The organism is Pseudomonas sp. 43mfcvi1.1 (assembly GCF_900115935.1).
Lineage (GTDB): Bacteria > Pseudomonadota > Gammaproteobacteria > Pseudomonadales > Pseudomonadaceae > Aquipseudomonas > Aquipseudomonas bijieensis.
The window spans coordinates 572292-687634 of the sequence record NZ_UETT01000001.1 but is presented as its reverse complement, the minus strand read 5'-3'; the positions used below and the strand labels follow the sequence as shown (position 1 = coordinate 687634).

The window sequence follows — 115343 nt, the reverse complement described above, 5'->3', positions numbered from 1 at the left end:
CCCACCAACTGGCCGAAGCCAACCAACGGCTGCAAAGCGAGATGTTCGAACGCGAGCGCGCCGAAGAAGCCCTGCGCCATGCCCAGAAAATGGAAGCGGTGGGCCAGCTCACCGGTGGCATTGCCCATGACTTCAACAACATGCTCACCGGCATCCTCGGCAGCCTCGACCTGATGCAACGCTACATCGCCGCCGGCCGCACCGCCGAGATCGGGCGCTTCACCGAAGCGGCGGTGTCTTCGGCCAACCGCGCCGCCGCCCTGACCCATCGGCTGCTGGCTTTTTCCCGGCGCCAGTCCCTGGACCGCAAACCGCTGGACGCCAATGACCTGGTGCGCTCGCTCGAAGACCTGCTGAGCCGTACCACCGGCGATCACATCGTGCTGCGGCTGCAATTGACCCACGAGCTATGGCTGGTCAGCACCGATGCCAGCCAGTTGGAAAACGCCCTGCTCAACCTGGTGATCAACGCCCGCGATGCGATGCCCGACGGCGGCGAATTGATCGTCGAAACCGCCAATGTCTATCTCGACGGTACTGACATCAACAGCCTGGAGCCCGTGAAGGCCGGGGACTATGTGATGATTGCCGTCAGCGACAACGGTAGCGGCATGACGCCCTCCGTACGGGCCAAGGCCTTCGATCCGTTCTTCACCACCAAACCCATCGGCCAGGGCACTGGCCTGGGCTTGTCGATGATCTACGGGTTTGCCCAACAGTCCGGCGGGCACCTCAACCTGGACAGTGTGCCGGGCCAGGGCACGCGAGTGCAGCTGTACCTGCCGCGCTTGCACATTTCCCCCGCCCAACAACCCGCCACACCGGAAGCGATCGACGCACCGCCGGCCATCGCCGGAGAAACCGTGTTGCTGGTGGAGGATGAACCCGCCGTGCGCATGCTGGTGCTCGACCTGCTGCAGGCCCTGGGCTACACCGCCCTGGAAGCCCGGGACGCCGTGACCGCGCTGCCCGTGCTGGAATCGGACCAGCGCATTGACTTGCTGGTGACCGATGTCGGGCTGCCGGGCATGAATGGCCGGCAACTGGCGGAAATCGCCCGCCAGCACCGGCCCGGGCTGAAGGTGCTGTTCATGACCGGTTACGCGCAGAAAGCCGCCGAACGCCAGGGCTTCCTCGAACAGGGCATGGATATGGTCGCCAAACCGTTCACCCTCGATCTGCTGGCCAACAAGATTCGGACGATGATCAACCATGACAGCTGACTTGAGGCATAATCGCCGCCCCGTCGCACCGCTCAGGTCACCGCTGCAATGAAAGCCCAAGCCCGCCATATCCTGGTGAAAACCGCCGAAGAAGCCGAACAGCTCAAGCAACGCATCGCCAAGGGCGAAGCCTTCGATGTGCTGGCCAAGAAATACTCCACCTGCCCCTCCGGCAAGCGCGGCGGCGACCTGGGTGAAGTGCGGCCAGGGCAGATGGTCGGCGCGATTGATGCGGTGATCTTCAAGAAGCCGCTGCGGGTGGTGCATGGGCCGATCAAGAGCAAGTTCGGGTATCACTTGGTGCAAGTGTTCTACCGGGATTGAATTTAACTCCAGACGCCCTGTAGGAGACACTTGTGGGAGCGAGCCTGCTCGCGATGGCGGTACATCAGCCGATGCAAATATGGTTGATCCGACGCCATCGCGAGCAGGCTCGCTCCCACAGGTTCTGTGTATCCTGCGTTACCGAGGCATCAACGCCCCAGGCACCTGGATCACCTGGCTCGCCAGCAGATGCCCGGCCTCGGCGGCCTCCTGCGGACTGCCGCCCAGCAAGCGACTCGCCAGGTACGCGGCGCTGAAGGAATCCCCCGCCGCCGTGGTGTCCACCACCCGTTCGACCCGCTGGGCAGGCACTTCATAAAACTGGCCATCGCAACGGATCAGACAGGCCTCGGCACCGCGCTTGAGCACAACTTCCGGCGTGCCAAACTGCGCATAGGCGGCGAACACCGCCTCACTGTCGGCATAACCGAACAGCGCCTGCTCGTCCTCCACCGTCAACAGCGCCAGCTCCACGTAGGGCAGCACGCCGCGATAAGCCGCGCGGGCCGCTTCGACCGAGGCCCAGAGCCTTGGCCGATAGTTGTTGTCGAACACCACCTGAGCCCCGCGCCGACGCGCTTGGACCAGGGTTTCGATGAGCTTGAGCCGCCCCTGCTCGCCGAGCACCGCCAGGGTGACGCCGCTGAAATACAGCACATCGTAATCCAGCAACGCGGCCAGGATCGGCCCGGCGGCCGGAGTGGTAAAGCAATCACGTACCGCCGCCTCGTTGCGCCAGTACAGGAATCGCCGCTCGCCCGTCGCATCGGTCTGGATGCAATACAAACCCGGCAGGCGTCCAGGCAAGCGCTGGACCCGTTGCAACCCGATGTTTTCTTCGGCCCAGCGCTCACACATGGCGTCGCTGAAACTGTCGTCGCCCAGGGCAGTGACGTAATCCACCGCGCCGCTGTCACCCAAGGCGCGGGACAGGTACACCGCCGTGTTCAGGGTGTCACCGCCGAAGCTTTGTTGCAGGCTGCCATCGGCGCGTTGTTGCAGTTCGATCATGCATTCGCCGATCAGGGCGATGCGGGGTTTCTGGGTGGGATTGCTCATAGGTGATCCTGATATTCGGTGGTGTCTGGCAGGGCGCTATCGCGGGCAAGCCTTGCTCCCACAGGGGATCCTGGGTGAACACCCATTTTGTGTTCACAGTCGATCAGTGTGGGAGCAAGGCTTGCCCGCGATGGCCACGACTCGGTCCAAAGGCTAGAAACACGTCTCCATGCTCTCCACCACCCGCAACTGCTCATCTACCAGACAACCCACCCGCCACTTGTCGAAGGTCAGGCACGGATGGGAAGTACCGAACGAAATGATGTCCCCGACCCGCAACTCAACCCCCGGCGCCACACTCATGAACGCATGCTGGTCCATCACCGCCGTCACCTTGCAACCGCTGACGTCTTCCCCCGCCGCCGAATCCGATCCAGGCTTGTAGCGCTTGAGCGGCACCGGCAATCCGGCGTCGTAGGCCACGTCGCGCTTGCCCAGGGCGATTACCGCGAAACCCGGCTCCGGCAGCGATTGCACATGGGCCCAGACTTCCAGGGCCGGGCGCAGGCCTTCGTGCAGGTCGCTGCGACGCTCCAGCACGCAGCACTGGGCTTCTTTGTAGATGCCATGGTCATGGGCCACGTAACTGCCGGGACGCAGCACACTGAGGAAACGCCCGTGGGCATTCTGGGCCTCGAAGGATTCGGCGATCAGGTCGTACCAGGCCGAACCCGAGGCGGTGATGATCGGCTTGTCGATGGCAAACGCGCCGCTGTCCTGCAACTGCACCGCCAGCCGCACCAACGATGCAGCGAACGCGCGGATGCCGCTGATGGCATGGTCACCGTGGATCACCCCTTCGTAGCCTTCGATACCGGTCAACGCCAGCGCCGGTTGCGCCCGGATCGCCTCGGCCAGGGCCAGCACCTCGGCCTCGGTCCGGCAACCACAGCGACCGCCGACCACCCCGTACTCGATCATCACGTTCAGCTTCACGCCACGAGCGGCGAAGAACGCCCCCAGGTCAGCCACGTTGTCGGGATGATCGACCATGCAATGGAATTCGAACGTCGGGTCGGCCAGCAGATCGGCGATCAACGCCATGTTCGGCGCGCCCACCAATTGATTGGCCATCAGTACCCGACGTACGCCGTGGGCATAGGCTGCATGGGTCTGCACAGCAGTGGCGAGGGTCAGGCCCCAGGCGCCAGCGTCGAGCTGGCGGCGAAACAGCGCCGGGGTCATGCTGGTCTTGCCGTGGGGCGCCAGTTCGGCACCACTGCCGGTGACGAACGCCTGCATCCAGCGGATATTGTGCTCCAATGCCTGGAGATGCAGCACCAGCGCCGGCAGGCTGACGTCCCGTAGCAAATGTGCACCGACGGTGGCGGCACCTTTCTCGACGCTGGCATTAGGAATGGCGGATGACATGTTCGAACTCCTCGCACACGGCCGCTAGTGCCGTGGCTGTCTATTCATTGATGCGCCTGGCCAGGTTGTTGGCGCTTTCGATCAGCACCCGGCGGTAGTCGGCGTAATTGTTCTTGGCGTCGGCCCGTGGGGCGACGATGCACAGGGTTGCGATGGCCACGCCATTGGGGTCTTTGACCGGTGCGGCGAAGCAATGGGTGAAGGTGTCGGCGACACTGTCGAAAGAGAAAAATCCATCGAGGCCGGCCTGGCGGATTTCCTTGAGGAATTGCTCCAGGGGCAGGCGCTCGCCATCCGGCAGGATGAAGTCGTCGGGGTCGATCAGGTCGACGATCTGCTGGTCACTCAAATGCGCCAGCAGCAGGCGTCCGGACGCCGTCCACGGGATCGGCGCGTTCTCACCGATGTCCGATGAAATGCGGAAATGCCGCTCGCCTTCCTTCATCAGCGCGACGGTGTATTTGCGCCCGTTGAGCAGGCACATCTGCGCCGTTTCCCGGGTCTGGCGCACGATCTCCTGCAACGCCTGGTCAGCCTCGCGGCTCAAATCGAAATGCCGCAGGTGTGCCTGCCCGAGAAAATACAACTGGCGGCCCAGGTAGACGTGGCCGTCCTTGCCCACGGGTTCGAGGATGCGTCGCTCCAGCAGCGACGCCACCAGTTCATAGACCGTGGACTTGGGGCTGCCGATGCCACTGGCAATATCATTCGGGCGCAGCGGCTGGCCGATTTCCTTGAGGAAGTCGAGGATATCGAACGCCCGATCCAATCCCCGGGCCCGGCGTTTGATGGTGTCTTCGGTCATGTTTTCGGTTCCCATTCAATTGGCCGGGAGTTTAACCAGACTGCTGCGCCGCCTGATAGATCGCTATCGCGGGCAAGCCATGCTCCCACAGAAGAATGTGTTCCCTTGTGGGAGCAAGACTTGCCCGCGATGAGGCCCCGTAGTTCAGGCCTTTTTCTTGTAGGCAATGCAATCGATCTCGACCTTGCAATCGACCATCATGCTGGCCTGCACGCAGGCCCGGGCCGGGGCGTGTTCCGGACTGAAGTACTCGCCGAACACCTTGTTGAAACTCCAGAAGTCCCGCGGATCTTCCAGCCACACGCCACAACGCACCACGTCCTTGAGCTCGTAACCGGCCTCTTCGAGAATGGCGACCAGGTTCTTCATGGTCTGGTGGGTCTGCTCGACGATCCCGCCGACAATGATCTCGCCGTTCACCGCCGGCACCTGACCGGACACGTGCAGCCAGCCATCGGCCTCGACGGCGCGGGCGAATGGCCGTGGCTGGCCGCCGCCTGCGGTGCTGCCGGTGCCGTATCGGGTAATGCTCATGGGTTATCTCCTTATTGAATGGAAAGTTAAAAACGCGTGTTCTTGAGAAATTCCGCCAGACGCGGCGATTGCGGCCGCTCGAACAGTTCTTTGGGTGGCCCTTGCTCTTCGATCCGGCCCTGGTTCATGAACACGATCTTGTCGGAGACCTCGAAGGCAAAGCGCATTTCGTGGGTCACCAGCAGCATGGTCATGCCGTCTTCGGCCAGGCCCTTGATCACGTTGAGCACCTCGCCGACCAGTTCCGGATCCAGGGCCGAAGTGACTTCGTCGAACAGCATCAGGCTGGGGTTCATGGCGATCGCACGGGCAATGGCCACACGCTGTTGCTGGCCACCGGACAACTGGCCGGGAAAATGATTGCGTCGCTCCAACAGGCCAACCCGCTCCAGCCATTTCTCGGCCAGGGCCACCGCTTCGTCCTTGGGCAGCTTTTTCACTTTGAGCAGGCCCAGGGTAACGTTCTGCAACGCGGTCAAATGCGGGAACAGGTTGAATTGCTGGAAGGCCATGCCGGTCATGGCGCGGTGCCGGGCGATGACTTTCTCGGGGTGACGCACGCGCTTGCCGTCGATGTCGTCATAGCCGATGGACTCACCGTCGAGCATGATCTGCCCACCCTGGAATTCTTCGAGCATGTTGACGCAGCGCAGCAGCGTGGTCTTGCCCGAGCCGCTGGAGCCGATCAGCGTGACCACGTTGCCGCGCTGCATGCTCAGGTCCACGCCCTTGAGCACTTCCAACGGGCCGTATTGTTTGCGCAGACCGCGAATGTCCAGCAGCGGCTGGGTGTTGGAGAGCTCCGTATTGGAGAGATTCGAAACGTCAGTCATGGCAAGGCCACCCGCTTTTCAATGTGCCGCCCGAGCAATTCGATGGCGTAATTGATGATGAAAAAGAGAAAACCGGCGAACAGATAGAACTCCAGGGTCATGAAGGTCCGGGCGATGATCTGTTGGGTGCTGAGCAGCAGTTCGGCGACGCCGATCACCGACAGCAGGGTCGAGGCCTTGACGATCTCGGTGGAGGAATTGACCCAGGTCGGCAAGATCTGCCGCAACGCCTGGGGCAACAGCACATAGCCCAGCGACTGATAGAACGTCAGGCCGATGGCCTGGCTCGCCTCCATCTGCCCACGGGGCAATGCCTGCAAGGCGCCGCGCACGATCTCGGCGACGTGGGAGCCACAAAACAGCGTCAGACCCAGGACACCGGCCTGGAACGCGCCGATCTGCCAACCCAGCGCCGGGGCCATGTAGAAACAGGCCAGCACCAGCACGAACACCGGCGTGCCGCGGATCAGGTCGACGTAGAAGCGAAATGGCGCACGCATCCAGGTTCGCCCGTAAGTCAGCACCAGCCCGGCGACCAGGCCGATCAAGGTGCCCAACAAAATCGCCAGCACCGAGCACTGCACACTGGTCAGGAAACCGGCCCACAGGGTGTCCCGGGCGACCCACAACTCATGCAACCAACTGGGGGATTCGTACATGGAACACTCCTAACGGCGGATCGCCAGGCGCTGCTCGAAATACCGCAGCACCATGGCAATGAGGTAACAGGCCGCGACATACAGCGCTGTGGTCACCAGCCAGGTTTCGATCACCCGGTAACTTTCCACGTTGATCTTGCGGGCGTAATAGGTCAGCTCCGGCACGGCAATCGCCGCCGCCAGGGAGGTGTCCTTGAACAGCGAGATGAAGTTGTTCGACAAGGCTGGCAACACGTTGCGCAGCATCACCGGCACGGTGACGTAGGCCTTCACCTGCCACTCGCCCAGGCCGATGGCCAGCCCCGCTTCCCGCTGGCCCTTGTGAATGCTCAGCAGCCCACCACGGAACACTTCGGTCAGGTACGCACCGGCGTACAGCGACAGGGTGATGACGAACGACGGCAGCTTGTCCAGGCGAATGCCCAGGCTCGGCAAGGCGAAGTAGATCAACAGGATCAGCACCAGGATCGGCGTATTGCGGATCACCGTGACATACACCGACGCCAGCACCCGCAACAGCCGATGCTTGCTCAGCAGCGCGAACGCCATCGCCAGGCCGATCACGCAACCGATGGCGATCGACACCAGCGCCAGGGACAGCCCCAGGCCGAGCCCCGCCAGCAAGGTGTCGAAATCGCGCCAGACGGCGGCAAAGTTCAACTGATAATTCATGGTCGACAGTACCTTCAACGGGGCGCCCGAAAGTGGCGCCCCGGGCTCACAGGGTCATTTGAATTCGACAGGGAAACCGATCGCTGGCGATGGCAGCTCGACGCCGAACCACTGTTTGAACGACGCCGCGTATGTCGGGAACTCCACGCCGGTCATGGCTTCATGCAAGGTGGTGTTGACGAAGTTCAGCCAGTCCTGGTCGCCGCGCTTGACCGCGCAAGCATAGGTTTGCGGGCTCCAGGCGTAGGCCGGGCTGCGATAGCGACCAGGGTTCTGCACCATCAGGTACTTGACCGAGGATTGGTCGGTGGCAGCGGCATCGGCACGGCCGGAGTTCACCGCCTGATACATCAGGTCGACGCTGTCGTACTGGTCGACCTTGGCCTTGGGCAGCGCCTGATGCACCAGTTCTTCGGCGTAGACGTTCTGCAGCACCGCCACGGTGACGCCGTCGCCGGCGGCCTTGAGGTCTTCGATTTCCTTGTACTTGCTGTTGGCCGGCAGCAGCAGGCCCACGCCTTCGCGGTAGTACGGCAAGGTAAACGCCACTTGCTGGGCACGGCTGGCGGTGACGGTGATGAACTGGCAACTCATGTCGACCTTGTCGGTCAGCAGGTTGGGAATGCGCGCATCGGAAGACTGCACCACGAACTCGACTTTTTCCGGGTCATTGAACAAGCCCTTGGCGACCATCCGTGCGATGTCGATATCAAAGCCCTGCAACTTGCCATCCGCTCCCTGGAAGTGCCACGGCGCATTGGTACTGCCCGTGCCCACGATCAATTTCCCGCGCTGCAGCACGCTGTCCAGCTTGCTGTCGGCCGCCTGGGCGACACCCACGGCGGCCGTCGTGGCCGCGAAGAGAAAAACACACGCTTTGAACAAGGAAGGTCGGCGTTGCATGGCAAGCACTCCAGAGTGAGTTTATTCCGCTATACCGGAACATGGTATGTAACAACGGAATAGACAGCAGAAAGTGTGCCACAGGTTTGATACCCATGGGGGAAGAAATGGAAAGCGAATGAAATCAGAGGGATGGGAAAACGCAGGGAATAACGACGCCCAAAGGCCGAGGCTTGATTGCTACCATTGGCCACCGCGTGCGGGTAGCAAGGCCCCAAACCGGGGCTGGCGCACCGAAACGGCGCCGTTGTGGAATTGTAAGTACATACCCTGTGGGAGCGAGCCTGCTCGCGATAGCGGTGTATCAGTCAATAATGCCGCTGACTGACCAGACGCCATCGCGAGCAGGCTCGCTCCCACAATGGTTCAGTGGTGTTCCTGGGCTATTTGCGCTTGTAGCTCTTGCTGCCACCAGGCGTGAGGCAATAGACCCCACCCCGGGGGCCGACGCAGTAATTGCCGCTGCCGCATTGGCAACCGTCGGCGGACTTGAGCAACGACTGCGGACGGGCCTCGTTCCGAAGCCCCAGCACAGCGGAACAGGACCTCTTCGAAGCACTGATGGAGCCGTCGTTGCACAGAAAGGTATCGCCGTCACACCCGGCAATCCCGCCCTTGCGCCCCGAGCACGGTTGATTGCCGGCGATGGCCGAAGAACACAGGGCCAACAACAGAACCGCAACACTGGTGCGAAGTAAAGCAGACGGTCCGTGACAGAAATTCATGGCAGCTTCCAGGCTGATAGATGGCTCTATGCTAGCACCGCACCATCCGCTGCGCCTAACGCCCGCAAAACCTCACCCGGGACAACATCCGCAAATCCCCCTTGCGGTAATAGTCATCGCTCCAGCTGTCATCCACCGCCAGCGGCTTGACCTGCTTGAGGGCGAGTTTTTTCGCGAAGTAGCGAAAACGGTAATGCTCATAGAAACGCAGCAGCTCCAACCCGTAGCGGTCGGCCAGGTCGGTATTGCCCTGAATGATCAGGTAATTCTCGTCGTTGCCGCTGCTGGCCGCGGCGCTCAGGTTATGGCTGCCGCTGAGGATGGTCGGAGTGTCGCTAGTGAAGTCGGTGACGATGGCTTTTGTGTGCACCAGCAGGTTGCCCTTCTGGCCTTTCATGGTTTCCTTGAGCCAACCTTCCAGGCCGGTGTTGAGCAGCGCGGTGGCGGCGAATTCGGCGGTGCGGTCGGCGTGAAAGCCGGTGATGCGGCTCTTGGTGTTTTGCAGGCCGTAGCGCAGTACATCGTCATTGGGCTGGCCGAGCAAGGCGTCGAGGATGCGCTCGGGCAGCACAAAGGCGGTGACGAACAACAGGTCCTTTCGCGCCCCTTTGATGATGTCGACGAAGCGATCCAGATCGCCCTCCCCGGTGCGCGGCGAGAACCCGGCGAACAACGCCTCTTGCGGGGCCATGGCATTGTTTTGGGTCAGCCACTGGCGAGTGGCATCGACGTCCTGGGGCTCCGCCCAGATTTGCTCGAATACCTTAAGGTAGCTGCTGCTCACCCGAGGGTCGTCCAGCACATGAACCACGTTGGCCTGGCGGTAGACACCGTTGGCAGTGAAGTTGGTGCTGCCGCACAGCACGGCTTCGGGTTGTCGTGAACCGCTGCCCTCCACCTTGCTCAGCACGATGAACTTGTTGTGGAAAATGTTATGGGTGACTCGTCCGCGCTTGTTGGCTGCTGGCATTTTCTCGAGGCTGGCTTCGTTGCGCGCCGTGGTGTCGTCCCCCGGCTCGGCGTGGTACAGCACTCGCACCTGGGCGCCGCGAGCGTGAGCGGCGGTCACCGCGTCGACGATCACCGGCAGTTCGTATTCATAGATGGCGACATCCAGCGCCCAGTTGGCATCCAGCGCCCGATCGATAAAACCGGTCAGGCGCCCCAGCAAGCCATTTTCCAACCAGCGACGCGGGGCGTCGGGCCAGTCATCGATGGACAGGTGCTTGTTGGCGCCGATCAGCGCGTCCACTTCAGGAAACTTGCGCTGGAACGCCTGGCTGGCGGCCACGGCACGATTGAAGATCACCCGCTGATTGGCCGGCTGCCCGTCGTCACTGGTGACCGTGACTTCCAGGGACTCGCCCAACTGCGGTGCATCGGGGCTGCCGTAGGCCAGATGCACGCGGTAGTGGATCGTCACGCCGGGGTTGACGGCGTAGTCGGCCCAGCGAAATTTCTGCAACGGTGCCTTGTCGCTGGGAGTGGCGTGGAACTGGGGGAACGTGTGGGCCTTGTCAGGAAAGGTCAGGCTGTTGAACAGGAACAGCCAGGGTTTGTCGCCCTGCTGCTTCTCGATGGCAAAACCCAGCAAGCCCTTGCGCCGGGGTTCGGCCAGGTCCATGGCGAGCAGCACGCCGTTGGTGCCGGCATAGGCCTTGACCCGAAAATCGTCCTGGGCGTTGGTGACGAGTACACGCATGGTTCACTCCTGTGAGGGGGCCGCCTGAGCATAGTGCAGTGATGCGGGTTAAGGGGGCAGATCCGGGATCGAGGTGACGCTCATCGCGAGCAGGCTCGCTCCCACAAGGGGCCATTGGTGGTAAGTCGTCATGTGTTCAAAACACAATCCATGTGGGAGCGAGCCTGCTCGCGATGAGGCTCGATCCAACACCGTAAATCTCAGCTAGATAGCCCTTCATCGATATGCCGATACTCCGCCCCCAACTGCCCCGCCAGTTGCCGGGCCCGGCCCAAGCGAATCGGGCCGCGCTCGATGTCGATCAACAGGCACGGGCAATCCAGGCATGGCAGTGCCAGCCCTTCTTTCACTCGCCCATCCGTCATCACCAACACCCGCTGCTGCTCCGCAGGGAAACGCTTGCGTCGCGCCGTCAGCCAGCGTCCGGCCTCGTTCAGCGCGGCCAGCAACGGCGTACCGCCACCGGCGCCCAGGCCATCGAGCCAGTTGCGCAGGCCGGCGGAGGCCTTGAGCCCTTGCACCTGCCAGTTCGGCGCAGTGCCGCTGGCCGTCAGCAGGGCCAAGCGGGCGCGTTGTCGGTAGGCGTCGTCGAACAGTTGCGCCAGCAAGCCTTTGCCATCGCTGAGGGCTCGATGCCGACGGGTCGAGGCCGAGGCATCAACGATGACCAGCCACAGCTCATGGGCCGAGCGGTGGCGACCGTGAAAACGCAGGTCTTCATGCAGGCGTGGACGGCCATTGAGTAACGTGCCCGGCCAGTTCACCACACCACTGGTCGTCGCTTTGCTCCGGCCCTGGCGCCCCTGGTCGAGCCGTCCGGCACGGGGTCTGGCATTCGCCCCCGCCGGTGAACGGGGGCGAATGCCTAGGGCTTTTTTGGCCAGCTCGGCACTTCACGCCGGGCACCCGTCGGCAATGCCTGGGCCGGCAAATCACCCCACTGGCCCTGGCCTTCGTTGGGCTGAGCCGTTGCATTGACAGGTGTTTGCGGCGCCTGGGACGGTGTCGGTGCCGAATGCCCGCGTCGACGGTGACGCAAGGCAAACTCGGCGACAGCATCGATGTCTTCAGCGGCGATGACATCCGCTCCACGCCAAGCGGCATGGGCCCGGGCAGCCCTTAGCCAGACCAGATCGGCGCGCAAGCCATCGACCCCGGCGGCAAAGCAGCGCTCGGTAATCTGCGCCAGCGCCGCGTCATCCAGGGCAATCGCGGCCAAGCGGTTGCGCGCCTGCTGGCAACGTTCGCGCAGCTGCTGCTGGGCCATCTCCCATTCCGCGCAGAACCCCGCCGGATCACTGTCGAAATCCAAGCGGCGCCGAATGATCTGCCCGCGCTCGGCGGGTGCGGTGTGACCGTCGAGAGCCACGTTCAGGCCGAAACGGTCGAGCAATTGCGGACGCAGTTCGCCCTCTTCCGGGTTCATGGTGCCGATCAACACAAAACGCGCCGGGTGTCGGTGGGAAATTCCGTCGCGTTCGATCAGGTTGGTGCCGCTGGCGGCCACATCGAGCAACAGGTCCACCAGATGATCGGGCAGCAGGTTCACTTCATCGACGTACAGCACGCCACCGTCGGCCTTGGCCAGTACGCCGGGGGAAAACTGCGCGCGCCCTTCCCCCAGTGCTGCGTCCAGGTCCAGGGTGCCCACCAGCCGTTCTTCGGTAGCACCGAGAGGCAATGTGACGAACTGACCGCTGGCCAGCAGATCCGCCAAGCCCCGGGCCAGCGTCGACTTGGCCATGCCCCGCGGACCTTCGATCAGCACGCCGCCGATCTTCGGATCGATGGCGGCCAGGCACAGGGCGAGTTTCAAGTCATCGGCGCCGACCACGGCGCAGAGCGGGAAATGCGGGGTATCGGTCATATTGAATGTCTCATGAAATGTGCGAGGTTCCCTGTGGCGAGGGAGCTTGCTCCCGCTGGGGCGCGAAGCGGCCCCCAGAATCTGAGGTCCCAGTGCTGTTTCAGAATGACGACTGCTGCGCAGCCGAGCGGGAGCAAGCTCCCTCGCCACAAATGCGCGCCTGCCATCCTCATGTCAGTTGTCTTCTTCTATGTCCAACAACAAACTCTCCAGCGCCTGGCGATACTCGCCCGGCTCCTGCCACATCCCCCGTTGCTGCGCTTCGAGCATGCGCTCGGTCATGTCCCGCAGGGCATCAGGGTTGTGCTGGCGGACGAAATCCCGGGTGTCCGGGTCGAGCAGGTACGCATCGGCCAGCAAAGCGTACTGGTGATCGTCGATCAACTGCGTGGTGGCGTCGAAGGCGAACAGGTTGTCCACCGTCGCCGCCAGTTCGAACGCGCCTTTATAGCCGTGACGCTTCACGCCGTCGATCCACTTCGGATTCGCCGCGCGGGAACGGATGACACGGTTGAGCTCTTCTTTCAAGGTACGGATCTTCGGCAGGTCCGGCTGGCTGTGATCGCCATGGTAACTGGCCGCTGTCGCACCGCTGAGGGTCTCTACCGCCGCCAGCATGCCTCCCTGGAACTGGTAGTAATCGTTGGAATCGAGCAGGTCGTGCTCGCGGTTGTCCTGGTTCTGCAACACCGCTTGCACCTGGCTCAAGCGCCGGGAGAACTGCTCCCGGGCGGCAGTGCCTTCATCGCTGGCGCCGTAGGCGTAGCCGCCCCAGTTCAGGTACACCTCGGCCAAATCCTCGCGACTCTGCCATAAGCGACCGTCGATCGCGCCCTGCACGCCCGCGCCATAGGCACCAGGCTTGGCGCCGAAGATCCGCCAACCGGCCTGGCGAGCCGCAACCTCTGGTTCGAGCCCCGAGGCCAGCAGGGCTTCGCGCTCGCCACGCACCTTGGCCGCCAAGGGGTTCATGTCGTCCGGCTCATCGAGGGCGGCGACAGCCTGCACCGCCGCATCGAACAGGCGGATCAGGTTGGCGAAGGCGTCACGAAAAAAACCTGACACCCGCAGCGTCACATCGACCCGAGGTCGGTCCAACAGGCTCAACGGCAGAATCTCGAAATCATCGACCCGCTGGCTGCCGGTAGCCCACACCGGGCGCACGCCCATCAGCGCCATGGCCTGGGCGATGTCGTCGCCGCCGGTGCGCATGGTGGCGGTGCCCCACACCGAGAGGCCGAGCTGACGCAAGTGGTCACCATGATCCTGCAAGTGCCGCTCAAGGATCAGGTTCGCCGATTGGAAACCGATACGCCACGCCGTGGTGGTGGGCAGGTTACGCACGTCCACGGAGAAGAAGTTGCGCCCGGTGGGCAACACATCCAGGCGGCCACGACTCGGCGCGCCGCTGGGGCCGGCCGGGACGAAGCGCCCGTCCAGGGCGTCGAGCAAGCCGCGCATTTCCGCCGGGCCGCAGGCGTCCAGGCGTGGGGCCACGACGGATCGCAGGTTTTCAATGATGCTGCTGACCGCCTCCCAACCCGAGACATTCAATTGTTCGACCGCGCCATCCAGGGCCTGCTCGATCAACTGCGCAGCGAACAACTCCAGGCGCTCTCGGGTATCGCCAGCGGTGCGCCAAGGCTCGGCGCTGACCCGGCGCAACGCCTCGGGACAGTCGCCAGTCCAGGGCTCGGCCAAGGCACAATCCAGCGGATCGAAACCCAGCCCGAACGCCTTGGCCAGCGCTCGCAGCAGGCTCGACTGCGCGCCCTTGCCATCGCCACGGGGTATGCGCAGCAACGCCAGCAGCGTGTCGATACGCAGGCGACCGCTGGGCGACTCACCCAAAATATGCAGGCCATCGCGGATCTGCGATTCCTTCAAATCACACAGATAGGTGTCCAGGCGCGGCAGCCAGATCGCTGCGTCGGCATCGCTGTCGAGCGCGACATCGAGTTGCAGCTCGCGGTCGATGTGCGTCTCACGCACCAGATCCAGGATGTCCCGTTGCAGTTCCCGGGCGCGGCGCGGATCGAGCAACTGCGCCTCGTAGTATTCGTCGGCCAACAGCTCAAGGTTACGCAATGGACCGTAGGTTTCGGCGCGGGTCAGCGGCGGCATCAAGTGGTCGATGATCACCGCTTGAGTACGACGCTTGGCCTGGGCGCCCTCACCCGGGTCGTTGACGATGAATGGATAGATATTCGGCAGCGGTCCCAACAATGCATCGGGCCAGCAACTCTCCGACAGCCCGACGCCCTTGCCCGGCAGCCATTCGAGATTGCCGTGCTTGCCGACGTGGATCACCCCGTGGACGCCGTAGGTGTGGCGCAACCAGAAATAAAACGCCAGGTAGCCGTGGGGCGGCACCAGGTCAGGATCGTGGTACACCGCGCTCGGATCGACCTGATAACCCCGGGCCGGTTGGATGCCGACAAAGGTCAGGCCCAGGCGCAGGCCGGCGACCATCAGGCGCCCGTCGCGGAACATCGGGTCCTGCTCGGGCGAGCCCCAACGCTCCAGCACCGCCTGGCGGTTGGCCTCGGGCAATGCCTCGAACAGGGCCTGGTAAGCGTCGAGGGCCAGGCTCTGGTGACACGGGCGCAAGTCGAGGCTGTCCAGGTCGTTGCTGACGCCACCGAGCAATTGCTGGATCAGCGCGGTACCGCTGGTTGGCAGTTCGCCCGGCAATGGATAACCCTCGGCCTGCATGGCCCGCAGGATATTCAGCGCCGCCGCCGGGGTGTCCAGGCCGACACCGTTGCCGATTCGCCCGTCCCGGGTCGGGTAGTTGGCGAGGATCAGCGCCACGCGCTTTTCACCGTTGGGCAGGCGCGCCAGGGTGGTCCAGCGCCGGGCCAGTTCGGCAACAAAATCCATACGTTCGGGCACGGCCCGGTAACAGACCACATCGCTCTGGCTGCGCTCGCTGCGCCAGGCCAGGTCCTTGAAACTGATGGGGCGGCTGATGATCCGTCCGTCCAACTCCGGCAAGGCAATGTGCATCGCCAGGTCCCGCGGGCCCAGGCCCTGTTCGCTGGCGCGCCAGCCGGGTTCGTTGTCCTGGGCACAGATCGCCTGGATCACCGGGATGTTGCGGCGAAACGGCCGCAGGTGCGGCGCTTCAGGGCTGGATTGGGCGAAACCGGTGGTGTTGAGAATCACGCCGGCTTCGACCTCATCCAGCCAATCTTCCACCAGCGCGAGGCAACCGGGTTCCTTGAGGCTGGCCACGGCAATCGGCAACGGATTGAGCCCCGCCCCTTGCAGGCGCTGGCAGAACACGTCGATGAACGCCGTGTTAGCCGCTTGCAGGTGGGAGCGATAGAACAGCACCGCCGCCACCGGTAGATCGGCCTGCCAGTCGGCTTGCCAAGCGCCGAGGCTGGCGTTGGTGTTTGCGGGGTGATAGATCGCCGTGCGCGGCAGGGTTTGCGGTTCCCCCCACGGATAATCGCGGCCGAACCATAGGCTGCCCAGGTTGTGAAACAGGTCCAGGGCATTGCCCAACCCGCCCTGGCGCAAGAACTGCCAGAGCCGGTCGCGATCCTCGATGGGCACGTTGCTCAGGTCGCTGAGTTCCGGGTCCGGGCGATCGTCCCCCGGTACCAGGATCAGCTTCACCCCACGCCCGGCCAGCTCCATCAGGCGCTCGATGCCGTAGCGCCAATAGCCGATACCGCCGTGCAGCGACAACAGGATGACCTTGGCGTGGCGCAGTACATCCTCGAAGTACAGGTCCACCGAGGCGTGGTTCTGCACCTGCATCGGGTTGGCGAGACGAAACTCCGGGTAATCGTCCGGCAATTGCCTGGCCGCCTCGGCCAGCAGCGCCAGGCTGGAGTCGCCGCTGCACAGGATCACCAGTTCAGCAGGGGTTTGCCCCAGGTCGGCAATGTTGTCGTCCGATACAAAGCCGCCGGGCTGGGTCCTGAGCAGGTGCATGGCTTAGGCGCTGAGGGCGGCGCGCAACTGCGCTTCAAGCAGCGCGGCATCGAGCGCCTGGCCGATCAGCACCAGCCGGGTGACCCGCGCTTCATCGGCGCCCCACTGGCGGTCGAAATGCTTGTCGAACCGCGTACCAACGCCTTGGATCAGCAAGCGCATCGGCTTGTTCGGGATCGCCGCGAAACCCTTGACCCGCAGCACGCCGTGCTGGACCACCAGTTGCGTCAGCGCGTCCAGCAACAGGCTTTCGTCGGCCTGGGGCAACTCGATGGAAATGGAATCGAAGGCGTCATGATCATGGTCGTCATCGTCACCATCGTGGTGATGGTCGTGATGGCTGTGGCGGCCGTCGATGTGCTCTTCGGAACCGGCACCCAGGCCGATCAACACGTCCAGCGGCAGGCGACCGCTGCTGGCTTCGATGACCTTGACCGCCGGCGGCAGCTCTTCGGCCACTTCCAGGCGGACTTTGGCCAGGTCTTCCGGACTGATCAGGTCGGCTTTGTTGAGGATCACCAGGTCGGCGCTGGCCAGTTGATCGGCGAACAGCTCGTGCAACGGTGATTCGTGGTCCAGGTTCGGATCGAGTTTGCGCTGGGCATCGACCTGGTCAGGGAAGGCAGCGAAGGTACCAGCGGCCACGGCCGGGCTGTCGACCACCGTGATTACCGCATCGACGGTGCAAGCGCTGCGGATTTCCGGCCATTGAAAGGCCTGGACCAACGGCTTGGGCAGGGCCAGGCCGGAGGTTTCGATGAGGATGTGGTCGAGATCGCCGCGCCGGGCCACAAGTTCGCGCATCACCGGGAAGAACTCTTCCTGCACGGTGCAGCACAGGCAGCCGTTGGCCAATTCGTAAACGCGGCCGTTGGCTTCTTCTTCGGTGCAACCGATGGAACACTGCTTGAGGATCTCGCCGTCGATGCCCAGCTCGCCGAACTCGTTGACGATCACAGCGATGCGGCGGCCCTGGGCGTTGTCGAGCATGTGCCGCAGCAAGGTGGTTTTGCCCGAGCCGAGGAAACCGGTGACGATGGTGACGGGAAGTTTGGCCAGTGTTTTCATCCGATGCCCCTTGGCAAAGTGGCGGGCAAACGGGACGACAACCGCAGGCAAGGCACGCGCGGAAGATTTCGCCACCGGATCACCCCGCCCGGTTGTAGTGAGAATCTGTGTCGAGGCAGGTCTCCTGGCTGACGGCGGGCCAGTCATTGACTGGCGATTGCTGCGCCTTCCCGTGCGCCTGTTGTAATGGGCATGCACAGTGGCCTTGCAGAAACAGCACCGTTCACAGTTGCGGGGGCAGCCGCGGCTTGGACCGCGTTCCCTTCTTAGCTTCGGCACAGGCCGAAGAACCTCGAAGGCGCAAGGCTACGCAGGGTGTGGGGGCGGGTCAATCTCCAGAGCGTTCTGCGGTGCATGGGCTGCCGTCATCGCGAGCAGGCTCGCTCCCACAGTTGATCTTGGTTGAACACGGATGTTGTGTACGGCGCAATTCATTGTGGGAGCGAGCCTGCTCGCGATGGGTTCAACTCGATGTCAATCTGGAAACCCCTGCCAATTGACGCCCCGCCCCCGCCCATGCTCTCCTGTGCGCCTAGTTTTGGGTGCCCTTCACAGGGTGAAACGGGAAACCGGTGAATCGTGTGCTTTACTTCAAAGCCACGTCAGTCCGGTGCTGCCCCCGCAACGGTAAGCGAGCGAAGCGTCTGAACCACTGTGTCTTTCGACATGGGAAGGTGACGCTTGCAGGCCAGGCACAAGCCCGGCCCCTCGCAAGCCCGGAGACCGGCCCATGACTCATGCATCAACAAACCCGCGGTGGGCGGGCGCTGTTCGAACCTTGGCGGGCTTTCGCCCGGGGTTTCATTGCGCTCGAATCACCCACTGAACAAGAACAGAGGGAAGCGCCATGTCGACTATCAGCAGCACCGCCCGCACCGCCAGCAGCACCACCACCCTGAGCCAACGCCTGAGCGCTGCGATCTTCGCCTCGATCCTGGGTGCCGGCCTGGTCTATTTCGCCGGTTTCTCCCACATCGAAGCCGTGCACAACGCCGCCCACGACACTCGCCACAGCGCCGCCTTCCCGTGCCATTGAGACCTGACGACATGATCAAGCGTATCGCCCAGACCGCGGGCTTCAGCGGCTTGCTGGCCGCCCTGCTGCTGACCCTGCTGCAAAGTTTCTGGGTATCGCCGCTGATTCTCCAGGCGGAAACCTTCGAGAAGGCCCCGGCGACCGAGGTCCATGAACACGCCGACGGCGTGGCTCACACCCATGATGCCGAGGCCTGGGAACCGGAAGATGGCTGGCAGCGCGTGCTGTCCACCACCGGCGGCAACCTGGTGGTCGCGGTGGGTTTTGCCCTGATGCTGGCGGGCCTGTACACCTTGCGCGCCCCGACTCGCACCTCCCAGGGTCTGCTCTGGGGCCTGGCCGGTTATGCCACCTTTGTCCTCGCGCCGACCCTCGGCTTGCCGCCGGAACTGCCTGGTACGGCGGCGGCCGATCTGGCCCAGCGGCAGATGTGGTGGATCGGCACCGCGGCATCCACGGCGGTGGGCATTGCCTTGATCGCCTTCGGCCGGCATTGGCTGCTCAAGGTGCTGGGCGTGGCTACGTTGCTGGTGCCCCATGTCATCGGTGCGCCGCAGCCCGAAGTCCACTCGATGCTGGCGCCCGAAGCGCTTGAGAGCCAGTTCAAGATCGCCTCGCAGTTGACCAACATTGCGTTCTGGCTGGCCCTGGGCCTGATCAGCGCCTGGCTGTTTCGTCGCGATAGCCAAGCCCACCACAACGCATGACCACCGCGCCGATCCTGGTGATCGGCCTGGGCTGCCAGCGCGGCTGCCCGGCCAGTACGCTGCGAGCCTTGCTCGACCAGACACTGCTGGCCCATGGCATCGCACTTGATCAAGTGCAGGCCCTGGCCAGTATCGACCTCAAGCGTGACGAACCGGGCCTACTGGAACTGGCCGGGCAACTGGCACTGCCACTGACTTGCTTCAGCGCCGAGCAGTTGGCCGGTTACCAGGGGCGACTCAGTCACCGCTCGGAGATCGCCTTCGAGCGGACCGGTTGCTACGGCATCGCCGAAAGCGCCGCCCTGGCCCTGGCCGACCAATTGGGCGCGACGTCCGCAACGCTGCTGATCGCTCGCCAAAAAGGCCCCAAGAGCACGTTGGCATTGGCGGTTGTGGCGTAAATCCCGATAATCCGCCCCCAGGATCATGAGCGATTTTCATCTGGGCAGCGCTCACCCACCTTCTACAGGAGCCGGTCATGACCGTTTACTTCATCGGCGCCGGCCCCGGCGACCCGGACCTCATCACAGTCAAAGGCCAACGACTGATCCGCAACTGCGCGGTGATCATCTACGCCGGCTCCCTGGTGCCGATGGCCGTGCTCGAAGGTCATTGTGCAGAACAGGTGATCAACAGCGCCGAGCTGCACCTGGAACAGATCATCGAATTGATCAAGAGCGCCCATCTCAAGGGCCAGGACGTGGCCCGGGTGCATTCCGGCGATCCGAGCCTGTACGGCGCCATCGGTGAGCAGATTCGTTGCCTGCGGGAACTGGACATCCCTTTCGAAATCATCCCAGGCGTCACCGCGACCTCAGCCTGCGCCGCCCTGCTGGGCGCCGAACTGACCTTGCCGGACATCTCCCAAAGCCTGATCCTCACCCGCTACGCAGACAAAAGCCCGATGCCCGCCGGGGAAGAACTCAGCAGCCTGGCGCAGCACGGGGCGACCATGGCGATTCACCTGGGGGTCAATCATCTGGAAAAGATCGTCAGTGAACTGCTGCCCCACTACGGCGCCGATTGTCCAATCGCGGTGATTCACCGGGCCACTTGGCCGGATCAGGATTGGGTGCTGGGGACGCTGGCCGATATCGCCGAGAAGGTTCAGGCCAAGGGTTTTCGCCGTACGGCGCTGATTCTGGTGGGGCGCGTGCTGGGTAATGAGGTGTTCAGCGAATCGTCGCTGTACCGCGCCGGGCATGCGCATCTCTACAGGCCCTGACTCGATCAGCAAGAGCCAACCGGGATCCCCTGTGGGAGCGAGCTTGCTCGCGATAGCGGTGGATCAGCCAGCAGCGATGTTGAATGTGCCGACGCCTTCGCGAGCAAGCTCGCTCCCACAGGGATTGGCGGCGGTCGGATCTGCGCCCATAAAAAAACGGTGCTCACGGGCACCGTTTTTTATATCCGCAGCGAACACCTATCAGTAGTAGGCGTTTTCTTTCTGCGTATGGTCGGTCACGTCGCGCACGCCCTTGAGCTCTGGAATGCGCTCGAGCAAGGTGCGCTCGATGCCTTCCTTCAAGGTCACGTCAGCCTGGCCGCAGCCCTGGCAGCCGCCGCCGAACTGGAGCACGGCGATGCCGTCTTCCACCACGTCGATCAGCGAAACCTGGCCGCCGTGGCTGGCCAGCCCCGGGTTGATTTCGGTTTGCAGGTAGTAATTGATGCGCTCGTTGACCGGGCTGTCGGCATTGACCATCGGCACCTTGGCGTTCGGCGCCTTGATGGTCAACTGGCCGCCCATGCGGTCGGTGGCGTAATCGACCACCGCATCGTCCAGGAACGCTTCGCTGAACGAGTCGATGTACGCGGTGAAGCTCTTGAGCCCCAGCGCGGTGTCTTCGGCTTTCTCTTCCCCCGGCTTGCAGTAGGCAATGCACGTCTCAGCGTACTGGGTGCCGGGCTGGGTGATGAAGATGCGGATCCCGATACCCGGGGTGTTCTGCTTGGACAGCAGGTCGGCCAGGTAATCGTGGGCGGCATCGGTAATCGTAATAGCGGTCATGGGAACTCCTCGCAGGCTTGCCGGCAGTTTACGCCAATCGACGCGCCGGACAAAGTCCCAGTATTTTTGTCGGGAAAGCAGCCAGCGGCGACGGGTTCCGTCGCCGGGCCTCCCGATCAGAGGTTCTGGTAGCGATTCATGTCCAGCACACCGGCCTCCAGAGGCTCCGTTTCCTGGATATACCGGTCCAGATCATGGAAGTAGTCCCAGAACTGCGGGTGGCTGCGACGAATCCCCCAGCGTTCGACGATCCGCTCGAACGCCGGCGCATCCTGGGCGTTTTCCATGGCATCGACGAACGCCGGCACTTGCCCGGCCGGGATGTTGAAGATGAAGTTCGGGTAGCTGCTGAGCACGCCCGGATAGACCGTCAGCGTGTCCAGCCCCGGCTGGTAGCGCGCCTCCTCGCCCAGCAGGAACGCCACGTTGCTGTGGGCACGGTTGCGCAGCAGGCTGTAGACCTCACGATGGCCGCTGGCGGTTTCGACGCGCAGCAGAGTCGCTTCCGGCAGTTGGTCGATCACCTTGAGCCCCGCCGCCGGGCGCGACACCAGCCGACTGAGGGCCTGCTCGGCGTTTTGCAACGTCGGATCGATGTTCGGCCGCGAGCAGTAGGCGCCGTCGCAACGGTTGATCGGATCGGGCCGCGCATTCAGGTCGCCATAACGGGCCAGCAGTTGCTGGGCGAAATCGCGCTTGGGGTCGCGTTCGTCGAGCTTGAGGGCGGTCGGCTTGTCGTCGTCGATGGACTCATAATCGAGCCACATCTTGAACTTGCCGCCGGCCTGATACCAGTCGTCGAGATAGCCTTCCCGGGAGTCGGCCGGCATCAAGCGCAGGAAATTCTGCTCCGCGCCGTTGCGGATCAGGTCGAAATACAAGCGGGTCTGGGCCTGGTGGGAGACGTTGCCGAACACATCGAAATTCACTGCCAACTGGTAATAGGTACGCTCCAGCAACGGGAAGTCGAACAGCCACATCGTCTGCGGCACCTCGCCGATCAACCCCTTGGTGACCGAAGCACTGTCGAAATGCCGGAAAATGCTCAACAGCGCATTGTCATTGCCAGCCCATAGCGTCGACCAGCTCGGCGCCGGAAGCTCGGCGTAATTGTCGCGGCGCAAGGCTTCGTACTCGTTGCGTTTGTCCCGGTAGTCGAGCCACAGGCTGAGGACGCTGCCCACGTCATCGTTCTGCCCGGGCATCGCCAGCAACGGCGTGGCCTGGCCGCGGTAGTTCGGGTCGGTGATGTAGAGGTCATGTTCGGGAGCCTGGAACAGCGCCCAGAAATTGTCACGGATTACGTCCGTGGCGATCTGGCCCCGGCACACCGGTCCGCGAATGAAGGTGCGCACGAAATACTCGGCGTTATCGAGCATGAACTGGTAGCGGGCCTGCGCCGGAATCGCTTCAAACGTGGAAAACGGATTGGCCCGGCGCTCCGGCCCATAGCCCGGCAAGGCGCTGACCTGCCATTTGCCGCTGTAGAACAGGCTCTTGATCCGCGCCATCTTCGCCGCGCTCAAGCCATAGGTGATGTGGGTCTTGTGCACGATCACCCCTTGCACCGGCCAGAGCCGGTAATAGATGCGGGTGCCGGGATCGTCGTTCGGACGGCGGGTGTTGATCAGGTCGATGGGCTGGCCGGTGGGAGTGCGCGAACGCACCCATTGAAAGAAATGCCCCGGTTCGCCGTCCTTGAAATAGATATGCGCCAGAAACCAGTGCTCGAACAGCCAACGGCCCACCAGGCTCTCCCGGGCACCCGGGGCGTTGAGCAGGTTTTCCCATTGCACCACTTGCAAGGCTTCGGCGGCGCTCGGGGCCAGGGCCTGCTGATCGATGGGAGCGCCGGCGGCCAGCCAGCGCTGCAGGGTCTGGTATTGCTGGTCGGTCAGGCCGGTGACGGCCAAGGGCATGCCTTCCCTGGGATGGGCGCCTGCGTATTCGTCGAATTGATCCGGCAGCGCACAGCTGTTTTCCCGATTGAGGCCCAGCACGATGTCTTCCGGCAGCTTGGCGTTGGGCTGCAGCGGCGTGCGGTGGCCCAACTCCAGCATGCGTGCCATCAGGGCTGCCTGGCTGCCTTGGGCGTCGAGCACCGAATAGAAACCCTTGCGCTGCCAGGCGCGCTGCCCGGAGGCGTCATAGAACAAACGGGTCGGATCGGCAGCCTGACGGCGCTCGCCGTCATACACCGACAGCTTGCTCGCCCCCCGTGCCGCGCCTTCGCCGCTGCCCAGGTTCAACTGGCAGGCGGAATCGTAGCAGGCATGGCAGGCCACGCATTTTTCCGTGAAGATCGGCTGGATGTCGCGTGTGTAGGAGATCGCGGGAGCGGGACTCCCGGCGGCTGCGGCAATAGACAACAGCAGCAACAGACTGCCGAATAAGACGCGGTACGGCATGTCTCGGGTCCCTAAGAGATAGTCCGGCGATTCTACCGGGCCAGCATCGCCTTGCAAACATGAGCGATATTCATGCAAAACCCCATCATGATCAAATCCTGCACAGGTTTGCTATCATCCCGGCCTTCGTAATGGTCTTTTTTTCCAGGTAGTCCTATGTCCGATCGCAGCGCTCGCCTTTATCTTCTCCAGCAAGCCCTCAAGGAACGCATCCTGATCCTCGACGGCGGCATGGGCACGATGATCCAGAGCTACAAGCTGGAAGAACAGGACTATCGCGGCAAGCGTTTTGCCGACTGGCCGAGTGACGTCAAGGGCAACAACGATTTGCTGGTGCTCAGCCGTCCCGATGTGATCGGCGCCATTGAAAAAGCCTACCTGGATGCCGGGGCCGACATCCTGGAAACCAACACCTTCAACGCCACCCAGGTGTCCCAGGCCGACTACGGCATGCAGGGCCTGGCCTACGAGCTGAACCTGGAAGGCGCGCGCCTGGCCCGCAAGGTGGCCGACGCCAAGACCCTGGAAACCCCGGACAAACCGCGCTTCGTCGCCGGCGTGCTCGGCCCGACCAGCCGCACCTGCTCGCTGTCGCCGGACGTGAACAACCCCGGCTACCGCAACGTGACCTTCGACGAACTGGTGGAGAACTACACCGAGGCCACCAAGGGCCTGATCGAAGGCGGTTGCGACCTGATCCTGATCGAAACCATTTTCGACACACTGAACGCCAAGGCGGCGATTTTCGCCGTACAAGGGGTCTACGAAGAGTTGGGCGTTGAGTTGCCGATCATGATCTCCGGCACCATCACCGACGCCTCCGGCCGCACCCTCTCCGGGCAGACCACCGAAGCGTTCTGGAACTCCGTGGCCCACGCCAAGCCAATCTCCGTGGGCTTGAACTGCGCCCTGGGCGCCAGCGAATTGCGCCCGTACCTCGAAGAGCTGTCGAACAAGGCCGGCACCCATGTCTCGGCCCACCCGAACGCCGGCCTGCCCAATGAGTTCGGTGAATACGATGAGTTACCCGCCCAGACCGCCAAAGTCATCGAGGAGTTCGCCCAGAGCGGCTTCCTGAACATCGTCGGCGGCTGCTGCGGCACCACCCCGGCGCACATCGAAGCCATCGCCAAGGCCGTGGCCGGCTACGCACCGCGACAGATTCCGGAGATCCCCCGGGCCTGCCGCCTGTCGGGCCTGGAACCGTTCACCATCGATCGCAGTTCGCTGTTCGTCAACGTCGGCGAGCGGACCAACATCACCGGCTCGGCCAAGTTCGCCCGGCTGATTCGCGAGGACAACTACACCGAAGCCCTGGAAGTGGCCCTGCAACAGGTCGAGGCCGGCGCCCAGGTGATCGACATCAACATGGACGAGGGCATGCTCGATTCGAAGAAGGCCATGGTGACCTTCCTCAATCTGATTGCCGGCGAACCGGACATTTCCCGCGTGCCGATCATGATCGACTCGTCGAAATGGGAAGTGATCGAGGCCGGCCTCAAGTGCATCCAGGGCAAGGGCATCGTCAACTCCATCAGCATGAAGGAAGGCGTCGAGCAGTTCATCCATCACGCCAAGCTGTGCAAGCGCTACGGCGCGGCCGTGGTGGTGATGGCCTTCGACGAAGCCGGCCAGGCCGATACCGAGGCGCGCAAGAAGGAAATCTGCAAGCGCTCCTACGACATCCTGGTCAACGAAGTCGGCTTCCCGCCGGAAGACATCATCTTCGACCCGAACATCTTCGCCGTCGCCACCGGTATCGAAGAGCACAACAACTATGCCGTGGACTTCATCAACGCCTGCGCCTACATCCGCGACGAACTGCCCTACGCGCTGACCTCCGGTGGCGTGTCCAACGTGTCGTTCTCGTTCCGCGGCAACAATCCGGTGCGCGAGGCGATTCACTCGGTGTTCCTGCTCTATGCGATCCGCGCGGGCCTGACCATGGGCATCGTCAACGCCGGCCAACTGGAGATCTACGACCAAATCCCGGTGGAGTTGCGCGACGCCGTGGAAGACGTGATCCTCAACCGTACCCCCGAAGGCACCGACGCCCTGCTCGCCATCGCCGACAAGTACAAGGGTGACGGCAGCGTCAAGGAAGCGGAAACCGAGGAGTGGCGCGGCTGGGAGGTGAACAAGCGCCTGGAACATGCGCTGGTCAAGGGCATCACCACCCACATCGTTGAAGATACCGAGGAATCGCGACTGTCTTTCGCCCGGCCGATCGAGGTCATCGAAGGCCCGCTGATGGCCGGCATGAACATCGTCGGCGACCTGTTTGGCGCCGGCAAAATGTTCCTGCCCCAGGTGGTCAAGTCCGCCCGGGTGATGAAGCAGGCCGTGGCCCACCTGATCCCGTTCATCGAGGCGGAAAAAGGCGATAAGCCGGAGGCCAAGGGCAAGATCCTCATGGCCACGGTCAAGGGCGACGTCCATGACATCGGCAAGAACATCGTCGGCGTGGTGCTCGGTTGCAACGGCTATGACATCGTCGACCTGGGCGTGATGGTTCCGGCGGAGAAGATCCTGCAGGTAGCCAAGGAGCAGAAGTGCGACATCATCGGCCTGTCCGGCCTGATCACCCCGTCCCTGGATGAGATGGTGCATGTGGCGCGGGAGATGCAGCGCCAGGACTTCCACCTGCCCTTGATGATCGGCGGCGCGACGACGTCCAAGGCCCACACGGCGGTGAAAATCGAGCCCAAGTACAGCAACGACGCAGTGATCTACGTCACCGACGCCTCCCGCGCCGTGGGCGTGGCGACCCAATTGCTGTCCAAGGAACTCAAGCCGGCATTCGTCGAGAAGACCCGCCTGGACTACATGGACGTGCGCGAACGCACGGCCAACCGCAGCGCCCGCACCGAACGCCTGAGCTACCCCGCCGCCGTGGCCAAGAAGCCGCAGTTCGACTGGAGCAGCTACCAGCCGGTCAAGCCGACCTTTACCGGCGCCAAGGTGCTGGACAACATTGACCTGAACGTCCTGGCCGAATACATCGACTGGACGCCGTTCTTCATTTCCTGGGACCTGGCCGGCAAATACCCGCGCATCCTCACCGACGAAGTGGTCGGCGAAGCGGCCACCGCGCTGTACGCCGACGCCCGGGCGATGCTGCGCAAGCTGATCGACGAGAAGCTCATCAGCGCCCGCGCGGTGTTCGGCTTCTGGCCGGCCAACCAGGTGCATGACGATGACCTGGAAGTCTACGGTGACGATGGCAAGCCACTGGCGCGCCTGCATCACCTGCGCCAGCAGATCATCAAGACCGACGGCAAGCCGAACTTCTCCCTGGCTGACTTCGTCGCGCCCAAAGACAGCGGCGTGACCGACTATGTCGGCGGTTTCATCACCACCGCCGGCATCGGCGCCGAAGAAGTCGCCAAGGCCTACCAGGAAGCCGGCGACGACTACAACTCGATCATGGTCAAGGCCCTGGCCGACCGCCTGGCCGAAGCCTGTGCCGAATGGCTGCACCAACAGGTGCGCAAGGAGCACTGGGGTTATGCCCAGGACGAGAGCCTGGACAACGAGGCGCTGATCAAGGAGCAGTACACCGGCATCCGCCCTGCCCCCGGCTACCCGGCCTGCCCGGATCACACCGAGAAAGCTACCCTGTTCCGCCTGCTCGACCCCGAGGCCAGCGAACTGAAGGCCGGACGCAGCGGCGTATTCCTCACCGAACACTACGCCATGTTCCCGGCGGCAGCGGTCAGCGGCTGGTATTTCGCCCATCCCCAGGCGCAGTACTTTGCCGTGGGCAAGATCGACAAGGACCAGGTCCAGAGCTACACCGCACGCAAGGGTCAGGACCTGAGCGTGACCGAACGCTGGCTGGCACCGAACCTGGGCTACGACAACTAAGTCCGCAGCAATTGACTATGCTCTCCACATACGACCTTGTGTATGGAGAGCATCATGGACGAACCGACCGAAAATAAGGCGCCCACCCTCTGGCAAATGCTGCACAGCGTGGGAGCTGCGGCCTTTGGCGTGCAAAGCGGGAAAAACCGCGCCCGCGACTTCACCCATGGCAAGCCGAGCCACTTCATCATCCTCGGCATCCTGTTTACGGTGATTTTCGGGTTGACGTTGTATGGGATCGTCAATCTGGTGTTGTACTTTGCGGGCGTATAGAACGTATCTGCACAGTATGGAACCAGATCTCTCTTTCGAACCGAAACAGTCATATTCCCCGTCTCGCCAGCCTCGATCTGAGCCGCTCTAGCGCCGCCCCAGCGCATCGAGCGAAAAGGCATAGCGCTCGCCATCCGGGTGGGACACCAGGCTGAAGCGCTTGAAGTCCAGGCGGTAGTCCTTGGCAGGATTCATGTTCAGCCACGCGCGGGCGCGGGCCGGATCGAGCGATTGCATCAGGTCGAGCTGCTGGTTGTAGCCGCCATGACGCGCGAGATCGACGCCCTGGGCATGATCATGGAGCATGACCATGGCCCAGCCGCCCAGGCTGAAATGCCCGGTGAACAGGACGCTCAAGCGCCCGTCGATACGAGCCTGGAGCGCCGCCCTGGAGCTGTTCATCGCGCTGAACAACACGTCCTTGCCTGGCTGGCGACCGGCCTCCTCGAATGCCTGCATGGCGCCCAGGGCCATTTCATCGTTGGCCGACCAGACCAGCGCGGTCTGTGGATAACGCTTGACCAACTGGCTCGCCTGCTCATAAGCCCGCTCGCGATTCCACTCGCCATAGACCAACTGGCGCAGATGCACTTGCGGGTGTTCGGCCAGCGCCCGCTGCAAGCCTTTCTCGCGCAGTTGCGCCGAAGGGGTGAGTTTCTTCCCGGAAAATGCCAGCAAGTCGAGGGTCTGCCCAGGCGCCAGCGGCCCGTACTGACGCAACAGCTCCTTGAGCATCAGGTAGCCGCTGCGCTCATCGTTGGGCACCAGGCTGCCGAGCAACTCGGCAGGCAGGGTACCGCCCTCCACCAACAGGCGACTCTGATCGCTGGTCAACGTGTTGTTCACCAGGAACAGCTTGACCCCACTGCCCTGCGCCAATTGCAGGATTCGCGGGGCGACATACTGTTCGTTGACCAGCACCAGATAATCCGGACGGTCTTGCGCCGTAATAACCTCGCGCGCCTGGCGAATCATGAGCTGGGGGTCGCGTTCGGCATATTCCACACGCAGCCGCAAGCCCAGTCCGCTGGCCGCCGCTTGCATGAATTCGGTATAGCTGACCCAGAAGGTTTCGGTGGAATGCCCCGGGTTAAGGAATACGACTGAAGGAGCCGCCGGCCTGGCAGCCACAGCCTCGATCGAAGAAGACGCCGCATTGGCGGCTTGGGCGTGCGCCCAGAATGACAGGCATAACAGCCCCAGTAGCCTGCAGATAAACTTCGACATCCCGCCCGCCCCAAACAATACGCCACCCAGTATAACGACCCGGGTGGCGAACGGGCACATGCACGCGAGACCTTCATGTAGCCTGCAACGACTCGAACTTATTGATGACTGACCCAGAACACTGCGGTGCCCACCACCAGGATAATCAGGAACAGAATGGCCCAGGCATCAACGGTACTGTCGCTTTTCCTTGCTTTGGTCGGATTGCTCATTGCATCGCCTCTTGTCGGTTTTGTAGGTGATTGCATAGGGACTCGTCCACAGTTAAGACGATGATTGCCCGCACGACAAATGTGGGTTAGGCAATAATCAATCTCATTAGTCGATTTGGTTCTTTACATATACTCAAACATCACTTTTGCGCATAACTCAAAACAGGTATCGTGCACCGGCTCCTCTAGGAGTGCGCGGCCGTGCGCGCAGAATTGCCGAGGCAGAACCCGATTCCAGCGAGCCAACATGCAGCTGTTTCTGATCGGCCCAAGCCTGAGACCGAGACTTATATGTACGTATATGACGAGTACGATCAGCGGATCATCGAGGACCGCGTCAAGCAGTTCCGTGATCAGACCCGACGCTATCTGGCAGGCGAGCTGAGCGAAGAAGAATTCCGCCCTCTGCGCTTGCAGAATGGCCTGTATATCCAGCGCTTCGCCCCGATGCTGCGGGTGGCCGTGCCTTATGGCCAACTGACCTCGCGTCAGGTGCGCAAGCTGGCGCAAATCGCCCGCGACTACGACAAGGGCTATGCCCACATCAGTACCCGGCAGAACGTCCAGTACAACTGGCCTGCCCTGGAAGACGTGCCGCAAATCCTGGCCGAGCTGGCGACCGTGCAGATGCACGCAATCCAGACCAGCGGCAACTGCCTGCGCAACGTCACCACTGACCAGTTCGCCGGTGTCGCCGCCGATGAACTGATCGATCCGCGCCCGTGGTGCGAGATCGTCCGCCAGTGGACCACGTTCCACCCGGAATTCGCCTACCTGCCGCGCAAGTTCAAGATCGCCATCAACGGCTCGAGCTCGGACCGTGCGGCCATCGAAGTCCACGACATCGGCCTGGAGACGGTCTACAACGCGGCCGGTGAGCTGGGTTTCCGTGTGCTGGTGGGCGGCGGCCTGGGGCGTACGCCGGTGGTCGGCGCGTTCATCAACGAGTTCTTGCCGTGGCAGGACCTGCTGAGCTATCTCGACGCCATCCTGCGGGTGTACAACCGCTACGGCCGTCGCGACAACAAATACAAGGCGCGGATCAAGATCCTGGTCAAGGCCCTGACGCCTGAAGTGTTCGCCGAGAAGGTCGAAGCCGAGATGGCTCACCTGCGTGGCGGCCAGACCACCCTGACCGAAGCCGAAGTGCATCGCGTCGCCAAGCATTTCGTCGACCCGCAGTACAAAGCGCTGGGCAACCAGGACGCGGAACTGGCAGCCCTCGACAAAGAACATCCCGGCTTCGCCCGCTGGCGTACCCGCAACACCCTGGCCCACAAGAAGCCGGGCTACGTTGCCGTGACGCTGTCGCTGAAACCGACCGGCGTCGCGCCGGGCGATATCACCGACAAGCAACTGGACGCCGTGGCCGACCTGGCCGAGCGCTATAGTTTCGGGCAACTGCGCACCTCCCACGAGCAGAACATCATCCTGGCGGATGTTGAACAGAGCCAGTTGTTCACCCTGTGGGGCGAGCTGCGCGAGCAAGGTTTCGCTACGCCGAACATCGGCCTGCTGACTGATATCATCTGCTGCCCTGGCGGTGACTTCTGCTCGCTGGCCAACGCCAAGTCGATCCCTATCGTCGAATCGATCCAGCGTCGCTTCGACGACCTGGACTACCTGTTCGACATCGGCGAGCTGGACCTGAACATTTCCGGCTGCATGAACGCCTGTGGTCACCACCACGTCGGCCACATCGGCATCCTGGGCGTGGACAAGAAAGGCGAAGAGTTCTACCAGGTCTCCCTGGGCGGTAGCGGTAGCCGCGACGCCAGCCTGGGCAAGATCCTCGGCCCGTCGTTTGCCCAGGAAGACATGCCTGACGTGATCGAGAAGCTGATCGACGTGTACATCGAACAACGTACCGAAGACGAGCGTTTCATCGACACCTACCAACGTATTGGCATCGACCTCTTCAAGGAACGCGTCTATGCAGCGAATCATTAAGAACAACGAGGTCATCGACGAAACCTGGCACCTGCTGCCCAAGGACGCGACCCTCGATGGCATCTCCAATTGTGACGACCTGATCGTGCCCCTGGCCCTGTGGCGCGATCATGCCCACGCCCTCAAGGCCCGCGACGGCGGCCTGGGCGTGTGGCTGGACGCCGACGAGGAAGCCGAGGAAATTGGCGAGGACGCCAACCAGTTGCAGGTCATCGCCCTGAACTTCCCGGCTTTCACCGACGGGCGCAGCTACTCCAACGCCCGCCTGCTGCGTGACCGTTATGGTTTCAAGGGTGAATTGCGGGCAATTGGCGACGTCCTGCGCGACCAGCTGTTCTACATGCGCCGCTGCGGCTTCGACGCCTTTGCCTTGCGCGCCGACAAAGACCCTTACGAAGCCCTCGAAAGCCTCAAGGATTTTTCGGTGACCTACCAGGCCGCCACTGACGAGCCGCTGCCGCTGTTCCGTCGCCGCTGACACCTGAGACATGAAAAAGCCCTGACCCGGGTTGTACCGGTTCAGGGCTTTTTTGTTTCCGATGACTTGAACCCACCTCGCTCCCACGAAGGGATGGCGGTGACTCGGAGCTTCAGCCCGCCTCAGAACCACTGTGGGAGCGAGCCTGCTCGCGATAGCGGTGGGCCAGCTTGCATCTATGTTGAATGTGTCGCCGCTATCGCGAGCAGGCTCGCTCCCACAGGGGTTAGCGGTGAACCCGCTTCCGAATTACCAGAAACGCTGCTGGGTAAGGCGGCTCCACCAACTCAGCAGCACCCGATCAACAGATCCGCTGGCCGCCATACCGATGCGTTCCTGCAGGCTTTTGCGTTCGGCGTAGTGCAGGTGGTACAGCTCGGCACTCTTGGCCCGCTCGGCCAGGTATTCATCGCTGGTTTTCAGTTCGTCAACCAAACCCTTGCCCTGCGCCGCGACACCCAGCCAGACTTCACCGGTCGCCACTTCATCGATGGCCAGTTGCGGGCGGTAGCTGGACACGAAGTTCTTGAACAGCTCATGAGTGATGTCCAGGTCTTCCTGGAATTTTTCCCGACCCTTCTCGGTATTTTCGCCGAATACCGTCAACGTGCGTTTGTATTCGCCGGCGGTCAACACTTCGAAATCGATGTCGTGTTTCTTCAACAGACGGTTGACGTTGGGCAATTGCGCGACGACGCCGATGGAGCCCAGGACCGCGAAGGGAGCGCTGATGATCTTCTCGCCGATGCACGCCATCATGTAGCCGCCGCTGGCCGCCACCTTGTCGATGCACACGGTCAGCGGCACGCCGGCCTGGCGGATCCGCGCCAGTTGCGACGAAGCCAGGCCGTAGCTGTGGACCATGCCGCCGCCACTTTCCAGGCGCAGCACCACTTCATCCTTCGGCGTTGCCAGGGTCAGCAGCGCGGTGATTTCATGACGCAGGCTCTCGGTGGCCGAAGCCTTGATGTCACCGTCGAAATCCAACACGAACACCCGGGACTTGGCCGCCGACTTGTCCTTGTGCTTCTTCCCGGCCTTTTCAGCCTTGCCTTCGGCCTTGCGCAAGGCCTTGAGCTGATCCTTGTCGAGCAACGTCTGTTCCAGGCGCTCGCGCAGCCCCTTGTAGAAATCGTTGAGCTTGCTCACCTGCAACTGGCCGGCCGACTTGCGCCGGCCCTTGCTGCGCAACGCAGCAAAACTGGCCAGCACCACCAGGATGGCGATCACCAACGTCACGGTCTTGGCCAGGAAACCGGCGTATTCGATGAAAAACTCCACAGCAACTCCTTAAATGCAATGCGCCACTGAACGCAGGCGCGTAACGGCCCCAGCATACCCATGCGTCTGCGCCGCGACCAGCCAAGAAACCTGTGGTTACCTTGATGCGAGCGAGACGGGGCAAGGCTGCAACGGGCATTTCAAACAAGCGTATGTTTTTTCATTGACAGCTCACCGCCATCCCCATAACCTCGCCAAACCTTCAACGTACCGGGATGACGCGGACGTGGGCAGTATCTATCTGATTCGACATGGCCAGGCCTCCTTTGGTGCGGACGACTACGATGTCCTTTCGCCCAATGGCGTACGCCAGGCGCAAGTGCTTGGCGGCCACCTCGCAGAACTCGGTGTCGTATTCGATCGCTGCCTCTCGGGTGACCTGCGTCGTCAACAGGATACCGCCATCGGTGCGCTGGGCCAGATGTCCGCCGCCGGATTGCCGGTTCCCGGGCTGGAAATCGACGCCGCGTTCAATGAGTTCGACGCTGACGCGGTCATTCGGGCCCTGCTGCCGGACATGCTCCCCCAGGAGCCCGAGGCGCTGAATATCCTGCGCAACGCCGCGCAGAATCGCGCCGAATTCCAGCGCATCTTCGCATTGATCGTCGAGCGCTGGCTCAGCGGTCGATATGACCCGCCAGGGCTCGAAAGCTGGCTGGGTTTCGTCGAGCGGGTCCAAGCGGGCCTGCAGCGCATCCTGGAGCAAGCCGACAACAGCCATAAGATCGCCGTGTTCACCTCCGGCGGCACTATCACCGCCCTGCTCCACCTGATCACCCAGATACCGGCCCGACAGGCCTTCGAACTGAACTGGCAAATCGTCAACACCTCGCTCAACCACCTGAAATTCAGGGGCCGCGAGGTGGCCCTGGCTTCCTTCAACAGCCATGCCCACCTGCAACTGCTGAAGGCCCCGGACCTCATCACCTTTCGCTGAGTCCGGATTACTGTAGACCCTTGCTGTACCACCCAAATAAGGATCGAAACCATGACCTCCGTAGCCGACGCCGTACAAGCCATGAAAGCCAAGTTCAACCCAGCCGCCGCTGCCGGCCTGGACCTGGTATTCGGTTTCCGTATCGACGATACCAAGAACTTCTCGCTGGTCGTCAAGGACAGCACCTGCGAACTGCAGGAAGGTGAAAACCCGGACGCCCAGGTGACCCTGGTGATGGACGGCGAAACCCTTGAGGGCATCGTCAGCGGTGAAACCGACGGCATGCAAGCGTTCATGGGCGGCAAGCTGCGCGCCGAAGGCGACATGATGCTGGCCATGAAACTGTCCGAGCTGTTCCCAAGCTGAGACTGCGCTCGCGTTCTTCGCGGGCCTTTTTGGCTGCAAACGAATCCCGCCCCGTGGCGGGATTCGTGTTTTTGCCCTCCGATGATTCCGCGCAACACACGCAACCTTGACCCTCGTCAGTAGCCACTCGCCCCACAACCGCTAATTTAGCGCTTCCATCAAAGCCAGGGACGGCTCATCGGGAGCCTGCGTCCGTTCATCTCAAGGAAGAGAATTTCATGCCCGCACTGAAGATCATTCTGCTATCGACCGCGTTCAATGGTCTGACCCAACGCGCCTGGCTGGACCTGCGCGAGGCCGGCTATCACCCCAGCGTGGTGCTGTTCACCGACCCGGCCTCGGTCTGCCGACAAATCGAAGAAAGCCGCGCCGACCTGGTGATCTGCCCGTTCCTCAAGGACCGCGTACCCGAGCAGTTGTGGCGCAATCCACGGCGCCCGGTGGTGATCATTCATCCCGGAATTGTCGGCGATCGCGGCGCCAGCGCCCTGGACTGGGCCATCACCCGACAACCCGAGCGCTGGGGCGTCACGGCATTGCAGGCGGTGGAGGAAATGGACGCCGGGCCCGTGTGGGCCACCTGCGAGTTCAACCTGCCCGAAGGCCTGCGCAAATCGGAGCTGTATAACGGCCCGGTCAGTGACGCGGCCATTCGTTGCATTCGCGAAGTGGTGGACAAATTCCGTGCCGGCTTCGTCCCGGTGCCGCTGGATTACAGCCGTCACGAGGTGATCGGGCGCCTGCAGCCGAACATGACCCAGGACGACCGCACCTTCAGCTGGCACGACAGCACCGGGTTCATCAAGCGCCGCATCGACGCCGCCGACGGTCAACCTGGTGTGCTCGCGAGCCTGGCCGATGAACAGTTTTACCTGTACGACGCCCATCCAGACGTTCGCCGCGGCCTGCCCGGCGAACTGCTGGCCGTACGCGACGATGCGGTGCTGGTGGCGACAGGGGATGCAAGCCTGTGGATCGGCGCCCTGCGCCGCAAGCCGCAGCCCGGCGAACAGACCTTCAAGCGACCGGCACGCCATGTGCTCTCGCAGCGCCTTGACGGAATCCCGGTGCTCGACAGCTCCCTGGCCCGCCAACCGTTCAGCGATGAGGTCTATCAGCCCATTCGCTATCGGGAATGCGGCCATGTGGGGGAACTGACGTTCGAGTTCTATAACGGCGCGATGAGCACCGAACAGTGCCAGCGCCTGGTACAGGCGCTGCGCTGGGCCAAGTCCCGGGACACCCAGGTGCTGTTGATTCGCGGTGGACGCGGTAGCTTTTCCAACGGCGTACACCTGAACGTGATCCAGGCCGCCACCGATCCCGGCCTGGAAGCCTGGGCCAACATCCAGGCCATCGATGACGTCTGTCTGGAGTTGTTCCGCGCCCGGCAACTGGTAGTCAGCGGCCTGACGGGCAACGCCGGGGCTGGCGGTGTCATGCTGGCCCTGGCAGCCGATATCGTGCTGGCACGCAGTGACATCGTGCTCAACCCCCATTACGCAACCATGGGCCTGTATGGCTCCGAGTACTGGACCTACAGCCTGCCCCGGGCGGTCGGCCCGGACCAGGCCTGGAAACTCACCCAAGACTGCCTGCCCATCAGCGCCCTGCAAGCGTTGCGCTACGGCATGGTCCAGGAAATCGGACCACGGTGCCCCGACGAGTTCAGCCTATGGCTGTTGCAACGGGCCAACAGTGCGCTGCTCGATCCAGCCTATGAAACCCTGCGAGTTCGCAAGGCCGAACGCAGCCTGCCGGCGATCCAGGCGTGTCGCGACGGCGAACTCGCGCAGATGCGCCGCGACATGGTGGACAATCGCCATGGCTTCGCCGAGAAGTGCCGCAGCTTCGTGCTCAAGCACAAGGCCTGCCGCACACCCGAACGCCTGATCGCCCCTTGGGCGCGAATAGCGGAGGCGCAAGCCATTCCATGATTCCCGGTATCAGGGAGGTGTGGCAGCTCTTACAATGCCCGCTTCCCCCGCATCGGCCTGACCATGGACATCGACCTCGCCCGCACCTTCCTGGAAATCGTCCGCCACGGCAGCCTAGCCGCCGCGGCCGACAAGCTGCACGTCACCCAGACAGCGATTACCGCGCGGGTGCAGAAGCTTGAGAGCCAGCTCGGCTGCGCGCTGTTCGTGCGTAACCGTGCCGGTGCGCGGTTGACCGCAGATGGCGAGGCCTTTGTGATCTACGCCAATCAACTCGTGCAAACCTGGGAAGCGGCCCGCCGGGACCTGCCATTGCCTGAGGGCTATCGCAACGTCCTGCATCTGGGTGGCGAGGTCAGCCTGTGCAACCCCTTGATGCTCGCCTGGGCCGGGGAACTGCGGCAGAAGATCCCCGGCCATGCCCTGCGCATGGACATCCGCGACGGTGAAAAGCTGCTGCAACAGCTGGAACTGGGCTTGCTGGATGCGGCGGTGGTGTACCAGCCCGAATATTGGCCGCGCCTGCAAGTAGAACAACTGTTGGAAGAAAAACTCATCCTGGTACGCCTGGCCACCTGTCCCGAGCCCTACGTGTACATCGACTGGAGCGCCGACTTCCGTCGCCAGCACGACACCGCCCTACCGGACAAGGCCAAGGCTGCCGTGACGTTCAACCTCGGTCCCCTGGCCTTGCAGTACATCCTGGAGAACGGCGGCAGCGGCTACTTTCGCACTCGGGTGGTGCAGAGCTACCTGGACAGCGGCATCCTGGAACGGGTGCCCAAGGCACCGGAGTTCAACTACCCGACCTACCTGGTCTATTCCCGGGACCGGGATTCGGCGGCGTTGCAGCAGGCGTTCGAAGTGCTGCGCGAAATCGTCAAGGCTGGCAGCGACTGGTCCCAGCGCTGGGATCCGCTGACCTGATGGATTTTCGAATGGTGTTGTAAAACCCATTGTGGCGAGGGCGTTTGCTCCCTCGCCACAGGCTCATCGACATAGTTCAGGGCCCTTCATAAAGGCCCCTCACAAGCAGGCCAGCCTGACGGCTACCTCAATTTCTCCGCGATCTTATCTTTGACCAACAAGCGTTTCTTCTTGAGTGTCTCCAGGGCATCGTCGGACAGTGCCGCCGATGATGGCTTCTCGGCGTCGACCACCTCGGCATCAAGTTGGGAATATTTTTGAAGTAACGAGTCGAGCCTTGGATCCTCGCTGCGTTTTTGCTGGATGTGGTCTTTTGTGCAGTTGAGATCCTGGCACAAATCGTGGGACACCGGCATGGAACACCTCCTTCAGTGGGTCGGTGGCAGACGCCTTTACGGCGCTCGTCGATGATCAGGATGGCCTCGTCGACGGGGTTCTGTCGACCGCCAATCCGACCAGCGGTGACCGTTCGTCGTAACGGGATATCTTCCAATCAAACCTTTGTTGGCGCGCCGCTCTCCATTGAACAGAGACGAAACGAATCGCTCTTTCAACCTGTGTGGAGACTTATCAATGGACGGATTTACCTGGCGTCAACTCGGCCTGGCAGTTGCCCTGAGCACCAGCATGGGCTCGGCCTGGGCCGCGACTTCCAACGACTTCGTCGACAACGCGGCAGCCGGTGGCATCGCGGAAATCGAAACCAGCAAACTGGCCCTGGAAAAAAGCGCCTCGGCGGACGTCAAGACCTTCGCCGAGAAGATGATTAGCGATCACACCAAGGCCAATGAAGAGTTGAAAGCACTGGCGAAAAAACACGACATTGAAGTGCCAGACGACACTACGCTGGTGAAGAAGGCCAAGGAAAAGATCCTCGACCTGCGGGACGAGTCCTTTGATGCAGCCTATGCCAACAATCAGGTGAAGGCTCACGAAGAAACCATCGCCCTGTTCAAGAAAGAAGCTGAGACCGTCACCGACGATAAAAAGGCTGGCAATACCGAACTGAAGGCGTTTGCCCAGAAGATGCTGCCAGACCTGGAGCATCACCTGGAAGGGGCCAAGAAACTTCAGGCGGCTCACCCAAGCAAGTAATCCTGAAGCATCGAATAAGGCCGTCTCCATGAAGATGGCCTTGTTCAAGGCCTAAGAACACCTCCAGTCACCCGCATCCGCCGATGCGCCAGCACTCTCGAGTCGCCTGTTTTCGGGTTGAATGGCGGGATGTCTGGCCATGGCTGATCTATCCACTGGTCTATTTCATCTATGCCCTGGTGCGGGGGCACTTTATCGGTTCCTACCCCTACCCTTTCATCGAAGTGGACACACTGGGTTATCCACGGGTGTTCATCAACGCGGTGATGGTGCTGCTGGGATTCATGGGGGTGTCACTGGTGCTGGTTGCGCTGGATCGCTGGAAAGGCAAGCGCTGGGGCGCCACAGCCGCCGTCCGCCCAGTCACTCATCAATCTGGGCGGGTCACACTCGATGTTCCACGAATCGGGTAACGGCTAGCCACCGTCGGTGTCGATATCAGCATCAGTGCTGTCATCGGACTTTGGCCGGTCCGGGTCAGGCTTGAAGCCGGGGCTGAAGGTATTGTCATTGTCTTGATGATGTTGCTTCTGATCGACCTCGCTGTCGGCGCTCTGGGCCTGGTCCGTCCCGGCGGGGCTGACTGGCTGGGCGCCGGTCGAGGTGGTCGGCACCTGGGGATCAATGGCCGGGTCGTTACGTGGGGTCGGGTTTTGTGTCTGGCCTTGTTGCTGGGTGGTGGCAGGATCGTCGTTCATAGGCACCTCGTTCTTGGCAGGGCCGGATGGATGACCGGTCTTGTCATTCGAAAGTGACGCAACGGCTTCGGTTCCATTTGTTTACGCTGCCGCGCTCAGCGCCCCAGCACGGTTCTCACCATCCGGGTCAGCGCATCCGGGCCGTAGGGTTTGCTCAGCAAATGAGTGTCGGGGCTCAACTGGTGGTCCCGGGAGATGATGTCCCGGGTGTGGCCCGAGGTGAACAGCACCGGTACCGGTGGTGATTGCACCTTGGCCCAAGCGGCGAGGTCGGAACTCTTGATCAGCCCGGGCATGACCACATCCGTGAAGATCAGGTCCACCGCGCGCCCCTCCAGCAGCAGTTTCATCGCCTCGTCACCATTGGCGGCAGTGAGGGTCCGGTAACCGGACTGCTCCAGCAACTCCACTGACGCACCGCGCACCTCTTCGTTGTCCTCCACCACCAGAATCATCTCTTGCCCACCCAACTGGAGCGGGTCGTGTTGCGCCTCTTCACCGGCTTCCGGCTGGAGACTGCGGGGGAAATACATCTGCGCCCGCGTGCCTTCTCCCAGGCTGCTGGAAATCTCGATATGGCCGCCGCTCTGCTTGACGAACCCGAACACCATGCTCAGCCCCAGCCCAGTGCCCTGGCCATCAGTCTTGGTGGTGAAAAACGGCTCGAATACCTGATTCAAGACATCGGGCGGCATGCCTACGCCGCGATCGATCACCGACAATCGCACATAGTCGCCCGCCGGAATGCCCTTGCCGACACAGGACGACTCATCGAGCACGATGTTCTCGCCGATCAGGCGAATGGTGCCCTCGCCGTGCATGGCATCGCGCGCATTGATCGCCAGGTTCAACAGGGCATTTTCCAGTTGATTGCGATCGACGTGGATGCACCAGGGCTCATCGGGCAAAGACACTTCGATCTGGATGGTTTCGCCCAGGGCCCGTTGTAGCAGTTCACCCATGCCATCGTAGATGCGCCGCGGGTTGTAGACCGCCGGTGACAATGGCTGGCGTCGAGCAAAGGCCAGCAGTTGCGATGACAACTTCGCACCACGCTCCACGGCTTCAAGGGAGGCACTGACCCGCCGTTGCACGTTGGCATTGTCCCGCTCGTGCCGGGCCAGCAAGTGCAGATTGCCGGCAATCACTTGCAGCAGGTTGTTGAAGTCATGAGCCACGCCGCCGGTGAGGCCGCCAATGGCCTCGAGCTTCTGCGACTGACGCAACTGCTCCTCTGCCGTCAGCCGCGCCTGCACCTCGTTGGCGACGCGCTGTTCCAGGTCGCGGGTGAATTTGAGCAGCGAAGCTTCGGCTGTCTTGCGTTCGTTGATGTCAATCAGTACCCCCGGGAAACGCAGGGGCTTGCCCGACGCATCGAACTCACACCGTCCGCTGGCCTGTACCCACAGGTAATCACCGCCCAGGCGACGCACCCGATATTCAGCGCTGTAGGGCGTGCCCGTACGCAAGGTCAATTCGACCCGCTGGTTCACTTCTTCCAGGTCATCCGGATGGATGCTCTGGCGGGCGATCTCGATCGGCAGTGCGTCCAGTGGAGTGTCAGGCGGGTAATTGAAGGTACGGGCGAAACGCTCATCGCCGGACAGTGTGTCAGTCCGGATATCCCAGACAAACGATCCCAGCAAGGGCCCGGCCGAGAGGGCCAGCTGGATACGCTCATTGACGGCGCGGTAACTGCGTTCAGCTGTTTGCCGGGCCCGCTCGGTCAGCACATGTTCGGTGGTCTCCACCACCACCGCCAACACACCCGCCGGGGCCTGGTCATCACCGGGCACCGGGCTGTAATAGAGGTCCATCCAGACATCTTCGGGCTTGCCATTGCGTAGCAGCACCAGCTCCTTGCTGCGGTAGGACAAGGTGCCACCGGCCAGGCAGACGTCCAGGACATGGCGATTGAACTCGGCCACTTCCGGCCAGCCCAGCTCCACGGCGCACCCCAGCAGGTACGGATGACGACCGCCAGCGAACTCGGCATAAGCATCGTTATAGATCATGAAGCCCTGGCGCCCCCACAACATGACCATCGGCAAGGGCGAAGCCAGCAGCACCTGGACAGCGTTGTGCAAACTGGCGGACCACTGCTCGATAGCGCCCAGTTCGGTCTGGCTCCAATCGAACGCCCGGATACGTCCGGCCATCTCACCGCCCCAACCGGGACAGCCGTGATTCTGGGATAAGAACTGCATGGGTCGACTCTGAACCTCAAAATGCTTGCAGGGAACTGGTATACCACGAGTGCCTTGCGCTCAGAGCTTCGAGCGTTGGGTTGGCGTTTGGTTTCATGGGGAGATGATGACGACGACCTGTCTGGATCGGGACTGCTTCCCGTGGCGAGGGGATTTATCCCCGCTGGGTTGCGCAGCAACCCCTCTGTCCTGTCTGACACACCACGGTGGCCGATGAATCATGGGCTGCTTCGCAACCCAGCGGGGATAAATCCCCTCGCCACAGGGGTTGCGGTATGGCTGCCGGCGTTAGTGGAAATCGCGACTGCGAACATTGATGCCCGCCAGCAACTCGGTCAGGTCGCTCAAGCGCCCGGCGATCAAGTGGCGGACCTCGCCGACGCTTTCCCAGCGCCCGTCGACCCTGAGCAATTGCGCGCCCACCAGAGTCTTGCGCTGGCGCTCGGCCAGGTCGCGCCAGACCACCACGTTGAGGTTGCCGAACTCATCTTCCAGGGTGACGAAGGTCACGCCGCTGGCGGTGCCCGGGCGTTGGCGGCCGGTGACCAGCCCGGCGACGCTGACGTTGCGGCCATGCTCCACCGCCTGCAATTCCCGTGAGCTGCGGCAGCGCCGGGCGCGCAGTTCGGGACGCAGCAAGGCCAGCGGATGGGGCCCCAGTGTCGTGCCCAGCATGGTGTAATCGGCAAACAGGTTTTCTCCCACCGTGGGTGTTGGCAGGGCTACGGGCGGTTCCTCCTGGCTGGGCAGGCCGGCGAACAAACCCAGTTGCTTCTGCACCCCGGCCACTTCCCAGCGGGCCCGATGACGATCGCCGGCCAAGCCCTGCAAGGCGCCGGCGTCGGCCAGTTGCGCCAGGGCCCGGACATCGAGTTGCGCGCGCTCGCCCAGGTCGGCCACGTCGCTGAACACTCGCTGCCGGCGGGCCGTTTCGATACGTCGGGCATCCTCTTCGCGAAAACCCTTGACCAGTCGCAGGCCCATACGGATCGCCGGTTGCCGGCCTTCCAGGGGTTCGAGGCTGCAATCCCAGTCGCTGGCGCGCACGTCCACCGGACGGATCTGCAATTGATGTCGGCGAGCGTCCTGGAGGATCTGGTCCGGGCTGTAGAAACCCATGGGCCAGCTGTTGATCAGGGCACAGGCGAACGCCGCCGGCTCGTGGCACTTGAGCCAACTGCTGGCGTAAGTCAGCAAGGCAAAACTGGCGGCGTGGGATTCGGGGAAACCGTAATTGCCGAAGCCCTTGATCTGTTCGAAGATCTGCGCGGCGAATTCGGCGGTGTAGCCGTTTTTCTTCATCCCCTGGGCCAGGCGTTCCCGATGCGGCTCCAACCCACCGTGACGTTTCCAGGCAGCCATGGAGCGCCGCAACTGGTCGGCTTCGCCGGGGGTGTAATCGGCCGCGACGATAGCGATCTGCATGACCTGTTCCTGGAACAGCGGCACACCCAAGGTGCGCTCGAGCACTTTTTCCAGCGCTTCAGAGGGATAAGTCACCGCCTCTTCTTTGTTTCTGCGCCGCAGGTACGGATGCACCATCCCCCCCTGAATCGGCCCGGGCCGCACGATCGCTACTTCGATGACCAAATCGTAGAACCTCTCGGGTCTGAGTCGAGGCAACATCGACATCTGCGCCCGGGACTCGATCTGGAACACACCGATGGTGTCGGCGCGACTGATCATTTCGTAGGTCGCCCGATCGTCCTTGGGCAACGACGCCAGGGCATAGCGCTCGCCCCGGTAGCGCTCGATCAAATCGAAACAGCGGCGAATCGCACTGAGCATGCCCAGGGCCAGGATGTCCACCTTGAGCAGCCCGACCGCGTCCAGGTCGTCCTTGTCCCACTGGATGATGGTGCGCTCGGCCATGGCGGCGTTTTCCACCGGCACCAGGGTGTCCAGGGGTTGTTCGGAAATCACGAAACCGCCAGGGTGCTGGGACAGATGCCGGGGAAAACCGATCAATTGCTGGGTCAGGCTCAGCACTCGGCGCAACACCGGGCTGTCCGGGTCGAAGCCGCCTTCACGCAAGCGCTCCACCGGCGGCGCCTCGTCACTCCAGCGGCCACAGCAATCGGCCAATGCGTTGACCTGGTCCGGCGGCAGGCCCAGGGCCTTGGCGACATCGCGCACCGCCCCGGCGCCGTGGTAGCTGCTGACCACCGCCGTCAATGCCGCACGATGGCGACCATAGCGCTGGAACACGTACTGCAGCACTTCCTCACGACGCTCATGTTCGAAATCGACATCAATGTCCGGCGGCTCGTTGCGCTCCCGGGACAGGAATCGCTCGAACAGCAGGTTGGTCTGACTCGGGTCGATTTCGGTGATGCCCAAGGCGTAGCAAACCGCCGAGTTGGCCGCCGAACCGCGTCCCTGACAAAGGATGTTTCGGCCGCGGGCGAAGTTGACGACGTCCTGCACGGTGAGGAAATAACTGTCGTAGCCCAGTTCGGCGATCAGCTCCAATTCATCGTTGATTTGCCGCCGGACCTTCTCTTCCACGCCGTCCTCCCAGCGCTCACGCATGCCGCGCTCGGTCAGTTCCCGCAGCCAGGACGCCGGATCATGGCCGTCAGGCACCAGTTCCCGTGGGTATTGATAACGCAGTTGGCTGAGGTCGAAGGTACAGCGCCGGGCGATGAGCAGCGTCTCGTCGAGCAAGGCGCGAGGATAGAGATCGGCCAGATCCTTGCGGCTGCGCAGGTGGCGCTCGCCGTTGGGGTGCAGGCGCTGGCCGGCCTCGGCCACTGTGACATGGTGGCGGATGGCAGTCATGGTGTCCTGCAAGGCACGACGGCCACGCACGTGCATGTGCACATCGCCACTGGCCACGGTCGGAAGATCCAGGCGCTCGGCCAGCACCAATGAGTCGGCCAACCGGCGGCGGTCGTCCTGCCCGCAGTGCAACTGGACCGTCAGCCACAGGCGCCCGGCAAAGATCGGCTGGAGCCAACGCCCGTGTTCCTCGGCGTCTTTGCCCTCGGCTACCCACAACGCCAATAGCCCTGGCAAAGGCTGGTCGAAGTCTTCGCGCACGATGCGGTAGTGGCCCTTCTCGCTGCGACGCCGGGCGCGGGTGATCAGCCGGCACAAGGCTTGGTAACCCTCCAGATCTTGCACCAGCAACACCAGTTTCGGACCGTCCTCGACCTGGATTTCGCTGCCGACGATCAGTTGCAGCTCCAGCTCCCTGGCCGCCTGCCAGGCCCGAACGATCCCGGCCAGGGTGCATTCGTCGGTGATCGCCAGGGCCTGATAGCCCTGTTGTTTGGCGCGACGGCACAACTCCAGGGCACTGGAGGCGCCGCGCTGGAAGCTGAAGTTCGACAGGCAATGCAGCTCGGCATACTCAACGCTCATGCGAACCAGCCCTGCAGCCACAGCAGCCCGCCCTCGCCCGCCGGTCGATAGGCCCAGCCTCGTTGTCCACTGCGGGTTTCGATCAGGTAGTAGTCGCGACGCACATCCGCACCGTCCCACCAACCGGACTCGATGCGCTCGGGGCCCATGAGGATTCGAGCCTGGCTTTCCTGCAATACCTGGGCCTCATTCAGCAGCCAGCCGGGACGCTGCACGCCATCGCGCACCGGGCAGGCCTGGGGCCGGGGCTGGGCTGTCATTTGCCAGGCGCATTCAGGCCGATGGTCATCGCGAAATCCCAGGCCCTGCACCGCGTCATCCCCCAGCCGGGCCCGCAGGCGTTCACGCAGTTGCTCCCAGGGCAATGACTGCTGCGGGCGTTCATCGAACAATTCCAGGCGCTGGGGCACGAAGCTCGGCAGGTCTTCGGCACACAAGCGAAAGCCGCGCACCGGGGCCTCGACCTGCACCTGCTCCAAGCGGCCACGGGCCAGTTCGAAGAGCATCGCCGGATCCCGTTCGGCGCTGAGCAGGCCGACCTTGATCAGCGTGTCCGGCAACCCAGCGTGTTCCAGATGCAGGTCAAAACGCTGCACACCGCTGTCGCGACCGCAGAGGAAGGCCGACAAGTCACCGGTCAAGCGGCGCAACGGGAACAACAGCGCCTGATGGGATTGCACGTCATAGTTGAGTTCGATGCGCACATCGAAACGGTCTGGCGGCAGGTAGAACGACAGCGCCAGGGTGCGACTGCCGGTCAGCGCATCGAGGTGCTTGAGCACCTGGGCCTCGAAGCGCCGTGCCAGGGTCTGCCGAGGCAAGGCCTGGACCTGGCTCAGGCGGCGCAGGCCCATGCGCGACAACGCCGTGGCGACGTCGGGTTCCAGGCCGATCCGCTCCACGGGCATGTGCCCCAGGTACTGTTGCAAGGTCTCGGCGTCGGGCACCATCAAGGCGTCATAGGCATTGGCCAACACCCGCGCCGCCACCGGATTGGGCGCTGCGACGATGCGATGCCGAAACCCCAGCTCGGTCAGTTCGGCCCGCAAGCGCGCCTCGAATACCGGCCAGGGCCCGAACAGGCCCAGGCTCGACTCGATTTCGAACAGCAGCGTACGCGGGTAATGCACGCTGACCTGGGAGCTGAAACGGTAGGCCCAGGCTGCCAGGAACTGTTGCCAGTGTTCGATCTGCGCCGCATCGTATTCGGCGGTGGCAAAGCCTTTGCTCAAGGCCTGGGCGGCGGTCATGGTCTGGCCGGGACGCAAGCCCAGGGCCCGTGCCGGCGCGTTCACCGCTTGCAGCACCCGGCGCTGGGCCGGACCGCTCAGCAGGGCCAGGGGCTCGTCAGGATCGGGGCGCTGACGCAGCGCGGCGTCCAGCGCCAATTGCGGAAAAAGAATACACACCCAGCGCATCGCAACCTCAATGCCCTGTCTGTGGGGAAAAAGCGATCGGTGCCGAACGGGCCAGCCCGCCCCGGCACTTGAGCACGCGCAATTGCGCTGGCCGGGTATCGATGGCGATGCGCAAGGCCGCCGGCGACGGGTTGATGGCTTCCTGGATCGAGCGCCAGGCGAACGCCAGGGTCTGACCGGTTTCCGCCGCCACTTGCAAGCGGCGCAAGGCCCGGTCGTCCGCCTGGCGAGGCCAGCACAGCACCGCGCCACAACTGCCCGAACGCAGGCATTGTTCGGTAGCCCACAGGGCCTCGCGTTCATCAGCCTGGATCACCGACATTTGGCGCAGGTCGATACCGGCGCTCTGCCAGGCCTGGGGATAGGGCACGAACGGTGGCGCCACCAGCACAATCCGCTCCCCCGCCACCGACAGCCGCGCCAGGGTCGGCCACACCAGTTGCAACTCGCCCACGCCTGGGGCGGCGATGAGCAGCTCCGTCAACGCCGCTTCCGGCCAGCCGCCACTGGGCAATGCCGCGTCCAGAGCAGCATGGCCAGTAGGTTGCGGGCTGGCGGCCGGCGGCGCAGGCCGGCCCTTCCAGACCTGGCCGCCGTTGAACAGCGTGTCCAGCGCAACGACCGCGCCCATCAACCTTGCCTCACCAAGCCGCAGAACACCCCCTCTATCGCCAGGTCCTGATCGGCCTCGACGATGATCGGCTGGTAGGCCGGGTTGCGCGGCAGCAAACGCACTCGCTCGCCGATGCGCTCGAACCGCTTGATAGTGACTTCACCGTCCAGGCGCGCCACGACGATCTGCCCGTTAGAGGCCTGGGGCGTGCGCTGCACGCCTACCAGGTCACCGTCAAGAATGCCGTCTTCGATCATCGAGTCGCCCTGGACCCGCAGCAGGTAATCCGGCGCCTTGGTGAAAATCGCCGGGTCCAGCATCAGGCGGCTGTGAACCTCGGCGTCGGCGCCGATCGGCAGCCCGGCAGCCACTCGCCCCAGCACCGGTACGTCGAGCAACTCGGGCCGTGGCGGCTGGTTCAGCAAGCGAATGCCTCGAGCCTGGTGCGGATTGACCTCGATGAAACCGGCCTCGGTCAACGCCAGCACATGCTTGCGCGCCACGCTACGGGAAGCAAAACCGAACGCCTCGCTGATTTCAGCGAGGCTGGGAGGCTGACCCTGATCGGCGATGCGCTCGCGGATGAAGGTCAGGATGGCGGTACGGCGGGGGGTGAGAGTCGTCATGGAGTACATTTGTACTCTTTAAGGATTTTTCTGACAAGCGCCGCCAGTCAGTTCACCGCTCGGGGCCGCTGCGCAGCCCAGCGGGAGCAATCTCTGGCCACAGGTATCAACACTTTTCCTCAAGTGAACGGCATGACCCTGTGGGAGCGAGCCTGCTCGCGAAAGCATCAGCCCATTCGACATCCATGCAAGCTGACCCACCGCCATCGCGAGCAGGCTCGCTCCCACAGTTGGATCGGGGTATGACCGGAGAGACAGGTCGGCTGTCAGGCCGCCTTCGCGAGCAAGCCCGCTCCCACAAGAGATCTGTGGAGAGGGCTACAACCCCGCCAGATAAGCCCAGGGAAAAATCCCCCGCTCATGCCCATCACTGAACACCAATTGCACCCCATACCCCTGGGCATTTACCTCAACCACCCGAACCCGCGTATCAACCTGAACCGTCAGCCCCTGCAAACGAAACGCCCGGCACTGAGAACAAGGACACTGCCGGCGTAACTGAGCATGATCCAGACGCTGTTCACGCCCATCGGGCCAGTCAAGCCTCAGTTGCCCTGTGCCCTGGGAATTACCAATCGCCAGCGGATTCATTGCAACTGCCCCAGGGCAATGCGCACAGCCTTGCGCACTTCCGGGTCGCCATCGTCCCGCGCTGCCTGCAACGCCGGGATGGCAGCGTGATCGTTCAATTCGCCCAAGGCCAGGGCCGCCTCCTTGCGCAAATTGCTGATCCGATGGCCCAGGGTCTCGATCAAGGCCGCCAACGCCGGAACATAGCGCAAACGCCCCAGGCTGCGGGTCGCCCGCAAACGCACTTGCCAATAATCATCGGCCAGCGCCTCGACCAGGGCCGGGCCGGCATCGGCGTGACCGACCTTGCCCAGGGTGGTGGCGGCTTCTTCGCGCACCGCCCAGGCCGGATCCCGCAGCGCCTGGCGCAGCGCCGGCAAGACTTGCGCGTCCGAAGCCAGGCCAAGGGCGCCAGTGGCGGCGCGGCGCACCTCGGTGTCTGGATCATCACTGGCCAACCGGGCCAGGGCCGGCAAGGCGTCGAGGTGCTTGAGCCAACCCAGCACGCCGACCGCCTCGCGCCGCACGCTGGCATCGCCGTCAGCCAGGGCGATGATTGCAGCCGGTGCCGCGTCGAGCAGGCGTAACTCGCGCAAGGCCCGGAACGCCGCGACGCGCACACCGGCATCCGCATGGGCCGTCCAGGGCAGGATCACCCTTCCTGCCGCCTCACTCTTGAGCAGGCTCAGGCTCTGGGCGGCAGCGGCCTGCACGCTCGGCGACGGATCGGTCAGGGCCTCGCACAAGGCCGCGACCACCGGTGCGTCTTCCCAGGCTTCGAGCAATCGTGCGGCCTCGGCGCGCACCTCGGCACTGGGGTCCTCGGCCAGGCGATCCACCAGCCACAGCAGGCCTTCAGGTTCCTCAAGGTCGGCCAGCTCGATCAGGGCGATGCGGCGCACGCCAGGGTCCTCGTCGGTCAGGCGCGGTTGCAGGGCGAGGATGTCGTCGTTATCAGTGTCTTCGAATAGAGAGGTCATAGGGCAAATCGCGGCAAGGAGGTTTCAGGGGGAAGCCCGAGTGGGTTGAGGCGCGGCAACTGCCGGCCGTCTTCATGGCGCAGCAGATCGAGGCAGTGGCGCTTCAAGCGGGAGAATTCAGGGCGGGTCACCAGTGCGGTCGTGCGTGGCCGTGGAAAGTCCAGGCGCAGATCCTCGATGATCCGACCGGGACGCGGGCTCATCACCAGCAAGCGGTCGGCCAGGAACAGCGCCTCGTCGATGTCGTGGGTGACGAACACCACGGTGGTGCGGATGCGCGTCCAGATGTCCAGCAGCAGCTCCTGCATGTTCAACCGGGTCAAGGCATCCAGCGCGCCGAAGGGTTCGTCCATCAGCAGCAGCCGTGGACGGTTGACCAGCACCCGGGCGATCTCCACTCGTTGCTGCATGCCCCCGGAGAGTTGGTCCGGCCAGTGCCCGGCGAAACCTTCCAGGCCCACCAGCGCGAGGATTTCATCGGCGGCCCGGTGCCGTTCGGCCTTGCCCAGGCCGCGCATCTTCAGGCCGAAGGCGACGTTGTCACGCACGGTGCGCCAGGGAAACAGCGTGTGTTGCTGGAACACCATGCCGCGTTGGGGCGACGGGCCACAAACGCTCAAGCCGTCGACATTCAAGCTGCCGGTGCGCGGTTGCAGATGCCCGGCCAAGGCCCCAAGCAAGGTGGATTTGCCGCAACCGGACGGCCCGAGGACACAGACGAACTGGCCCGCCTCGATCTGGCAATCGAGCCCTTGGACCGCTTCGAAGGCCTGGGCGCCCTGGCCCAGGACAATGGACAACTGACGGATATCGATCCGTCCTTCGGGGGTTTGCATCACGCTCATCAGGCTTTTCCTCGTGGTCGGTGCCAAGGCGTGAACAGCCCGCCCAGGCGCTTGATCAACAAGCTGCTGCCCATGCCCAACACACCGATCAGCAACATGCCGACGACGATGTCGGCGTAGTTTTGCACGGTGTAGGAAGCCCAGGTGTAGTAGCCGATGCCGTACTGGCCGGCGATCATTTCCGCCGTCACCAGGCAGAACCAGGACGTGCCCATGCCGATGGCCAGGCCTGTGATGATGCTCGGCGCGGCGCCCGGCAGGATCACCTCCAACAGGATCGCCCGGCGCCCGGCTCCCAGGCTTTTCGCCGACGCGATCAGCCGCCGGTCCACTCCTTCGACGCCGTGCACGGTGTTGAGCAGGATCGGGAACAGCGCGCCGGTGAAGGTGATGAACACCATCGATAGCTCCGACGAAGGAAACATCAGGATCGCCAGGGGAATCCAGGCCACCGCCGGGATCGGTCGCAGCACTTCCAGCGGCGGCAGCAACAGGTCTTCGGCCCATTTCGAACGGCCGATGGCCAGGCCCAGGGCCACGCCGATCAACAACGCCGCGCCGTAACCGGCAAAGACCCGTCCCAGGCTACTGCCCAGGTGCCGGGGGAGATTGCCGGAGTCCCCCAGACCCAGCGCCGCCTGGACCACCGCCAATGGGGTCGGGACGTTGGCGAAGGTCACCAGGCCGAGGTCCCAGTGGCCGTTCGCGGCGAGTTGCCAGAACAGCAGGCAGAGCAACAGGGAAGCGGCTCGCGGGAGCCAGCGTTTGGGTGATGGATACACTGATATCTTCCTCAGTTATGGAGATCCCTTGTGGGAGCGAGCCTGCTCGCGATAGCGGTGTGTCAATCACATCAACTTCAACTGATCTGACGCCATCGCGAGCAGGCTCGCTCCCACAGGTTTTGCTTTCACTCGAGTCAGGTCAGCGGGCAGCAACCGCCTGGATGGTGGCCTCGCTGAAGTCCAAGACCTTGCCACCCTGGGCCGTGGCGAACTGCTGGGCCTGGCCCTTGAGCAGGAACGCGCTGAGCTGGCCCTTGGCGTCACTGGCGAACCACGCCTGTTCGGCCAGCAGCTTGATCCCGCTGTCGCTGGCCTGGGCATAGACGGCGCGGATGCCCTTGCCTTCCTGCTTGAGGCTCGCCAGCGCGGCGAAGGCCGATTGGGCCGAGGCGTAATGGCGCACTTTCGGCTCGCCGCGTACCCAGATCTCGGCCACGCGACTGAAATCGCCGATGGCTTTGCCGGTCAGGGCATCGGTCGTGTTCAGCGGTGTCTGGGCGTAGTTAGCCAGTTGCGCGGTGTAGTCCAGGTTCGACGCCTTGAACGCGGCGCGGATGTACTGGTCATCGATGAAGGTATTGAGGTCCAGGCCACGATCGGCTTTCTTCAGCAGCTTGAGGGTATCGATAGCGGTGCCGACCGCTTGGCGGTACTCCGGTTTCCAGGTCAGGTCGCGGGTCTGTACGCCCAACGGTCCGTGGAACAGGTAATTGACCTCGGCATCCACGCCGGTCACCTTGGCGATCAACTCGCTGTACTTCTCAGGTTCGGCGGCCAGCAACTGATTGGCCTCGATGCTCGCGCGCAGGTAAGCGACGACGATTTCCGGGTATTTCCTTGCGTAGGCCTGATCCACCAGCGCACCGTGGAACGTCGGCGCGCCGGCCTGGGCGCCATCGTAGATCTTGCGGGCGAAACCGCGGCTGGGGAACAGTTCGGCGAACGGCACGAAGTCGGCGTGGGCGTCGATCTTGCCGGCTTGCAATGCGGAGCCGGCCACCTCCGGCGGCTGGGCGATGATATTGACGTCCTTGAGCGGGTCCCAACCCTGGGCCGCGACCGCACGTAGCAACATGCCGTGGGCGGTGGAGGCGAACGGCACGGAAATGGTCTTGCCCTTGAGCTCAGCCAACGACTGCACGCCCGATGCACTCGGTACCACGATGCCGTTGCCACTGCCCCGGGTGCTGCCCGACAGCACGCTGATGAACAGGCTGTGCTTGCCGGCGGTTTCGAACGCCACGCCGTTGAACGCCCCGGGGAAATCGGCCATGGCGCCGAAGTCGAGCTTACCGGCGACCATCTCGTTGGTCAGCGGCGCGCCGCTGGTGAAGTTTTTCCACTGGATGTCGTACTGGGCGTCCTTGTAGGCGCCGTCGTGGGGCAAGTATTTATCCAACAGGCCCAGCTCCCGAATCAGCAACCCGCCGGCGGCGCAGTTGATGGTGGTGTCCTGGGTGCCGATGGCGATACGGATGGTTTCTGCCTGAGCAGGCAAGGTCAATGAAGCCAGTACCAGACCGGCGAGTGCTGCACGCAATAACATGGGTGTGTCCCCTCGAATCATTTATTGGATGTTCGTCTCCGCCGCGATCAGGGCGCGGTGGGAAACGAGGGGTGTTCTGAATCTGCGTCCGGGGGTGGCCGGATGGCTTTTGTGGTGTTTGGGCTGGCCCTATCGCGAGCAGGCTCGCTCCCACATTTTTTCGGCGTTCACCACAAATCCATTGTGGGAGCGAGCCTGCTCGCGAGGGCGTCCTGTCAATCAACGCAGCAAGTACGGAATCTCGACTTTCACCGCCCCCGTCGGGCAGTCCTTTTCACAGGGCATGCAATACCAGCATTCGTCGAACGCCATGTAGGCCTTCTGGGTCGCCGGGTTGATCGCCAGCAGGTCCATGGGGCAGACATCGACGCAAACGGTGCAGCCCTTGTGGGCGATGCATTTGTCCTCGTCCACGGTGACGGGGGCATTGGAGCGGAAAAAGATTTCCTGGGGTTGATAAGCCATGGGCGGTCTCTCTGGGTGTAAGGTTCACGCCGCGTCAGCGCCGACCCGCAGCCGGTCGTAGGCCTGCAGTTCGTCGGCATCGAGGGCGATGATGTAAGGCTCGACGGCTTTCTTGAATGAGGTCATCGCGCCGTCTTCGCCCTTCTTCAAGTGGCAATGGCAGAACCAGTCGCTGTCGTTGCGTTGCGGATGATCGACCCGATAGTGGTACAGGCCCCAACGGCTTTCGGCGCGAAACAGCGAGGCGCGAGCGGCCATTTCGGCGCAGTCGCGGATGACGCTGACCTCCATGGCGCGCATCAATTCATGAGGGTTGTGGGCCTTGATCTGGTCCAGGTCGCGCTGGATATCGCTGAAGCGTTGCAGGCCGATCTGCATTTTCTTGGTGACCTTCGGCGGTTGCAGGTAATCGTTGACGAAGCGGCGCAGCTTGTATTCCACCTGGGCCGGCGGCAGGCCGTGCTCGCGGTCCAGGGGCGCGTAGACACGAGCCCTCTCCCGCTCGATCTGCCCGGCGTCCAGCGCCGAAAAATCCTTCCCGGCCACGAAGTCCGCGGCGTTGTGCCCGGCAAACCAGCCATAGGTGAACGCACCGAGCATGTAGTTGTGGGGCACGGCGGCCATGTCACCGGCCGAGTACAGGCCCTTGACCGAGGTTTCGGCCCGCTCGTTGACCCACACGCCCGAGGCCGAGTGACCGCTGCAAAAACCGATTTCGGAGATGTGCATCTCCACCATCTGCGTGCGGTAGTCAGTACCGCGGTTGGCATGGAACTGACCACGACTGGGTCGTTCGTTACTGTGCAGAATGTCCTCGATGTTCTGGATGGTTTCCTCGGCCAGGTGATCGAGCTTGAGGAACACCGGACCATTGCCACTTTCGAGTTCCTGGTGGAACTCCCACATCATCTGCCCGCTCCAGTAGTCGCACTCGATAAAGCGCTCGCCCTTGTTGTTGGCGGTATAGCCGCCCAGGGGACCGGTGACATAGGCGCACGCCGGGCCGTTGTAATCCTTGATCAGCGGGTTGATCTGGAAGCATTCCAGGTTCGCCAGTTCGGCACCGGCGTGGTAGGCCATGGCATAGCCGTCCCCGGCATTGGTGGGGTTCTCATAGGTGCCCATCAGGTAGCCGGAGGCCGGCAACCCCAGGCGTCCCGCCGCACCGCAGCAGAGGATGACCGCCTTGGCCTTGATCACATGAAAATCGGCGGTACGGCAATCGAAGCCCATCACACCGTTCACCGCGCCCGCTTCGTCAGTCAGCAACCGTGTGCAGACCAGCCGATTAGTGATGTTCACCCGCGCCCGTTTCAGTTGGCGATAAAGCACCTTCTTGATGTCGTGCCCTTCCGGCATCGGCAACACGTAGGCGCCCATGTGATGGACCTTTTTCACCGCATAGTCGCCGGTTTCATCCTTCTCGAACTTCACGCCCCAGCGGTCCAGTTGCTCGATCGTTTCGAAGCTGTGGGTCGCGTAGGCATACACCGCCGTCTGGTTGACGATGCCGTCGTTGGCGATGGTGATTTCCTTGGTGTACTGCTCGGGGGTGGAATGACCGGGAATGATCGCGTTGTTCAAGCCGTCCATGCCCATGCTGATGGCGCCGCTGCGCTTGACGTTGGCCTTGTCCACCAGCAGCACGCGCAAATCACGGTTGCGCTCCTTGGCCTTGATCGCCGCCATGGGGCCGGCGGTGCCACCGCCGATGACGACGATGTCGTATTCCTGTTCGAGGGTGCTCCGAGTCATGCCTGCGTTCCTTTTTGCCGGTCGATCCGCAAGCGGTACTGGAAAGCATCGCCACGGTAATAGAGGTGTTCGAAGTCCAGTGGCTGGCCGCTGGCATCATGGGTCAGGCGCTCGATGCGCATGATCGGCGAACCCGGCTCGACCTCCAGGGCCTGGGTCAGGTCGCTGTCGGCCAGCACCGCATCGATGGCCAGGTCCGCATGGCCCAAGGTCAGGGCACAGTCGTTTTCCAGGATCAGGAAAATGTCGCGGGTGACCAGATCGGCCTTTTCCAGGCGCTCGCCGAGGGCCTTGGGCAGGTAGGTGATCTCCAGGGAAACCGGCTCGCGATTGATCAAGCGCACCCGTTTGATCTGCACCACCTCTTCCCCTTCAGTCAATTTCAGGCGCTCGGCCACCAGTTTGTCGGCCGCGATGAACTTGAAACTGAGCAGACGGTTGATCACCTCGAAACCGCGCCCGGTCATGGACTCGGCCAGGCCCTGGAGGGTGCTGACATTCTGGAAGGTCTTGGGCTTGGCCACGAACGTCCCTTTGCCGTGGATCTTGAAAATCAGCCCTTCCTTTTGCAGGTCACCCAGCGCTTGGCGCACGGTGATACGACTGACACGGAACAGCGCACCGAGCTCGCTTTCCGAGGGCATCTGGCTGCCTTGGGGGTATTGGCCATCGAGGATGCGCGCACGCAGCACGTCTCGTAGTTGCGTGTGCAGCGGCACGCTGCTGAGGGGAAGAACGTTGTCGGACATGGCCTTCATAACTTGTCATAACGAGTTATGACGTGATCTTAGAAAACCCGTCCAATGCTTGGGAAATACTCTTTGAGCATTAGGTTATGCCCACGAGGGCTCGCTTCAGCAGCGCTGGAGAATGCGATCCATCACCCAGTCGGTCTTCAATGCCTGTTCGGCAATGGCCGGATGCTGCGACTCACCACGGATATGGGCATTCATGCCGAGTACATGGTGCCACTGGATATGCTCAGGATGATGAGGGATGTCGAGGCTGATGGATGTGTCCGTACACAGTTGCAGTGGCTCATCATTGAACACCGAGAAGTTGATTCGCCCTTGACTGCCGATCACTTCCACACGGTCCTCACGTCGGTCAGCGACGAAATTCCAACAGCCCATGCCTGTGGCCCCGCAGGCGAATCGCCAATGGGCCACGACCGCATCTTCTGCCTGATACAAACCGCCCTGGCGAGCGGCGAAACCCGTTACCTCGACAATGTCCCCCAACAAGAACTGGAACAGGTCAAGGCCATGGCAGGCCAGATCAGTGAAATAACCTCCGCCTGCAATCGTCGGATCGGTACGCCAATTGATCGCTCCGCTGATATCCGCCGATGAGGCAGGCTTGGTGAGCGTCCAGGTCAAATGCCGAATGTCACCGATGCATCCTTGTTCGATCCATTGCCGCACCTTGCGAAAACGCGGCAGTGAGCGCCGGTAGTAGGACACAAACAAATGCACCCCCGCGGCGTCGAATACTCGCTGCATTTCCCGGCTCTGCGTGGCATTGAGGGACATGGGTTTCTCAACGCAGCAATGCTTGCCGGCGGCCGCCACCAGCATGCTATAGCTGAAATGACTGTCGGGCGGCGTCGCAATGTAAACCGCATCGACTTCAGGATCATCGATCAGTGCCTGCGCGTCAGTGTAGAACCTGGCGATACCGTGGCGTTCAGCATAATCGGACACTGCCTCCGAACGTCGCCCCATCACCGCTACCAACGCTGAGCCGGGTGCCTTGTAGAAGGCCGGCCCACTCTTGCGTTCCGTCACGCTGCCACAACCGATCATGCCCCAGCGTACCGTTCTCATCGTTTGACTCATGGAATCAAGGCCATCTGGCTCCGCAATGAAGCCCCCTCAAAAAAGACAGGAGTTTAATCAGGCCCAGCCTGAATGTCGTGGCTACAACGTTTGCCCCTCATTGCGAAACGCACTGGGGCTCATACCGGTCCAACGCCGGAACGCCCGGCGAAAACTGCGCACATCGCTGTAGCCGACTTCTTCGGTGATGCGCTCGATGGACAGCCCGGGGTTGGCCAGCAGGCTCAGGGTCCGACCGCGGCGCACCTGTTCGAGCAAGGCCTCGAAGGTCAGGCCGTGTTCGGTCAGGCGCCGACGCAGGGTGCGGCTGCTCATGTTGAGGTCGCCAGCGATTTTCTCGATGTGGCTGCCACGGGTCAGGTCCCGGGCAATCGCCCGTTCCACAGCCTGGATCAGGTCGATCTTCTGGTGGACCTCGGTGGCCTCCTGCTCCAGCAAGGCCAAGGCCTGGCGCAAGGCCAACGGGTGGTGATTGGGCAGGCGCATATCCAGCCAGCGCACATCGATCAGCATGCGATTGTGCCGGCAACCGAAGCGCACATCCGGCCCCAGTATCCGCTGGTATTGCTGGGCATAGGACGGCGCGGCGTGCATGAACTCCACGGCCTGAGGTTTGAAATCGGCCCCCGCCAGCGCCCGCCCATAGACCATCAGGCTGGCGAAGAACTCCTCCACGGCAAATACCTGGATCTCGGCGAAAGGCAGGCGGCAGGTCGCCTCGACCATGATCCGGTCAGTGGCTTCTTCGACACTGGTCACCGCGATGCCACCGGTGGTGTGCTGGTAACGAACCCCCAGGGCAAAGGCATCGCGCAGGGTTTCGCACAGCGACAAAACGTGGCCCAACAGGCCGAGGGTGCCGAGCACGTTACGGTCGCCCACCCATAATCCCAGGCCCTGGTCGGGCAACAGTCTGAGCGCCCGTTGGATCATGACCACCGCCTGACGATAGGAAATGCGCTGGGCGGGATCTTGCAGATCGTCAAGACCGAACCCCAGGCCGCGACACAGGCTGGCGGCATCGAAGCCCTTGTCAGCCACCACCTCGGCCAGGGTTTGCAGCAGGAATGGCGATACCAGCGCCAACTCATAGGTGGGGTCGATGACTTTCATCTGCATGGGGCGGGTTCCGGAGCACGTTAGGCGGCGTTTTTGTAACCGGTTATTTCATAAAGTTAGCATGCCCAAGCGAATCGAGGAGCACAAAAATCTGGCCGCCCAAGTCCCCTGTATGGCCGCCAATACCCTGCCCTGGCAGCAGCGAACGGCTTATTTCTATGGCTCGGACCTTCGGTGTATCTCCAACAATAATAATGAGCCCCCACATGAACCCGATCCGCACGACATTCGCCTTGCAATTGACCCTCGGCCTGGCCGGCGTTTGTGCCCTACCCGCGTGGGCCACCGAAACGGGCGTCGATAACATCGGCCCCGGCACCGACGGTTTTTTTGTGTTGCCCTTGGAAGTCGACAGCCTTCCGGACAACATGGTCGCGTTCAACCTCTACTACAACCACTACAAGGCCCGGAAATTCAACATCAGCTCGTTGGGCGGCGAAGTGCCAAATGTCGAAATAGAATCCACGGCGGTGGTCCCGCGTATCGATTACCTCAGCCCATTGCGAGTGGCCGGTGGACGCGTGGGGATCTACATCGCCCAACCCTGGATCAAGCAGGAAGTCGCGGTGTTCGGCCTGAGCGATACCCGCGAGGGCATGGGCGATACCACCATTTCGCCAATCGTGCTGTGGGACATGGGCAAGAACCTGACCCTGGCCGCGGCGGTGGAAATCACCGTGCCGACCGGCGAATACAGCAAGGATCGCCTGGCCAACACCAGCACCAATTTCTACACCTACAAGCCGCTGTTTTCCTTCACCTGGCTGCCCACGGAAAACACCGAGCTGTCGATGAAAACCACCTACAGCTTCAACCGTGAGAACAAGGACACCGACTACCGTTCAGGGCAGATCTTTCACTTCGACTATTCCGCCAGTTACCGCCTGACCGACAACCTGCGGCTGGGGCTCAACGGCTACTACCTCAAACAGACCACCGACGACAAACAATACGGCCGTACCGTGCAATTCGCCGGGCAGGACGTGGACGATGGTGTGCGCGGCCAGGTGTTCGCCATCGGCCCGGCGCTGCATCTCACTTTCCTCAAATACGCCAGCGCCGAAATTCGCTGGGCCAAGGAATTCGACGTGGAAAACCGCCCCGAAGGGGAGATGCTCTGGGCCAAGATCAGTATTCCGTTTGCGTTCTAATAGCGTTTCACAGCACTTCTGGAGAGGGGACTTATCTGTGGGAGCAAGGCTTGCCCGCGAAGCAAGCGACTCGGTTCCAGATAGACCGTGTGTTCTTCATCGCGGGCAAGCCTTGCTCCCACAGATAAGTCCCCTCGCCACAGGTTTTGTGCCTGACACGAATGCATCAGCTGCAGGCCAGTCAGCGCTCGACCCGCGACGATTGAAGCCAATCAGCTCACCCCCAGAATCGACGAAAGATGCCCATTGAGGAACTTGCCGCCAGGGTCCAGCGCCTGGCGCACCTCGGCGAATTCGTTCCAGCGCGGGTACAGCGCCTGGAGCGCCTTGGCGTTCAGGGAGTGTAATTTCCCCCAATGCGGACGGCCCTGGTATTTCCAGAAGATCGGTTCGATAGCGGCAAAGAAGTTGTGATGATCCATCTGGTAATGCTGGTGCACCGAGATCGAGCAACTGTCCCGGCCTTCGAACATGCTCAGGGCAATGTCGTCGGCCTTCACGTAGCGGTATTCGATGGGAAACCAGGTGCGCAGGTCCTTGTCGCGGATCAGTGCCAGGATTTCCCGCAAGCATGCCGGGCCGTGCTCGGCCGGTACCGAGTACTCCATCTCATTGAAGCGCACGGTGCGGGCATTGGCGTAAATGTCGTGGGAGTCACCGACCCGGTCATCGAAATCAGCCACCAGCCGCAGGCTGTTGAGCAGCGCTCGACGAATCGCGGGAAAGTCGCTGCCATACTTGTCGAGGTTTTCGATCAGCGTGACGAATTCGTTGCCGCCCTCCTCCTCGGGGCTGATCGGCGGCGTGGCCGGGTCCGTGGTTTCGTTCAGGGTAATCGACAACGCATAATCGGAATGGGTGACGACCTGCATTTCCCAATGCTGGTTGTCCCGTGTGTTGGCTTCCACGTCCTCGAGCAACTCCTCGGTCTTCGCCACCCACTGGTGCTCGCGCAAGCGATAGGCGGCGCGGTTCTGCAGGCGCACACGGGTCACCAGCCCCAACGCGCCAAGAGACACCCGGCCAGCCTTGAACACTTCAGGATGACGCTGGGCATCGCAATCGAGCACCTCGCCGCTGGCCGTTACCAGTTGCAGGCCGACCACTTGGGACGCGTACGAGCCGAAAGCCTTGCCGGTGCCGTGGGTCGAGGTGGCGATGGCTCCGGCCAGGGTCTGGTAATCCACGTCGGCCATGTTCGGCAGCGCCTGGCCGATGGCCTTGAGCGCCGGGCCCATGCGGGACATGGGCGTGCCGCCACCGAACTCGGCTTGCAGGCTGGCCCCGTCGTGATCCAGCAGCCCACTGAAAAAGCTCAGCGACAACAAGGTGCCGTCGGTGGGCACCAGGGCGCTGAAGGAATGGCCGGAACCCACCGGACGAATCCGCCCTTCGGCGCGGCGCACCACCTGCACCAGCTCATCGAGGTCCTTGGGGGCCAGGCGCGCCGCTGGCAGGCAGCTCTGCGCGCCCGACCAGTTGCGCCACGGAATCAACCGTGGCGCGCGCATCAGCTCGGCCAGGGCACCCTGACTGCCCAGCGCGGTAAAGGCTGCGACAACGCCGGCCTGTTGCAACAAGCGACGCCGTGAGTAGTCCATCGTCATGCCGTAGTACTCGTATTTATTATTGGAAATGTTGACCGGACATGAAGGCGATCAGGGCCAGGAACTGCTCTTGGGAACAGTGCATGCACAGGCCCATCGGCGGCATGCCGTTGTAGCCGTTGATCGCGTGGTCCAGCAGGGTGTCGGCGCCCTGGGCGACCCGCGGGGCCCAGGCGTTCGTGTCGCCGGTCAACGGCGCTCCGGCACCGGGGTTGGCGTGGCAGAGCTTGCAGCTGCTGTCATAAACCTGGGCCAGCGCCGCATCGCTGGGCATGGCGGTGAACACCGTGGGCGCGGGCGGCTTGGCCTCCTCGCCGCAGCCTGTGAGCAGGGTGCCGAGCAGGAGGATGAAGGCTGGCTTGAGCCAGATTGAAGTTGAAGGTGTCGTTGCCGGCATAGGGACCTCTTGGCGGCGCTTTCTTGTTGTGGGTCAACACTAAGGCACGCCAGCGCGTCGACTTGAGGTCATTGGGGGCCATAAAAGGGGGCTTGGGCGGCCAGCTGCTGGCCTATCAATGACCTTTGTGGCGAGGGGATTTATCTGTGGGCTCTATGAGTTCTGTGGGAGCAAGGCTTGCCCGCGAAGCAGCCGACTCGGTTCCAGATAGACCGTGTGTTTTTCATCGCGGGCAAGCCTTGCTCCCACAGAGCCTTGTTCCCCCAGAGCGGCTCGCCACACGGGCATTGCGTGCTCAGGGGAGTAATAACCCCTGCTCGCGCTCGCACAACTGCACCACGTAATCCCACAGCACCCGCAGGCGTACGGATTTGTGCAGTTCGCGGCGGGTGCTGATCCAATAGCTGCGGCGGATGGTTTCGTCCGGCAGCAAGGGCACCAGCGCCGGGTCGCCGTTGGCCATGTAGCAAGGCAGCACGGCGATCCCCAGCCCCGAGCGCGCGGCCTGTTGCTGGGCGATGACGCTGGTGCTGTGGAACACCACCCGGGGGTTGCGGCAAAAACTGTTGAGGAACATCAGTTCCTGGCTGAACAGCAAGTCATCGACGTAGCCGATCCAGGCGTGGCGAGCCAGGTCCTCGCGGCTACGCAGTGCTGGCGAGCGGTCCAGGTAGGCCTGGCTGGCGTACAGCGCCAGGCTGTAGTCGGTGAGCTTGCGCGTCACCAGCAGGTCGGCCGCTGGACGTTCGAGGTGGATGCTGATTTCCGCCTCGCGGTTGAGGATGCTGACAAACCGCGGCACCGCCACCAGCTCCACCTCCAGCCCCGGATAACGCTGGAACAGCCCCTCCATGCGGCTGGCCAGGAACATGATGCCCAGCCCTTCGGTCACCCCCAGGCGGATCTTGCCCAGCGGTGCGCTGGACTGGGTGATGTCCTCCTGGGCCAGCAACGCCACGTTCTCCATGGCTTCGGCGTGCTTGAGCAGCGTCTCGCCAGCCGGGGTCAGTTCATAACCCTGCGCATGCTGGACGAACAGCGCGGTGCCCAGGCTTTTCTCGATGGCCTCGATGTGCCGGGCCACCGTGGCGTGGGTGGTGTTCAACCGCCGTGCAGCCGTCAGCAAACGCCCGCTGCGTTGCAGCTCCAGGAAATAGCGCAGGTCATTCCAGTCGAACATGAGGCGATCCTTGAACACACCTGAAGGCACGACTGTTTATAAACGCACAGCCGCTGCGCAAAAACTAACATTCTTTTGACGAAAACTAACAACTAGGATGGATCCCACAACAACAAGAATGAGGTCGCGAATGCAACCTGTCGTCGATGAATACGATTACGTGATCGTGGGCGCCGGCCCTGCCGGATGCTTGCTGGCCAATCGGCTTTCGGCCAACCCGCAACACCGGGTGCTGCTGCTCGAAGCCGGCGGGCGCGACAACTATCCGTGGATTCACATCCCGGTCGGCTACCTGTTCTGCATCGGCAACCCACGCACCGACTGGTGCTTCAAGACCGAAGCACAACCGGGCCTGCAAGGCCGCGCCCTGAGCTATCCCCGCGGCAAGGTCCTGGGCGGTTGCTCCTCCATCAACGGCATGATCTACATGCGCGGCCAGGCTGCGGACTATGACGGCTGGACCGCAGAGGGTAACCCTGGCTGGGCCTGGAAGGACGTTCTGCCGCTGTTTCGCCAGAGCGAAAATCACTTTGCCGGAGCCTCCGAATTCCATGGTGCCGGCGGGGAATGGCGGGTCGAACGCCAGCGCCTGTCATGGCCGATTCTCGATGCCTTCCGCAGCGCCGCCGAGCAGAGCGGCATCCCCAACGTCGACGATTTCAACAGCGGCGACAATGAAGGCTGCGGCTACTTCCAGGTCAACCAGAAAGCCGGGGTACGCTGGAATGCGGCCAAGGCCTTTCTCAAGCCGGTTCGCCAGCGTCCCAACCTCACGGTGTTGACTGACGTCGAAGTGGACCGTGTGTTATTGCGTGATGACCGCGCCCACGCTGTCAGCGCCCGCTGGCAAGGCAAGGGCATGACCTTCAAGGCCCGTAAGGAAATCGTATTGTGCGCCGGGGCGGTTGGCTCGCCGGGCATCCTGCAACGCTCCGGGATCGGCCCGCGCAGCCTGCTGCAACGCCTGGGCATCGGCGTGACCCATGAGCTGCCTGGTGTGGGCGGCAACTTGCAGGACCACCTGCAACTGCGACTGATCTACCAACTGGAAAATGCCCGCACGCTGAACCAGATCGCCGGCACCCTGTGGGGCAAGATGGGCATGGGCCTGCGCTATCTGTACGACCGCAGCGGCCCGCTGTCCATGGCCCCCAGCCAACTCGGCGCATTCGCCCGCTCGGGTCCGGAGCAGACCTCGGCCAACCTCGAATACCACGTGCAGCCGTTGTCCCTGGAACGCTTCGGCGAACCGCTGCACAGCTTCCCGGCGTTCACCGCGTCGGTCTGCGACCTGCGCCCGCAAAGCCGTGGCCGGGTGGACATTCGCTCGGCCGACCCGCACGAAGCGCCGCTGATCCAGCCCAATTACTTGAGCCACCCCGAAGACTTGCGCGTTGCCGCCGACGCCATCCGCCTGACCCGACGCATCGTCGCCGCCCCGGCCCTGAGCGCGTTCAAACCGGTGGAATACCTGCCGGGCCCCAGTCTGCAAACCGAAGAAGAACTGCACCAGGCCGCCGCCCGGATCGGCACGACGATTTTCCACCCGGTCGGCACTTGCCGCATGGGCCAGGACCACGACGCGGTGGTGGATGCGCAACTGCGCGTCCGTGGCATCAAGGGCCTGCGCATCGCCGACGCCTCGATCATGCCGCGCATCACCTCGGGCAACACCTGCTCGCCGACGCTGATGATTGCCGAGAAGGCGGCGCGGATGATGCTCGAGGCAGATACCAGAATCATCATGCCGCAAAAGGAGCCGGCCACAGCCTGAAGAACAACAGAATCCCCTGTGGGAGCGAGCCTGCTCGCGATAGCGATCTATCTGTCACATATGTGTTGAATGTGCAGCCGTCATCGCGAGCAGGCTCGCTCCCACAAGGGAGATGAGTCGATTCAAGGAAAGTGTGTCAAATCAGGAGACGCCACCCCGGCGTCGCAGTGGAACAACAAAAACAATCACTGTGAGGGATACCGCTATGTCTGAACATGTTCAGCCCCTGGAAGCCACGCGCAGCGCCGGCACCAGCCAGGAAACCCAGAAAGTCATCTTCGCCTCGTCCCTGGGGACGGTGTTCGAGTGGTACGACTTTTTCCTCTATGGCGCCCTGGCGGCGGTGATCAGCAAGCAATTCTTTGCCGGGGTCAACGACACCACGGCGTTCATCTTCGCCCTGATGGCGTTCGCCGCCGGTTTCATCGTGCGGCCATTCGGTGCGCTGGTGTTCGGCCGGCTGGGGGACATGATCGGGCGCAAGTACACCTTCCTGGCGACCATCGTGCTCATGGGCCTGGCGACGTTCTGCGTCGGCCTGCTGCCCAACTACGCCAGCATCGGCATCGCCGCGCCGATCATCCTGGTGGTGTTGCGCATGCTCCAGGGCCTGGCCCTGGGCGGTGAATACGGTGGCGCGGCGACCTACGTCGCCGAGCACGCGCCGATGGGCAAGCGCGGTTTCCATACCAGCTGGATTCAGTCCACCGCCACCCTCGGATTGCTGCTGTCGCTGCTGGTGGTGCTGGGTTGCCGCTACTTCACCGGCGATCAGTTCGAAGTCTGGGGCTGGCGCATTCCGTTCCTGCTGTCGATCCTGCTGCTGGGCATCTCCACCTGGATTCGCCTGAGCCTGCATGAGTCACCAGCGTTCTTGAAAATGAAAGAGGAAGGCAAGTGCTGCAAGGCGCCGATCCGCGAGTCGTTCGGCAAATGGGAAAACCTCAAGGTGGTGCTGATCGCCTTGTTCAGCATCAACGCCGGGCAAGCGGTGACCTTCTACGCCGCGCAGTTCTACGTGCTGTTCTTCCTCACTCAGTTCCTGAAGATGGATCCGGCCCTGGCCAACAGCCTGTTGATTGTGAGCGTGGTGATCGGCGCACCGTTCTTCATCTTTTTCGGCTGGCTGTCGGACAAGGTCGGGCGCAAACCGGTGCTGATGATCGGCCTGCTGCTGGCGACCGCCCTGTACTTCCCGATCTTCAAGACGCTCGCCCATTACGCCAACCCAGCCATCGACCTGGCGAGCCGCCAGGCACCGATCACCGTGGTCGCCGACCCGGCCACCTGCACCTTCCAGTTCGACCCGGTGGGCAAGGCGCGTTTCGACAGCCCTTGCGACAAGGTCAAGACCTTCCTGGTCAAGCAGGGCCTGCCCTACAGCAGCGTCGCGGCCCCAGCCGGAAGCGCGGTGCAGGTCAGTGTCGGTGACGTGAAACTCGAAGGGTACGACGAAGCCGCCCTGCGCGGTGCGGTGACCCTGGCCGGCTACCCGCAGCAGGCCGATGCCCAACAGATCAACCGGCCGATGATCGTGGCCTTGATCGTGGCGCTGATCATCATCTCGGCGATGTGCTACGGACCGCTGGCGGCGTTGATGGTCGAACTGTTCCCGACTAGGATCCGCTACACCTCCATGTCCCTGCCCTACCACATCGGCAACGGCTGGTTTGGCGGTTTCCTGCCCACCGTATCGTTTGCCCTGGTGGTCTACACCGGAGATATCTTCTATGGGCTGTGGTATCCGGTGGTGATTACCGGAGTGAGCCTGGTGGTGGGCATGCTTTGCCTGCGGGAAACCAGGAACGTGGATCTGGATACCAATTGAGGGCAAAACCGTGGCGAGGGCGTTGGCGCCCTCGCCACCGACTCAGAAGCTCGCCTTCACGGTCATCGTGAAGTTGCGTGGCTCACCGTAATAGTTACCGAAGCTCTCGGTGCCGATGGTGGTGTAGTAACGCTTGTCGAACAGGTTGTTGCCATTGAGGGCCACCGACCAGGTGTCATCGATGCGGTAGCCCACGCGACCGTTCCACACGGCATAACCGGCCTGGGTGATCTTCTCGCCGCTAACCGGCGATACCCGGAAATTGTCGCTTTGTGCATTGACCCCGGCACCGATACTGAACCGTTCCAACGCCCCGCCGAGGACATAATCGCCCCACAGACGCAGCACATGGCGCGGCACGTAGCTGTTGAACGAGCCGCCGTTGAGGCTGGTGTCGATGTCGTCGAGGGTCTTGGTCTGGGTGTAGGTGTAGCCGGCCAGCAATTGCAGGCGCTCGATGACTTCACCGCTGATCTCCGCTTCGAAACCCTGGGCGCGCACCTTGCCGGCATTCTCGTAGCAGAAACCATCCGAGGACGCACAACTGGAGAAGTAGTCCGTCTGGGCCTGGTCTTTCTGCAGCGTGCGGAACAGGTTGAAAGCGCTGTTCAGGCGTCCGTCGAACCACTCGCCCTTGATCCCCAGCTCATAACTCTCGCCCACCAGGGGCTTGAGTGCCGAGCCGCTTTCGGAGCGATAGTTGCCCTGGGGCGTGAAGATATCCGAGTAACTGGCGTAGGCCGTCAGGTGCTCATTGAGGTCCAGCAACACAGCGGCAAACGGCGTGACTTGTCCCGTCTCCGTGCTCTTGGCGTGTTCCGTACCGCCGGTGAGGAACACCGAGTCGGTCTTGGAGCTGTACCAGCTCACTCGGCTGCCGACGACAAACGTCAACGGGTCCGCCAGCTTCAGCCGCAGGGTCGAATACATCCCTTGCTGCTCGGTAACGGTCTTGACCGGACCACCGCGCGTCGAGTTCTCGATGAAGTAGCTGTCGTCCGGTTCGGGAATATGTCGATCCGGCTCGAACACATTCTGCTTCTGTGGCAGCAGCGCCACCGAGAAGAAGTCATCCTTGTCCGAGCGACTGGCGTTGAAACCGACAATCAACTCATGTTGCTGCCCCAGGGCGTCGAACTTGCCGTCCAGGTAGGCGTCAAGGCCGTAATCGACCTGGTCATAGTCGTACATGCTACCCAGCATGTTGGTGGTCGAGGTGCCGGGCGTTACCGAGCCCGATGCAAACGCGTATTTGATGTCCTGAGTATTTTTCGTATAGACACTGGCGACCTTTACGGCCCAGTCATCATTGAGCTGATGCTTGAGATCGCCAAACACCGTTGTCCGCTGGCTGCGCCAGGTGTTCCACGATGGGTCCAGGCAAGTGGAACGACTGAGTTTCAGATCGCTGCCGTCCCGGTAGCGCGGAAGCCCGCCCCAGCAGGGGCTTGCATCGACGTCTTCATAGGCAACGCCCACGCCTAGCGTCGTGTCGGGCGACAGATCGAAGTCCAGGGCGCCGTAATAGATCTGGTCCTTGCGCCGGGCATCGTCGTAAAAATAATGTCGGCTCTGCTCGGCGATCACCGCCCTGCCCCGTACGGTGCCCGAGTCATTCAACGGGCCACCGGTATCGACCTGCCCACGATAGTTGTCCCAGGTGCCGCCCGAAAGGCTGAGCTCCGTCTGGGCCGTGGCCTGACCGCGTTTGCGGACGAAATTGACGCCGCCGGACGTGCCGCCCGCCCCCTTCATCATCCCGGCGGCGCCGCGCAGCACTTCGACACGGTCGTAATAAGCCATGTCACTGCTGAAACTGTCGGCCTGGACATAGCTGTTGCCCATGTCCAGCGGAACGCCGTCGTATTGATACTGGCCAGACATCCGGAACCCGCGGGAGTAGAAATACTTGCCGCCCATGGTCGAGTCGTAGACGGTAATGCCGGGGGTCTTTTCCATGACTTGATCGATGGTATTGAGGTTCTGGTCATCGAGCATCTTGCGGGTAATCACCGTCACCGACTGCGGCGTTTCGCGCAGGGAGTGCTCGCCCTTGCCGATGGTGACCGCGCCCGTCGTGTAGGAATTGCTGTGCTCGGTGGTCGCCCCAAGTCGCTGTGCCTCGATGGTGGTTGCGTCCAGTTCCAGTGCCGAACCGCTGACCGGCACGGGGCGCAGCACGTACGTGCCGTTGGCCTGGAGGGCGGCTTGCAGGCCGCTACCAGCCAGAATGCGCGCAAAACCGTCGCCCACGCCGAAAGAGCCGCTCAGGCCGGGTGATCGCAAACCTTCGAGTTGCCGGGCATCAAACGAAATAGCGACACCCGCGGCGCTGGAGAAACGGGTCAGCACATCCACCAGGCTGGCGGCGCCGATATCGTAGGCCTGCACCGCGCGCTGCTGCGCCGCAGCCGCTGGAACCGGGCTGGCATTCACCGCCGTGGCGCCGGCGGTCGTGACCGCCAGCAAACCGATTTTCACTGCAAACACCAGACGGCCCGGCGCGCTCACCCACGTCATACTTTCCCTCCCCCAAACGGTCGATAAAAACTCACTGAGGAAGAGCCGAACGATGAGGATGAAAAGTGCAGGGACTGGTTTTTTTATTACGCGGCATTAGCGCCGATCGCCACCGGACACCTGGACCCAGAATCGGCTGTAGCGGGTCACCCGCAGCGAAAAACCGCTTTCCAGCGCCGCCAGGGCGAGATCGGTGTTATCGACGGGAAATACACCGGAAACCTTCAAGTCGCCAATCGCCGGGTCCCAGCGCAGCACACCGGGACGGTAGCGCGACAGTTCATCCAGCAGCGCCGCCAGGGGACGGTCAATGGCGATGATGCTGCCCTTCTGCCAGGCACCGACCGACACATCGTTGCCACGCAGCGCCCCCAACGAACGCTCATTGAAATCCAGGCGCTGGCCGGCTTCGACCCGCATCCTTGAACCAGTCGCCAGCAGGCTTACCTCGACCGCTTTCTCAAGCACCGCCACTTCGCCGCCCCCCGCCTGGCTACGGACGATAAACCGCGTGCCCAGCGCAAGCACTTCGGTCGGCCCAGTGACCACCTTGAATGGACGTCGCCAGGGATCGAACGCCGTCGTCACGAGGATCTCACCCCGCAACAGCTCCAGGCGCCGCTGCTGTCCATCGAAACGCACATTGATCGAGGTGTCGGTGTTGAGCAGGACCGTGCTGCCATCGGCCAGCTGGAACTCGCGACGCTCGCCCACCGCGGTGCGGTGATCGCAAAACAGGTTCTGGGTCGCCTGGCTGTGCCAGCCCAGCCAGCCCAGGCCACCGGCGGACGTCAGCAGCAAGGCGCTGCGCAACACCTGACGGCGGGATCGCTGGTGGGTGTCGCTCAAGGTCGGCGCCGCGAGGGCGCCCGGCACACTCGCCATCTGCTCGGCCACCGCGGCCATGCGCTGCCAGGCCTGGCCGTGCAACGGATCGGCAGCCAGCCAGGCGCGCCAATCGGCCCGGTCCGCGTCGGTCGCAATGCCGGAATGAAGCCGGGCGTACCAGCGCGCTGCCACACGGATGGCTTGCAACTCTTCGGCGGGCAGGTTCATGAAAGCTGCAATTGAATCTGCATCAGGCAGCAATGTTCCATGGCCTTGGCCATGTGGTTGTTGACCGTGCGGACGCTGACGCCCAGGCGCTCGGCAATCTGCGGGTACGTCAGGCCATCGAACTGCGACAGGATGAACGCCTGCCTGACGCGCGGCCCCAGCCCCAGGAGCAGGCGGTCGATCTCCATCAGGGCCTGGAGCAGGATCGCCTGTTCTTCCAGTGACGGGTGCTGCTCTTGCGGCATGGCCGCCAATGCTTCGAGGTAGGATTGTTCCAGCGAGCGGCGGCGAAACAGGTCGATCAGCAGCCCTTTGGCGATCATCGACAGGTACGGTCGCGGCTCGCGGATATCCAGCGCGGTGCGCGCCTTGATGACCCGCACAAACGTATCCTGGGTCAGGTCGGCGGCATCGAACGTATTGCCCAGGCGCTTGCGCAACCAGCCCTGGAGCCAACTGTGATGATCACTGTACAGAACGTCGACAGCACTGCGTAGGGACAGATCGTTGGCGGGCATGGCAATGGAATAATTCGCGACTGATAATGACTCGCATTGTCATAGAGGCCATCGCCGCTTGCAACCCAAACGTGCTCGGCCGCCTTCATCCTCTGGAATCAATCAGTTGATGGAATGATTTTTCACCGTGCTTTCCACCAGGTCCAGCATCTGTCCAAGGGCCCAGGGCTTGGCAATGAACGATGCGTGGTGCTTGATTCCAGCGCTTTCCGGCGTCTCGTAACCGGACATGATCAGCAACGGTATCTGCGGCCAGCGGTCTCCGGTCAGGTTGGCCAGGTCCGCGCCGTCGATCCTGCCGGGCATGGTGATGTCGGTGAGCAGCAGGTCCACGTAGTGGGCGCTCTCTTCGAGGAACGTCAGCGCCGCATCGGCGCTTTCCCGAGGCTCCACGACGAACCCTTCCTCCTCCAGGATCTCGCAGAGGAACTCCAGGATCGTGGGATCGTCTTCCACGACGAGAATCAAACGTGTAGTCGCCTGGCCATTGCCATTTGGCATCGAATTCATGAAAGTGACTCTCCTTGACCTCATAAACCTTCTTTGCGGGATCAACCGCCCTGAAGTTATGAGCGATGCCCCTGCGAGAAATTCATTCTGCGTGCCAACTGGCCGCCGAATGTCACGCCAGCCCTCTTGGCAACGCAGCGCAACGTTTTTATCTGTATATCCATACAGATAAAACTTGCCCTGGCGCGCATCCATGACCATGCTACAGCCCCATGAAATCTGCTCAGGAAAAAGGGTGCTATGCAGCTGTACCTGTGTGAAAAACCGTCCCAGGCCAAGGACATCGCCGCTGTACTCGGCGCCACGCGCCGTGGCGACGGTTGCTGGCTGGGCCCCGGCGTCACGGTCACCTGGTGCATCGGCCATCTGCTGGAAACCGCCCCGCCCGATGCCTACGATGCCCGCTACAAGCGCTGGGTCCTGGCCGACCTGCCCATCGTGCCCGCGCAATGGAAAATGACCGTCAAGCCGAAAACCGCCAGCCAGTACAAGGCGGTCAAGCGCCTGTTGGGAGAAGCGAAGGAGTTGGTGATCGCCACCGACGCCGACCGTGAAGGCGAAATGATCGCCCGGGAGCTGGTGGAGCATTGCCGCTATCGCGGGCCAATCCGGCGGCTCTGGCTGTCGGCCCTGGACGAAGCGTCGATCCGCAAGGCCCTGGCCGCACTCAAGCCGGGCATCGAAACCTTCAACCTGTATCACTCGGCCCTGGGCCGTTCCCGGGCCGACTGGCTGATCGGCATGAACATGAGTCGCCTGTTCACCCTGCTGGGGCGCCAGTCCGGCTACCAGGGTGTGTTGCCGGTAGGGCGCGTGCAGACCCCGACGCTGCGGCTGGTGGTGGACCGCGACCGCAGCATCGCCGACTTCGTGCCGGTCGCCTATTGGGCCATCGACGTGCAACTGAGCCACGAAGGTACGGCATTCATCGCCCAGTGGCGCGCCGATCCGGATGCCTGCGACGACCAGGAGCGCTGCCTGAACCAGGCCCTGGCCCGGGACGCCGCTCATGCCATGAGCAACGCCGCCACCGCCCGGACGCTGAAGGTATGTACCGAGCGCCTGCGCGAAGCGGCACCGTTGCCCTTCGACCTGGGCACGCTACAGGAGGTCTGCTCGAAGAAACTTGGCCTGGGTGCCCAGGAAACCCTGGACATTGCCCAGTCGCTCTACGAGACCTACAAGCTCATCACCTACCCGCGCAGCGATTGCGGTTTCCTGCCCTTGAGCCAGCACAGTGAAGCGCCGGCCATCCTGGCCGCCCTCGCCCAGGCCGACCCGAGCCTGGCGCCGCTGCGCGAGCACCTGCAGCCGCAGCGCAAGTCCCGGGCCTGGAACGACGCCAAGGTCAGTGCTCACCACGGCATCATTCCCACCGCCGCCGCCAAGAACCTCGACAAGCTCGCCGGCAAACAGCGAGCGGTCTATACGCTGATTCGCGCGCGCTACCTGGCGCAGTTCCTGCCCAACCACGAATACGACCGGACCCAGGCCGACTTCGACTGTGCCGGCCAGGCGCTGCGTGCCGTGGGCAAGCAGATCGTCGAACCCGGCTGGAAACGCGCCCTGCCCGAAGCGCTGGCGCCTGCACGGGGCCGTGAAGCACCGGCACCGCAAACCCTGCCGGCATTGGCCGAAGGTCGCGATTGCGCGGTGGATGAGGTGAAACCCAAGGACCTGTGGACCCACCCCCCCAAGCCCTTCACCGAAGGCGACTTGATCAAGGCAATGAAGAACGTCGCCAAACTGGTGGAGGATCCGCTGCTCAAGCAAAAGCTCAAGGACACCACCGGCATCGGCACCGAAGCGACCCGGGCCTCGATCATCCAGGGGCTGCTCGACCGCGGTTACCTGGTGAAAAACGGCAAGGCCTTGTCCGCGACCCCGGCGGCGTTCAGCCTGATCGACGCCGTGCCCCGGGCCATCGCCGACCCGGGCACCACCGCCATCTGGGAACAGGCGCTGGACATGGTGCAAAGCGGGGAAATGAGCCTGGAAGAATTCGTGACCCGGCAAGCCGCCTGGATGAGCAAGCATGTCGCCCGCTGCCAGGGCATGAGCCTGACCATCAACGGCCCGGCCAGCCCCGCCGGGCGCGGCGCAACGCCGTGGAAGAACAAGCGCAAGCCAGCCAAGCGCAAGACAGGCGGCGCACCGCGCAAGGCGACTAAAGCCAAAGCGACCTGATGAATACGTGTTCACCGCGTCGCCCTGTGGGAGCGAGCCTGCTCGCGATAGCGTTACTTGAATCACCTTGGATATCGACTGGTACACCGTCATCGCGAGCAGGCTCGCTCCCACAGGGATATCTGCCCTGAGCCAGAATTCTCATAACAAAACCATTTTGTCCGACAATATGTAGTGACCAAAAATAATCACTACAAAACCGTTGACGCCTCCGATTTGCCCTTGCATGATGCAGACGTCTCCCCGATCGGGAGTACAGGCAACTGTTTGAGCAAGCTCGTCTGACCGCCGAGCTGTTTTTTGGATAAGGGACTGCCCACAAGGCAGATTGAAGGTGCTGACCTGGCATGACCGTCCGGTAACAAGGACGAGAAACGTCGGCGAAGATCCTCATGACGCACGTGGTCGACCCTCGAAAGTTGACACTGGCTGAAGATTCTTCGCTGTTTCTCTTCGTTGTAGCGCATTTGCGTAGCGGCCCTTCGATAAACACTACACAACCGATGCATGACCCCGCCGAAGTTCGACGGACGAATGCTGACGACCTGGTTTCGGTATCAGGTGCCACTTACCGAGAAGCGAAGTTTTTGCGAACCACCAGACAGATCAACCAAATGGTCAAGGGGCTTACACATGAATCTGAATAATCAACCATCTATTGATGAACTGGCTCGCATGTTCGCAGCGCACAAGGACACTCTCGACAGCCATATCCTGTGGATCAGCAAGACTGGCCAGGTGCATATGGACTGCCTGTCTCCCTATACCCAGGAAGACGAGTTCGATAAGAACACACAAGACCTGTGTGCCCGGCTGAAGATGTACCGTCGCGGCCAGGGTTACGTCGGCAAGAAGGCCGCCGCGGACAAGGACTTCATGGGACGCGTCCTGCAGACGCTGACCCAGGCCTGGGAGTCGATGCAGAACACCTCGCAAGTGCGAGTCATCGACCGCCTCTGCTGATTGCACATGAATGAAACAGGGCCCGCTCCTCAACCAGGAGCGGGCCCTTTTTCGTGATGCCTAGAACACTGACCAGCCGATCCGCTGGCTCATCAACTCCAGCGCCGCCATGCCGGCCAGGGAGTTACCGGCGGCGTTGAGTTCCGGCGACCACACGCACACCGTGAACCGCCCCGGTACCACCGCGACAATCCCGCCGCCAACACCGCTCTTGCCCGGCAAGCCGACGCGATAAGCGAAATTGCCGGCCTCATCGTACAAGCCGCTGGTGGCCATGATGGAGTTGACCTGCTGGGTCTGCCGAGCGCTGAGAATCTGTTCGCCGCTGTGCTTGCAGAACCCATCGTTGGCCAGGAAGCAGAAAGCCCGTGCCAGGTCGATGCAACTCATCCGCAGGGCACAGTGGCTGAAATAACTGCGCAACACCGCTTCCACGTCGTTCTCGAAGTTACCGAACGATTGCATCAGGTACGCCATTGCCGCGTTCCGGGCGCGGTGCTGGTATTCCGACTCGGCGACCTTGCCATCCACCATCACCTGCGGGTTGCCCGACAGCCGCCGTACGAAATCGCGCATCGACAGCGCCGGCGCGGCGAAACGCGACTGGTTGATATCGCAGATAACCAAGGCGCCAGCGTTGATGAACGGGTTGCGCGGCCGACCGCGTTCGAATTCCAGTTGCACCAGGGAGTTGAAAGGTTGGCCGGATGGCTCATGGCCCAGGCGTTCCCAGATCGCTTCGCCGGAATGCCCGATGGCCTGCACCAGGCTGAACACCTTGGAAATACTCTGCACCGAAAACGCTGTTTCGGCGTCGCCAGCGCAATACATCTCGCCGTCGTTGCCATACACGGCAATACCCAACTGGTTGGGCGCCACAGTGCCCAGGGCCGGGATATAGTCGGCCACCTTTCCCTGACCAATCAGGGGGCGAACCGCATCAAGGATCTCGTTCAACAGTACTTGCATATGCGCGGGGTCCAGTCATTCCCCGTTCGAGTGCGGGGATACAGACGCTAGACGCTGGTAGGCGGGATCAGAGCACACTGATTATCAAGCTTCAGGCACACAACCCTGTAGCAAGGGAGCTGTGGGTGCAGACTTTGTGGGAGCAAGGCTTGCCCGCGATGAAGATGACATGGTCTATCTGGAACCGAGTCGCCTGCTTCGCGGGCAAGCCTTGCTCCCACAGGGTGTGGGCGTTTTCATGGGCGCTTGTCGTCGAATCGAGCGGTCTATAGTTCAAAGGATCAATCGGCAGGAGTAGACGATGCGACAGATCATGCAAAAAGAACCCTGGTGGGCCTCGCCACCCAAGCCCGGGCAGGATGAAAGCGAGCTGGAATGGGGCTGGCTGGTGATCTACAGCGAAGGCGAGCCGCGCTTCGAATTCATCAAGGAGCGCCCATCGGACGAGCAGATCCGCCATCGCAAAGGTTGTCGCGTCACCCTTGGCTCAGAATGAGCTGGCCCATCACGGCTTGATGTCTGGCAATGCCACCGCTCGATTGGCCAGGTCCGCCTCCACCAGGCTGCCTTCTATTTCTTCGTCCAGGTAATACACCGGTGCCATTACCCCGCTGAGGGGATGCTTGAGTGACTTGAACCACGCCTCATCGAACGCAGCGCTCAGGCTTTTGCGGATCTGCGCCTCCATTTCCGGCCGCTCGCCCTCGTGAATGATCGCGCGAATACCCGCCACGCCCACCGAAATCAATGCCCCGGCCGCTTTCCCTGCCACGGCCGCCGCCGCGCCAGTCGCGCCTCGCGTGGCAAATTGCGCCTCGATTTTTTCGCTGGTGCGTTGCGCCACCGTTGCGATCACCGCCTCTGATGGCCCGGCACCTGTGGCAGCGGCCTTGTTGACGTGATCGATCAGGGCCGCATAAGCCGGCAGTGTGTTCAGCGGTTCGGCATGAATCACCTCGTACAACGAAGCGTTACGCGCCGCCGGCGGCCCCAGGTTGATAGCAGGAATACCGTGCAGGCGCCGATTCATCAGTTCGTTCGGGATTCGATGCCGCTGGGCGACAACCTGGACCTGTTGATTGAGCTGGCGAATGTAGTAGTCCGTCGCGGCGGCCCTGATCGCCTCGGGATCAATTTCCATCGCCACGGGTTCCAGCACCTGCTCGCGATATTGCTCTTGCAGGTAAACCGCCAGACGCCTGGCTGAGGAATCCTCCTCGCCCTTGGCACTGGCGGCATACCAACTGACCTTCACCGCCAGCCATTCCTGAGTCCAGTAGCTGCTGAACCAAGGGATGAATTGAGCCTCGGTGCGTTCATAGACCAGCACACGCCAATGCTCCATCGACCCGCGAGCGTAGAGGGCTGCCTGTTCGATAGCGCTTTTCGAAGCCGCGATGATCTGCTGGTCAACCTGTCGCCAAGTGTCCTGGGAAATGGCTACCGTGGCCGCCTGTTGACCGCGCTGTGGCGTGGCGCACCCCGCCAGAACGAGCACAATGGCCAACATCAGCGCACGCAGCACAGTCGCGCTACTCCGGGTTCAGGTCATCTACCGGTTGAGTATAGGTCGCGAGAAACAGGGATCCGGGGTAGACACACAAAACCAATGTGGGAGCGAGCTTGCTCGCTCCCACAGGATGTAATCCAGCAGGTATTTGGCTGGCCTTCAACCCAACGCCGTGTCTAGAAACATCATCACCGCAAACCCCATCATCAACCCCAAGGTGGCCGGTGTTTCATGGCCGTTGCGGTGGGTTTCGGGAATCACTTCGTGGGACACCACGAAGATCATCGCCCCGGCCGCCAGGCCCAGGCTGATGGGATAGGCCACGGCCACACCCGAAGACATGCCCAGGCCAATCACCGACCCCAAAGGCTCCATCAACCCCGAGCCCACGGCAATCAGCGCGGCACGCAAGGTACTGATGCCGGTGACCCGCAGCGCCATGGCAATGGCGAGGCCTTCGGGAATGTCCTGGATGGCAATGGCGGTGGTCAAGGGCAGACCGACCTTGAAATCGCCGTCGGCAAAACTGACGCCGATGGCCATACCTTCTGGCAAGTTATGCAAGGTGATGGCGAGTACGAACAACCAGACACGATTGATGCGTTCGACTTGCGGACCGCGCCGGCCACTCAACTCGTGCTCGTGGGGGACGAAACGGTCGAGGCCGATCATCAAGGCGACGCCCAGCCCCAATCCCACCACGACGACAAACGCGGCAAGCAACTGATTACCGCAAATGACCTGTGCCGCCTCGATCCCCGGCAAAATCAGTGAGAAGGAACTGGCGGCGAGCATCATGCCCGCGGCGAACCCCAGCATGATGTCCTGGGTACGGGAGGAGATATCCCGCAATACCACCGCCATCACAGCCCCCAATGCGGTGGCGGCGAAGCCGGACGTGCCGCCCAGTACCGCATACCCCAGGTTTTGCCGATCAGCCCCAACCAGTGCGTTGTAGCCGCTGTAGAGCAACAACGCGGCAACCAACGCCAACCCCAGCCAGAAGGTTACCCCTAGCACCAGATTGTTTTGCACAGGATCCAGCCAGGTACGCCAGGGTGATCGGATCCGGGAAGTGGGCTGGTCCATTGAAAGTCCTTAACTGGTTGAGCGGTCAAACAGAATTCTCAGGCGAGGGAGCCGGGCCCCCTCGCCGGTTTCCTACAGTTTGTCACCTTGCATTCCTGAACCCAAGTCGGCGCCGGTGGTGGGGTCGCTATCGGGGTTGGACATGGTCCGCGCCTTCATGTCCATCAACAGCGCTTCGTCTTTTTTACTCAACTGAACGCTGGCCAGTCCATCGCCACCGTCCACCGCTGGCGTTGGATTCTCCACGAACTCCCAGTCATCGCCCTGGTTCCATGGACCACGCACGGTAGGTTCGCCCTGGGACATGTTGAAATACACATGACTGAATTCCGGCATACCCGGCAATTTGCCTTGCGGAAAATTGGGCTGGATCGAGTGCAAGGCTTTTTCGAACGACAACTGATGCGCGATTTCACGGGTCATCAAAAAGCCGAGCGCTTCTTTTACTCCAGGATCATCGGTGAGGTTCATCAACCGTTCATAGATGATTTTCGCCCGGGCCTCAGCAGCAATGTTCGAGCGCATGTCCGCCGTTGGTTCGCCGATGGTGTCGACATAGGCGGCAGTCCAGGGCACACCGGCGGAGTTGGTCAGCGGCGAGCCGGCGCCATACAAGAGGCTGGTGATGTGCGAGTCATTACCGGCACCGTTGATGTCCCGGTACAACTGCCCCTCCTTCTCCACGCCTTCAGCCATTCTGCCCTTGGCACCCTTGTTCAGCATCACGATGATCGAACCGATCACCTCCAGATGACTGAGCTCTTCGGTGGCAATGTCCATCAGCAAATCCTTGCGACCTGGATCGTCCTCGGACAAGGCCTGGGTGAAATAACGCGATGCCGCCGCCAATTCCCCTTGGGCCCCGCCGAACTGCTCGAGCAACAGGTTGGCGAGTCCGGGATTGGGCTCAGCGACACGCACGGTGTACTGCAATCGTTTGTTATGTAGAAACATGATTGAACTCCTCGTTCAGGTACACGGCATGAGAACACTGCCGACGGCAGGCCCATGAAAGTCTGAAGAAATTAAATGAATATAATTTAGTTTTTATTCAAAACAGAAGACGAGTGGCTTATTGCAACGCAAGCACACGCACTTATTTTTCAAACAATAAATCCATCAGCGAAGTCGGGCAGGAATACCCGACTTAATATCACCGCCGAAACAGGTCCCAGCCCAATCGCACGGGACCTGCGAGACTACGAAACATTAGGAATTACGAGCGCCACCGCGGCTGTTTTCGCCGCCTTTCCTGCCGGCTTCGGAGGCTTTTTCCCGGTCGTTGGCAAAGTTGCCACCCGAGGCCTGGCCACCTTTTCGGCCGGCTTCAGAAGCCCGCTCAGGGTCGTTGGCAAAGTTCCCCCCCGAGGCTTGCCCGCCTTTGCGTCCGGCTTCTGCGGCGCGCTGCGGGTCGTTGGCAAAATTGCCGCCAGAGGCCTGGCCACCCTTGCGTCCAGCCTCGGAAGCGCGCTCAGGATTGTTGGCAAAATTGCCTCCTGATGCTTGGCCGCCCTTTTTCCCGGCTTCCGATGCCTTCTCACGATCGTTAGCGAAATTGCCAGGGTTGTTATTACCTGTGTTAGCCATTTCATTCACCTCGTTTAGTTGATATCAACGAGTCTCGCTGACTCGTCTTATTCGGAAAACATGGCGCCACCAAGGTTTTAAGGGAACGTGTCAAACGGCGACGAATGGTCACTACTTCTATTTGCACCGAACCCTTGATAGTTATTGCAACAGGCTATTAAACAAGCGGCGACCGATTAACAGCCTTAACACTAAAACTTCATCCAACGAAAACCCCACATGGTTCCACGGAAAAAACAGTGCGTGTCTTTCCACGCTGTCCGCCAAAGGCCGGGTGCCGCCAGCACCCCATTGCACCGGTCTCGTCACCCTGGCCTCGCGCCGTTCCAGGAAGCCAAAACTCGCGGGCTGCCGGTGTTGTTCTGCACCACCACACTGACCGGCTTGCGGTGTCCGGATCCCCTGTCGCCGAGACCCGGATTCAAGAATGCTCAGGGTGAAATCGGATCGCTCGCCGGAAAGGTTTCCTCCAGTGCATCATCCAGTTGATTGTCAGTGATATCGCGCTCACCGACTTTGCCGCTACGCTCGCAATGGCAGTCCGGTGCCGGACACGGTTCGCCGTTGGGGTGCTGTTCGGCGCAGGCCTGGCTGCAATAAGCCTCGCCGTCGTGATTGAAGACCCGCCGTGGATCGACATCACAATGACAATCGGGACAGCCACACTTTAATTCGCTCATGTCTTTCTCCTGAATGGATCGACGTTGCGTTCAAGAGGACCCCGCCAGCAACTGCACCTCCAGATTTGCCGCCGCCACACCGTGATTCGCTACATAGACGTCAGCGGTCCAACCCTTGGTCAAGTTGTGATAGGGCTGTGTGCCCAGGGCGGTGCCGCTGTCCCACGCGATGACATCACCAATATCGATGTCATTGGCCGAACTCAGCTCGAAAACGGTATGGCCATCCTCCTGGTCCACATACACGCCCACCATCGCACTCTGACGATTGATGGCGCGTACTTCACCGGTGGTTCGCTCGTATTTCTCCTTTTTCGGCGGCGCCCCAGGTGTCCGCAAATAAGCGTCCGGATGCTCTTTCATGCTCAGCGCTTAGCCTCGGTATGCGGACTGGCCGAGCGTTCGAGGAACGCCTGGGTGATCTGCGGCAGGTGTTCGCGCAACCACTCGGCCATGGCGATTTCCTGGGGCAGGATCTGTTCGCAGGCCCGTTGTGTTTCCACATCGCCGGCCACTTTCGCTGCCTCGATCAGCACGGTGTAGGAGGCTATTTCCAGGTTCTCGAACACATAGCCACTCATGGCGCCCTTGACCACTTCGTCACTCATCGTCATGCCACCGACCGCCTGGCCGAAGGCCATGAGCTTGGCGGCCAGATCCTTGAGCGTCGAGGTACTCCCGCCCAGGCGCTTTATGCATTGCTCCACCAACTTTTGCTGGCCGAGGGTTTCTTGCAAGTGCTCCTCGATCCGGGCCTTGAGCGCTGGATAATGTTCGAGGCGTTCCGCTTGGGCCTTGAGCATTTTTTCCGCTTGTTGCTCCATGGCATGGGCATCGTTGAGCCAGTCCAGCAGGTTCTCTTTTGGCGTTGCCATTCCCTTCTCCTTAGCCGTGGTCGCCACTGCATCGCAGCGCGACGATTCTGAGGTACCGCACATAGAAGTGGATGTCGCCGGGCCGGGGAAAGTTTGAAGCAACCGTCGCGCTGAGCGACGAAAGGCGTCAGCGCGCTTTCCCTGGACAACCGCAGTGCTAACCTCAACGGTTCCAGGCCAGCGGAGACAACCACATGCCCGACGATCTTCACCGTGAACCGATCGATCAGTTGCGAGAGCACATGGCCGGGCGCCATTTCCTGGTCCTCACTGGCGCCGGTATCAGCACACCGTCGGGCATCCCCGATTACCGCGACAGCGACGGTGTACGCCGGGGTCGACAACCCATGATGTACCAGGAGTTCCTCGCCAAACCCGAGGCGCGGCGACGCTATTGGGCGCGGGCAATGCTGGGCTGGCCACGGGTGCGACAAGCACGGCCGAATGCAGCCCACGAGGCCTTGGCGGCGCTACAGGCCGAACAGCGCATCAGTGGTCTGATCACCCAGAACGTCGACACATTGCACGACCAGGCCGGCAGCCAGGACGTGATCGAACTCCACGGCAGCCTGCACCGTGTGCTCTGCCTGGATTGTGAGCAGCGCAGCGAACGGCAGCAGATCCAATTGTTGATGGAAGCGCAAAATCCCTATCTGGCCGGAGTCGATGCAGTGCAGGCTCCGGACGGCGACACCCTGCTGGACCCGGCGTTCGAGGCGCGCTTCCAGGTACCCATCTGCCCACACTGCGGCGGCGAGCGGTTGAAACCCGACGTGGTGTTTTTCGGCGAGAACGTTGCCGCCGCCACCGCCGCGCGCGCCACCCGGGCCGTCGAGGAAGCGGAAGGCCTGCTGGTGGTGGGCTCGTCGTTGATGGCCTGGTCGGCGTTTCGCCTGTGCCGGGCGATCAAGGACCAGGGCAAGCCGCTGCTGGCGATCAACCGGGGCAGGACCCGGGCTGATGAGTTGCTGGATCTCAAGCTTGAAGAACCGTGTGAACAGTTGTTGCCGTTGCTGGCACACCACCCGTTCTAGCGAACACCCCAAATCCACTGTGGGAGCGAGCCTGCTCGCGATAGCGGTATTTCAGCGTGCATCTATGTTGAATGTGCCACCGCATCGCGAGCAGGCTCGCTCCCCCAGGAGTCAGTCAATCTGCGCCGAGTCCTGATCCCTGAGCGTATCGAACAACGCCTGCGCCGCCGCCGACAATTCATGCCCCGGCTTGGTCAGCACCCCGATGGCCCGTTCGATCACCGGATCGCTCAAGGTGATGCAACGGGCGCCCAACTCGTGCATCTGGCCGACGCACAACGCTGGTACCGCACTGACTCCCAACCCGCTGGCGACCATCCGCCCGACGGTCGCCAGTTGATGGCTCTCGAACTCCACGGGCAGCTTCATGCCCCGAGCCCGCAGATGTTCTTCCAGCATCACACGCACGGTGGATGGCCGTTGCAAGGTGATAAACGGCTGTTCCAGCAAGGTCTGCCAGTGGATTTCACGCAACTGGGCCAGCGGTGAATCCAGCGGCACCACCGCGACGAAGCGATCGAGATACAAGGGCGTGAACGCCAATGACGAACCCTGCATCGGTTCGAACGCCACACCCAATTCGACATGCCGGTCACGGACCATTTCCAGCACCTGTTCATTGATCACATCGTTGACCGTGACGTTGACATTCGGATAACGGGCGCGGAAGGTCTTGAGGATCGGTGGCAACAGGTTGCCGGCAAACGACGGCATCGCCGCCAACGTCACGCGACCACGCTGCAAGGTGAAGCGCTGGCGCATTTCGTCCTCGGCATTGTCCCAGTCGGCGATCAGCCGCCGGGCCAGGGGCAACAAGGATTCGCCTTCAGGGGTCAGTGCGACGTTACGGGTATTGCGACTGAACAAGCGTCCGCCCAGGCCTTCTTCCAAGGCCTTGATGGTCAGGCTCAGGGCTGACTGGGACAGATGCAATCGCTCGCAAGCCACGGCGAAACTCAGGCTCTGGGCCACGGCGAGGAAGGCGCGGACTTGCTTAAGGGTCATGGGCGCTCGGTGTCCGGTTGTGTCGAAGGGAGAACTATTGAGTTTTATCAATCAATCCAATCTAAAAATCAACTTAACAAATATATGAGTTGGCGCAACACTGCATCTCATTGCGACCCCATCAAGAATAAAAGAGGTGTCTATGGCAGGTTTCGACAAACGCGTGAGTTCCTATGAAGAGGCGCTGGAAGGCTTGAAGGACGGCATGACCGTCATCGCCGGCGGCTTCGGCCTCTGCGGTATCCCGGAAAACCTGATCGCCGAGATCAAGCGCAAGGGCATCCGCGACCTCACCGTGGTCTCCAACAACTGTGGCGTCGACGGTTTCGGCCTCGGCGTGCTGCTGGAAGACCGGCAGATCCGCAAGGTGGTGGCCTCCTACGTGGGCGAAAACGCCCTCTTCGAGAAGCAACTGCTGAGCGGCGAAATCGAAGTCGTACTCACCCCCCAAGGCACCCTCGCCGAAAAAATGCGCGCCGGTGGCGCCGGCATCCCGGCCTTCTTCACCGCCACCGGCGTCGGCACGCCAGTGGCCGAAGGCAAGGAAGTGCGTGAATTCCATGGCCGCCAGTACCTGATGGAAGAATCCATCACCGGCGATTTCGCCATCGTCAAAGGCTGGAAAGCCGACCATTTCGGCAACGTGATCTATCGCCACACCGCCCAGAACTTCAACCCGCTGGCCGCCACGGCGGGCAAGATCACCGTGGTGGAAGTCGAAGAAATCGTCGAACCCGGCGAGCTGGACCCGACACAGATCCACACCCCTGGCATCTACGTCGACCGGGTCATTTGCGGCACGTTCGAGAAGCGCATCGAACAGCGCACCGTGCGTAAGTGATCCCCTGCCCCCGGCCCGAATGAAGGAATAACAACATGGCACTTTCCCGCGAACAAATGGCTCAGCGCGTCGCCCGCGAAATGCAGGACGGCTACTACGTGAACCTGGGCATCGGCATTCCGACCCTGGTCGCCAACTACATCCCCGAAGGCATGGAAGTCATGCTGCAATCGGAAAACGGCTTGCTTGGCATGGGCGCGTTTCCCACCGAAGCCGAAGTCGACGCCGACATGATCAACGCCGGCAAGCAGACCGTCACCGCGCGCATCGGCGCGTCGATCTTCTCTTCGGCCGAATCGTTTGCCATGATCCGTGGCGGCCACATCGACCTGACCGTGCTCGGCGCGTTCGAAGTGGATGTGGAAGGCAACATTGCCTCGTGGATGATCCCCGGCAAGCTGGTCAAGGGCATGGGCGGCGCGATGGACCTGGTGGCCGGCGCCGAGAACATCATCGTTACCATGACCCACGCGTCCAAGGACGGCGAGTCGAAACTGCTGCCACGTTGCAGCCTGCCGCTGACGGGCGCCGGTTGCATCAAGCGCGTGCTGACCGACCTGGCCTACCTGGAAATCCAGGACGGCGCCTTCATCCTGAAAGAACGTGCCCCGGGCGTCAGCGTCGAGGAAATCGTCGCCAAGACCGCCGGCAAATTGATCGTGCCGGACCATGTGCCTGAAATGCAGTTCGCTGCCCAGTGAGGAGAGATTCGATGCAAGAAGTCGTGATTGTCGCCGCTACCCGTACCGCCATCGGCAGTTTCCAGGGTTCGTTGGCTTCCATCCCCGCACCGGAACTCGGTGCCGCGGTGATTCGGCGCCTGCTGGAGCAAACCGGCCTGTCCGGCGAGCAGGTCGATGAAGTGATCCTCGGCCAGGTGCTGACCGCAGGCTCGGGACAGAACCCGGCGCGCCAGGCGTCGATCCTCGCCGGCCTGCCCCACGCGGTGCCGGCGCTGACCCTGAACAAGGTCTGCGGTTCGGGCCTCAAGGCGTTGCACCTGGGCGCCCAGGCGATCCGCTGTGGCGACGCAGAGGTCATCATCGCCGGCGGCATGGAGAACATGAGCCTGGCCCCCTACGTACTGCCGGCCGCCCGCACCGGCCTGCGCATGGGCCACGCGAAGATGATCGACAGCATGATCACCGACGGTTTGTGGGATGCCTTCAACGACTACCACATGGGCATCACCGCCGAGAACCTGGTGGACAAGTACGGCATCAGCCGTGAGGAGCAGGACGCTTTCGCCGCCGCTTCCCAACAGAAGGCCGTGGCCGCCATCGAGGGCGGTCGGTTCGCCGATGAGATCACGCCGATCCTTATTCCCCAGCGCAAAGGCGATCCCGTGGCGTTCGCCACCGACGAACAACCACGCGCCGGCACCACCGCCGAATCCCTGGGCAAGCTCAAGCCTGCCTTCAAGAAGGACGGCAGCGTCACCGCCGGCAACGCTTCGTCGCTGAACGATGGCGCTGCCGCGGTGATCCTGATGAGCGCGGAAAAAGCCAAGGCCCTGGGCCTGCCCGTGCTGGCAAAGATCAGCGCCTATGCCAATGCTGGCGTCGACCCGGCGATCATGGGCATTGGCCCGGTTTCGGCCACCCGCCGCTGCCTGGACAAGGCCGGCTGGTCGCTGGAGCAACTGGACCTGGTCGAAGCCAACGAAGCCTTCGCCGCCCAGTCGCTGGCCGTGGCCCGGGAATTGAAATGGGACATGGACAAGGTCAACGTCAATGGCGGCGCCATCGCCCTGGGCCACCCTATCGGTGCATCGGGATGCCGGGTCCTGGTGTCGCTGCTGCATGAAATGATCAAGCGCGACGCCAAGAAAGGCCTCGCGACACTGTGCATCGGCGGCGGCCAAGGCGTGGCCCTGGCGCTGGAGCGGGCGTAACCGACACAGGTTCAACGGTGGTTGTGCGGACCCACGAATATCCGCACGACCGCTGGCACCACCACCGGCGCAATCTCGGTTGCGCCGGTTTTTTTTGCCCGCCGGTTTTGAGCGTGGGCTGCCGGCCTCATCGCGAGCAGGCTCGCTCCCACAGTGGATCTCCAGTGTTCACTGACCTTGCATTCACCACAAATCCCTGTGGGAGCCTAGCTTGCTCGCGATAGCGCTGGGTCAGCTTGCGGAGATGTTGAATGTGCCGCCGTCATCGCGAGCAAGCTTGGCTCCCACACTGGATCTGTGGCGGACACTGCGTCTGTGAACACCCAAGAACTCTCCTGTGGGAGCGAGCCTGCTCGCGATAGCGACAGGTCAAGCGACGATGAGCCTTCAGGTACCCGCGCCGAACCGATCGCGGCTGTTGGTCAGGTGCAACCACATGGCGGCGCGGGCGGCGTCCGGGTCCTGGCGCTTGATGGCGTTGAAGATCGCCTCGTGCTCCAGGTTGGCCAGTTGCGCCAGTTTGCTCAGGTCAGCCTGGCCGCGTTCGGCCACATTCACTCGCGTCCTGGGGATCATCGCACTGCCCAGATGCTGCATGATTTCGACAAAACAGGCGTTGTCCGTGGCTTCGGCGATAAGCAAATGGAAACGCCGGTCGGCTTCGACACAGCTGTCGTTGTTGCTGGACAAGCGCTGATAGTCATCCAAGGCCTGGCGCATCTGCTGCAACTGGCGTTCGCTGCGGCGCTGGGCCGCCAGGGCGACTGCCTGGGTTTCCAGGCCCAGGCGCAGTTCCAGGATGGCCCGCACACCCGCCGCAGTGTCGACATTGAGCCGCAGCCCAGGCTCGCCGGTCTGCGCCAGCACAAAGGTACCGATGCCGTGGCGGGTCTCCACCAGCCCCGAAGCCTGCAATTTGGAAATCGCCTCGCGCACCACCGTCCGGCTGACGCCATGGGCCTGCACGATGGCACCTTCCGATGGCAACTTCTCGCCCGGCTTCAACTGCCCCAGCAAGATGCTCTGGCTCAGCTTCGCCACCAGGTCATGGGCCAGGTTATGGGTACGCTTGCGCAGGGGCGCGTCGGTGTCTTGCGGCATCGCCGGGTTCCTCGAAAACAGGCTGACTGATCGTATCACCAGCGGGCGTGGGAAATCTCATCGTCACGCCTCCAACTTGTATGACAACACTCAAGATCGGTCCTTCTCAGCGCTGATCACCCTTTCAAAAAAATGCTTAGCCCAGGCCAGGCAGACGCTGAATAAAATCAGCCAGACTGGAAAAGCCCAGCAAATACGGCATAAGAACGCTATTCGCCCAATCCAATAATGCTGAAAAACTGCTTGTCATCCAAAAAAATCAAGTTGTATGATGTCTATCAACATCGGCACCTGCACGATGCCCGCATAAAAATAACGAGTGGGAGAAAAACCAGTGAACACATCCAGCCTCAAGGCGAATGCCGGAGCGGATCCGGTGCTGCTGTCGGCCATCGCCAAGGTCAAGCGCCACATCCTGCCGCTGTTCGTCATCATGTTTATCGTCAACTACATCGACCGCGTGAACATCGGCTTCGTGCGCGCCCACATGGAGCACGACCTGGGTATCGGTGCCGCGGCCTATGGCTTTGGTGCCGGCCTGTTCTTCATCGGCTATGCGCTGTTCGAAGTCCCGTCCAACATCCTCTTGCAAAGAATCGGCGCGCGCATCTGGCTGACCCGCATCATGCTCACCTGGGGCCTGGTGGCAGCGGGCATGGCCTTCATCCAGAACGAAACCCACTTCTACATCCTGCGTTTCCTGCTGGGCGTGGCCGAAGCCGGTTTCTTCCCCGGGGTGATCTACTACTTCACTCGCTGGTTGCCGGGTGTCGAGCGCGGCAAAGCCATCGCCATCTTCCTCAGCGGTTCGGCCATTGCCTCGCTGATCTCCGGCCCGCTGTCGGGGCTGCTCCTGCAGATCAACGGCCTGGGCATGCACGGCTGGCAGTGGATGTACTTCATCGAAGGGATGTTCTCCGTCTGCCTGTGCGTGTTCGTCTGGTTCTGGCTGGATTCCAAGCCCCATGACGCCAAATGGCTGAGCCGTGAAGAACAAGACGTGCTGGTCAAGACCATCGACGATGAACAACGAGCGCGCGAAGCCGCCTCGCCGATCAAACTGTCCATCGGCAAGTTGCTCAAGGACCGGCAGATCATCCTGTTCTGCCTGATCTACTTCTTCATCCAGCTGACGATCTACGCCGCCACGTTCTGGCTGCCGAGCATCATCAAGAAGATGGGCGACCTGAGCGACATCCAGGTCGGGCTGTTCAACTCGATCCCGTGGTTGCTGTCGATCGTCGGCATGTACGCCTTCGCTTCGCTGTCGGCCAAATGGAAGTTTCAGCAGGCCTGGGTCGCCGCAGCCTTGTTGATCGCCGCCGCCGGCATGTTCATGTCCACCACTGGCGGGCCGATCTTCGCCTTTGTCGCCATCTGTTTCGCGGCCCTGGGCTTCAAGTCGGCGTCGTCACTGTTCTGGCCGATTCCCCAGGCCTACCTGGACGCCCGGATCGCCGCCGGGGTGATTGCCCTGATCAACTCGGTGGGCAACCTCGGCGGGTTCGTCGCCCCGACCACCTTCGGCCTGCTGGAACAGCACACCGGTTCGATCCAGGGCGGCCTCTATGGCCTGGCAGCCACCTCGATCGTTGCCGCGATCATTGTGTTTGCCGCGCGCAATACGCCTAAACCCAAGTCGGCACCGACGCCGGCCAACCCTGCCGCCAGCCACGTTTGATTACTCGATTCGTTCAAGGATAAGTGCACATGACTCCTCCAGAAGCCAGCAAAGCCCCGATCATCACCAGCATGCAGATCGTGCCCGTGGCCGGCCATGACGGCATGCTGCTGAACCTCAGCGGCGCCCACGGCCCGTTCTTCACCCGCAACATCGTCATCCTCAAGGACAACGCCGGCCACACCGGCGTGGGCGAAGTCCCCGGCGGCGAGCGCATTCGCCAGACCCTCGAAGACGCCCGCTCGCTGGTGGTCGGTAGCCCCATCGGTACGTACCAGAAGATCCTCAACACCGTGCGCCACGCCTTCGCCGACCGCGATGCCGGCGGCCGTGGCCTGCAGACCTTCGACCTGCGCATCACCATCCACGCGGTGACCGGCCTGGAAGCGGCCTTGCTGGACCTGCTCGGCCAGCACCTGGACGTACCGGTCGCCGCCCTGCTCGGCGAAGGCCAGCAACGCGATGAGGTGAAGATGCTCGGCTACCTGTTTTACGTCGGTGATCGCCAGCAGACCGACCTGCCCTATCGCAGCGAACCGGATGCCGACAACGACTGGTTCCGTGTACGCCATGAGAAAGCCCTGGACGCCGCCGCCGTGGTGCGCCTGGCCGAAGCCGCCCACGCTCGCTACGGCTTCCAGGATTTCAAGCTCAAGGGCGGTGTGCTCAACGGCGATGAGGAAATCGAAGCGGTCACCGCACTGGCCGAGCGTTTTCCCCAGGCCCGCATCACCCTGGACCCGAACGGTGCCTGGTCACTCAAGGAAGCGGTCCGTTTGTGTCGCGACCAGCACAAAGTGCTGGCCTACGCCGAAGACCCCTGCGGTGCCGAGAACGGCTATTCCGGTCGCGAGGTCATGGCCGAGTTCCGCCGTGCCACGGGCCTGAAGACCGCCACCAACATGATTGCCACCGACTGGCGCGAGATGGGCCACGCCATCACCTTGCAGTCAGTGGACATTCCCCTGGCCGATCCGCACTTCTGGACCATGCAAGGCTCCGTGCGCGTGGCGCAGATGTGCAATGAATGGGGCCTGACCTGGGGCTCGCACTCCAACAACCATTTCGACATTTCCCTGGCGATGTTCACCCACGTGGCCGCCGCCGCACCGGGCGACATCACCGCCATCGACACCCACTGGATCTGGCAGGACGGCCAGCGGCTGACCAAGGCGCCCTTGCAGATCCAGGGCGGCTGCGTGCAGGTGCCGAAAAAACCGGGGCTGGGGATCGAGTTGGACACGGACCAGTTGGCCAAGGCCCATGAGCTGTACAAAGGCATGGGACTAGGGGCGCGGGACGATGCAGTGGCGATGCAGTACCTGATTCCGGGCTGGACGTTCAACAACAAGCGGCCGTGTCTCGTTCGCTGAAGCCAATACAATCCTCTTGTGGCGAGGGGATTTATCCCCGCTGGGCTGCGCAGCAGCCCTAAAAGCCCCCACCTTGGTCCACCCGTCGACCGCATGCACAGATATTGGGGCTGCTACGCAGCCCAACGGGGATAAATCCCCTCGCCACAGCCATCATCCTCCCTGCTACTTCTGTCGCACTAGCCCTCCGGCCGCAGGATCAACACCGCCAACGGCGGCAGGTTGAGTTCCAGCGACAGCGCCTGGCCATGGCTGGGCACCTCTTCGGTGGAGGCCCCGCCGCCGTTGCCGTAGTTGGAACCGGCGTAGGTGTCGGCATCACTGTTGAGCAGTTCCACCCAGCGCCCGGCGAATGGCACGCCGACCCGGTAGGCCTCGCGCGGCACCGGAGTGAAGTTGGCGACCACCAGCACCGGCCGGCCATCCTTGCTCCAGCGCAGCCAGGCGTAGACGCTGTTGAGCGCATCGTCGCCAATCAACCACTGGAAGCCTTGGGGCGCATCATCCTGGTCATGCAGCGCCGGCTCTTCGCGATAGAGTCGGTTCAGATCGCTCACCAGCCTCTGCACGCCACGGTGCTCGGGGTATTGCAGCAGGTACCAGTCCAATTGCTGGTCATGGTTCCACTCGCGCCATTGGCCGAACTCACAGCCCATGAACAACAGCTTCTTGCCCGGATGACCCCACATGAAGCTGAGATAGGCCCTCAGGTTGGCAAATTTCTGCCAGCGATCACCGGGCATCTTGTCGATCAGCGAGCGTTTGCCATGGACCACTTCGTCGTGGGAAATCGGCAGGACGAAGCGCTCGGACCAGGCATACACCAGGCCGAAACTCAGTTCGTTATGGTGATGGGCGCGGTACACCGGGTCTTGCTGGATGTAGTGCAGCGAATCGTGCATCCAGCCCATGTTCCACTTGTAGGCGAAACCCAGGCCGCCCTGCTGGGTGCTCTGGCTGACGCCCGGCCACGCGGTGGACTCTTCAGCGATGACCAGTGCGCCAGGGGTTTCCAATGCCACCACATCGTTGAGGTGGCGCAGGAAATCGATGGCTTCGAGGTTTTCGCGCCCGCCGTGGCGGTTGGGCACCCACTCCCCTGCCTTGCGCGAATAGTCGCGGTACAACATCGAGGCCACGGCATCCACCCGCAGGCCATCGATGTGGAAATGCTTGAGCCAGTGCAGCGCCGACGCCAGCATGAAACCGTGGACTTCGGTGCGGCCAAGGTTGTAGATCAGCGTGTCCCAATCCTGGTGGAAGCCTTCCAGCGGGTTGCCGTATTCGTACAGCGCGGTGCCATCGAACTGGGCCAGGCCGTGGGTGTCAGTGGGGAAATGCGCCGGCACCCAGTCGAGGATGATCCCGATATCGGCCTGGTGGCAGGCGTTGACGAACGCAGCGAAATCGTCCGGCGAGCCGAAGCGTGCCGTCGGCGCGAATTGTGACAGCGGCTGATAGCCCCAGGAGCCACCGAATGGATGCTCCATGATCGGCATCAGCTCGATGTGGGTGAACCCCAGGTCCTTGACGTACGGGATCAGGCGCTCGGCCAGTTCATGCCAATTGTATTGCCGGGCCACCTCCCCCGCCTCGTCGATTTCGCACTGCCAGGAACCGGCGTGCAATTCGTAGATCGACAGCGGCGCACCCGGGAGCTGGCGCTCGCGACGGTGCTGCATCCACTCATCGTCCTGCCACTCGATCTTCAAGGGCGCGGCGACTTTCGACGCCGTGTCTGGCGGCATCTGCGTGGCCAGCGCCACCGGGTCGGCCTTGAGCGGCAGGATGCCGTGGGCGCCGAGGATTTCATATTTGTAGCCTTCACCCGCACCGAGCCGCGGAATGAACAACTCCCACACGCCGGACGGATAACGGATGCGCATCGGATGCCGACGTCCGTCCCAGACGTTGAAATCGCCGACCACCGAGACGCGCCGGGCGTTCGGCGCCCAGACCGCAAAGCGCACGCCGTCGACGCCATCGACGGTGGTCAGTTGCGCACCGAGGCAGGAACTGAGGTCGCGGTGATTACCCTCGCCAAACAGGTAGAGATCCATCTCCCCCAGCAACGGACCGAAGCTGTAGGGGTCTTCGGCCACCTGCTCGCCGCCGGCCCAACGGGTGCGCAGCAAGTACGCCTGGGCATGATCGAAATGGCCGACGAACAGACCCGGGGTTTCGGTCTGTTGCAGCTCACCGAGCTCTTCACCGCCGTCACGGGCGAGCACCTGCACGCTCAGCGCACCGGGCAGGTAAGCGCGGATGAATTGCCCGCCGGCACCGTCGCCATGGGGGCCGAGGATGGAAAACGGGTCGTGATGTTCGGCACGCACCAGCGCGTCGATGTCATGGGGGGCCGGCAGCAATGACTCCTTGGCCTGCCCCTGGGGTTCTTTGTTCGAGACACTCATGATTCTCTCCACTAAATCGGTCCGGCTACGTCGGAAAAGGGTTGCAGCCCACTTAACAACCCGACCAGACCATGCAACGGCACGGGCAGCCAGGTGGGGCGATTCTCGGCTTCATAGGCCACTTCATAGGCCGCCTTCTCCAGGCCGAACAACGCCAGCGCGGCGTCTTCGCCTTCAGCATCCTTCCACTCATGGGCAAGACTAGCTGCCGCCAGCCGATATGCCTCGACAAATGCCTGGCGAGCCTCTTTCAAATAACGATCGGCGACCCGTTGCCGCGCCGCATCGGCATCGGCCGTGCTGTCGACGGTGTGCAAGTGGATCGCCATGGCCGCCGCATAATCGAAGGAGCGCAGCACGCCACTGACGTCCTTGTACGGGCTGTGCTTGCCCCGTCGTTCATGCAATGGTCGCGCCGGCTCACCTTCGAAGTCGATCAGGTAGGCATCGCCCTTGATCACCAGCACCTGACCCAGGTGCAGGTCGCCATGGACGCGGATGCGCAAGCCGCCGACGGCCTTGCCAGCCAACTCCTGGACATGGGCCAGGATGGTTTTCTTGTGCTCCAGCAAGCGTGCGACCATGGCCTGGTCCACAGGATTCAATTGGCCCTGGTTCTGCTTGAGCAGGCGCAAGGCATTTTCCACTTGGGCGGCCACATCCTTGCCGATGGCCTGGGTTTCCTTGGCGTTGGTGGTCAGCGGCGCGAAGTCCGGGTTGTCGGTGGCCTGGGCCAGCAACTGGTGCATTTCCCCCAGGCGCTGGCCGAGCATGCCGGCGAAGTCCTTGAGTTCGCCCAGGGCGTTGTAATGTTGCTCCTGCTCGGACACCGCGTCCGCCAGCTCATCGCGCAAGGCGCGCTCGAGGTTATTCTGGGTCCATTCCCAGGCATCGCCCTGATTGCTCAAGTAACCCTGGGCGATCATCAGCAACGAATCCTCACCCTGGGCGTCGCGGCGAACCACCGAGCCGAGCAACGGTGAGATGTTGCCGAAGCCGGCAGCGGTGAGATAGGCGCTCATTTCCAGTTCCGGGTGTACACCCGAAGCGACCTTGCGGATCAGCTTGAGTACCAGGCTGCCCCCCACCACCACCGAACTGTTGGATTGTTCGGCGGACAGGTAGCGAACCTCCGGCTCGGCCCCAAGGTTCAACGCGGTCAAGCCTTCGGTGGGCTCGAACCGCAATTCACCTTCGGTGCATGGCAGTACCGTACCGGCCTGCATGCCTTGCAGCACGGCGCGTATGAAATGCTCCAGGCTGAACGCATCGGTGATCAGACCGACCTGGCGAACCCGACGTACACGGGACAACGCCAATTGTTGCGGCAACGCCGCGCCCACCTGGTCTTCAGGCAGCAGGCCGAACGGCAGTTGATAGCGCAGGGTCTGGCCAGCGCTGGTGACGTCGATTTCGCTGAGCAACACCGGATGCTGCGGATCACCGAAGCGCACGCCATAGACAATCTCCACCTTCTCGATCGCACTGTCCTTGCCGGCGAACCAGCGCCGGTTCTGCAACCAGCTCGGCAGGATGGTTTGCTCCAAGGTGGTGCGCGATGGCGCCTCGAGCAATTCCTCCAGGCGTTTTTTCAGCACCAGGGTGGTGAAGTCCGGCAGGCTCTGGGCCGGTTCCACGTGCCAGCTCGGCATCTGGTTTTCTGCCGCCAGGGCGAACCAATAGAAGCCGTACGGCGCCAGGGTCAGCAGGAAGTTCAACTGGCCGATCGGTGGGAAAGCATTACCGCCCAGCATTTCCACCGGAACCATGCCGGCGTAGGCCGACAGGTCCAGTTCGGCGGCCTGGGCGCTGCGGGACACGTTGGCTACGCACAGGATGATTTCGTGCTTGCCGTCGGGGCCAGTGTATTCGCGGGTATAGGCCAGGATCCGGCGATTGCTCGGCGAGAGCATTTTCAACGTGCCACGACCGAAGGCCTTGGACTGTTTGCGCACCGCCAGCATGCGTCGGGTCCAGTTGAGCAGCGAGTGCGGATCGCCGGCCTGGGTCTCGACGTTGACCGACTGGTAGCCATACAACGGGTCCATGATCGGCGGCAGCACCAGGCTGGCCGGATCGGCGCGGGAGAAACCGCCGTTGCGGTCGATGGACCACTGCATCGGCGTACGCACGCCATCGCGGTCGCCCAGATAGATGTTGTCGCCCATGCCGATTTCATCGCCGTAGTACAGCGTCGGCGTGCCGGGCATCGACAGCAGCAGGCTGTTGAGCAGCTCTACGCGTCGACGATCGCGCTCCACCAACGGCGCCAAGCGCCGGCGAATGCCCAGGTTGATACGCGCCCGGCGGTCAGCCGCATAATAGTTCCACAGGTAGTCGCGCTCCTTGTCGGTGACCATTTCCAGAGTCAGCTCATCATGGTTGCGCAGGAAAATCGCCCACTGGCAGTTGGCGGGAATCTCTGGAGTCTGGCGCAGGATGTCGGTGATCGGGAAGCGATCTTCCTGGGCCAGCGCCATGTACATGCGTGGCATTAGCGGAAAATGGAAGGCCATGTGGCATTCGTCACCGTTGAGCCCTTGGGCGTCGACATCACCGAAGTACAACTGCGTGTCTTCCGGCCACTGGTTGGCTTCGGCCAGCAACATGCGGTCGGGGTAGTTGGCGTCGATCTCGGCGCGGATCAGCTTCAGGACGTCATGGGTCTCGGGCAGGTTTTCGTTATTGGTGCCGTCGCGCTCGATCAGGTACGGGATGGCGTCCAGGCGCAGGCCGTCGATGCCCATGTCCAGCCAGTAGCGCATCACCGACAACACCGCCTTGATCACTTGCGGGTTGTCGAAATTGAGGTCGGGCTGGTGGGAATAGAAACGGTGCCAGAAGTACTGGCCCGCCACCGGATCCCAGGTCCAGTTGGACTTCTCGGTGTCGAGGAAAATGATCCGCGTGCCGTCGTACTTGTGGTCGTCATCGGACCAGACGTAGAAGTCCCGCGCCTTCGAACCCGGCTTGGCCTTGCGCGCGCGTTGGAACCAGGGGTGTTGGTCCGAGGTGTGGTTGATGACCAGCTCGGTGATTACCCGCAGGTTGCGCTTGTGGGCTTCGGCAATGAAGCGCCGCGCATCGGCCATGGTCCCGTAGTCAGCGCTGACGCCACGGTATTCGGCAATGTCATAACCGTCGTCGCGCCGGGGCGAAGGATAGAACGGCAGCAGCCAGATGGTGTTGACGCCCAAGTCGGCAATGTAGTCGAGTTTCTCGATCAGGCCGGGAAAGTCACCGATTCCGTCGTTATTGGAGTCGAAATAGGATTTTACGTGGACCTGGTAAATCACCGCGTCCTTGTACCAGAGCGGGTCTTTGATAAAGGTGGCAGACCGGGGTTTCTTCGCCATTTGCAACTCCTGATGAATTCAATAAAGCCGCGGGATACAGGCTTGTGAGGTCTTTTTGTGGCGAGGGGATTCAGCGAAACCGTACCGCTTTGTGGGAGCAAAGCTTGCTCGCGATACAGGCGCCTCCGTTCCTCAGGAGACCGCGTCATCTTCATCGCGGGCAAGCCTTGCTCCCACAGCCTTACGCCACGCTGATCCGCCAGATCCCGAACGGCTGGTACGCCGGATCAATCCGCATGAACTGGTACTTGCCGTACCAGGTCCAGCGATGTCCGTTCATCAAATCCTCGCCCTGGGTCTGGGCGTCGTCAGGCAGGCCCATCTCCCACAGCGGCAATTCAAAACTGGCTTCCTGGGGGTTGTGCGGATCGAGGCTCACCGCCACCAGGATGAAATTGCTGCCGTCGGGCGTGCGCTTGCCGAAATAGAGAATGTTGTCGTTCCAGGCGTTGTAGATCTTCAGGCCCAAATGCGTGTGCAAGGCCGGGTTCTGCCGGCGAATGCGGTTGAGCTGGGCGATCTCGGCAACGATGTTGCCCGGGGCGGTGAAGTCCCGGGGGCGGATCTCGTACTTCTCTGAATCGAGGTACTCCTCCTTGCCCGGCACCGGTGCCGATTCGCACAGTTCGAAGCCCGAATACATGCCCCACAAACCTGAGCCCATGGTCGCCAGGGCTGCGCGGATCAGAAAACCCGGGCGCCCTGACTCATGGAGAAAGGCCGGGTTGATGTCCGGCGTATTGACGAAAAAGTTCGGCCGGTAGCATTCGCGCCAAGGCGATTCATTGAGTTCGCTGAAGTAGGTCGCCAGCTCGGCCTTGGTGTTACGCCAGGTGAAATAGGTGTAGCTCTGGGAATAACCGACCTTGCCCAGCCGCGCCATCATGGCCGGCGTGGTGAACGCTTCAGCCAGGAAGATCACTTCAGGGTATTGGGTTCGAACATCGGCGATCAGCCATTGCCAGAATGGCAGCGGCTTGGTGTGAGGGTTGTCGACGCGGAATATCTTCACGCCTTCCTTGACCCAACCCACCACGATGTCGCGCAACTCCGTCCACAGGCTGGGAATCGCATCGGCCGCGTAGAAATCAACGTTGACGATGTCCTGGTATTTCTTCGGCGGGTTTTCCGCGTATTTGATCGTGCCGTCCGGTCGCCAGCTGAACCAGCCCGGATGCTGTTTGAGCCAAGGGTGGTCCTGGGAACACTGGATCGCGAAATCCAGGGCAATCTCCAGGCCGTGATCAGCGGCCGCCGCCACCAGGCGCCGGAAGTCTTCGCGGCTACCCAATTGCGGGTGAATGGCCTCGTGCCCACCCTCCTCGCTGCCAATGGCATATGGGCTGCCCGGGTCGTCGGGACCGGCGGTGAGGGAATTGTTCGGGCCTTTGCGGAAACTGCGACCGATGGGGTGGATCGGCGGGAAGTACAACACGTCGAAGCCCATGTCCTGGATCACCGCCAGGCGTGAATGCACATCGTTGAAGGTGCCGTGGCGCTGGGGATCGTCAGTGATGGAACGGGGAAACAGCTCATACCAGCTGGCAAACTCGGACAGCTTGCGCTCCACATCCAACGGGTATTCAGGGCTGATGCTCAAGTACGGGCGATGATCGGCCAGGGACATCAGATCGGCACTGCGCGGTGCCAGAAACAGCTCCACCTGCTCGGTTGGCAGCAAACCGGAGAGCTCGTGGTGCAAGGCCGCCAGTTGCTCGCTCAACTCTCCCGTGCTGCGCTCGACGGCCATTTGCACCTGGTTGCGCCCTTCCTGCAACTCCAGGCTGATCGGCACCCCTGCCCCGAATTTCTTCTCCAGCTCATAGCGAAAGCTGGCGAACTGATCGATCCAGGCCTCGATACAGAACACATAGCGGCCCTGTTCCGGCACATTGAACAGGCCACGCCAGCCGTTGTTACCCAGGTCGCTCATGACTTCGCTGTTCCATACTTCGTCCTGCAGCGCACGCCAGCGGATGCGCACGGCCAGCTTGTCGTGGCCATCGGCGAAGACCTTGCTGGTTACCGTCACGTCCTGCCCGACCACAGCCTTGGCGGCGAACTGCCCGCCGTCGATCACCGGCATGGTGTTTTCAATGGCAATACGCGGCAACAGCAAGGCTTGAGACAGCGGCAAATGCGGGTTGTAAGCCAGGTCAGTCGGGTATTCGGCAATCATCGAGCATCGCTCCTTTTACGCCCCATGGACGCGCTTGTGGCGGTAAAGGCCCAACGGGTCCCTGAAAAAAACTCACTTAAACTCCGAACCGAATCAGCGGTTAAAAGTTCAGAGGGATTTGCCCCGATGCATCGCGGGGATCAAAAGCCGGTGCAAGGTGGTCAACAACAATAAGCACGACTCAAGCCATGTGCGTCACGGAGACCCGTCCCGATGAATATTCCCATCCCGGCCGAAACACCTGACCCGAACATCGACGACCCCACCTTGCCTCCACCCGGTCCTGATCCGGAACCGATTCCAGAGAAGGACCCGCCGCTGGACCCACAACCGCCGCTGGGTGACCCGCCGAGCGAGGCGCCGCCGGAGCGGGTTTGATCAACAGACTAGTGGATAACAAAAAACCTGTGGGAGCGGGCTTGCTCGCGAAGGCGGTGTGTCAGCCAAGGTTTTCATCGACTGACACACCGCTTTCGCGAGCAAGCCCGCTCCCACATTGAATGGTGTGTTCTGGCTGGGATCACGGTCACGGCTTGTTCTCCCTCTCCAGCGCCCGGACGATCACCGGCATCACACTGAAGATCACCAGCGCCAGCACCGTGCTGAGCACCGCCGTCGCCTCCCGGCCCAGCCCGGCAGCGACGCCGATGGCGGCGGTCATCCACAGGCCGGCAGCGGTGGTCAGGCCTTTTACATGACCTTCGTCGCCATCATTGTTCTTCAGGATCGTGCCCGCGCCGAGAAAACCGATGCCGGCGACAATGCCTTGGATCACCCGGCTCATGGCGTCGGCCTGGGATCCGGACATCTGCGGCACCAGCACGAACAACGCGGCCCCCAGGGCCACGAGCATGTGGGTGCGCACGCCGGCCGCCTTGCCCTTGTGTTCGCGCTCGAACCCCAGGATGCCACCCAGCAATGCGGCCATGACCAGGCGCACCGTGACCCGGGTCATCTGCTGGGCATCGGTGATGTCGGCGAATTCCGCCTGCAGGGTCATCCAGACTTCATGCCACCAGGCTTCCATGGACCGTCCTCTTTTCCATTCGATACATGATGGACCGCAAGCGAAGCCAGAGGTGCGCTCGACCGCTGATCAGGCGCGACGAACCCTGGCTACCGGGCTACGCCTAATGTTCAGGACATAACGAGGAAGTGCTGCCATGCCTATACGTATCGAAAACCAGACCTGCTATTTCGACAGTGCCAGTGGCCCGCAACAGCGCCCCGCCAGCCAGCTGACCATCATCACCGACCCGGACAAGGCCATGTCAGCCGTGAAGATCAATGGCGACCTGGTCTACATCACCGAGGCCGAAGCCGATGCCCTGACCGTGGCCGGCGCGACCGACGGGCGCAAGCACCTGAAGGCCACGGACAGCGGCTCGGCGATCTGAGCCCGTTGACGCCTCTGCGAGGTATTCAATCCGTCGGAGCAAAGCTTGCTCGCGATAAGAACAACACGATACCTCTTGAACCGAGGTGCCTGTATCGCGAGCAAGCTTTGCTCCCACAGATCCTTGGCACAGATGTTGTTCGCTTTCCCTCGGGTGCATCAAAGTGTCGCAGCGCCTGGGTTTCGCGGCATCTGATCCGGTTTTTATCAAAACACCTGAGTCTGTTATGCAAACAGTTCCATGGTCATAGTGCGCCGGCCAGATAGAGGCTGATGAGCGACCGACCATGAGCGATAGAATCCCCGTCCAGTTGATACAGACGTTCGAACCTGCGCCAACGAAGATAAAGGCCAGGACCACCGATAACCTGATCCACACCCGCAGCTTCACCGGTTTGTTTCGTACCTTGCGCATCAGCGGTGCCGGGGTTCTGTTCCTGCTGTTCTTCGGCACGGTGTGGCTGAACTGGGGCGGTCGCCAGGCGGTGCTCTGGGATCTTTCCGAAAGCAAATTCCACATCTTCGGCGCGACTTTCTGGCCCCAGGATTTCATCCTGCTGTCGGCCTTGCTCATCATCGCCGCCTTCGGCCTGTTCGCCGTCACCGTGTTCGCCGGGCGCGTGTGGTGCGGCTACACCTGCCCACAGAGCTCCTGGACCTGGATCTTCATGTGGTGCGAGAAAATCACCGAAGGCGAACGCAACCAGCGGATCAAGCTGCAGGCAGCGCCCTGGGGCCTGAACAAACTCGTACGCCGCAGTGCCAAGCACACGTTGTGGCTGGCCATCAGTCTGCTCACCGGCCTGACGTTCGTTGGCTACTTCACACCGATCCGCCCATTGACCGAAGAACTGCTGACCCTGCAAATCGGCGGCGTGAGCTTGTTCTGGGTACTTTTCTTTACCGCAGCCACCTACCTCAACGCCGGCTGGCTGCGTGAAGCGGTGTGCATGCACATGTGCCCTTATGCACGCTTTCAGAGCGTGATGTTCGACAAGGACACCTTGACCATTTCCTACGACACGGCCCGCGGTGAAATCCGCGGCCCGCGCAAACGCGAAGCAAACCCGGCGAATATCGGCCTGGGCGACTGCATCGACTGCCAGATGTGCGTACAGGTCTGCCCCACCGGCATCGACATCCGCGATGGCCTGCAAATGGAATGCATCGGCTGCGCAGCCTGCATCGATGCCTGCGACTCGATCATGGACAAGATGGGTTATGCCCGTGGCCTGATCAAATACACCTCCGAACACCAGTTGCAAGGCGGCAAGACTCATCTGCTGCGACCTCGGCTGATCGGCTACACCGCCGTGTTGCTGGTGATGATCGGCGCACTGGCCGTGGCGCTGGTGCAGCGGCCCATGGTGTCGCTGGACGTCAGCAAGGACCGTGGCCTGTTCCGCGAGAACAGCGCGGGCCAGATCGAGAACATCTACAGCCTGAAAGTCATCAACAAGACCCAACAGCGCCAGGATTATCACCTGTCCCTGGTGGACGGCGACGGCTTCGTCCTGCAAGGCAAGACGCAATTGAGCCTGGCCCCGGGGGAAATCGTCGATGTGCCGGTGTCGGTAGCGATGCTCAGCGAACGGCCGGGCAAAAGCTCCCAGGAGATGACGTTCAAGATCGCCGACACGGATGAACCGGGAATCTACAGCCTCGCCAAAAGTCGTTTTGTAGCGCCGATGAATCGCTGAAGCTTTAAGATGCCGGGCACCTGCGGGAGCGGGCTTGTGGGAGCAAAGCTTGCTCGCGAAGAACGATGACGCGACCTGACGATTGATCCGTGTCGCCTGCATCGCGAGCAAGCTTTGCTCCCACGGGTTTTCCCACCGTTAAAAAGCGAAAACCATGTGTCACTCAAGACTGGGCCAGCCATGAAACGCTACGAAAAATTCGCCGACGACATCGCTGAACTGATCCGCTCGGGCATGCTGGGGCCGGGTCAACGAGTGCCGTCGGTACGCTACGCCAGCCAGACCTACGGCGTCAGCCCGTCCACCGTATTCCAGGCCTATTACCTGCTGGAACGACGCGGCATGATCCGGGCCCGGCCGCGCTCCGGCTACTTCGTCAACGCCCATGCGCCAAGCCCGTTTTCCGAGCCTGCGATCAGTAGCCAGGTGCACGAATCCACCGAAGTCGACGTCAGTGAGTTGGTGTTTTCGGTCCTGGACTCGATCAAGGACCCGGCCACCGTACCGTTCGGCTCGGCATTCCCCAGCCCGACGCTGTTCCCGCTGCAACGGCTGTCCCGTTCGCTGTCCAGCGCAACACGGGACATGGACCCGCGAATGGTGGTCACGGACATGTCGCCAGGCAATCCACAATTGCGTCGACAAATCGCGCTGCGCTACATGGTCGGCGGGTTGATGTTGCCCATGGAGGAGCTGCTGGTCACCAACGGTGCCCTGGAAGCCTTGAACCTGTGCCTGCAAGCGGTGACCGAGCCCGGCGACCTGGTGGCGATCGAGGCGCCGGCATTCTATGCCAGCCTGCAGGTACTGGAGCGGCTCAAGCTCAAGGCCGTGGAGATTCCCGTCCACCCGCGAGACGGTATCGACCTGGAAGTGTTGGAGCAGACACTGGAGCGCCATCCGATCAAGGCCTGCTGGTGCATGACCAGTTTCCAGAACCCCATGGGCGCAACCATGCCCGAGGCAAGGAAACAGGCCTTGGTGGAACTGCTACGCCGCCATCAGGTGCCGCTGATCGAGGACGACGTCTACGCCGAACTCTATTACGGCCAACAGGCCCCCAAGCCCGCCAAGGCGTTCGACACCGAAGGGCTGGTGATGCATTGCGGTTCGTTCGCCAAGAGCCTGGCGCCGGGCTATCGCATCGGCTGGGTCGCCGCCGGGCGCTTTGCGCAGAAGATCGAACGGCTCAAGCTCATGACCTCGCTGTGCGCCTCGATGCCAGCCCAGGCCGCCATCGCCGACTACCTGCAACACGGCGGCTACGACCGTCACCTGCGCAAACTGCGCTACGCCCTGGAAGAACAGCAAAGCGCGATGCTCGCCGCCATCGCCCGCTATTTCCCGGCCCAGACCCGCGTCAGCCAACCGGCAGGCGGTTACTTCCTGTGGCTGGAGCTGCCGGAGCAGATGGACTCGCTGAAACTGTTCCAGATGGCCCTGGCCCAGGGCATCAGCATCGCGCCGGGACCGATCTTTTCACCGACCCGGCGCTTCAGGAATTGCATTCGCTTGAACTATGGCAGCCCGTGGACCGACGTGTCGGAAAAGGCCATGGAGACGCTGGGGCGGATTATTCGGTCGTTTTGATATTGGAGCGCCTTTTATTGCCTCATCGCGAGCAGGCTCGCTCCCACAGTGGATTTACGGTGAAACGAATATCTCAGGTACTCAGCAAATCTCATGTGGGAGCGAGCCCGCTCGCGATGACGGCAGAACAGGCAACCCGTATCCCAAAGCTCAGCGCCCGCCCCCCAGGTCCACAAACGTCCCGGTCGCATACGAAGCCTTGTCCGACAGCAGCCAGATAATCGCCTCGGCCACTTCGTCCGGACGACCGCCCCGAGCCATGGGAATCGCCGATTCCAATTTGCTGACCCGATCCGGGTCGCCGCTCAGGGCATGGAAATCGGTGTAGATATAGCCAGGGCGAACCGCGTTGACGCGAATACCTTCGCCAGCCACTTCCTTGGACAGGCCGATGGTGAAGGTGTCCAGCGCGCCCTTGGAGGCTGCGTAATCGACGTATTCACCCGGCGCCCCCAGGCGAGCAGCCACCGACGAGACGTTGACGATACTGCCGCCCTGCCCGCCATGCCGGGGCGACATGCGCAGCACCGCGTGCTTGGCACAGAGGATCGGACCCAGCACGTTGGTCTTCATGATCTTGAGAATGCGGAACTCGGACATTTCATCGAGCCGGGACTTGTGGGCCACCGTGCCGGCGTTGTTCACCAGGGCGGTGACACGTCCCAGCTCGGCATCCACCCGGTCGAACAGGCTGATCACCTCATCTTCGATGCTCACGTCGGCGCGCACGGCCATCGCCTGTGCGCCCTTGGCCCGCACCTGTTCGAGCACCTCTTGCGCGGCACTTTCATCCGATTGGTAATTGATACAGATCCGATAACCCAACTCGGCAGCCAACAGCGCCGTGGCCGCCCCGATGCCGCGACCGCCACCGGTGATGACGATGACTTTATCCACGTTTGCTTCCCCCGTTCCACGGATAGACGTCCGGCCCAAGAATAGCGTTGACCGATGCGTTTGCACAAAACGCCCGGCTCAGCGGACCAAAACGCCTGTTCAGCGGGCTATGGCCCGTAGGTCCAGGCGTCCGTCCAGCAGCGGCGGGCACCAGTAGTAACCACCGGTGATTGGCCGGCTCATGCGATACAGGCCGTCGGTGATACCGTCTTCCAGGCCACTCATGCGTCGCAGTTGTGCCTCGAAGGCATCGAGGGAGAAGCCGAACGCCAGGAACATCAGCCCTGCACGGTCACCTTCGATCCACGGCATGGAGCGACGTACCACGAACGCCTCCGGGGCGAAACTTTCCTGGGCGGTGCGCTTGACGTGGGCCGACTCCGGCGCGTCGTCGATTTCTTCGTTGTCGCTCAGGCGGCGGCCCATGATGTTGTCGCGTTCGTGGGGCTGCATCGCCGCGAAACCGTCCAGGTCATGCTGCCACTGCTGGATCGCGGCAAAACTGCCACCGCGTACCCCGTCGGCGCCCTGGGCCAGGGCGGCGGCGATGGCCGCTTCGTCATGAGGGTTTTCGGTGCCGTCTTCGTAGCCGGTCAGGTCATGGCCAGTCATATGGCGGAAGGTTTCGTTCATCTGCACCAGGCGCAGCGCCGGGGCCAGCGCGGCCTCGATGGCGCGACTGCGGTGCATCAGCTCGCCGCGGTCTTCGCCGTGCAGCCAGCACCACAGCGCGTGCTGGGTCGACGGGTTGTCCACGCCCACGCCGGCCAACGCAGGAAAGGCCCGCAGGCCTTCGACCTGGGCGCCCAGCGCCTGGACCAGCGATTCGCCGAAGCCGACCACGGCCCGCCCATCGAGCAGCGACTGGAGTTTGTCTATCGCAGCCGGCAGTGCCTCGACCGATTCCAGGGCAAAAAACAAATGACGGGCCTGAGGCGGAACAGGGGTGGCGAGAATGCCGGGCTGGTAGTAACTCATGTGAACTCCTTTAGAAAGGGCACAAGTCTACCCGGCAGCCGTGTGGGTTTGCCATGCGACACCGAGGGCGGCTGCCAAAAGATTTTCGTAGGAAGACTCCCGCGAGCCAGTCAGACGACTCGGAACCTGACCTGAGCCCGATAGCAGCCAATTGCCGAGCAACCGAAAACCTCCTAGATTGACCAGCCCCAAGATGCCCCAGGCATCGCAAGCTGCCGGATGCAGAGCGGCTTGAACCACCGCCATCCAAGGAGACGGTCCGACATGCACATGGCTAAATCGATACTCGCAGGCACTTTTTTCCTGCTCTACGGGGCGGCTCCGGGCTTTGCCCAGGATCGTATTGAAGAGGCCGTCAATGCCACGATCCAGCCATTGATGAAGCAACAGGACATCGCCGGCATGGCTGTGGCGATCACCTACAAGGGCCAACGCCATTACTTCAACTACGGCGAGGCCTCCAAGGACACGAAAAACCCGGTCACCGACCAGACCCTCTTCGAAATCGGCTCGATCAGCAAGACCTTTACCGCCACCCTCGGCGCCTATGCCCAGGCCCAGGGCAAGCTGTCCCTGACGGACCCGGCCAGTCGCTTCGCTCCTGAGCTGCGCGGCAGCGCCTTCGACGGCATCAGCCTGCTCAACCTCGCCACCTACACCGCCGGCGGCCTGCCGTTGCAGTTTCCCGACGAGGCAGACCATCCAGACCGGATGTTCAGTTATTACACGACCTGGAAGCCGCTCTACCCGGCCGGCACCCAGCGGCTCTATTCAAACCCGAGCATCGGGTTGTTCGGCTATCTGGCAGCCCGCAGCATGGGCCAGTCGTTTGACGAGGTAATGGAGCGCACACTGATGCCAGGGCTGGGCCTCAAGCACAGTTATGTGCGGGTGCCACAGGATCAGTCGGGTCGATACGCCCAAGGGTATGCAAAGGACGGCAAGCCTGTCCGGGTCGGGCCTGGTGCCCTGGACTCCGAGGCTTACGGGGTGAAGACCAGCTCATCGGACCTGATTCGCTTCGTCGAGGCCAACCTGCGCCCCGGAAAACTGGACGCCAACCTGCGCCAAGCCATCGCCACGACTCATACCGGGTTCTATAAGGTCGGTGGAATGACCCAGGGGTTGGGTTGGGAGTTCTACCCCTACCCGCTCACCGTGGATGCGCTGCTGGCTGGCAACTCGACGCAAGTCGCGATGACGCCAAACAAGGTCGAACCGCTGGATCCGCCTCGCCCTGCGCCGGTCAACGCCTGGATCAACAAGACCGGTTCCACCGGCGGCTTTGGTGCCTACGTGGCATTCGTGCCCGGAAAGGACATGGGGATCGTCATGCTTGCCAACAGGAACTACCCGAACGAGGAACGGGTGAAAGCCGCGCACCGGATCCTCACTGCACTGGACGGGAAGTAAATCGGCGGGGTTACCTGTGGCGAGGGGATTTATCCCCTCTCGAGTGCGTAGCACTCGCCGGATTCTTTGACATGCAGAAATGCTGGGGCCGCTTCGCAGCCCAGCGGGGATAAATCCCCTCGCCACAGGGAGCCTCGTCGTTACTGGAAGTCAATCATCCAGCGGCTTCGGCGGCCCTGCCGGCTTGACTGCCTTGCCAGGCTTGGCACCTTTCGCATCCTTGGCCGGCGCAGGCTCTGGCGCGGGAGGTGGAGCTGGAGGTGTCGCTTCTTTTTCGGCCGCAGGCAGTTTATCGACGGTGTCGAAGAGGTCTTTCAGTTCGATCGCCCCGGAATGCTCAAGCTTCTTTTCCCCGTCCTTGCCCACCAGGATGATCTTGGTCTGGGCGCCAGCGCCCAGCTTGAGCGAGCGAATCAACGCCATGGTGCTTTGCGGGTCCAGGTCCTTGCCATCGCGCTGCCCAATGGTATTGAGCACGGTATAGAGCACCATGTTGCGCTCAGAAAAGCCCTGCTTGCCTGCCGGCTCATCCAAGGCCTTTTTCAGGCTCACCCAGGCAGGGTCGACCGTACTGGGCGCGATGACGATCAGGGGACGTGCCCTGCCTGCATCCGCCACCAAGGGTGAGTCTCCATCGGCAGCGAACAGGGGGCTGGCGATGGCCAGCAAGGTAGCGAAGGTCAACGACCGAATGAGCATGCGCCTCTCCTTTTGATATTTACGCTGTACTGATTGCACAGGGCGGCGATTGTTCCGCGAGAGTCGCTCGATACTGCGCCTGCCTGACTTGAAGCTTAGGCCAGGGGGGTCATTGCGCAACCAGCCAACGCGTATGGGAGGGAGAGGTATGACTGCTAGAAGTACAGTCACCGCAAACGAGTGTGGGAGCGGGCTTGCTCGCTCCCACAATGGATCTCGGTGCCAGTTCTAGAACGCCAGCTTGAACCCGATCATCGCCAACATCACCGCCAGGCACGGGCGCAGCAGTTCGTCGGAGATGCGGCCCGACAAATGACTGCCCAGGTAGATCCCTGGCAACGAACCTACCAGCAGGAACCCCAGGATGTGCCAGTCCATGTTGCCCATGCTCGCATGGCCCAGGCCAGCCACCAGAGTCAGCGGCACGGCGTGGGCGATCTCGGTGCCCACCAGGCGCTTGGTGACCAGGAACGGATAGAGGATGAACAGCGCGACAGTACCCAGCGCGCCGGCACCGATGGAGGTCAACGCGACCATCGTACCCAGCACCAAGCCGGTGATGACCGTGAGCACGTTGAGTTGCGAACCGGAGGGATTGTAGTGGCCGCCAGCACGATCATGAGCGAATTGCAGCAGGCGCTTCTTGAACAGGATCGCCAGGGCAGTGGCGAACAACACAAAGCCCAGGGCCTGCTTGATCACCGCGTTCATGGCGTCGGGGGAGCTGTGCAGGCTGCTGAGGAACCACAGCGTCAAGCCGACCGCCGGCACGCTGCCCAACGTCAGCCAGCCGGTGATGGCCCAGTCGATGTTGCGGTTTTTGGCATGAACCAGGACACCGCCAGACTTGGTAATGGCCGCATACAGCAGGTCCGTACCCACCGCCGTCGCCGGGTTGATCCCAAACCACAACAGGATCGGGGTCATCAACGAACCACCGCCGACGCCGGTCATCCCAACGATGAAGCCGACCACCAGGCCCGCAACGACTAAACCGACATTACCGAAATCCATTAAACCCGTCTCAACACGACCGCATGAAAAATCTGGCCGCGAGCATAGCGATTTTTCTTATAACCCCCTATATCGATATGATCTATCTTTATTCCTTTATCATCACATCACTGAACCGGCAGGAAGTTGAGGAACAGCAGGCTCTGGGCATAATTCAAGCCGATCCGCCGGTAGCGTTCGTCGAGCATCTGGGTCAGCAGGTCCAGCCGGGCGACGATTTTTCCGAACTCCACGGCGAAACTCAGGTTGCTGCCCTCCTCCGAAATCTCATTGGAAAACAGCAGCGGTTTGCCCTCCTTGTTCTGCCGCTGACTTAGCAGCCAAGTGGCTTTTTCGATATTGCGCGCCGCATTGCTGACAAAGCGCGGATCGATGGTGTCGGTCATGTAGAACTCCAGGCGATTGCCGTGAGCAGTGACCAGCATGCTACCGATGGCATAGATGAACGCCCCGACCCGATCACCGAGAAATTCCGGGCTCATGGCATAGCTCAGGGCAGCCAGATCCTTCTTGCCGCCCAGGGTCGGTAAGGGTTGTTGCTGCTCGATGGCCATGCGCACTTGTTTTTCCGCGGTGCGGGCGTCGAGAAAGCCGGACTTGCGCAGTTCCTCGGGGTTGCGCAGGTAAAGCTTGCTCATCAGCAGATAGAGGCTTTGCAGGTTGTCGTGCATCGACAGCGTGGCCATGCGGTCGACGCTGGTCTGCAAGAACTCCTGGGGCCTGGCGTTGCTGAACTGCGTGACCATGTCCTGCCCCTGCTGCTGGCTGCAGCCGCCGCTGAACAGCACCGACACACCGACCAACAACGCCATGCCGCGGCGGCGCAACCTCATCACAGAATAAAAAACACCGGCCATCGAGTCTCGGTCTGGGCATGGGGAAGCGATGGGGGTCGCCGCTTCCAGGCCAAGGATAGAGCGGTAAAAAACGCAAAAGTGCAGTGTCCGGTGAAAACCCGCAGCCTTCCACGACAACTCAAAAACCCAATTAGTCTTACTTTTTAATTGATAAATCTCTATTAATGGCTATAAATCCCTTCTCAACTCACAAATAGAAAGACTACTAACCCGAAAAACCTTCAGTGCTGTCCGACCAGTAACGGACTCGCCCCGCGTTCAAAACAACAACAAAACAACAGGAAGGAAGGTCATACCATGCTTGAATCCAGACAACTGCTCACGGCCCTCGGAGTGTCTCTGATGATCGCCACCTCGGCTTCCCAGGCTGCCGGCCTGACCAACGAACGCGGTACGTTCGGTAAAACCGACGACGGCACGGCGGTGGAAAGATTCGTGCTGCGCAACAGTCACGGCATGGAGGCCACGGTCATCACCTATGGCGGCATCCTGCAGTCATTGAGCGTACCGGACAAAAACGGCAAGGCCGCCGACATCGTGCTCGGTTTCGACGATGTGCAGGGTTACCAGAAGAACGGCAGCGTGTATTTCGGCGCGACCATCGGCCGCTTTGGCAATCGCCTGGCCGACGGGGCTTTCGAGCTGGACGGCAAGCGTTACCAGGTGCCGCAGAACGACCATGGCAACTCCCTGCACGGCGGCCCACAAGGGTTCGACAAGCGCGTCTGGAAGGCCGAGCCCCATAATGCCAAGGACTCGGTGGGTGTCACCCTGACCTACCTGTCACCTGATGGCGAGATGGGCTTTCCCGGCGCACTAAAGACCGACGTCACCTACAGCCTCAACGAACAGAACGAGTTGCGCATCGAGTACAAGGCCACCACCGACAAACCCACGGTGCTGAACCTGACCAACCACAGCTATTTCAACCTGGCCGGCGCCGGCAACGGCGACATACTCGAGCAGATCGCAACTCTGCACGCAGCCCATTACACGCCGGTCACTGGAAAACTCATTCCCACCGGCGAACTGGCCCCCGTAGCCGGCACACCGATGGATTTCACCCAACCCACCGCCATCGGCACCCATATCAAGGCCGATCACCCACAACTCAAATTCGCCGAGCCGAAACAGGGTGGCTTCGATTTCAACTGGGCGCTGGACGCCAAGGGCGACGTGACCAAACTGGCCGCCGAGGTGTATGACACCGATTCCGGACGCCGCCTGCAGCTCTACACCAGCGAGCCTGGCGTGCAGTTCTACACCAGCAACTTCCTCGACGGCACCGTCAAGGGCAAGCATGGCAAGGTCTATCCGCACTGGGGCGCGTTCACCCTGGAAACCCAGCACTACCCCGACTCGCCCAACCAGCCGAACTTCCCCTCGACGCGGCTCGATCCAGGCCAGACCTACACCCAGACCATGGTGCTGAAGTTCTCGGCAAAATAACGTCCCCGCCGACTGACCGTTCCCACGCTCCGCGTCACGCCTTTGGGACGCGGAGCATCCCGGAAAGCATTCCCACGCAGAACGTGGGAACGCTCATCAGGTGAACACCTGGTCTATCCTGCTGCCACAGCACTATCGGTCTAACAACAGGAGGTAGCCATGAAGACTCTGGAATTGGCCGGCGTGTCCGTACCGGTGATCGGCCAAGGCACCTGGCGCATGGGTGAGGAACCGTCCCATCACAAGAAAGAAGTGGCGGCCCTGCGGCTGGGGATCGAACTGGGCATGACCCTGATCGACACGGCAGAGATGTACGCCGAGGGCGGAGCCGAAACCGTCGTTGGCGAAGCGATTACCGGCCTGCGCGACCAGGTTTTCCTGGTGAGCAAGGTCTATCCCCACAACGCCAGTCGCAAAGGCATTCCCTTGGCCTGCGAACGCAGCTTGCGCCGGCTCGACACCGATTACATCGACCTTTACCTGCTGCACTGGCGCGGTCAGTACCCGCTGGAGGAAACCGTCGAAGCCTTCGAACGCCTGCGTGAAGAAGGCAAGATCGGCCGTTGGGGCGTGTCGAACTTCGACGTGGCGGACCTTGAAGAACTGGCCGCGCCAGCCTGCGCGACCAACCAGGTGCTGTACAACCTGCAAGAACGCAGTATCGAATTCGACCTGCTGCCCTGGTGCCAGAAACGGCCCATGCCAGTCATGGCTTACTGCCCGGTCGGCCAGGGCGGGCACCTGCTCAAGGATCACACCCTGGGACAAATCGCCGAACGCCATCGCGCCACACCGGCGCAAATAGCACTGGCCTGGTTGCTGCGCCAGGACAATGTCATTGCGATTCCCAAGGCCGTGAAGCCCGAGCATGTGCGTTTGAATGCCGAGGCGGCGAACCTGAGGCTTGAACCGCAGGACCTGGCCGCGCTGGACCTGATATTTCCCCAGCCTCAAGGCAAGCAGCGGCTGGCGATGGTTTGACATCCAATCCTGGGATTCACACCGACCTGTGGCGATGGAGTTTTTCTGTGGGAACAAGGCTTGCCCGCGATGCGGACACCTCGTTCCCCAGGACACCGCGTTGTCTTCATCGCGGGCAAGCCTTGCTCCCACCGGGGATAGGCCTTGATCACAGCTCGGCCTGAATACCTGGGGATTTCAGAACAACCCCATCTGCCCACCCACCAACGTCGAAAAATCATCCTCCACAAACGGTAGGATCGCATCCGCCACCGGCTGTAGCTGTTTGGTCACGTAGTGGTCGTAATCGATGGGTGCATTGCGGGTTTCCAAAGGTTCAGGGCCGGCGACGGTGATGACGTAGCTGATCCAGCCGCCGTTCTGGTACTGCCGCGGCCGGCCCTGACGCTGGTTGAACTCATCGGCCAGGCGCGCGGCCCGCACATGGGGTGGGACATTGCGTTCGTAGTCTTCCAGTGGCCGGCGCAGGCGCTTGCGGTAGACCAGCCGATCATCGAACGCGCCGGCCAGGGTCTGCCGCACATAATCGCGCACGTAATCCTGATAGGGCTGGCGGTGGAAAATCCGCCCGTACAGTTCCTGCTGGAATTGCCGGGCCAGCGGCGACCAGTCGGTGCGCACGGTTTCCAGGCCCTTGTAGACGATTTCGTCGCTGCCGTCGGCGCGTGTCACCAGCCCGGCGTAGCGTTTCTTGCTGCCTTCCTCGGCCCCCCGAATGGTCGGCATCAAGAAGCGCTTGAAGTGGGTTTCGAACTGCAACTCCAGCGCGCTCTCCAGCCCGAATTCGTCACGTACGTACTCGCACCACCACTGGTTGACGTGCGCCACCAGCTCGCGGCCGATCCTGGCCGCCTCTTCCTGGCCGTGGGCCCGGCGTAGCCAGACGAACGTGGAGTCGGTATCGCCATAGATCACCACATGCCCCTGGGCTTCGATCAACTGGCGGGTGCGCTGCATGATCTGGTGACCACGCAGGGTGATGGACGAGGCCAGGCGCGGATCGAAGAAGCGACAGCCACTGGAACCGAGCACGCCATAAAAAGCGTTCATGATGATTTTCAGCGCTTGGGACAGCGGCGCGTTGTGTTCGCGCTTGGCGGTTTCCCGGCCTTCGGCGACCCGGGCGACGATGGCCGGCAGACAATGTCGGCTACGAGAGAAGCGCGCCCCGCGAAAGCCGGGTACCGATTCCTGCTCATCCGGGTGGCGCAGGCCTTCGATCAAACCCACCGGATCAATCAGGAAGGTACGGATGATCGATGGGTAGAGGCTCTTGTAGTCCAGCACCAGCACCGACTCGTAGAGCCCCGGCTGGGAGTCCATGACAAAGCCGCCCGGGCTGGCTTCGGGTGGACGCTGGCCAAGATTCGGTGCGACGAAACCCTGGCGATGCATCAGCGGCATGTACAGGTGCGTGAAGGCCGCCACCGAACCACCGCTGCGGTCCGCCGGCAGGCCGGTGACGCTGGCCCGTTCCAGGAGGAACTTGAGCAGTTCGGTCTTGGCGAAGATCCGCGTCACCAGCTCGCAGTCCTTGAGGTTGTAGCGGGCCAGGGCCGGCTTGTCCTCGGCGAACATGCGATTGATCTCGTCCATGCGCTGGTACGGGTTATCGATGGACTTGCCCTCCCCCAGCAGCGTCTGGGCGACGTTTTCCAGGCTGAACGAGGGGAAACTCCAAGTGGCTGAGCGCAGGGACTCGATACCGTCGATGATCAGCCGGCCAGCGGCCGAGGCGAAGAAGTGATTGTTGCGCGTACCGTGTTCGCGCCATTGCATTTCTTCGCCACCGCGCCCCAGGCGCAACGGCACCGCCAGCCGTCGGGCGTGTTCATGCAGCACCCGCAGATCGAATTGCACCAGGTTCCAGCCAATGATTCCATCGGGGTCGAAACGGGCGAACCAGTCGTTGAGTTTTTTCAGCAGCGCCGTGCGTGATTCGCAGTATTCCAGCTGGAAATCCACGCCGCTATCGTCGCCGTTGGCGGGCCCGAGCATGTAGACCTGGCGCTCACCACAGCCTTCCAGGGCAATCGAGTACAGTTCGCCCTGGGCGGTGGTTTCGATGTCCAGGGACACCAGGCGCAACGGCGGCCGGTAGTCGGGCGCCGGCTTCATCTGGACGTCGACCAGCAGGCCATCGGCGGCCGGCGTACCGCCAAACCAGACCGGTGCGGTGATGAAGCGTTCCATCAGGTAGCGCTCCGGCGGCCGGATATCCGCCTCGAACACCTCCACACCGGCACGGCGCAAGGTGGTGTCCAGGCGCATCAACTGGGCGTGTTGCTGGCAATACAGCCCCAACACCGGACGGTGTTCGAAATCCAGCAGGTCCAGGGGACGGAGCTCTATGTCCTTCTCCCCTTGCAGCAGGGCTTCGAGCTGGCCGCGCTGGATCTGCGGCACAAACGCCACCGACGGCTGCACCGGCAGGCGCACACGTCGGGGGCCGGCATCAGTCGCCAACCAGAACTCGACTTCGGTGCCGGCCGGGGTATCGCGCCAATGCCGGGTCAGGACGAAGCCCTGCTGTAAATCCACCGCTGCAACCTCGAATTTTAGGTGTACCGCGATTCTACCTGTGGCGAGGGGATTTATCCTTCTGTGGGAGCAAGGCTTGCCCGCGATGCAGGCGCCCCGTTTCCTCTGGGAGACCGCGCCGGCGCCATCGCGGGCAAGCCTTGCTCCCACAAAGGGACTCCCCTCGCCACAGGGGAATGACATCACATCGGTGGGAAATTCACCGACAATGACGCTTTTGGACGACTGGCCGCCGCTTTACCGCTTGCTCTGCGCCGTTGGGTCTACGATTCTTTAATCACCCGCAAAAACAACACCTGAGGCTCCCTCCATGAAAACCGTCGCGCAGTTGCTCCGGATAAAAGATGAGAAGAACCAGCAAGTGCACACCATCTCACCGGACGACATGGTATTGCAGGCCCTGATGCGCATGGCCGAGAAAAACGTCGGCGCCTTGCTGGTGGTGAAAAACGATGAAGTGCTGGGCATCATCAGTGAGCGCGACTATGCGCGCAAAATGGTCTTGCATGGCCGCTCTTCGGTGGGCACGAAAGTGAGCGACATCATGGTCTCCCCGGTGATCACCATAGACCCGCACCAGAATGTCGAAACCTGCCTGAGCATCATGACCGAAAAGCACCTGCGGCATTTGCCGGTGGTCGAGGACGGCAAGCTCGTCGGCCTGCTGTCCATTGGCGACCTGGTCAAGGAAGCCATTGCCGAGCAGGCCGACCTGATCCGACAACTGGAGCAATACATTCGCGGCGAATGAGCCCTCGGCAGGCGGTGTGAAACGTAGCGAATTTCCCCACCGCCTGCCCGACGGGTTGCTCATTCTCAACGCACTTCTATATTGAAGGGGTTGTTCCTGCCGAGCATCCCTATGGCCGACGCCGCCCGACTGATCATTTGTGAACATTGCGATGCGGTGTACGAGCCGGTTGTGCTCGCCCCGCACCAGAAAGCCTCGTGCGTGCGCTGCCACGCTGTAATCCAGCGCTACAACGGCCTGACCATCGAGCAGCGCCTGGCCTTGAGCGCAACGGCCGCGGTGCTGTGGGCCTTCGCCAACATCTACCCGGTCATGAGCATCCGCCTCCAGGGCCTGAGCAACAGCGCGACGTTATGGGACTCCATCGTGGCGCTGAGCCAGGGGCCGATCACCTTCATCGCCCTGGTGACAGCGGTGGCAATCATCATTGCACCGGCCTTCCAACTAGTGCTTCTGCTCTGGGTGCTGGGCCATGCCTACCTCCAGCGGCGGGCGCCGGGGTTCAACCTGTGCATGCGCAGCCTGGAAACCCTGCGGCCCTGGAGCATGCTGGAGGTGTGCCTGCTGGGCGCGCTGGTGGCGGTGATCAAGCTCGCCGGCCTGCTGGACGTGCTTCCGGGGATCGGCCTGTTCGCCCTGGCGGCCTTGAGCCTGCTGATGATCCGCATTGCCGGGCGCGATGTCCGCGACCTGTGGGACAACCTGTGAACGACCAGCCGCTGGACACCCCGCCAGAAGCCCGCGACCTGGACCTGTGCCTGTGCCACAGTTGCGGCCTGGCCTGTGACATGACCGACGAACCCCAGGCCTGCCCCCGCTGCGACGCCGCCCTGCACCGACGCAAACCCAACGCCATCACCCGGACCTGGGCCTACATGCTGGCCGCACTGGTGTTCTACATTCCGGCCAACCTGCTACCGGTGATGAATACCCAGATGCTCGGCGAAGGCGCCGACAGTACCATCATCAGTGGCGTCATCGAGTTCTGGCAAAGCGGCGCCTGGGACATCGCCCTGATTATCTTCATCGCCAGCATCGCCGTACCGGGCATCAAGTTCGTGGTCCTGACCCTGTTGCTGGTGACCGCGCAGCGGCGCAGCACCTGGGCCCAGGTCCAGCGGGCGAAGCTGTACCGGCTGGTGGAAGTCATCGGTTACTGGTCAATGCTCGATGTGCTGGTGGTGGCCCTGGTGGCGGCACTGGTCAAGTTCCAGGCCCTGAGCGATATCGAACCGCGGCCGGGGATCCTGTTCTTCGGCCTCGTGGTGCTGTTCACCATGCTGTCGGCCATGAGTTTCGACCCCCGGCTGATCTGGGACACTCAACCATCCGAGGAGGTCATGGATGAAGTCGCAAGCCACTGACGGGCAACAACCCGCACCCGGCCGTGCCCACGTCACCAGCCGTCGCTGGACGGTGTCGCTGGTATGGATCGTGCCGATCATCGCGGTGCTGGTAGGCATTTCCCTGGTGGTCCACAACTGGCTGCAGGAAGGCCCGACCATCACCATCACCTTCAAGACCGGCCAGGGCCTGACCGCCAACAAGACCCAGGTGAAATATCGCAACGTGGTCATCGGACAGGTCACCGACGTGCAACTGAGCGATGACCAGAAGAACGTCACCGCCACGGTCAAGCTCGCCAAGACTGCCGACACCTTCACCCACGAGGATTCGGTGTTCTGGGTGGTGCGGCCAAGGATCGGGGCCGGTGGGATCTCGGGAATCGACACCCTGCTGTCAGGAGACTTCATCGGCGCCGACGCCGGTCAATCGAAAGTGCGCGCCAAATCCTTCACCGGCCTGGAGAACCCGCCTCCCATCACTTATGGCGAACCGGGCAAGCGCTTCACCCTGCACTCCCAGGACCTCGGCTCGCTGGATATCGGCTCGCCGGTGTACCTGCGCAAGATCCCAGTGGGCCAAGTGGTGTCCTATGCCCTGGACGCCGAGGGCAAAGGCGTCGACATCGACGTGTTCGTCAACGCGCCCAACGATGTCTACGTCACCGAAAACACCCGGTTCTGGAATGTCAGCGGCGTGGATGTGAACGTCGGAGCCAACGGCTTCGCGGTCAAGACCGAATCACTCTCGGCGCTGCTGCTGGGCGGCATCGCGTTCCGGGCGCCGGAATACAGCCCCAACGACACCCCTGCCAGCGAAGACAAGACATTCGAGCTGTTCGCCGACCAGCAGAGCGCCCTCGCCCCGCCCGATGGCAAGGCGCAGTACCTGGCCCTGCGGTTCGATCAGGCACTGCGCGGCTTGCGAGTCGGGGCGCCGGTGGAGTTCCTCGGCGTGGAAGTCGGCAGGGTGGTGGCAATCAATCTGGATTTCGATGAGAAACAGCGCAGCTTTCCGGTCAACGTCGGCGTGGTGATCTACCCGCAGCGCCTGGGCAAGGCTCATGAGAAGCTGCTCAAGAGCCTCAATCACAACCCGGACGACGAAGCCGCCGGCGCCCGCCTGATCGGCAGCTTCGTCGAACGCGGCCTGCGCGCCCAGGCCCGCAGCGGCAACCTGTTGACCGGGCAGTTGTACATCTCGCTGGATTTCTACCCC

101 protein-coding genes and 2 riboswitches (2 of these 103 cut by a window edge) are annotated in these 115343 nt (G+C 62.2%); of the genes, 39 read left to right on the top strand and 62 right to left on the bottom strand.

The window, feature by feature from the left end; all coding sequences use genetic code 11:
• A protein-coding gene (locus DTP52_RS03230; protein ID WP_109751809.1) for a PAS domain-containing sensor histidine kinase crosses the window boundary here: on the top strand, window positions 1-1223 show its 3' portion. Its footprint begins 1315 nt before the window's first position; 1223 of the gene's 2538 nt are visible here — the last part of the coding sequence; the start codon falls outside the window, past its left edge; its stop codon occupies window positions 1221-1223.
• Window positions 1224-1271: 48 nt separating this feature from the next.
• Window positions 1272-1547: a peptidylprolyl isomerase gene (locus DTP52_RS03225; RefSeq protein WP_019690952.1), complete on the top strand. Its 276-nt coding sequence runs from the start codon at window positions 1272-1274 to the stop codon at window positions 1545-1547.
• A gap of 138 nt (window positions 1548-1685) precedes the next feature.
• On the opposite strand, the gene DTP52_RS03220 is transcribed toward DTP52_RS03225, so the two are convergent.
• The 14 genes from DTP52_RS03220 to cobW all read right to left on the bottom strand — a co-directional run bounded on the left by DTP52_RS03220 (window position 1686) and on the right by cobW (window position 17693).
• On the bottom strand, window positions 1686-2606 hold the full coding sequence (locus DTP52_RS03220; RefSeq protein WP_109751808.1) for a sugar kinase: 921 nt from the start codon (window positions 2604-2606) through the stop codon (window positions 1686-1688).
• Between the two features lie 153 nt (window positions 2607-2759).
• On the bottom strand, window positions 2760-3977 hold the full coding sequence (locus tag DTP52_RS03215; protein ID WP_109751807.1) for an amino acid deaminase: 1218 nt from the start codon (window positions 3975-3977) through the stop codon (window positions 2760-2762).
• A 40-nt stretch (window positions 3978-4017) separates the two neighbouring features.
• Window positions 4018-4782, bottom strand: coding sequence for an IclR family transcriptional regulator (locus DTP52_RS03210; RefSeq protein ID WP_109751849.1), 765 nt, complete (start codon window positions 4780-4782; stop codon window positions 4018-4020).
• Between the two features lie 144 nt (window positions 4783-4926).
• Window positions 4927-5316 carry a RidA family protein gene (locus DTP52_RS03205; RefSeq protein WP_092198834.1) on the bottom strand — a complete coding sequence of 130 codons (390 nt, stop codon included), beginning with the start codon at window positions 5314-5316 and terminating at the stop codon, window positions 4927-4929.
• Window positions 5317-5342: 26 nt separating this feature from the next.
• On the bottom strand, window positions 5343-6149 hold the full coding sequence (locus DTP52_RS03200) for an amino acid ABC transporter ATP-binding protein (RefSeq protein ID WP_109751806.1): 807 nt from the start codon (window positions 6147-6149) through the stop codon (window positions 5343-5345).
• Entirely contained in the window at window positions 6146-6808 is a 663-nt protein-coding gene (locus tag DTP52_RS03195; protein ID WP_109751805.1) for an amino acid ABC transporter permease, read from the bottom strand. The genes DTP52_RS03200 and DTP52_RS03195 overlap by 4 nt, the downstream gene beginning before the upstream one ends.
• 9 nt (window positions 6809-6817) lie before the next feature.
• Entirely contained in the window at window positions 6818-7480 is a 663-nt protein-coding gene (locus tag DTP52_RS03190; protein WP_109751804.1) for an amino acid ABC transporter permease, read from the bottom strand.
• Between the two features lie 54 nt (window positions 7481-7534).
• Window positions 7535-8383 carry a transporter substrate-binding domain-containing protein gene (locus DTP52_RS03185; protein WP_109751803.1) on the bottom strand — a complete coding sequence of 283 codons (849 nt, stop codon included), beginning with the start codon at window positions 8381-8383 and terminating at the stop codon, window positions 7535-7537.
• Window positions 8384-8766: 383 nt separating this feature from the next.
• Window positions 8767-9108 carry a hypothetical protein gene (locus tag DTP52_RS03175; RefSeq protein ID WP_109751801.1) on the bottom strand — a complete coding sequence of 114 codons (342 nt, stop codon included), beginning with the start codon at window positions 9106-9108 and terminating at the stop codon, window positions 8767-8769.
• 55 nt (window positions 9109-9163) lie between these two features.
• Window positions 9164-10810 carry a phospholipase D-like domain-containing protein gene (locus DTP52_RS03170; protein ID WP_109751800.1) on the bottom strand — a complete coding sequence of 549 codons (1647 nt, stop codon included), beginning with the start codon at window positions 10808-10810 and terminating at the stop codon, window positions 9164-9166.
• A gap of 200 nt (window positions 10811-11010) precedes the next feature.
• On the bottom strand, window positions 11011-11574 hold the full coding sequence (locus DTP52_RS03165; RefSeq protein ID WP_109751848.1) for a VWA domain-containing protein: 564 nt from the start codon (window positions 11572-11574) through the stop codon (window positions 11011-11013).
• 101 nt (window positions 11575-11675) lie between these two features.
• Window positions 11676-12677: an ATP-binding protein gene (locus tag DTP52_RS03160; protein ID WP_109751799.1), complete on the bottom strand. Its 1002-nt coding sequence runs from the start codon at window positions 12675-12677 to the stop codon at window positions 11676-11678.
• A gap of 174 nt (window positions 12678-12851) precedes the next feature.
• Window positions 12852-16625: a cobaltochelatase subunit CobN gene (cobN, locus tag DTP52_RS03155; RefSeq protein ID WP_109751798.1), complete on the bottom strand. Its 3774-nt coding sequence runs from the start codon at window positions 16623-16625 to the stop codon at window positions 12852-12854.
• Between the two features lie 3 nt (window positions 16626-16628).
• On the bottom strand, window positions 16629-17693 hold the full coding sequence (gene cobW, locus DTP52_RS03150) for a cobalamin biosynthesis protein CobW (protein ID WP_109751797.1): 1065 nt from the start codon (window positions 17691-17693) through the stop codon (window positions 16629-16631).
• 96 nt (window positions 17694-17789) lie between these two features.
• A riboswitch (cobalamin riboswitch) is annotated at window positions 17790-18003 on the bottom strand.
• A gap of 213 nt (window positions 18004-18216) precedes the next feature.
• A riboswitch (cobalamin riboswitch) is annotated at window positions 18217-18440 on the top strand.
• Between the two features lie 100 nt (window positions 18441-18540).
• Here cobW and DTP52_RS03145 point away from each other — a divergent pair.
• The 4 genes from DTP52_RS03145 to cobM all read left to right on the top strand — a co-directional run bounded on the left by DTP52_RS03145 (window position 18541) and on the right by cobM (window position 20661).
• A complete protein-coding gene (locus tag DTP52_RS03145; RefSeq protein ID WP_025214547.1) occupies window positions 18541-18729 on the top strand; it encodes a CbtB-domain containing protein in 189 nt (62 codons plus the stop codon).
• 11 nt (window positions 18730-18740) lie between these two features.
• Window positions 18741-19436 (top strand): CbtA family protein, encoded by a 696-nt coding sequence (locus DTP52_RS03140; RefSeq protein WP_109751796.1) that lies wholly within the window; start codon window positions 18741-18743, stop codon window positions 19434-19436.
• A complete protein-coding gene (locus DTP52_RS03135; protein ID WP_109751795.1) occupies window positions 19433-19837 on the top strand; it encodes a cobalamin biosynthesis protein in 405 nt (134 codons plus the stop codon). Before DTP52_RS03140 ends, DTP52_RS03135 begins: the two co-directional genes overlap by 4 nt.
• A 77-nt stretch (window positions 19838-19914) precedes the next feature.
• Window positions 19915-20661, top strand: coding sequence for a precorrin-4 C(11)-methyltransferase (cobM, locus tag DTP52_RS03130; RefSeq protein WP_109751794.1), 747 nt, complete (start codon window positions 19915-19917; stop codon window positions 20659-20661).
• A gap of 201 nt (window positions 20662-20862) precedes the next feature.
• Here cobM and nfuA read toward each other — a convergent pair whose 3' ends face one another.
• Together nfuA and DTP52_RS03120 are read right to left on the bottom strand one after the other, a co-directional pair.
• Window positions 20863-21447, bottom strand: coding sequence for a Fe-S biogenesis protein NfuA (gene nfuA / locus DTP52_RS03125; RefSeq protein ID WP_109751793.1), 585 nt, complete (start codon window positions 21445-21447; stop codon window positions 20863-20865).
• A gap of 116 nt (window positions 21448-21563) precedes the next feature.
• A complete protein-coding gene (locus DTP52_RS03120; RefSeq protein WP_109751792.1) occupies window positions 21564-23855 on the bottom strand; it encodes a fatty acid cis/trans isomerase in 2292 nt (763 codons plus the stop codon).
• A gap of 156 nt (window positions 23856-24011) precedes the next feature.
• On the opposite strand from DTP52_RS03120, the gene metH reads away from it, so the two are divergent.
• Window positions 24012-27722 carry a methionine synthase gene (metH, locus tag DTP52_RS03115; protein ID WP_109751791.1) on the top strand — a complete coding sequence of 1237 codons (3711 nt, stop codon included), beginning with the start codon at window positions 24012-24014 and terminating at the stop codon, window positions 27720-27722.
• 54 nt (window positions 27723-27776) lie between these two features.
• Window positions 27777-27995 (top strand): DUF2970 domain-containing protein, encoded by a 219-nt coding sequence (locus DTP52_RS03110; RefSeq protein WP_063322005.1) that lies wholly within the window; start codon window positions 27777-27779, stop codon window positions 27993-27995.
• A gap of 87 nt (window positions 27996-28082) precedes the next feature.
• On the opposite strand, the gene DTP52_RS03105 is transcribed toward DTP52_RS03110, so the two are convergent.
• Window positions 28083-29222, bottom strand: coding sequence for an ABC transporter substrate-binding protein (locus DTP52_RS03105; protein ID WP_109751847.1), 1140 nt, complete (start codon window positions 29220-29222; stop codon window positions 28083-28085).
• A gap of 503 nt (window positions 29223-29725) precedes the next feature.
• Here DTP52_RS03105 and DTP52_RS03100 point away from each other — a divergent pair.
• A complete protein-coding gene (locus DTP52_RS03100; protein ID WP_109751790.1) occupies window positions 29726-31384 on the top strand; it encodes a nitrite/sulfite reductase in 1659 nt (552 codons plus the stop codon).
• Window positions 31368-31862: a DUF934 domain-containing protein gene (locus tag DTP52_RS03095; protein WP_058543993.1), complete on the top strand. Its 495-nt coding sequence runs from the start codon at window positions 31368-31370 to the stop codon at window positions 31860-31862. Before DTP52_RS03100 ends, DTP52_RS03095 begins: the two co-directional genes overlap by 17 nt.
• Window positions 31863-32111: 249 nt before the next feature.
• Here the strand turns inward: DTP52_RS03095 and sohB are convergent, their stop codons facing one another.
• A complete protein-coding gene (sohB, locus tag DTP52_RS03085) occupies window positions 32112-33143 on the bottom strand; it encodes a protease SohB (RefSeq protein WP_109751788.1) in 1032 nt (343 codons plus the stop codon).
• Between the two features lie 226 nt (window positions 33144-33369).
• On the opposite strand from sohB, the gene DTP52_RS03080 reads away from it, so the two are divergent.
• The 4 genes from DTP52_RS03080 to DTP52_RS03065 all read left to right on the top strand — a co-directional run bounded on the left by DTP52_RS03080 (window position 33370) and on the right by DTP52_RS03065 (window position 37310).
• Window positions 33370-34080 (top strand): histidine phosphatase family protein, encoded by a 711-nt coding sequence (locus tag DTP52_RS03080; RefSeq protein ID WP_109751787.1) that lies wholly within the window; start codon window positions 33370-33372, stop codon window positions 34078-34080.
• Between the two features lie 51 nt (window positions 34081-34131).
• A complete protein-coding gene (locus tag DTP52_RS03075; RefSeq protein WP_109751786.1) occupies window positions 34132-34446 on the top strand; it encodes an SCP2 sterol-binding domain-containing protein in 315 nt (104 codons plus the stop codon).
• A gap of 218 nt (window positions 34447-34664) precedes the next feature.
• On the top strand, window positions 34665-36383 hold the full coding sequence (locus DTP52_RS03070; protein ID WP_109751785.1) for a hydrogenase maturation protein: 1719 nt from the start codon (window positions 34665-34667) through the stop codon (window positions 36381-36383).
• A gap of 63 nt (window positions 36384-36446) precedes the next feature.
• Entirely contained in the window at window positions 36447-37310 is an 864-nt protein-coding gene (locus DTP52_RS03065; RefSeq protein WP_109751784.1) for a LysR family transcriptional regulator, read from the top strand.
• 122 nt (window positions 37311-37432) lie between these two features.
• Here the strand turns inward: DTP52_RS03065 and DTP52_RS03060 are convergent, their stop codons facing one another.
• On the bottom strand, window positions 37433-37666 hold the full coding sequence (locus DTP52_RS03060) for a YdcH family protein (RefSeq protein ID WP_109751783.1): 234 nt from the start codon (window positions 37664-37666) through the stop codon (window positions 37433-37435).
• A 217-nt stretch (window positions 37667-37883) separates the two neighbouring features.
• Between DTP52_RS03060 and DTP52_RS03055 the strand changes: the two genes are divergently transcribed.
• Window positions 37884-38405 carry a DUF4142 domain-containing protein gene (locus DTP52_RS03055; protein WP_109751782.1) on the top strand — a complete coding sequence of 174 codons (522 nt, stop codon included), beginning with the start codon at window positions 37884-37886 and terminating at the stop codon, window positions 38403-38405.
• A gap of 83 nt (window positions 38406-38488) precedes the next feature.
• Entirely contained in the window at window positions 38489-38818 is a 330-nt protein-coding gene (locus tag DTP52_RS03050) for a Pr6Pr family membrane protein (RefSeq protein ID WP_109751781.1), read from the top strand.
• Between the two features lie 3 nt (window positions 38819-38821).
• On the opposite strand, the gene DTP52_RS03045 is transcribed toward DTP52_RS03050, so the two are convergent.
• From DTP52_RS03045 to DTP52_RS02965, 16 genes are all read right to left on the bottom strand, one after another.
• Window positions 38822-39103 carry a hypothetical protein gene (locus tag DTP52_RS03045; RefSeq protein WP_109751780.1) on the bottom strand — a complete coding sequence of 94 codons (282 nt, stop codon included), beginning with the start codon at window positions 39101-39103 and terminating at the stop codon, window positions 38822-38824.
• A 95-nt stretch (window positions 39104-39198) separates the two neighbouring features.
• The gene (locus tag DTP52_RS03040; protein WP_109751779.1) at window positions 39199-41310 is read right to left on the bottom strand and encodes a PAS domain-containing sensor histidine kinase; all 2112 of its coding nucleotides are present in this window, start codon (window positions 41308-41310) and stop codon (window positions 39199-39201) included.
• A 288-nt stretch (window positions 41311-41598) separates the two neighbouring features.
• Window positions 41599-44697, bottom strand: a complete 3099-nt coding sequence (locus tag DTP52_RS03035; RefSeq protein ID WP_178082448.1) for an error-prone DNA polymerase — start codon at window positions 44695-44697, stop codon at window positions 41599-41601.
• A complete protein-coding gene (locus tag DTP52_RS03030; protein ID WP_109751777.1) occupies window positions 44673-46094 on the bottom strand; it encodes a DNA polymerase Y family protein in 1422 nt (473 codons plus the stop codon). The genes DTP52_RS03035 and DTP52_RS03030 overlap by 25 nt, the downstream gene beginning before the upstream one ends.
• 7 nt (window positions 46095-46101) lie before the next feature.
• Window positions 46102-46725 (bottom strand): translesion DNA synthesis-associated protein ImuA, encoded by a 624-nt coding sequence (gene imuA, locus DTP52_RS03025; protein WP_109751776.1) that lies wholly within the window; start codon window positions 46723-46725, stop codon window positions 46102-46104.
• Complete coding sequence (lexA, locus tag DTP52_RS03020; RefSeq protein ID WP_018606049.1) at window positions 46725-47342, bottom strand: transcriptional repressor LexA; 618 nt, start codon at window positions 47340-47342, stop codon at window positions 46725-46727. Before lexA ends, imuA begins: the two co-directional genes overlap by 1 nt.
• 309 nt (window positions 47343-47651) lie before the next feature.
• Window positions 47652-47924 carry a gamma-butyrobetaine hydroxylase-like domain-containing protein gene (locus DTP52_RS03010; protein ID WP_109751774.1) on the bottom strand — a complete coding sequence of 91 codons (273 nt, stop codon included), beginning with the start codon at window positions 47922-47924 and terminating at the stop codon, window positions 47652-47654.
• Window positions 47921-48883, bottom strand: coding sequence for a HEAT repeat domain-containing protein (locus DTP52_RS03005; RefSeq protein WP_109751773.1), 963 nt, complete (start codon window positions 48881-48883; stop codon window positions 47921-47923). The genes DTP52_RS03010 and DTP52_RS03005 overlap by 4 nt, the downstream gene beginning before the upstream one ends.
• Window positions 48880-49728, bottom strand: coding sequence for an ABC transporter ATP-binding protein (locus tag DTP52_RS03000; RefSeq protein WP_109751772.1), 849 nt, complete (start codon window positions 49726-49728; stop codon window positions 48880-48882). The genes DTP52_RS03005 and DTP52_RS03000 overlap by 4 nt, the downstream gene beginning before the upstream one ends.
• The gene (locus DTP52_RS02995) at window positions 49728-50510 is read right to left on the bottom strand and encodes an ABC transporter permease (protein ID WP_109751771.1); all 783 of its coding nucleotides are present in this window, start codon (window positions 50508-50510) and stop codon (window positions 49728-49730) included. The genes DTP52_RS03000 and DTP52_RS02995 overlap by 1 nt, the downstream gene beginning before the upstream one ends.
• A gap of 142 nt (window positions 50511-50652) precedes the next feature.
• On the bottom strand, window positions 50653-52059 hold the full coding sequence (locus tag DTP52_RS02990; RefSeq protein ID WP_109751770.1) for an ABC transporter substrate-binding protein: 1407 nt from the start codon (window positions 52057-52059) through the stop codon (window positions 50653-50655).
• A 219-nt stretch (window positions 52060-52278) separates the two neighbouring features.
• Complete coding sequence (locus tag DTP52_RS02985; protein WP_003180418.1) at window positions 52279-52524, bottom strand: ferredoxin family protein; 246 nt, start codon at window positions 52522-52524, stop codon at window positions 52279-52281.
• A gap of 24 nt (window positions 52525-52548) precedes the next feature.
• Window positions 52549-54279, bottom strand: a complete 1731-nt coding sequence (locus tag DTP52_RS02980; RefSeq protein ID WP_109751769.1) for a fumarate reductase/succinate dehydrogenase flavoprotein subunit — start codon at window positions 54277-54279, stop codon at window positions 52549-52551.
• Complete coding sequence (locus DTP52_RS02975; RefSeq protein WP_109751846.1) at window positions 54276-55028, bottom strand: GntR family transcriptional regulator; 753 nt, start codon at window positions 55026-55028, stop codon at window positions 54276-54278. The genes DTP52_RS02980 and DTP52_RS02975 overlap by 4 nt, the downstream gene beginning before the upstream one ends.
• A gap of 105 nt (window positions 55029-55133) precedes the next feature.
• Window positions 55134-56105 (bottom strand): Gfo/Idh/MocA family protein, encoded by a 972-nt coding sequence (locus tag DTP52_RS02970; RefSeq protein WP_109751768.1) that lies wholly within the window; start codon window positions 56103-56105, stop codon window positions 55134-55136.
• A 93-nt stretch (window positions 56106-56198) separates the two neighbouring features.
• The gene (locus tag DTP52_RS02965; RefSeq protein WP_109751767.1) at window positions 56199-57236 is read right to left on the bottom strand and encodes an AraC family transcriptional regulator; all 1038 of its coding nucleotides are present in this window, start codon (window positions 57234-57236) and stop codon (window positions 56199-56201) included.
• Window positions 57237-57442: 206 nt separating this feature from the next.
• Here DTP52_RS02965 and DTP52_RS02955 point away from each other — a divergent pair, with 206 nt between their 5' ends.
• Window positions 57443-58387, top strand: a complete 945-nt coding sequence (locus DTP52_RS02955) for a transporter (protein WP_109751765.1) — start codon at window positions 57443-57445, stop codon at window positions 58385-58387.
• Window positions 58388-58599: 212 nt separating this feature from the next.
• On the opposite strand, the gene DTP52_RS02950 is transcribed toward DTP52_RS02955, so the two are convergent.
• From DTP52_RS02950 to DTP52_RS02935, 3 genes are all read right to left on the bottom strand, one after another.
• On the bottom strand, window positions 58600-59898 hold the full coding sequence (locus DTP52_RS02950) for a D-arabinono-1,4-lactone oxidase (RefSeq protein ID WP_178082458.1): 1299 nt from the start codon (window positions 59896-59898) through the stop codon (window positions 58600-58602).
• Between the two features lie 115 nt (window positions 59899-60013).
• Entirely contained in the window at window positions 60014-60391 is a 378-nt protein-coding gene (locus DTP52_RS02945) for a cytochrome c5 family protein (RefSeq protein ID WP_109751763.1), read from the bottom strand.
• Window positions 60392-60686: 295 nt separating this feature from the next.
• Window positions 60687-61571, bottom strand: a complete 885-nt coding sequence (locus tag DTP52_RS02935; protein ID WP_109751761.1) for a LysR family transcriptional regulator — start codon at window positions 61569-61571, stop codon at window positions 60687-60689.
• 130 nt (window positions 61572-61701) lie between these two features.
• Between DTP52_RS02935 and DTP52_RS02930 the strand changes: the two genes are divergently transcribed.
• Both DTP52_RS02930 and DTP52_RS02925 read left to right on the top strand, forming a co-directional pair.
• Window positions 61702-63345 (top strand): GMC family oxidoreductase, encoded by a 1644-nt coding sequence (locus DTP52_RS02930; RefSeq protein WP_109751760.1) that lies wholly within the window; start codon window positions 61702-61704, stop codon window positions 63343-63345.
• A 205-nt stretch (window positions 63346-63550) separates the two neighbouring features.
• A complete protein-coding gene (locus tag DTP52_RS02925) occupies window positions 63551-65173 on the top strand; it encodes an MFS transporter (RefSeq protein ID WP_109751759.1) in 1623 nt (540 codons plus the stop codon).
• A gap of 42 nt (window positions 65174-65215) precedes the next feature.
• Here the strand turns inward: DTP52_RS02925 and DTP52_RS02920 are convergent, their stop codons facing one another.
• The 4 genes from DTP52_RS02920 to DTP52_RS02905 all read right to left on the bottom strand — a co-directional run bounded on the left by DTP52_RS02920 (window position 65216) and on the right by DTP52_RS02905 (window position 69777).
• Window positions 65216-67693 (bottom strand): TonB-dependent receptor, encoded by a 2478-nt coding sequence (locus tag DTP52_RS02920; RefSeq protein ID WP_109751758.1) that lies wholly within the window; start codon window positions 67691-67693, stop codon window positions 65216-65218.
• Window positions 67694-67789: 96 nt separating this feature from the next.
• Window positions 67790-68749, bottom strand: coding sequence for a FecR domain-containing protein (locus DTP52_RS02915; protein ID WP_109751757.1), 960 nt, complete (start codon window positions 68747-68749; stop codon window positions 67790-67792).
• Window positions 68746-69267 carry a sigma-70 family RNA polymerase sigma factor gene (locus DTP52_RS02910; RefSeq protein WP_053123338.1) on the bottom strand — a complete coding sequence of 174 codons (522 nt, stop codon included), beginning with the start codon at window positions 69265-69267 and terminating at the stop codon, window positions 68746-68748. The genes DTP52_RS02915 and DTP52_RS02910 overlap by 4 nt, the downstream gene beginning before the upstream one ends.
• 102 nt (window positions 69268-69369) lie before the next feature.
• Complete coding sequence (locus DTP52_RS02905; protein ID WP_109751756.1) at window positions 69370-69777, bottom strand: response regulator; 408 nt, start codon at window positions 69775-69777, stop codon at window positions 69370-69372.
• A gap of 240 nt (window positions 69778-70017) precedes the next feature.
• On the opposite strand from DTP52_RS02905, the gene DTP52_RS02900 reads away from it, so the two are divergent.
• Both DTP52_RS02900 and DTP52_RS02895 read left to right on the top strand, forming a co-directional pair.
• On the top strand, window positions 70018-71964 hold the full coding sequence (locus DTP52_RS02900) for a DNA topoisomerase III (RefSeq protein ID WP_109751755.1): 1947 nt from the start codon (window positions 70018-70020) through the stop codon (window positions 71962-71964).
• 633 nt (window positions 71965-72597) lie between these two features.
• Window positions 72598-72927 (top strand): hypothetical protein, encoded by a 330-nt coding sequence (locus tag DTP52_RS02895; RefSeq protein ID WP_109751754.1) that lies wholly within the window; start codon window positions 72598-72600, stop codon window positions 72925-72927.
• Between the two features lie 60 nt (window positions 72928-72987).
• Here the strand turns inward: DTP52_RS02895 and glsB are convergent, their stop codons facing one another.
• Entirely contained in the window at window positions 72988-73896 is a 909-nt protein-coding gene (glsB, locus tag DTP52_RS02890; RefSeq protein WP_109751753.1) for a glutaminase B, read from the bottom strand.
• A gap of 301 nt (window positions 73897-74197) precedes the next feature.
• Between glsB and DTP52_RS02880 the strand changes: the two genes are divergently transcribed.
• Entirely contained in the window at window positions 74198-74392 is a 195-nt protein-coding gene (locus DTP52_RS02880) for a hypothetical protein (RefSeq protein WP_058545342.1), read from the top strand.
• A 9-nt stretch (window positions 74393-74401) separates the two neighbouring features.
• Here the strand turns inward: DTP52_RS02880 and DTP52_RS02875 are convergent, their stop codons facing one another.
• The 7 genes from DTP52_RS02875 to DTP52_RS02845 all read right to left on the bottom strand — a co-directional run bounded on the left by DTP52_RS02875 (window position 74402) and on the right by DTP52_RS02845 (window position 79637).
• The gene (locus tag DTP52_RS02875) at window positions 74402-75421 is read right to left on the bottom strand and encodes a hypothetical protein (RefSeq protein ID WP_109751752.1); all 1020 of its coding nucleotides are present in this window, start codon (window positions 75419-75421) and stop codon (window positions 74402-74404) included.
• 144 nt (window positions 75422-75565) lie between these two features.
• Window positions 75566-76495, bottom strand: a complete 930-nt coding sequence (locus DTP52_RS02870; RefSeq protein WP_109751751.1) for a ZIP family metal transporter — start codon at window positions 76493-76495, stop codon at window positions 75566-75568.
• Between the two features lie 72 nt (window positions 76496-76567).
• Complete coding sequence (locus tag DTP52_RS02865) at window positions 76568-77449, bottom strand: manganese catalase family protein (protein WP_109751750.1); 882 nt, start codon at window positions 77447-77449, stop codon at window positions 76568-76570.
• A 255-nt stretch (window positions 77450-77704) separates the two neighbouring features.
• Window positions 77705-78082: a general stress protein gene (locus DTP52_RS02860; RefSeq protein WP_109751749.1), complete on the bottom strand. Its 378-nt coding sequence runs from the start codon at window positions 78080-78082 to the stop codon at window positions 77705-77707.
• Between the two features lie 431 nt (window positions 78083-78513).
• Window positions 78514-78762 (bottom strand): metallothionein, encoded by a 249-nt coding sequence (locus DTP52_RS02855; RefSeq protein WP_109751748.1) that lies wholly within the window; start codon window positions 78760-78762, stop codon window positions 78514-78516.
• A 30-nt stretch (window positions 78763-78792) separates the two neighbouring features.
• Entirely contained in the window at window positions 78793-79125 is a 333-nt protein-coding gene (locus DTP52_RS02850; RefSeq protein ID WP_178082447.1) for a hypothetical protein, read from the bottom strand.
• 2 nt (window positions 79126-79127) lie between these two features.
• A complete protein-coding gene (locus DTP52_RS02845) occupies window positions 79128-79637 on the bottom strand; it encodes a ferritin-like domain-containing protein (protein ID WP_109751747.1) in 510 nt (169 codons plus the stop codon).
• Between the two features lie 194 nt (window positions 79638-79831).
• Between DTP52_RS02845 and DTP52_RS02840 the strand changes: the two genes are divergently transcribed.
• Entirely contained in the window at window positions 79832-80671 is an 840-nt protein-coding gene (locus tag DTP52_RS02840) for an NAD-dependent protein deacetylase (protein WP_109751746.1), read from the top strand.
• 111 nt (window positions 80672-80782) lie between these two features.
• Here the strand turns inward: DTP52_RS02840 and DTP52_RS02835 are convergent, their stop codons facing one another.
• Window positions 80783-81676, bottom strand: a complete 894-nt coding sequence (locus tag DTP52_RS02835) for a LysR family transcriptional regulator (protein WP_109751745.1) — start codon at window positions 81674-81676, stop codon at window positions 80783-80785.
• A gap of 142 nt (window positions 81677-81818) precedes the next feature.
• Between DTP52_RS02835 and DTP52_RS02830 the strand changes: the two genes are divergently transcribed.
• The 3 genes from DTP52_RS02830 to DTP52_RS02820 are packed head-to-tail and all read left to right on the top strand — an operon-like array spanning window position 81819 to window position 84411.
• Window positions 81819-82517 (top strand): CoA transferase subunit A, encoded by a 699-nt coding sequence (locus tag DTP52_RS02830; protein ID WP_003200117.1) that lies wholly within the window; start codon window positions 81819-81821, stop codon window positions 82515-82517.
• A 35-nt stretch (window positions 82518-82552) separates the two neighbouring features.
• Window positions 82553-83218 carry a CoA transferase subunit B gene (locus tag DTP52_RS02825; protein WP_003180355.1) on the top strand — a complete coding sequence of 222 codons (666 nt, stop codon included), beginning with the start codon at window positions 82553-82555 and terminating at the stop codon, window positions 83216-83218.
• Window positions 83219-83229: 11 nt separating this feature from the next.
• Window positions 83230-84411: an acetyl-CoA C-acetyltransferase gene (locus tag DTP52_RS02820; RefSeq protein ID WP_109751744.1), complete on the top strand. Its 1182-nt coding sequence runs from the start codon at window positions 83230-83232 to the stop codon at window positions 84409-84411.
• Window positions 84412-84798: 387 nt separating this feature from the next.
• Here DTP52_RS02820 and DTP52_RS02815 read toward each other — a convergent pair whose 3' ends face one another.
• On the bottom strand, window positions 84799-85512 hold the full coding sequence (locus DTP52_RS02815) for a FadR/GntR family transcriptional regulator (RefSeq protein ID WP_109751743.1): 714 nt from the start codon (window positions 85510-85512) through the stop codon (window positions 84799-84801).
• Between the two features lie 334 nt (window positions 85513-85846).
• Between DTP52_RS02815 and DTP52_RS02810 the strand changes: the two genes are divergently transcribed.
• Both DTP52_RS02810 and gudD read left to right on the top strand, forming a co-directional pair.
• Window positions 85847-87193, top strand: coding sequence for an MFS transporter (locus DTP52_RS02810; RefSeq protein WP_109751742.1), 1347 nt, complete (start codon window positions 85847-85849; stop codon window positions 87191-87193).
• Window positions 87194-87222: 29 nt separating this feature from the next.
• Window positions 87223-88566: a glucarate dehydratase gene (gene gudD / locus DTP52_RS02805; protein ID WP_109751741.1), complete on the top strand. Its 1344-nt coding sequence runs from the start codon at window positions 87223-87225 to the stop codon at window positions 88564-88566.
• Window positions 88567-88745: 179 nt separating this feature from the next.
• Here gudD and glgB read toward each other — a convergent pair whose 3' ends face one another.
• From glgB to DTP52_RS02785, 3 genes are all read right to left on the bottom strand, one after another.
• Entirely contained in the window at window positions 88746-90980 is a 2235-nt protein-coding gene (gene glgB / locus DTP52_RS02795) for a 1,4-alpha-glucan branching protein GlgB (RefSeq protein ID WP_109751739.1), read from the bottom strand.
• 11 nt (window positions 90981-90991) lie between these two features.
• Window positions 90992-94336, bottom strand: coding sequence for a maltose alpha-D-glucosyltransferase (treS, locus tag DTP52_RS02790; RefSeq protein ID WP_109751738.1), 3345 nt, complete (start codon window positions 94334-94336; stop codon window positions 90992-90994).
• 181 nt (window positions 94337-94517) lie between these two features.
• Complete coding sequence (locus tag DTP52_RS02785; RefSeq protein ID WP_109751737.1) at window positions 94518-96515, bottom strand: alpha-1,4-glucan--maltose-1-phosphate maltosyltransferase; 1998 nt, start codon at window positions 96513-96515, stop codon at window positions 94518-94520.
• A gap of 213 nt (window positions 96516-96728) precedes the next feature.
• Between DTP52_RS02785 and DTP52_RS31160 the strand changes: the two genes are divergently transcribed.
• Complete coding sequence (locus DTP52_RS31160) at window positions 96729-96893, top strand: hypothetical protein (RefSeq protein WP_013692690.1); 165 nt, start codon at window positions 96729-96731, stop codon at window positions 96891-96893.
• A 148-nt stretch (window positions 96894-97041) separates the two neighbouring features.
• Here DTP52_RS31160 and DTP52_RS02775 read toward each other — a convergent pair whose 3' ends face one another.
• Entirely contained in the window at window positions 97042-97542 is a 501-nt protein-coding gene (locus DTP52_RS02775; RefSeq protein WP_109751736.1) for an MgtC/SapB family protein, read from the bottom strand.
• A gap of 136 nt (window positions 97543-97678) precedes the next feature.
• Here DTP52_RS02775 and DTP52_RS02770 point away from each other — a divergent pair, with 136 nt between their 5' ends.
• The 3 genes from DTP52_RS02770 to mapR all read left to right on the top strand — a co-directional run bounded on the left by DTP52_RS02770 (window position 97679) and on the right by mapR (window position 101201).
• Entirely contained in the window at window positions 97679-97912 is a 234-nt protein-coding gene (locus tag DTP52_RS02770; protein WP_109751735.1) for a DUF3203 family protein, read from the top strand.
• A 286-nt stretch (window positions 97913-98198) separates the two neighbouring features.
• Entirely contained in the window at window positions 98199-99611 is a 1413-nt protein-coding gene (gene ccoG / locus DTP52_RS02760) for a cytochrome c oxidase accessory protein CcoG (RefSeq protein ID WP_109751733.1), read from the top strand.
• A gap of 180 nt (window positions 99612-99791) precedes the next feature.
• A complete protein-coding gene (gene mapR, locus DTP52_RS02755; protein WP_109751732.1) occupies window positions 99792-101201 on the top strand; it encodes a GntR family transcriptional regulator MpaR in 1410 nt (469 codons plus the stop codon).
• Between the two features lie 150 nt (window positions 101202-101351).
• On the opposite strand, the gene DTP52_RS02750 is transcribed toward mapR, so the two are convergent.
• Window positions 101352-102098: an SDR family oxidoreductase gene (locus DTP52_RS02750; protein ID WP_109751731.1), complete on the bottom strand. Its 747-nt coding sequence runs from the start codon at window positions 102096-102098 to the stop codon at window positions 101352-101354.
• A gap of 99 nt (window positions 102099-102197) precedes the next feature.
• Window positions 102198-103076, bottom strand: a complete 879-nt coding sequence (locus tag DTP52_RS02745) for a Dyp-type peroxidase (protein WP_109751730.1) — start codon at window positions 103074-103076, stop codon at window positions 102198-102200.
• Between the two features lie 264 nt (window positions 103077-103340).
• On the opposite strand from DTP52_RS02745, the gene ampC reads away from it, so the two are divergent.
• Entirely contained in the window at window positions 103341-104489 is a 1149-nt protein-coding gene (ampC, locus tag DTP52_RS02740; protein WP_109751729.1) for a class C beta-lactamase, read from the top strand.
• 150 nt (window positions 104490-104639) lie between these two features.
• Here the strand turns inward: ampC and DTP52_RS02735 are convergent, their stop codons facing one another.
• The 3 genes from DTP52_RS02735 to DTP52_RS02725 form a co-directional block, all read right to left on the bottom strand.
• Complete coding sequence (locus tag DTP52_RS02735; RefSeq protein ID WP_109751728.1) at window positions 104640-105188, bottom strand: DUF4174 domain-containing protein; 549 nt, start codon at window positions 105186-105188, stop codon at window positions 104640-104642.
• A 228-nt stretch (window positions 105189-105416) separates the two neighbouring features.
• A complete protein-coding gene (locus DTP52_RS02730) occupies window positions 105417-106202 on the bottom strand; it encodes a sulfite exporter TauE/SafE family protein (protein WP_109751727.1) in 786 nt (261 codons plus the stop codon).
• A 107-nt stretch (window positions 106203-106309) separates the two neighbouring features.
• Window positions 106310-107059 carry a hypothetical protein gene (locus DTP52_RS02725; protein WP_109751726.1) on the bottom strand — a complete coding sequence of 250 codons (750 nt, stop codon included), beginning with the start codon at window positions 107057-107059 and terminating at the stop codon, window positions 106310-106312.
• A gap of 297 nt (window positions 107060-107356) precedes the next feature.
• Here DTP52_RS02725 and DTP52_RS02720 point away from each other — a divergent pair, with 297 nt between their 5' ends.
• Window positions 107357-108508, top strand: a complete 1152-nt coding sequence (locus DTP52_RS02720) for an aldose epimerase family protein (RefSeq protein ID WP_109751725.1) — start codon at window positions 107357-107359, stop codon at window positions 108506-108508.
• Window positions 108509-108667: 159 nt separating this feature from the next.
• Entirely contained in the window at window positions 108668-109489 is an 822-nt protein-coding gene (locus tag DTP52_RS02715; RefSeq protein ID WP_109751724.1) for an aldo/keto reductase, read from the top strand.
• A 177-nt stretch (window positions 109490-109666) separates the two neighbouring features.
• Here DTP52_RS02715 and DTP52_RS02705 read toward each other — a convergent pair whose 3' ends face one another.
• Complete coding sequence (locus tag DTP52_RS02705; protein WP_109751722.1) at window positions 109667-112030, bottom strand: DNA polymerase II; 2364 nt, start codon at window positions 112028-112030, stop codon at window positions 109667-109669.
• Window positions 112031-112340: 310 nt separating this feature from the next.
• Between DTP52_RS02705 and DTP52_RS02700 the strand changes: the two genes are divergently transcribed.
• From DTP52_RS02700 to DTP52_RS02685, 4 genes are all read left to right on the top strand, one after another.
• Window positions 112341-112781: a CBS domain-containing protein gene (locus DTP52_RS02700; RefSeq protein ID WP_030138503.1), complete on the top strand. Its 441-nt coding sequence runs from the start codon at window positions 112341-112343 to the stop codon at window positions 112779-112781.
• A 111-nt stretch (window positions 112782-112892) separates the two neighbouring features.
• Window positions 112893-113489, top strand: a complete 597-nt coding sequence (locus DTP52_RS02695; RefSeq protein ID WP_109751721.1) for a paraquat-inducible protein A — start codon at window positions 112893-112895, stop codon at window positions 113487-113489.
• An 11-nt stretch (window positions 113490-113500) separates the two neighbouring features.
• Window positions 113501-114145 (top strand): paraquat-inducible protein A, encoded by a 645-nt coding sequence (locus tag DTP52_RS02690; protein WP_109751844.1) that lies wholly within the window; start codon window positions 113501-113503, stop codon window positions 114143-114145.
• Window positions 114126-115343, top strand: the 5' portion of a protein-coding gene (locus DTP52_RS02685; RefSeq protein WP_109751720.1) for an intermembrane transport protein PqiB. 441 nt of this gene lie beyond the right edge of the window; only the first 1218 of its 1659 coding nucleotides appear in the window; the start codon lies at window positions 114126-114128; the stop codon falls past the right edge of the window. The genes DTP52_RS02690 and DTP52_RS02685 overlap by 20 nt, the downstream gene beginning before the upstream one ends.

Coding starts and splice junctions, on each gene's coding strand:
- DTP52_RS02770 (WP_109751735.1), top strand. CDS start 97,679: ATGCCTATACGTATCGAAAACCAGACCTGCTATTTCGACAGTGCCAGT.
- DTP52_RS03110 (WP_063322005.1), top strand. CDS start 27,777: ATGGACGAACCGACCGAAAATAAGGCGCCCACCCTCTGGCAAATGCTG.
- gudD (WP_109751741.1), top strand. CDS start 87,223: ATGACTCCTCCAGAAGCCAGCAAAGCCCCGATCATCACCAGCATGCAG.
- DTP52_RS02870 (WP_109751751.1), bottom strand. CDS start 76,495: ATGGACCAGCCCACTTCCCGGATCCGATCACCCTGGCGTACCTGGCTG.
- cobM (WP_109751794.1), top strand. CDS start 19,915: ATGACCGTTTACTTCATCGGCGCCGGCCCCGGCGACCCGGACCTCATC.
- nfuA (WP_109751793.1), bottom strand. CDS start 21,447: ATGACCGCTATTACGATTACCGATGCCGCCCACGATTACCTGGCCGAC.
- DTP52_RS02930 (WP_109751760.1), top strand. CDS start 61,702: ATGCAACCTGTCGTCGATGAATACGATTACGTGATCGTGGGCGCCGGC.
- DTP52_RS02865 (WP_109751750.1), bottom strand. CDS start 77,449: ATGTTTCTACATAACAAACGATTGCAGTACACCGTGCGTGTCGCTGAG.
- DTP52_RS02855 (WP_109751748.1), bottom strand. CDS start 78,762: ATGAGCGAATTAAAGTGTGGCTGTCCCGATTGTCATTGTGATGTCGAT.
- lexA (WP_018606049.1), bottom strand. CDS start 47,342: ATGTACTCCATGACGACTCTCACCCCCCGCCGTACCGCCATCCTGACC.
- DTP52_RS03070 (WP_109751785.1), top strand. CDS start 34,665: ATGCCCGCACTGAAGATCATTCTGCTATCGACCGCGTTCAATGGTCTG.
- DTP52_RS02965 (WP_109751767.1), bottom strand. CDS start 57,236: ATGCAGATGAAAGTCATCGACCCCACCTATGAGTTGGCGCTGGTATCG.
- DTP52_RS02915 (WP_109751757.1), bottom strand. CDS start 68,749: ATGAACCTGCCCGCCGAAGAGTTGCAAGCCATCCGTGTGGCAGCGCGC.
- DTP52_RS02695 (WP_109751721.1), top strand. CDS start 112,893: ATGGCCGACGCCGCCCGACTGATCATTTGTGAACATTGCGATGCGGTG.
- DTP52_RS02975 (WP_109751846.1), bottom strand. CDS start 55,028: ATGTCCGACAACGTTCTTCCCCTCAGCAGCGTGCCGCTGCACACGCAA.
- DTP52_RS02830 (WP_003200117.1), top strand. CDS start 81,819: ATGGCAGGTTTCGACAAACGCGTGAGTTCCTATGAAGAGGCGCTGGAA.
- DTP52_RS02950 (WP_178082458.1), bottom strand. CDS start 59,898: ATGCGCGCGCCACGGTTGATTCCGTGGCGCAACTGGTCGGGCGCGCAG.
- DTP52_RS03215 (WP_109751807.1), bottom strand. CDS start 3,977: ATGTCATCCGCCATTCCTAATGCCAGCGTCGAGAAAGGTGCCGCCACC.
- DTP52_RS02820 (WP_109751744.1), top strand. CDS start 83,230: ATGCAAGAAGTCGTGATTGTCGCCGCTACCCGTACCGCCATCGGCAGT.
- DTP52_RS02955 (WP_109751765.1), top strand. CDS start 57,443: ATGAACCCGATCCGCACGACATTCGCCTTGCAATTGACCCTCGGCCTG.
- DTP52_RS03190 (WP_109751804.1), bottom strand. CDS start 7,480: ATGAATTATCAGTTGAACTTTGCCGCCGTCTGGCGCGATTTCGACACC.
- DTP52_RS03140 (WP_109751796.1), top strand. CDS start 18,741: ATGATCAAGCGTATCGCCCAGACCGCGGGCTTCAGCGGCTTGCTGGCC.
- DTP52_RS03100 (WP_109751790.1), top strand. CDS start 29,726: ATGTACGTATATGACGAGTACGATCAGCGGATCATCGAGGACCGCGTC.
- DTP52_RS02825 (WP_003180355.1), top strand. CDS start 82,553: ATGGCACTTTCCCGCGAACAAATGGCTCAGCGCGTCGCCCGCGAAATG.
- DTP52_RS03005 (WP_109751773.1), bottom strand. CDS start 48,883: ATGACCTCTCTATTCGAAGACACTGATAACGACGACATCCTCGCCCTG.
- DTP52_RS02735 (WP_109751728.1), bottom strand. CDS start 105,188: ATGCTCATTCGGTCGTTGACCTTCGCTACCTTGCTGGCCATCGCCAGC.
- DTP52_RS03220 (WP_109751808.1), bottom strand. CDS start 2,606: ATGAGCAATCCCACCCAGAAACCCCGCATCGCCCTGATCGGCGAATGC.
- DTP52_RS03060 (WP_109751783.1), bottom strand. CDS start 37,666: ATGCCGGTGTCCCACGATTTGTGCCAGGATCTCAACTGCACAAAAGAC.
- cobW (WP_109751797.1), bottom strand. CDS start 17,693: ATGAAAACACTGGCCAAACTTCCCGTCACCATCGTCACCGGTTTCCTC.
- DTP52_RS03105 (WP_109751847.1), bottom strand. CDS start 29,222: ATGTCGAAGTTTATCTGCAGGCTACTGGGGCTGTTATGCCTGTCATTC.
- DTP52_RS03075 (WP_109751786.1), top strand. CDS start 34,132: ATGACCTCCGTAGCCGACGCCGTACAAGCCATGAAAGCCAAGTTCAAC.
- DTP52_RS02785 (WP_109751737.1), bottom strand. CDS start 96,515: ATGATTGCCGAATACCCGACTGACCTGGCTTACAACCCGCATTTGCCG.
- DTP52_RS02850 (WP_178082447.1), bottom strand. CDS start 79,125: ATGAAAGAGCATCCGGACGCTTATTTGCGGACACCTGGGGCGCCGCCG.
- DTP52_RS03040 (WP_109751779.1), bottom strand. CDS start 41,310: ATGCAGTTCTTATCCCAGAATCACGGCTGTCCCGGTTGGGGCGGTGAG.
- DTP52_RS02840 (WP_109751746.1), top strand. CDS start 79,832: ATGCCCGACGATCTTCACCGTGAACCGATCGATCAGTTGCGAGAGCAC.
- DTP52_RS02700 (WP_030138503.1), top strand. CDS start 112,341: ATGAAAACCGTCGCGCAGTTGCTCCGGATAAAAGATGAGAAGAACCAG.
- imuA (WP_109751776.1), bottom strand. CDS start 46,725: ATGGGCGCGGTCGTTGCGCTGGACACGCTGTTCAACGGCGGCCAGGTC.
- DTP52_RS02720 (WP_109751725.1), top strand. CDS start 107,357: ATGCTTGAATCCAGACAACTGCTCACGGCCCTCGGAGTGTCTCTGATG.
- DTP52_RS02980 (WP_109751769.1), bottom strand. CDS start 54,279: ATGACTCGGAGCACCCTCGAACAGGAATACGACATCGTCGTCATCGGC.
- DTP52_RS03120 (WP_109751792.1), bottom strand. CDS start 23,855: ATGCCGTACCGCGTCTTATTCGGCAGTCTGTTGCTGCTGTTGTCTATT.
- DTP52_RS03225 (WP_019690952.1), top strand. CDS start 1,272: ATGAAAGCCCAAGCCCGCCATATCCTGGTGAAAACCGCCGAAGAAGCC.
- DTP52_RS03210 (WP_109751849.1), bottom strand. CDS start 4,782: ATGACCGAAGACACCATCAAACGCCGGGCCCGGGGATTGGATCGGGCG.
- glsB (WP_109751753.1), bottom strand. CDS start 73,896: ATGCAAGTACTGTTGAACGAGATCCTTGATGCGGTTCGCCCCCTGATT.
- DTP52_RS03095 (WP_058543993.1), top strand. CDS start 31,368: ATGCAGCGAATCATTAAGAACAACGAGGTCATCGACGAAACCTGGCAC.
- DTP52_RS02835 (WP_109751745.1), bottom strand. CDS start 81,676: ATGACCCTTAAGCAAGTCCGCGCCTTCCTCGCCGTGGCCCAGAGCCTG.
- DTP52_RS02935 (WP_109751761.1), bottom strand. CDS start 61,571: ATGTTCGACTGGAATGACCTGCGCTATTTCCTGGAGCTGCAACGCAGC.
- DTP52_RS31160 (WP_013692690.1), top strand. CDS start 96,729: ATGAATATTCCCATCCCGGCCGAAACACCTGACCCGAACATCGACGAC.
- DTP52_RS03160 (WP_109751799.1), bottom strand. CDS start 12,677: ATGACCGATACCCCGCATTTCCCGCTCTGCGCCGTGGTCGGCGCCGAT.
- DTP52_RS02745 (WP_109751730.1), bottom strand. CDS start 103,076: ATGAGTTACTACCAGCCCGGCATTCTCGCCACCCCTGTTCCGCCTCAG.
- DTP52_RS02905 (WP_109751756.1), bottom strand. CDS start 69,777: ATGAATTCGATGCCAAATGGCAATGGCCAGGCGACTACACGTTTGATT.
- DTP52_RS02725 (WP_109751726.1), bottom strand. CDS start 107,059: ATGGCCGGTGTTTTTTATTCTGTGATGAGGTTGCGCCGCCGCGGCATG.
- ampC (WP_109751729.1), top strand. CDS start 103,341: ATGCACATGGCTAAATCGATACTCGCAGGCACTTTTTTCCTGCTCTAC.
- DTP52_RS02985 (WP_003180418.1), bottom strand. CDS start 52,524: ATGGCTTATCAACCCCAGGAAATCTTTTTCCGCTCCAATGCCCCCGTC.
- cobN (WP_109751798.1), bottom strand. CDS start 16,625: ATGCACCTGCTCAGGACCCAGCCCGGCGGCTTTGTATCGGACGACAAC.
- DTP52_RS03205 (WP_092198834.1), bottom strand. CDS start 5,316: ATGAGCATTACCCGATACGGCACCGGCAGCACCGCAGGCGGCGGCCAG.
- DTP52_RS02920 (WP_109751758.1), bottom strand. CDS start 67,693: ATGACGTGGGTGAGCGCGCCGGGCCGTCTGGTGTTTGCAGTGAAAATC.
- DTP52_RS02845 (WP_109751747.1), bottom strand. CDS start 79,637: ATGGCAACGCCAAAAGAGAACCTGCTGGACTGGCTCAACGATGCCCAT.
- mapR (WP_109751732.1), top strand. CDS start 99,792: ATGAAACGCTACGAAAAATTCGCCGACGACATCGCTGAACTGATCCGC.
- DTP52_RS03175 (WP_109751801.1), bottom strand. CDS start 9,108: ATGAATTTCTGTCACGGACCGTCTGCTTTACTTCGCACCAGTGTTGCG.
- DTP52_RS03195 (WP_109751805.1), bottom strand. CDS start 6,808: ATGTACGAATCCCCCAGTTGGTTGCATGAGTTGTGGGTCGCCCGGGAC.
- glgB (WP_109751739.1), bottom strand. CDS start 90,980: ATGAGTGTCTCGAACAAAGAACCCCAGGGGCAGGCCAAGGAGTCATTG.
- DTP52_RS03145 (WP_025214547.1), top strand. CDS start 18,541: ATGTCGACTATCAGCAGCACCGCCCGCACCGCCAGCAGCACCACCACC.
- DTP52_RS03010 (WP_109751774.1), bottom strand. CDS start 47,924: ATGAATCCGCTGGCGATTGGTAATTCCCAGGGCACAGGGCAACTGAGG.
- DTP52_RS03000 (WP_109751772.1), bottom strand. CDS start 49,728: ATGAGCGTGATGCAAACCCCCGAAGGACGGATCGATATCCGTCAGTTG.
- DTP52_RS02895 (WP_109751754.1), top strand. CDS start 72,598: ATGAATCTGAATAATCAACCATCTATTGATGAACTGGCTCGCATGTTC.
- DTP52_RS03170 (WP_109751800.1), bottom strand. CDS start 10,810: ATGCGTGTACTCGTCACCAACGCCCAGGACGATTTTCGGGTCAAGGCC.
- DTP52_RS03045 (WP_109751780.1), bottom strand. CDS start 39,103: ATGAACGACGATCCTGCCACCACCCAGCAACAAGGCCAGACACAAAAC.
- DTP52_RS03050 (WP_109751781.1), top strand. CDS start 38,489: ATGCGCCAGCACTCTCGAGTCGCCTGTTTTCGGGTTGAATGGCGGGAT.
- DTP52_RS03055 (WP_109751782.1), top strand. CDS start 37,884: ATGGACGGATTTACCTGGCGTCAACTCGGCCTGGCAGTTGCCCTGAGC.
- DTP52_RS02715 (WP_109751724.1), top strand. CDS start 108,668: ATGAAGACTCTGGAATTGGCCGGCGTGTCCGTACCGGTGATCGGCCAA.
- DTP52_RS03185 (WP_109751803.1), bottom strand. CDS start 8,383: ATGCAACGCCGACCTTCCTTGTTCAAAGCGTGTGTTTTTCTCTTCGCG.
- treS (WP_109751738.1), bottom strand. CDS start 94,336: ATGGCGAAGAAACCCCGGTCTGCCACCTTTATCAAAGACCCGCTCTGG.
- DTP52_RS02925 (WP_109751759.1), top strand. CDS start 63,551: ATGTCTGAACATGTTCAGCCCCTGGAAGCCACGCGCAGCGCCGGCACC.
- DTP52_RS02880 (WP_058545342.1), top strand. CDS start 74,198: ATGCGACAGATCATGCAAAAAGAACCCTGGTGGGCCTCGCCACCCAAG.
- DTP52_RS02990 (WP_109751770.1), bottom strand. CDS start 52,059: ATGTTATTGCGTGCAGCACTCGCCGGTCTGGTACTGGCTTCATTGACC.
- DTP52_RS02730 (WP_109751727.1), bottom strand. CDS start 106,202: ATGGATTTCGGTAATGTCGGTTTAGTCGTTGCGGGCCTGGTGGTCGGC.
- DTP52_RS03200 (WP_109751806.1), bottom strand. CDS start 6,149: ATGACTGACGTTTCGAATCTCTCCAATACGGAGCTCTCCAACACCCAG.
- DTP52_RS02945 (WP_109751763.1), bottom strand. CDS start 60,391: ATGCCGGCAACGACACCTTCAACTTCAATCTGGCTCAAGCCAGCCTTC.
- ccoG (WP_109751733.1), top strand. CDS start 98,199: ATGAGCGATAGAATCCCCGTCCAGTTGATACAGACGTTCGAACCTGCG.
- DTP52_RS02775 (WP_109751736.1), bottom strand. CDS start 97,542: ATGGAAGCCTGGTGGCATGAAGTCTGGATGACCCTGCAGGCGGAATTC.
- DTP52_RS02910 (WP_053123338.1), bottom strand. CDS start 69,267: ATGCCCGCCAACGATCTGTCCCTACGCAGTGCTGTCGACGTTCTGTAC.
- metH (WP_109751791.1), top strand. CDS start 24,012: ATGTCCGATCGCAGCGCTCGCCTTTATCTTCTCCAGCAAGCCCTCAAG.
- DTP52_RS02900 (WP_109751755.1), top strand. CDS start 70,018: ATGCAGCTGTACCTGTGTGAAAAACCGTCCCAGGCCAAGGACATCGCC.
- DTP52_RS02815 (WP_109751743.1), bottom strand. CDS start 85,512: ATGCCGCAAGACACCGACGCGCCCCTGCGCAAGCGTACCCATAACCTG.
- DTP52_RS03030 (WP_109751777.1), bottom strand. CDS start 46,094: ATGCGCTGGGTGTGTATTCTTTTTCCGCAATTGGCGCTGGACGCCGCG.
- DTP52_RS03135 (WP_109751795.1), top strand. CDS start 19,433: ATGACCACCGCGCCGATCCTGGTGATCGGCCTGGGCTGCCAGCGCGGC.
- DTP52_RS02860 (WP_109751749.1), bottom strand. CDS start 78,082: ATGGCTAACACAGGTAATAACAACCCTGGCAATTTCGCTAACGATCGT.
- DTP52_RS03065 (WP_109751784.1), top strand. CDS start 36,447: ATGGACATCGACCTCGCCCGCACCTTCCTGGAAATCGTCCGCCACGGC.
- DTP52_RS02970 (WP_109751768.1), bottom strand. CDS start 56,105: ATGAGAACGGTACGCTGGGGCATGATCGGTTGTGGCAGCGTGACGGAA.